Origin of the sequence: Algibacter sp. AS12, from assembly GCF_046736315.1 — a bacterium.
GTDB lineage: Bacteria > Bacteroidota > Bacteroidia > Flavobacteriales > Flavobacteriaceae > Algibacter_B > Algibacter_B amylolyticus.
This window is the reverse complement of the sequence record NZ_CP151841.1, coordinates 3,532,103-3,647,445: the sequence shown is the minus strand read 5'-3', so window position 1 is coordinate 3,647,445 and position 115,343 is coordinate 3,532,103. Positions and strand designations below refer to the sequence as shown.

The following is a 115,343-nucleotide window of genomic DNA, read 5'->3' as shown; positions in this document are numbered from 1 at the left end:
ACCTATAAAGCAAATGATTAGAAATACAATAATCCCGGTAACGGTGGACAATACACGTTGAATAAAACTCATGGGTTTACTTTTTTGTAATTAGAAAAAGGCTGTGGTTTAATTAAACCAAGTTTAAAGTTTCTAAAGTTTTATTACGATTAATTTTACCAGATTTAGTTTCTTCAAATTTAGATACAAAATGAATTTCTTTTGGCTTTTCAAATTTATCTAACTCACTAAAAATTGAAATATCAATATCTCTTTTTTCCCCTTCAACAACTAAAATTAGTTTATCTCCCAGAGTATCATCTTCTCTTGAAGCAATAAAAAATTCTCCTGGTATTTTATCTTGAAGTTTACTTTCTATCTGCTCTGGGTATAGCTTAATACCTCCGGAGTTAATAACATTATCAAAACGTCCTAACCATTCAAAACTTGTATCTGAAATGATGTCGACCATATCGTTAGTTACAATTTCTTCATCAGATAATTTAGGCGCATTAATAGTTAAACATCCCCTTTTATCTTTAGATACTTTAATTCCTGGAAGCGTAGTGAAAAATGCTTCGTCCTTAGCACCAGTAAAATTATTTAATTTTTTTACAGCAATATGAGACACGGTTTCTGTCATTCCGTAAGTTTCATAAACATTAGGCTTTTTGTCTTTTACAAGTGCTGCAACAGCTTGAGATACACGACCACCACCAACTATTACTGTTTTAATATTTTTTAAATATTTGGCGAAGTTTTTAAGTTGCATGGGGGTAAAAGCACAAAACGTATAATCCTTTTCGTAATCAATTAGTGGTAAGGCTGCAGGTTGCACCATATCTAATTCTAAACCTAGAACAATAGCTCTTACAATAGTCATTTTACCAGCAATAAAGTTTGATGGTAAACAATGTAAAATTTTATCGCCTGGTTTTAAATTAAAATAATCGCCGGTTGCTATAGCCGAATTTACCATAGCCTGTTTTTTAATTTCAATTTTTTTAGGTTTTCCTGTAGATCCAGATGTTTTTACAATAACATGAGCTTTATCGTCTAACCAATCTAATAAAAACTCTCCTAGTTCTTGTTGGTATGGTAATCCTTCCTTAACATAGCTATAAGCTACTTCCATAAGGTCGTCATACTTATAATTTAAATTATCTAACTTAAATTTTAAATGTACATTCTTGTAATTCGGTGTCATATTTTTTAATCTAAAATTTTATAATCTTCTTTTGGTGGTTCTACCACTTGGCCTAAAAGTTTATCTTTCCAATTAGTCCAATTATATTTTTTGGAAAGTACAAAAAGTAATATAGGAAACACAACAAAAACAGGAACAAATATTTCTGCTAAAGCCATTTCTGATGGATCAGATAAATCTTTTAATATAGAATGTGTTTGTAGCGCTGTCCAATCGGCAGTAACCAATAACGCAGTAAACAAGTTATTAGCTGCGTGAAAGCCTAAAGCCAACTCTAAACCATCGTCCATAAGTGTTATGATACCTAAAAACAATCCTGTTCCAATGTAATATACCATAATAACTGGCCCTAATTTTTCTACTTCTGGGTTAGCAATATGCATTAACCCAAAACCTATAGATGTAATTAATAAAGGCGCCCATTTGTTTTTAAAAAGCACCCCTAAACCTTGCATTAAATAGCCTCTAAAAAAATACTCTTCAAAACTCGTTTGCAACGGTATAAATAAAATAGCGATTACTGCAAGAATTAAGAAAGGTTGCAAATTAAAGTTAAGCTGATAATCCTCCGGATTCATATAATAATCAAATAACACAAAGCCACTCGACACAACACCCCATATTATAAATATGAACCAAAAGCGTTTCCAATCTATTTTTTTTCGGGCTGTAGTTAAACTCGTTATGGACTGCTTATGTAAAAACTTAGATGATATAAACACACCCGCAAGTCCAACAGCAAAAGATAACAGCATAAGAAACAAAAACAAATTACTCCCTAGAACTTTGCTCATTTCAGGAATATCGGTTGGCATTCCTACCGATGCATCACCAAATATTTTTACCGCCAAAGCCACTCCCAAAGGAATCATTCCTATTATTTGCCAAGCGAAAAATATTATAAAGCCGCCAATTATATAACGCCAAAAATCATGTAATCCTTTATAGGCTTGTTGTATGTAATCCATATTATAAATTAAATTTCCAAGGTATTAAATTATTGTACTGCAATGTACCATTTTTTACTTGCAAAGGGCTATCAAAATTATTGCTAAATAAACCACCTGTACCTAAACCTTGTGGCATGTTGCTGTTTTTTGAATAGGTGTATTGTGCAATCGCATTTAAGCCTATATTACTCTCTAATGCACTCGTTATCCACCATCCTATATTTTGTTTTTTAGCGAGATTAATCCAATCGTTACTCCCAGAAAAACCACCAACCAAACTAGGTTTTAAAATAATATATTGTGGTTTAATCATTTGTAGCAACTCTTGCTTTTTTGTTACAGAAAACACGCCAATTAATTCTTCATCTAAAGCAATTGGCAAGGGTGTTTTTTCGCAAAGCATAGCCATAGCTTCTATTTGCCCTTGTTTTATTGGTTGCTCAATAGAATGTAAATCTAATTCTGATAAAACTTTTAATTTTTCTAAAGCTTCAGAAGGATGAAAAGCGCCGTTTGCATCCACACGTAATTCAATATCTGTTGATGAAAATTGTTTTCGAATAGATTTTAAAAGATTTATTTCTGAAAGAAAATCAATAGCTCCAATTTTCATTTTAATACAACTGAAACCCCCATCAATTTTATCCCTAATTTGCTGTTTCATAAAAGCTTCAGATCCCATCCAAATTAAACCATTTATAGGGATAGCATCGTTACCACGAGTAAATTCTGAAGGTATTAAATTAAATGAATCATCACTTTCTAAAGATTTAAAAGCGGTTTCTAATCCAAATTGAATGCTTGGAAATTCCTTTAAACGGATCAGTAATTCATCTAGACCCAAATCAATATTATTACAAACCCATTTTAGTTTGTCTTCGTAATCTGCAGTATCATCAATGGATAAACCTCTAAATAATCCACACTCACCTATCCCCTTTTTATTCTCGGAATTTAATATTATAAACCAAGTTTCTTTAGTTTTTAAAACACCTCGAGACGTGCCACTAGCCTGTTTAAAATTTAAAATGTATGGGCTGTACGTTGCTTTTATCATTTATAGTTCAATAAAATCTCCAATCTCCAAAAGCATTAAATCTTTATCCCTTTCAAAGAATTTTCGTTTTGCCACTTCATGGTCTATTTCAATGTAACCGAAAGTATCATAATGATATCCCATTACTTTATCACAACCTATAAAATCGCTGGCTATAATAGCATCATCTACACCCATAGTAAAATTATCGCCTATTGGTAAAATTGCTAAATCTAACTTGGTTTGAAGCGGAATTAATTTCATATCGAAAGTTAAGGCCGTATCGCCGGCTATATAGACATTCTTATGCTCGCCTTCAATTACAAATCCACCAGGTTGACCACCGTAACTTCCATCTGGAAACGACGAGGTGTGTATGGCATTTACGTACTTAACAGTACCAAACTCAAAATCCCATTTACCACCATGGTTCATAGGATGACCATCGATACCAAGCGCTCCAAAATAATTAACAATTTCGAAGTTTGAAACAACAACTGCGCCCGTACGTTTTGCAATGGCTTCAACATCTACAATATGATCTTGATGTGCATGTGTAACCAAAATATAATCCGCTTTAAGCGTATTAATATCTATTTGAGATGCTTTTTCGTTGGGACTAATAAAAGGATCTACAAGAATGTTAATATCCTTTATTTGAATTCCTAAACTAGCATGACCGTAGAATGTGATTTTCATTAAAAATAAATTATAAGTTTATGAGTACTAAATATACTAAAATGGAAGTAAATGTCCTATTCCTAATAAAATTGCTAATAACACTGTTGTTAAGGCTAGTATTTTTAATTCTGGGTCCAAAAGTTTGGGTTCCTTATTCGCATTAACTCGTCTTAAATGAAGTAATAATGGCACATAGGTAATCATGAAAATTAAATTATACGGAGATGTATAATATAATATCCCGAATAACCCAGATAGGATAATGGCACCTAAAACCAAAACGTTATGGTAGCGTTTAACTTTTTTCTCTCCTAATTTAACCGCAAGCGTAATTTTATTAGCCTTAGCATCAGACAATCTATCGCGCATATTATTCAGGTTTAATACACCTGTACTCAATAAACCTATTGTAAATGCGGGTAAAAACGTAACGTGATCTACTTGTTTTGCAAATAAAACATAAGCTCCGATAACGCTAATTAATCCAAAAAAAACAAAAACAAAAATGTCCCCTAATCCTTTGTAACCATAAGCGCTATTACCTACGGTATAACGAATTGCAGCGACAACAGAGACAATAGCTAACGCAAAAAAGAATATGGTTAGCAAAAAATGTTTAACTCCAAATGCCGAAAAGATAAGCGCAAAAGCTAGAATAATAGATATTAAAATATTTAATTTAATACCATTAAAAAGTTCTTCGGGAGTTATATTACCAGATTGAATAGCCCGCACAGGACCAATTCTATCTTCATTATCAGTTCCTTTTATACCATCACCATAATCGTTAGCAAGATTAGATAATATTTGAAAACTTAAAGTTGTAAGAATAGCAAGTACAAAAATATTCCATTTAAAAACACCATTATAATGCGCTAAACACCCTGCTATTATAATACCGGCAATAGAAAGTGGCAATGTTCTTAAACGCATTGCAGAAATCCAAGTCGAAAAATTTCCCATTTAAGGAATCCATTTTTTATCGAAATTAGGCTTACGTTTTTCTAGAAAGGCATTTCTGCCCTCTTTGGCTTCATCTGTCATATAAGCTAAACGTGTAGCTTCACCAGCAAAAACTTGTTGACCTACCATACCATCATCGGTTAAATTCATAGCGAACTTAAGCATTTTAATAGACGTTGGCGATTTTCCAAGAATTTCTTGAGCCCACTCATATGCCGTAGATTCAAGCTCATCATGAGTTACAACGGCATTAACCATTCCCATATCAAAAGCTTCTTGAGCAGAATAATTACGCCCTAAGAAAAATATCTCTCTAGCTTTTTTCTGCCCAACCATTTTTGCTAAGTAAGCAGAACCATAACCGCCATCAAAACTTGTAACATCGGCATCGGTTTGTTTAAAAATAGCATGCTCTTTACTTGCTAGGGTTAAATCGCAGACTACATGTAAACTATGTCCGCCACCAACAGCCCAACCAGGAACAACAGCAATAACAGCCTTTGGCATAAAACGAATTAATCGTTGTACTTCTAGTATATTTAAACGATGGTATCCATCTTCTCCTACATAGCCTTGTTTACCTCTCGCTTTTTGATCGCCACCACTACAAAATGAATACACACCATCTTTTGTTGATGGTCCTTCAGCTGATAATAATACAACACCAATATTTACATCTTCGTTGGCATCATAAAACGCATCATACAATTCGCTTGTTGTTTTTGGTCGAAACGCATTTCGAACATTTGGTCTATTAAAAGCAATTCTAGCAACACCGTTACACTTTTTATAAGTGATATCCTGATATTCCTTGACTACGACCCATTCAGGTTGATTCATTTTAATTATAATTTTATTCAAAAATAAATTTATTTAAGTAAAACTCCCTTTTGATTTAAAAAAAATACAATAAAAATAACCAACAAGTTGATTTTAAACAGGTTACGTGTTGTATTGTTTTATTGAATTGTACACAACAAAAAGGCAAATAAAATATTAAAAACTTAATTTTTTACTTAACAATTTAACGATATCTTAAAAATAATAAAATACGTACAAGTAAGTATTGCGAAATGCTAAACATTTGTTAATTTTGCATCGTAGAACAACTAAAATATTATTTTACTGACAAGCACTTGCTGTTTAGCGGATTAAAGCGTAAATTGTCGGACTCTAAATCTTGAATGCCTATGTTACTAACAATTACTCTAATTCTTTCTGGACTTGTAATCTTTAATCTGTTATTACTTAAATTAAGTTGTAACAAGACTATTAAAGCACAAAAAGTTGACAAAAAACCTGTTGTATTAAGAACACGCTTAACCGTTGCTCCTACTACACAAACGCTTGCAGCTACTGGTAGTTAATACTAGTATTTTTTTTTGCGATTGATATACTAACGGCATTAAAAAATTTTTATTTTAATGCCTATTTTGTTTTTATCACTTTTCACCCTCCAATAGCTCTAAGTTTTTTGTTTTTCAAATAACTCTTTATTAACTCCAAGAGTACTTTACACTATTTTATAGTGTTATTTTTGCCTTTTCACTAAAGTCAATCTTTCTATTTCGTTTACTTTTCATTCTTTTACAGGCTTTTTTTCCTACAGCAATACTTTCATTTTATAATATTTCAATTCATCGTAAAGGGAAAACTTAAGATAAAAAGACTCCTCCATATATCCCTTAATAACACTTTATAGTTCATATAAATAGATATATTTTAAATTGTTAGCATTAATGATAATAATTTAAAATTGTGACCATTAAATAAATTCAGGGTCTCACTATAAATTTTAAATGCCTATGTTATTAACAATTACTCTAATTTTTATTGGACTTGTAATCTTTAATTTTTTATTACTTAAACTAAGTTGTAACAAGACTATTAAGAAAAATAAAATAGATAAAAAACCTGTTGTATTACGAACCCGATTAATCGTTACTCATACTATTCAAACTCTTGGAGCTACTGGTAGTTAATATTTTGACGTTTAACTCTTTATTTATTAAAGTTATAAAAGCATTTCCGCTTTACAATACATGGATTTGCAGCATTAACAAAACCCTATACTTCAACCTACCAGCTTTATAACTTTCTACACAAGCAATTTTTATTGCATGCGTTAAAAAATTATAATCGTTATATGTGACTAAAATATATTTTTCGTGTCTAACCTATAACACTCAAAATTATGTTAAACATTATATCTATAATTATTTTATTTGCTTCAATAATATTGGCGTTCTTTTTTCTTTTACATGTTTTGTATAAAAACAAAAGGGAAAACGAAAACCAGTTGTTTACCAAATAATTCGATCTATCCCACTTTTTTCCAAATGTGTATTGGCGTAATAAAAATGTTTATTACCAAACCAGTAGCCTCTATTAGCGCTTAGTGGCGATGGATGCCCAGAAGTAAACACCTCATGTTTTTCAACATTAATTAATTTTATTTTCTTTTTCGCATATCCGCCCCAAAGCAAGAACACAATATTTTCCTTTTTATCGCTTATCGTTTTTATTACAGAATCGGTAAAAGTCTCCCAGCCTTTTTTCTGATGACTTCCGGCTTTATGAGCTCTAACGGTTAAGGTTGCATTCAATAATAAAACCCCTTGGTTTGCCCAACGCATTAAGTTTCCATTTTCCGGATACGGTGTATCTAAATTGGTTTCAAGCTCTTTAAATATATTTTTTAAAGACGGCGGATGCGCAATACCATCATTTACAGAAAAACATAAGCCATTAGCTTGCCCTTCGCCATGATAAGGATCTTGACCAAGAATAACCACTTTTACATCGTCAAAATGACAATAATTAAAAGCATTAAAAATTTGATTTTTTGGCGGATAGCATATCGTGTTGTTGTATTCCGTTTCAACAAAACTCATTAAGTTCAAAAAATAAGGTTTACTAAGTTCTTCTTTTAAATAAGGTTGCCAACTTTTATGGATTGCAATGTTCATTTCTAAGTTAATATTTAATAAAAACTAAAATAGTACTATCTTTCGTTTTATTAAAAATTTAAAGCCTTGAAAAAAATTAAATTCCCAACCGCCCAAACCATATTAATAATTATAGCTGGATTAGTTGCTTTTTTAACTTGGTTTGTGCCCTCTGGAAAATATGACTCCTTGGCCTATAACTCACCTAGCAACACCTTTACGCAAACAAGTTTGGAGCAAACCACGCAACTAGATGCTTCTCAAGAAACCTTAAACAATCTTGGTATAAAAATCCCATTAGAAAAATTTACATCGGGCGATATATGGAAACCTATAAGCATTCCTAATACGTACCAACAAGTTGAAGCCAAACCTCAAGGTATTATACCTTTTATTAAATCCCCCATAAAAGGTATAATTGAAGGTGCCGATATTATTTTTCTAGTCCTAATTATAGGTGGTTTAATAGGTATAATAAATTACACAAGTGCCTTCGATGCTGGCATATCGTGGCTAGCCAACACCTTAAAAGGTTATGAGTTTATCCTTATTATATTGGTAACAAGCTTAATTGCCGTTGGCGGAACCACCTTTGGTCTAGCCGAAGAAACCATCGCCTTCTACCCCATTCTTATCCCAATATTTTTAGCCGCTAAATACGATGCCATGGTGCCGCTTGCCTGTATTTACATAGGCTCTTGTATTGGCACCATGTGTTCCACTACAAATCCGTTTTCTGCCATTATAGCCTCAGATGCAGCAGGAATTAATTGGACCACGGGCATTACAGGACGCTTTATCATGCTGTTTTTAGGCACCTTAATCTGTATTCTATATATAATAAGGTATGCACAACGTGTTAAAAAAGACCCCACTAAATCTATAATTTACGATCAAAAGGAAGCCATCGAAAAGCACTTTGGAAACAGTACCAATGCATCCATAAAATTAACGTTTCGTTTACGCCTAATCTTAATCATTTTTATGTCTTGTTTTGTAGTTATGATTTATGGTGTATCGCAATTAGATTGGTGGTTTGTAGAAATGACCGTTACCTTTTTAGTGGGAGCCGTAGCCATTGGCATCATTGGTAAAATAAAAGAACACACGTTTGTAGATGTTTTTGTAAAAGGCGCTGGCGATTTACTAGGTGTAGCTATCATTATTGGTATAGCACGAGGCATCACTATTATAATGAACGACGGCCAAATTAGCGACACCCTTTTATATTACGCCAGCAACACCACAAACGGCATGAACAAAGGCGTTTTTATTAACGCTATGCTCTATATTTATGGTGGTTTATCCTTTTTTATACCATCATCTTCGGGAATGGCCGTATTAACTATGCCCATCCTATCGCCACTTGCCGATGGCGTTGGTATAGGCAGAGAAATGATAGTAAACGCTTACCAATACGGCATGGGCTTATTCGCGTTTATAAACCCAACAGGATTAATTTTAGCATCCTTAGCCATCGTAAAAGTAGGTTATAATAAATGGCTGAAATTCGTTATACCATTGGTTATAATCCTACTTATTTTTACTATGCTTGTGCTAACAATTTCTGTTTATTTATAAAATAATAGAATAATTTGGGCGCTACCACAAGGGTCGGGCTATTCGTTCCAAGTCCTCGCACCTCCTACGTCGGGCTGTGGGATATCCACTACTATCCCTAGCGCACATTCTAGTACCATTAAAATTTTAGTAACTCCATTTGAAAAATGCCAAAACCCTTTTACGAAAGTATTCTAACCAAAAGTTCTTTAAGCAAATCGCCTTGCGGCACAGCGTTAGATCCTACACCTTTACCCTTTACGTCAAACTCTCTTAACGTAGATACTACGGCACTTACTTTTCGCATCGGAAAATTTCTAGCAGCTGTAATATAATCGTTCACAAAATAAGGATTCACCTTTAATGCAGAAGCCACACTTCTAGGCGACTTATCTTTTAACCCATGAAAATGAAGCAATTGTGAAAAGTAACTAAATAATAACGAAACCGTTACCACCATGGGGTTATCCTTTGGGTTTTCACCAAAATAATTAACTATTTTATGCGCTTTAAGCACATTACGTTCGCCAATGGCCTTTCGTAATTCAAAATTATTGTAATCTTTACTAATCCCAATATTTTCCTCAATATGATCTGGCGAAATTTGGGTGCCTTCGGGTAAAATAATTTGAAGCTTTTCTAGCTCGTTATTAATTTTACTTAAATCGGTCCCTAAAAACTCAACAAGCATTTGTGCTGCTTTAGGCGAAATAGTATAGTTTTTTGGCGATAATACACGTCTAATCCAATCGGGTACCTGGTTGTCATAAAGCTTTTTACTTTCATAAACCACACAATCCGGTTTCAGTGCTTTATATAACCCTTTGCGCTTATCAATCTTTTTATATTTGTAATTAATTACAAGCACTGTAGATGGTTGCGGGTTTTTAGCATAAGCTGCTAGTTTTTCAATATGGCGCGATAAATCTTGAGCTTCCTTAACAATAACCACTTGATACTCTGCCATCATAGGAAAACGTTTTGCTTGCCCAACAATATCATCTATAGTAACATCTCTACCATATAATGTCATTTGGTTAAAACCACGCTCCTCTTCACTTAGTAACGAGCTTTCAATAAAATCCGATATTTTATCAATATAATAAGCCTCTTCACCCATTAAAAAATAAATAGGCTTAAGGTTTTTGTTTTTAATATCGGTAACTAACTGTTTTACTTCGTCCAAAGTGTCTTTAAAATTTTTTATTAAAATCACTACAAGTGACTTAATAATGATAAATTTGTGAGGTGCAAAATTTAAATTTTCCTACATATCAATTCCGTTTCAAAAATAGCGAAAATAAAGTTTCTATTTTCGATCCTATACGCAAAAAATTTATCATTTTACAGCCCGAAGAATGGGTGCGCCAACATTGTATTCAGTTTTTAGTACAAGAAAAAGGCTATCCGCTATCGCTAATAAATGTTGAGAAAGAAATAATCATTAACGATTTAAAAAAACGTTACGATATTGTGGTTTATAATCCCAACGGCACCATTCATTTAATTGTAGAATGTAAAGCTCCTAAAATTACCATAAATCAATCTACTTTCGATCAAATTGCGCGTTATAACCTAGAGTTAAATGCCACATTTTTAATGGTAACAAACGGATTAAATCATTATTATTGCCAAATGGATTTTGAAAATGAACGCTATCAATTTTTAAAAGATATGCCGGAGTTTAGTAGGCAGTAATTAGTATGTAGTTTACAGTCGCAGTCGCACAAAATATAAAAAACAACAAAAAAAATTCAGGTATTTAAACATGAAAATTGCCATCGTTATACTAAACTGGAACGGACAAAAACTTTTACAACAGTTTTTACCATCGGTAATACAGCATAGTCAAGGTGCCGATATTTATGTAGCAGACAATGCCTCGACCGACGATTCCATTACCTTTGTAAAAACCAACTACCCCAATATAAAATTAATACAAAACCAAACCAATGGCGGATATGCCAAAGGCTACAACGACGCATTAAAACATGTAAATGCCGATGTTTACTGCTTACTAAACAGCGATATCGAGGTTACTCCAAATTGGCTTACACCTATTATAAACACCTTTAAAACCGAGGCTAATACAAGTATAATTCAGCCTAAAATATTAGACTTTAATAACAAGGCGTATTTTGAATATGCTGGTGCTGCAGGAGGCTTTATAGATAAATATGGCTATCCGTATTGTAGAGGTCGTATTTTTAATACCATCGAAAAAGACCAAGGTCAGTATAACGATACTACCGAAATATTTTGGGCAACAGGCGCCTGTTTATTTATAAGAAGCAACGTTTACCAACAATTAAATGGCCTTGACGAGTATTTTTTTGCTCACATGGAAGAAATCGATTTATGCTGGCGCGCAAAAAACCTAGGTCATATTATTAAGTATACTGGGCAATCTACAATATATCATGTAGGCGGTGCTACCCTAAAAACTACCAATCCCAGAAAAACCTTTTTAAACTTCCGGAATAGCTTAATTACCCTAACCAAAAATGCCAATGGCTTTGTATTTGGTAAAATATTTATGCGGCTTTTGTTAGATGGTGTAGCAGCCATTAAGTTTTTATTGCAATTAAAACCCTTACACGTGCTAGCGATATTAAAAGCACACTTTAGTTATTACATGCAATTACCACGAGTACTAAAACAACGAAAAGCCATAAAAACCAAAACAAAGTACTATTATACAACATCTATTGTGTACGATTACTTCGTATGTAAAAAAACAGAATACCGCAGTTTATAAGGCTATTAGCAAAAGTTTTGTTAAAATGTTAAAAACCATCGAATTTTGTATATTTTTGTAGTTAAATATAGAAATTAATCCTTAAAATAATCATGAGAAAAATTTTATTACTAAGTGCATCTGCAATGCTTTTATTAAGTTCATGTGTATCAAAAAAATTGTTCACAGACCTTGAAGCAAAACAAAAAGAAACTCAAGACTTACTTAACTCAGCAACTGTAAAACTTAACTCTTGTTTAGAAGACAGAGCATCAGCCACAGCACGTGTAGAGGCTATGAAAGATCAGCTTGACGATTTAAAAAAGAACAATACAGCTTTAATTAAAAGTTCTCAAGATTTAACAGAATTAACATCTAAAGGTGCAACAAACCTTGAAAAATCTTTAGAGTCTTTACAAGAAAGAGATTTAAAAATCACACGTTTACAAGACGCTATCTCTAGAAAAGACAGTGTAACATTAGCTTTAGTAACTAGCTTAAAACGTGAAGTTGGAATTAACGATCCAGATATCGAAGTAAATGTTGAAAAAGGTGTGGTATTTATCTCTATTGCTGATAAATTATTATTCCAATCAGGAAGTTACAATGTAACATCTCAAGCAAAAGGTGTGTTAGCAAAAGTAGCTAAGGTAATTAATAGCAAACCAGATTTCGAAGCTATGATCGAAGGTCATACAGACAGCCAATCATACAGTAAAGGAGTGTTAGTAGATAACTGGGATTTAAGTGTAAAACGTTCTACATCTATCATTAGAGTATTACAAGAGTTAGATGTTAACCCAGGACAGTTAATCGCTGCTGGTCGTAGTTCTTACGTGCCATTAGCCGATAACGATACTGCTGCAAACAGAGCAAAAAACAGACGTACACGTGTTGTTATTCTTCCAAAAATCGATCAGTTTTACGACATGATTGAAAAGGAAATGAAAAACCTAGAAGCAGGTAACAACTAATACCGCTCACATATACATACTAAAAGCTCAATCGAAAGATTGGGCTTTTTTTATGCCCTTCAAAAAGAAAATCTCACAACTGTTTTTCTAAGTTTTTTTGGAGCCTGTCTTGAGCGAAGTCGAAAGGCACCCCTAAAGGGTCAGGCTTTCACTACTCAATCCCTCCTACGTCGGCGAGCTCAAACATGCCGTTCAATCCCTAACGCAGCTTATAAACTCAATATCAAATTTATATAATCGTTTTAGCACACCACTTGACTTTGTCAGAAAAATTCGCTAACTTCGTTTAACAATCGATAAATTTCATTGAAACGGAAACTTATCTTTGCATTAGCTTTAATTAAAATAACAATGAAAAACTTAATAATAATTCTTTTACTTTCAATTACCTCTATAAAGTTATGTTCCCAAAACATATTAAATCTAGAGTCAAAAAGAGAAATATTTATTGATGATCACTTAATAGATAGTATCTCTGGCTTAGAATTAAAATTAAATCACCCTCGAGAAATAAAAAGCAAAAACATCCCAAACGGTTATTATCAAACAATAATTAAAACGGATAGCTTATATCGAATCTATTTTAGAGATAAATTAAATTTTTGGAAAGGTAAAGGTTTTGATGGGAATCCTGGTGAAATAACTAAAAGCGCAACAAGTATAGACGGATACAGTTGGAAAGAAGAAAATACTTTTTTAAACGACAGTATTAAAAATTACATTCATTACGAACCTCCTTTTAATCACAATTTCACTCCTTTTAAAGACTTAAACCCAAAATCTAAATACAAATATCGAGCGATAGCTGGCACAATAAATAGTGGACTCTTCTCTTTTTATTCAAACGATGGTATAAAATTTAAGAGAAAAAAAGAAGCTATTCTTAAAGTTGATACAACATATTACGAATTTGATTCTCAAAACTTAGCGTTTTGGTCGGAAAAAGAAGAACAATATGTTATCTATTTTAGAAGATTTATTAATGGATTGAGATCTTTTGCAAGAACAACTTCTAAGGATTTTGTTAATTGGAGCACCCCTATAAATATATTCCCAAACCTTAATGGAGAACATTTATATACTTCTGGAGTACAACCGTATTTTAGAGCTCCACATTTTTATATTTCCTTAGCTACTAGATTTTTTCCTGAAAACGGTAATTCTACTGATATAGTTATAATGAGCTCAAGAGATGGACTTAAATTTAATAGGCAATTTAAAGAAGCTTTTATAAGACCCGGAATGGATCAAAAAAAATGGGGAAATAGATCTAATTATATTACTTTAAATGTTGTGCCTTTGGATGATAAATACATGGGGATTTTTGCACGTAACAGTTTATATAAAATTAGATTGGACGGTTTTTCATCAATAAATGCTAGGTTCAATAAAGGTTTTTTTATTACAAAACCATTTCAGTTTAAAGGAGATCAATTGGAAATTAATTATTCCACAAGTGCTGGTGGCTATATAATCATAGAAATACTGGATGGAAATAATAATCCAATAGATAATTTTACAAGTTACATCTCTGATAAAATGATAGGTGATGAAATTTCTAGAATAGTTCCTTGGAAAAAAAACACTAATATTTCTTCTTTAATAGGTAATACTATTAAACTTCGTATAACCATGAAAGAAGCTGATTTATATTCCTTAAAATTCACGTATTAAAAACTAAAGCTAACAATGGCTATATTTAATACGGGTTTCAGTGCTAATAATAAAGTTCCGTATCCTTTATAAACATAGTGTAAAACAGAAAGATCATCTCTTTATAACCCCGTACAAACCATAGCCGAGACGTTAAACGAACCCCTTCAAAACAACAACAATATTTAATTTTAAAACCAAATTAGCAAAGAAACCCGCGTTAGGGATTTAACGGCATATTTGAAATCCCCGACATAGCAGGGATTGAGTAGTGAAAGCCCGACCGCCTACCCCTGAGCGCAGCCGAAGGGTGTGGTAACCTTTCGACTACGCTCAAGACAGGCGCCCAAATAGCGCTCAAAAAACTAACTTACCCACTTCATCATTAAAGCGCAGGCAAATGCGGCATACGTGCCTAAAGCATAGCCTAAAACCGCCAACAAAACACCTACTGGCGCTAAAGACGGATGAAAAGCTCCTGCCACTACAGGCGCCGAAGCTGCACCACCAATATTAGCTTTAGAGCCTACTGCCAAAAAGAAATATGGGGCTTTTATAATTTTAGCGACTACAAATAGTAAACCAACATGTATAAGCATCCAAACGAAACCAATAGCGAATAGACTTATGTTTTCTACTATGGCATTTAAATTCATTTTCATACCAATAGAGGCTACCAAAATGTAAATAAACACGGTGCCTATTTTACTGGCGCCTGCACCTTCGTAACTTTTTATTTTGGTAAAAGATAGTATAACACCAACGGTTGTTGCGGTAATTATTAACCAGAAAAAGGCACTACCTAGTCCGAAATCAACCAAAAACGGGGCGTTTTCTATTACCCAAACGCTTAAATTATCGCCTACAAAATGGCTTAGCGAGGTTACACCAAAACCAATACCTAAAAGGATTATTAAATCGTTAAAAGATGGAATTCTTGCAGTTTCTAAACTAAAGCTTTCCATTTTATTTTTTAATGCGGTTATAGATGAGTTATCGGCTTTAAAATAAGCGTCTATTTTATCGGATTTAGCAACGCCTAATAATAGGAATGCCATCCAAACTTCGGCCACCAATACATCTACTACAGCCATGATACTAAACAGGCTATCGCTTACCTCCCACTGCTCTTTCATGGCGAGTTGGTTGGCACCGCCACCAATCCAGCTTCCAGCTACGGTTGATAATCCTTTCCATAGTTCGGTACCTTCTACATCTATTAAAATATCTGGAGCTACATAACTAAAAAATAAAATAGCCAACGGACCACCAATCATTACCCCAAGGGTTGCGGTTAAAAACATGATTAAAGCTTTAGAGCCTAATTTAAAAACACCTTTTAAATCGATACTCATGGTTAATAACACCAATGCTGCGGGTAACAAAAACCGCGACGATACATAGTACAACTTGCTACCATCTATAAATTGGGCATACACCGGTTCATCTATTTGGTTTGTTGAGATATACACCTTTAAATCGTGCAAATTACTAACACCTTCTAAATTGCCATAAAGGGTTTGTAAGTGTGTTATTGTGGCTGTGACGTCTATCCATTTATCGGCTATTAACCCTACAGAACTTAATACTGATGGTAAAAAATAACATAGTAGTAGCGCTGGTACAATTTTATAAAACTTTGAAAACCTTGGTAAACTGGAGGTGTGAAATATTAGTGCTAGCGTAATGCATAAGACACCGAATATAATAGTATCGGAAGCAAAAACGGGAATGTCGCTGTTAATCTCTGATATGTTCATGGGCAAATTTCTGAATTTTGCGGTTTGGAAATTTAAATTAATTTGTTGTGCTAGTTTTAAAAAAATAGATGGCGTTGTATTTTAAATTAGAATACCGGTTTTAGAGTGGTTCTCGATACAATCTCGAAAAAAATTCGAGATTACTCGAACTGACATTTAGTTTGATATGATGATTTAGAAAATCTCTAAGCTTCCTTTACCTTCTCTAATTACTATAGGTTCACCTTCTGATAAATCGATAACCGTTGATGGTTCGTTATCGCCATAACCACCATCGATTACCAAATCTACTAGGTTATCCCATTTTTCTAGAATTAATTCGGGATCTGTAGTGTACTCTAGAACTTCATCGTCGTCGCGTATTGAAGTTGAAATAATAGGATTTCCTAATAGCTTTACAATTTCTAAGGCTATATTATTGTTGGGCACACGAATTCCAACTGTTTTCTTTTTCTTGAATGGGTTTGGTAACGTTTTTGAACCTGGAAGAATAAAGGTATACGCTCCTGGAAGTGCACGTTTTAAGATTTTAAAAACGGAAGTATCTATTTGTTTTACGTAATCGCTTAAATTACTTAAATCGTGACAAATGAATGAGAAATTAGATTTTTCGAGCTTTACACCTTTAATTCTCGCTACTTTCTCTAAAGCCTTAATGTTAGTAATATCACAACCTAAACCATAAACGGTATCGGTTGGGTAAATAATTAAACCACCCTTTTTTAAAATATCTACGACTTGCGCAATTGCTTTGGGATTTGGATTATCATTATATATTTTTAGAAAAGTAGCCATTTTTTATCTCGTGAATTTACTTATACAATTTAAATATTATTTTGGTATCCTAAAGTGATTCCCTATATAATTTAAACCCTAAAGATAAGACATATAAAAAAAGCACTATTAAAAACTTAAATAGTGCTTTAAATAATTAGTTCTTAATACCCCATTTGGCCACCACCTCTAGACGATCCTCCTTGTCCGCCACCACGAGACATATTGCTGTTATTTTCTGATTTGGCTTCTGGCTCTAATTCTTTTTTGACAGCTGTTTGATATTTAAGCCATTTTTTATATTGCTTTTCATTTAATATACCTTCTAGCTTTGCATTAAGCTTTGCTTCTTCTTCTTGAATTCCTTTTTTAGCAGGTTCCATTTTTTTTTCTGCTAACCTTTTGGCTTGTCGTATGGGATTATCTTGATTATCTTCCTGCATACCATAATCACCAGAACCTCTTTGCTGACCTCTTTGTGGTCTTGATGATTTCATGAGTGCATTCATATACACATTTAGCGTATCGAAATTATCCTTATTATTAAGCGCAATCTCATTTACCGCTTGGTTATATTGCATTATAGCCTGACGAACATCTAAAATTAAGGCGGATTCTTTTTTACTTTTTAGTTTAATTTTATCGACCGCTTCATTATCATCATAATTAAAAATCCCAACAATGTTTGAGGCATTAAACTCCACCGTTTTTGGTCGTTGTCGTTCACTTTGTCCTTGACCTTGACCGCCGCCCATAGAACGACCTCCACGACCGCCACCACCACCTGGTTGGGCTTGCGACACATTAAAACTTAAAGCACATAGTAATAAAAGAAAAATTCTCATACTGATAATTATTATTTGTTTATTAAAATTTAGATGCTTTATTTAAAATAAACTTGCGGTGATTTTATTTTTTTTTGACATTATAAAGTTGGAAGACGGATGACCGAAGACCCTTGACTGAAGACAGAAGTTCATTGACCGAAGCCGAAAGACCGACGATCGAAAATTTCTGACTGCAAACTCCACACTGAAAACAGCCAACTACTTACTAAATACTGCAAACTGGATACTATCCAATAATTTCCAGCTTTGCAAAACGCAACAATAGCTTTTTAACACCACCATGTTGAAAATTAATTTCTGCTTTAGTATCGGCGCCTACACCTTCAATCTTTTTAACTTCACCAACGCCAAAACGTAAATGTTTTACAAGGTTTCCTACTGTTAATTTACTGTCAAACAAATTTGCTTCTCCCTCACTTTTAGCAACAGGCTTTAAGTTTTTAGGTGTTGTCACTTGGAATTTCTCAGGTTCTTTTTTAGCAGCATTAGCCTTTTTAAACACTGGCTTTTTGGCTGGTTTATATCTTATTTTATTTGGATTAGCCTTAATATTTGGTTCTGCATCGCCAAAAATATCGGCGGAAAGCATCGGGTTAAAACGGCGTTCTTCAATAGGCGTTACAATTTCTAAATACTGCTCATCGATTTCTGAAATAAAACGACTAGGTTCAGAATCTACCAATTTACCCCAACGGTATCTTGATAAGGCATAAGTTAAATACGCTTGTTTTTCGGCTCTAGTAACGGCCACATAAAACAGTCGACGTTCTTCCTCTAATTCGGCACGAGTATTACCACTCATAGCACTAGGGAATAAATCTTCTTCTAAACCAACTACAAATACATTGGAGAATTCTAGTCCTTTTGCCAAGTGAATGGTCATTAATGCGACGTGATCTGGATCACCTTTATCCCCATCAGCATCAGTGGCTAAAGCCACGTCTTCTAAAAACTCTGCTAAAGATCCTGTGGTATCGGCAATTTCTTTCTGGCCTTCCACAAAATCTTTCATACCATTTAAAAGTTCTTCAATATTTTCCATTTTAGCAATACCTTCTGGCGTGCCATCTTTATTGAATTCTTTTATAATTCCGGTGGTTCTAGTAACATGTTCTGCTAACTCAAAAACATCGGCTGTTTGGTTAAGCACTTGGAAACTTTCAACTAGCGTTACAAAGTTTTTAAGCTTTGTTTTTGTTCCTGAATTAATGCTTACATTGGTTTTATCAATGTTTTTCATCACCTCGAATATGGTGCGCTTATAACCGTTAGCAGCAACAATAAGTTTATCTACCGTGGTTTGACCAATACCTCTAGCCGGAAAATTAATAACACGTTTTAAGGCTTCCTCATCGGCAGGATTTATTACTAACCTTAAATAAGCAACAACATCTTTAATTTCTTTACGCTGATAAAAGGAGGTGCCACCGTAAATTCTATATGGAATATCACGCTTTCTTAAGGCATCCTCGATAGATCTAGATTGCGCGTTGGTACGATATAAAATAGCGAAATCACTATTTTTTAATTGATTCTGCATTTTGCTTTCCCAAATGGTACTCGCCACATAACGTCCTTCGTCACTATCGGTTAAAGAACGGTTTACAATAATTTTTCCACCTTCATCATTAGCCGTCCAAACTACTTTATCGAGTTTGGTTTCATTTTTATCTATAATAGAATTTGCTGCGTTAACAATGTTTTTAGTAGAACGGTAATTTTGTTCTAATCGAAATACTTTTACATCGTCGTAGTCATTTTGGAAATTCAAAATATTATTAATGTTAGCACCACGGAAAGCATAAATACTTTGTGCATCATCACCTACCACACAAATATTCTGAAATTTATCTGATAAAGCTCTAACTATTAAATACTGCGAGTGGTTTGTATCTTGATACTCATCAACCAAAATGTATTTAAAGCGGTTTTGATATTTTGCTAAAACTTCCGGAAAACGCGTAAGCAACTCATTGGTTTTTAGTAACAAATCATCAAAATCCATAGCACCCGCCTTAAAACAACGGTCTACATATTCCTTATAAATTTCGCCCATTCGCGGACGTCTTGCCATAGCGTCGGCCTCCTTTAATTCTGGATTTTGCATGTAGGCACGAACCGTAATCAAACTATTTTTATACGACGAAATTCTACCTAATACTTGTTTGTATTTATAGATGTCCTTATCCAAATTCATCTCCTTGATAATAGACGCTATTAAACGGCCAGAATCTTGAGAGTCATAAATAGTAAAGTTACTTGGATAGCCTAGTTTATCGGCTTCAATTCTTAATATTTTAGCAAATATGGAGTGAAACGTTCCCATCCATAAATTCTTAGATTCGCTAGCACCAACAATGGTAGCAATACGTTCTTTCATTTCTTTTGCCGCCTTATTTGTAAATGTTAGCGACAAAATATTAAAAGGGTCTATGCCCTTACTCATCATATATGCTATACGAAATGTTAGCACTCTTGTTTTACCTGAACCTGCTCCAGCAATAACAATCATAGGCCCTTCTATTTGAATTGTAGGCTCTAATTGTGCTTCATTTAACTGGCTTAAATACTTTTCCAAATCATCATCAATTTAAGTCGTGAAATTAACCATTGTTACGCTTTTTTTACTTCAGAATTATTAATAATTATAAACAATTTTAATTCTATTCCTGCTTTTCACCATTTCCTGTTAATGCTTCTAAAAGTGCAGCTCTTAAACTAAGCCAAACAAAATTAAATACCGATTTAGTTTTATCTCTCTCAACAGGTTCCGATTTGCCATACCTAAAAATATCATTACCATCTTTACTATGTTTAGATATAAAAACGTTTAACACAGCCGATAAAAGCTTGTTTTTTTCCTTTCCATTATCCTTTAATATAATAACATCGAAGTTTTTGTAACTCACTTTTAAATCAGTTTTCGAGGTACTCTCGTCACCATAAGTAGTGAAATACATAGTGTTAAACTCGCCTTCAAACCTAACATTTAAGTTTGGTTCTATAAATTGATTTAAATCTTCGGCTTGCAGTTTACCAATTTCAGATTTAAAAACAAAGGCGTCATTTTGATTATTAACAGCAAAATCCCATTGCACCTTTAAAGGCGTACTTTTCATGAACACAGCCTCTATATCCATTGCCGTTTTGTCGTTATAAGTATTGCCTATGTTTTTAATGGTTGCATTTAACTCGCTAAAAGCAAGCTCGCCACCTTTTGAGTCTAGTTTTACCTTTTCGATATAATTAATGGATGAGTTTTTAATTTTAAAAACATCGATACCAAGCTTAAAATTTAAATCACGTAGCGCTTTACTGTAAAAAGGCTTATAAGACAGATCATCTGGTAATAATTTATTTCTAAAAACATCAAAATCTGCATGATAAATTGTTGCTAACGGACTTTTAAAATGAAATACGGTATCGCGCTCAAAATCAAAATTTGGTTTCGCTATTTCCAAAGAATCTATGCTTAACCCATAATGATCGCGCTCAACATTGGTGTTTGCAGATAAAGCTTCTTTTATGTATTTTGTATTCAAAGTAATTCCTCTAAATTTAGCTGATTCAGGATTTAAAACAAGTGTTTTTAACCTTAAATTTTCATAGGCGCTCATAGCATAAAATAAGTATCCCGTTTTAACATCAAACGCATCATAAGTCAGTTTTGGTTCGATAGCATCCTTAACAACTAAAAGGTTTTTAATATGACATTGAATAGCCTTTGTTTTTAATAACAATGAATCATTTGATGCCTTGTACATCGCTATTTCGCCATCTTTTACCTGAATAGAGCCAATTTCTATGTCTTGCTTTAAACTGGAATTTAATGAATGGCTATATGATGATTTATCAACCAAATCGTTATGAAAATAAGTAATCTGTGGTTTGCTTAAAACAATATCATCTACGGCAATTTTATTATTCACCAAATACGACCAATAACTTCCCCCAGAAACACTTAAATCTTGAAAATTAACTTTTAAATTTATAGAATCGGTTGTTTTACCATAAACCGTAACGGTAGACTCTTTTATATTTACATGTCCTGTTAAGATATTTAAACTAACATCCTTATAATCTACTTTTATAGTATCAGAAACGTTATGCAAACCTGCTTTAAGTTCGCTTTTTAATTTATAATTAACACCAAATAAAAGTGCTATTAATAAAACTAAAACCCCTGCAAACCAGATTAATCGCTTTTTTAACTTAGAATTCATTTCATAAAGATATTCATTCAATATTTTTATACCATATTTTTAAATATCTTTATTGATTAAAATATTAACTCATTTGGTTAACGTTTTAAATATATCTTAAAAACTAAATATGGATTCAAAACTCGATTTTTTATCAAGCATAGCCTGGTGGGGTTGGCTTTTAATAGTTTTATTAATTGTTGCTATTCGCGATATATTTTTTCAAAAGTCGCATACTATTAGTCATAACTTTCCTATTGTAGGGCATTTACGTTACTGGCTAGAAAGTATTGGTCCAGAAATGCGTCAATATTTTGTAGCTAATAATAGAGAAGAATTACCGTTTAATAGAATTGAACGTGGTTGGATATACGCCTCTGCAAAAAAAGAAAACAATTACGAAGGATTTGGAACCGATAGAGATATTTACGCACACCAGCATATTTTTATTAATAATGCTATGATGCCTTATAAATTACCAGAAAACCATCCGCACACTGTTGACCACTGCTTTTTACCATGCGCTAAAGTAATGGGAGAGTTTAATAAACGTAAGCGCCCTTACAGACCAGCATCTGTAATTAATGTTTCTGCAATGAGTTTTGGATCCTTATCAGCAAAAGCTGTAGAATCTTTAAACAAAGGGGTAAAAATAGCCGGAGCATATCACAATACAGGCGAGGGCGGATTATCGCCTCACCACAGTCATGGTGGCGATGTAGTATTCCATTTTGGTACAGGTTACTTTGGTGTTCGTGCAAAAGATGGTGGTTTTTCAATGGAAAAAATGGTAAAACTTGTTAATGAGAATCCTTTTATCCGTGCCATTGAAGTTAAATTATCACAAGGTGCAAAACCAGGAAAAGGAGGCGTTTTACCAGGTGCAAAAATAACAGAAGAAATTGCAGCAATTAGAGGTGTTGAAGTTGGTAAAGATGTATTATCACCACCCAACCACAAAGCGTTCTCTAATGTTCCAGAAATGGTCGATTTTATAGAAAAAATAGCTGAAGCCACAGGCTTACCTGTAGGTATTAAAGCTGCTATTGGGAAATTAGACCAGTGGAAAGAGTTGGCAGACATCATGAAAGCAACAGGCAAAGGTCCCGATTTTATTACCGTAGATGGTGGCGAAGGCGGAACCGGAGCAGCACCACCAAGTTTTGCAGATCACGTTTCACTGCCTTGGGTTTATGGCTTTAGTGATCTTTACAAACTATTTAAAGACAAAGGATTATCTGAGCGTATTGTATTTATAGGTAGCGGAAAGTTAGGGTTTCCTGCTAAGGCAGCCATGGCCTTTGCTATGGGAGCAGATTGTTTAAATGTAGCGCGAGAAGCTATGATGAGTATAGGTTGTATTCAGGCTCAAATTTGCCATACCAATCGTTGTCCTGCAGGCATTGCAACGCAAAAAAAATGGACACAAAACGGTATTAATGTACCTTTAAAATCTGAGCGTTTGGCACAATATTTTAAAACTTTCAGGAAAGAATTTATAGAAATTACTCATGCTGCAGGCTACGAACACCCGTGCCAGTTTAAAATGAGCGATATTGAAATAAATGTAGACGATCATAACCTTTCAAAACAACTTAGCCGAACATACAAGTACGAGAAATCACCTGTGCCTTTTAAAGGGATGCAACACTTAAAGGACTGTATGTATTTGGGCGGAAATTAAATGATAATTTAAATTTTAATTCTGTAAACTTTTAATATCCCTGATTAAGAATTTGATAATTTAGATTTTAAATAACCTATTCATTTTAACTGAATAATAATTTAATAGTATAAAAATTAACAGATAACTAATTCTACAATACCTGCATACATTTCACTTTTATTTTGAATAAATTTGATAGATAATCTCTTAAATATCTATAAAATTATGAAAACAAAATTACTAAGTTTAATTACAATTTTTATTGTCCTGCTCGGGTATTCTCAAAATGATATTTTGCTTGTAACTGATAACGATGTTGACACAGTAGACAATTTAACAATATATGACTCATTATTAAGAACAACTTACACCAATATAACTTTACATAATAGTAATGTAACAGGCTCCCCGACAGCAACAGATTTAATCGGTATAGATCTAGTAATTTGGTTTTGTGGAGATGATGGTTTTGAACTAAACTTCTGGGCCGACGGTATTGGAGGAAATGCAGTACTTAAAACTTACTTGGATAATGGAGGTAAACTTTGGCTAATTGGAAGCGATGTAATTTATGAATACTATGGTTCTGCTCCTGACAATTTTGTCGCTGGCGAATTTATGTTTGACTATGCTTGGTTAAGCTCTTATAATATGCAAAGTTATGCCGACGATGGTGGTACTGGAGTTCCACAAGCAAATAAAACCACTAGTTCCGGAACTAGCTATCCTACTCCTTTAACTTGGATTTTTAGCACGCTTTGGTATGCCGATGGGGTGAGTACAAAACCAGAAACAGAAAGTATTTACGAGTTTGGACCTGAAACATATCCAAATGCAGGGGAAACTACAATGACTTTTTATGAAAACAACACGTTTAGTGTAATGACAACTCTTTTTAACTCCACTAGTATTAATACTTTTGGAACTACTAGTAATGATTTAGATGCCTTTAACCAAGCGGCTTTAGACCAAATTTTTGATAGTTCCTTATCTGTAAATGATGAAGATTTAAAAAATATTAACTACAATATTTACCCTAATCCTCATAATAACCACTTTAATATTTCTTTGAAAAATAAATCGTTAATTAATAAAGACTTTAAAGTTTATACAATACTTGGAAATGAAGTTTCAGGCGGAAAAATAACTAGTTTGAATACTGAAGTTTCTACTGTTAATCTATCAAAAGGTACTTATTTCCTAAAAATTAATGAAACTAATTACGTTCAAAAAATTATAAAATATTAATCAAGGGGTTAAACCTCGTTTCTTAAATAGCCAATAGACTTAATTACCTATTGGCTATTTATTGTAAAAAAACTTCCAATTAACAAATAATCAAGTCTTAACAAATAATCAAGTCTTTTTTGTACAATAGAGACAAACCACTTATGTTTGTATTTAAATAACTTTATTTATGGATATCAGCCGTATTATAGACCTTTTTTTATTTGCAATACCTACAGTAATAACAGGTGCTATTGCCTATTATTTTTTTAAAGAACATACCAAAAACGAAGATAGTAGACGTCGTTATTTATTAAAAAAGGACATGCAGGTTAATACTATGCCATTACGCTTACAGGCTTACGAACGCATGGCACTTTTTCTAGAACGCATTTCCCCTTCAAAATTACTAATCAGAATTACACCAACTTCTTCAGATAAAGATGCTTATGAATCGCTACTTATACAAAGTATTGAGCAAGAGTTTGAGCATAACTTATCGCAACAAATTTACATTACCGATAAATGTTGGAGTATTGTAACCACATCAAAAAACGCCACGATACAGCTTATTAGAAAAGCAAGCATGTCCGAAAAAACAGATTCCGCAAACAAACTTCGCGAAGTTGTTTTAACCGAAATGATGGAGCGACGTTCACCTAGCGATGCTGCATTAGCTTTTATAAAAGAAGAAGTATCAAGTTTGTGGTAAATCTTTTTCGCGCAACTCGTTAGACTGCGCTTGCTCAAATTTATTTTTTGCATAATAATACCCTTGTTGCCACCATTTGGTCATTAATTTTTTATTAAAAACCAACGAGTTTTCCGTAAGCTTAGAAGGCGTGTAGTACAAGTTTAGTTTTACGTGCTTATTTTTAGCTGCCAACTTTCCAATTAAAATATCGCTACGTTCTACTTGATCCAAAAGATGTCCAAAAAGATTTAACATTAAAGAAAAAGGATTTTTACCTAGTACCTTGTTATAAGCCATACTTTCAGATTCTAAAATAATGGCATCAATTTCGGTAGCGCCTCTTAAAATAGCTTCCCGAATAGGAACCACACAACCAAAAGCGCCATCGGCATATTCAAAACCATCTTTTTTTACTAAAGACATAAACGGAATGTAGTTACACGAAATCCAAATCCAATCGCAAAACTCATCGTAACTAAAATCTTTTATAGATTTATATTCCACAATGTTTTTAGATAGATTAGAGACCGTAACCACAACATCGTGTTTGGTTTCTTTTATTTGCTTAAACTCCTCGTAAGTAAAATTTCTTTTTAAATAACGTCTTAGCGCTTTACTTTCACCAAAGGTGCGCTTCCGCTTAATAAACTGCCACACCGAGTTTAAAAAATCTATGGAAACATACTCCCTATCCCCTTTTCTACGCACTATAAAAGGGCTAACACTAAAAATATTTTTTTGATTAACATTGGTAAATACCTTGTGGATTTTATCAATCTTTCCAGCTGCCAAATGCGGAATTAACAAACTACCTGTCGATGTTCCTAAAAACATATCGTAATCCCTACCTTCTTCCTTAATTAAATACTCAGCAACACCACCTGCGTATGCGCCTTTACTACCACCTCCCGAAATTACTAATGCCTTCATTTTTTATCTTATGGGAGTAAATATACTAAGAAGTACAATATTTTTCAATATTGCCTTGAAAGTTAAACAAACTAAAACCAAAGCAATTGATTACATACCCTATATTAGGTATTTTATAGAAAAAACAAGTAAATAAACGCCTTTAATGGGGCTGCATTAAAAAGATTAATTATTTTAGGCTTAGCTATTAACAACCAAACCCTTATACATGAGAAAGCACTACTTTCTTACAGCATTGCTATTGCTAATAATTAGCGTTTCAATTTTCGCATTAAATAAATCTACCTTAAAAGAAACTGCGTTAAAAAGTATTAAAACGCCATTTAATACTGAAACAGTAACAGATAGTGAATTTCTTCCGCCTTCTGCAAGTATTTCTGGTACTACAACCGTTTGCTTGAATGACACACCTCCAGAAATAACCTTTACTGGCTCTAGTGGAAATGCTCCATATACTTTTAACTATACCTTAAATGGAACAGCTCAAACTATAACATCAACTGGAAATACTGCAACAGTTTCCGCTAACACCAATGTTATTGGAACTTTTGTGTTTCACTTAATATCTGTAACCGATGATAGCAACGATTCAGCTACTATAAACCGAAATGCCACAGTTGAAGTTACCGAACCGCCTACCGTAGATTTTAGTTTTAATAATGATGGAACTTGCTCTGGATCTTCTATAAATTTCACTTCCAACCCATCCGGAAACAGTCCTTTTACTTATAGTTGGGATTTTGGAGATGACAACACCAGTACTAGTGCTAATCCATCGCATAATTTTGAAGCTCTTGGCTGTGGTACAGAAAGTTTTGATGTGGAATTGACGGTAACTGATGCTAATGGGTGTACTAGTTCGAGAATACATACAGTCAATGTAGTACAAAAACCCGATATCGATTTTAAAGATGCAAACTTTTCAAACCCAGCACAATACTTTAATAATTGCTCGAGTACTTCATCAGACGAAACTTTCAACATTACAGTAGAGAACACCAGTACCTCAAGTTGCGCTAATAATTTCATAATTGATTGGGGTGATGGCAATTCTGAATCATTTAACACTCCAACTATTTCTCACACTTATACTTATGCAGATACTTTTAGAATGGAAATTACAGCTACTGGAGATAATGGCTGCATAGCGAGTAAAGTATTTAGTGTTAAAAATGCTTCAAACCCCCAAGGAAACATTGTTAGTCCCGGAAGCACCCAAAACTTATGCGCTCCAGCAGAAATTGCCTTCACCATTTCATCAAACTGGGGAGCAAATTCAATTGATACGGTATATGACGTCGATTATGGAGATGGCACAATTGTTAGATTCCTACAATCGGATATGATTTCAAGTAGTTTTTTTAACGCATCCGATCCCCAAAACTCAACCCCTTACCCAATTCCTCACACGTATAGCACTTCGAACTGCCCCAGTGATTTTGAAGCAACAATACTTATTCAAAATTCTTGTGCTACAACTCCTGGTAATTCAGGCGGTATTAGAATACTAAAAAATGCCGATGCTAGATTTGAAGTTGATGAAACTGCATGTGTTGCTACTCAAATTATATTTAATAACACATCAGATACCGCCTCCGCTTTTGATTGTTCTGACTTTGTAGAATTTACTTGGGATTTTGGAGATGGTACAAGCGAAATTACAACATTCGATTACAGCTCTGTTAGTCATGAATATTCTACACCTGGAAACTACACAATAATAATAACAGCCGATAATGGCATTTGTCCTGAAACAAATTTTCAAGACGAAATTTGCATAGAGCCCGAACTAAACCCTGCCTTCACATTAAACACAAACAATGGCTGTATCCCATTGGCCGTACAAACAACAAACACAACCGATTTAAGTGAGAGTTGCGGTGGCGAAACCTACCTTTGGGAAGTCACTTATAGTTCTGATTTTTGCGGAACTACCGAAAGTTGGAGCTTCACTAATGGAACAGACGAAAACTCAGCAGCACCATCTATTAACTTTGCTACTGCAGGTACATATACTTTAACTTTAACAACCGAGAATTCTTGTGGAACGAATAGTACTTCTGAAACTATAGAAGTTAAAAGACCTCCAACAGCTACCATAAATAGTATTAGTGATGCCTGTGATTCTGCTTCTATTTCTCCTATAGCTATTGTAGACAACTGTGCCCCAAGTACCGATACTATAACGTATAACTGGAGTTTTCCCGGAGGCACACCATCCTCAGCGAATACATTAGACCCAGGAACCATATCCTACACAACTTCTGGGAATCATCAAATAACATTTAGTGTAACTAATGGTTGTGGAACTACAACAGATACAGAAGACTTTAGCGTCAATCCAATCCCAAACATAACTAACACAGCCCTAACACAAACTATTTGTTCTGGAACTGATATTACAGAAGTGACACTAACAGCAGATATAGCAAGCACAACTTTTACATGGACAGCAACTGCACCAACTGGTGTTACAGGTTTTATTCCTTCTGGAAACTCAGACACTATTCCTGTTCAGACTATTTTTAATTCAAATACAACATCAGAAGATGTTACTTACGTAATTACACCATCAATAGGTGGCTGTGATGGAACACCCGTAAATTTAGTTATTACCGTAGATCCTGCTCCTGCATTTACAAATCAACCTGATTCAGAATCGGCATGCTTAAATGGTACTATTACAGCATTATCTGTTTCTGTAAATGGTCCAGGAACACCAACTTATCAATGGTATAGTAACACCTCTAACACCAATATTGGCGGAAGCGAACTTACTGGTGAAACAGCCTCAACTTATACACCACCAAACAGCCGAGTTGGAATAACATACTATTATTGCGTAGTATCGTTTTCATCTGGTGCTGGTTGTAACGAAATTATTTCTGATGTTGCCACCATCGAAATTGTTGAAGGTATTCAAATTGACACTCATCCTACAGCAACACATAGTTTATGTGTTGGTGGCGATATAGCATCCGCTTTAACGATTTCCCATTCTGGTGGAACAGGAACAATCTCCTACCAATGGTACAGCAACACAACTAATTCCAATTCTGGAGGTACAAGTATTTCAGGTGCTACTAATTCTTCGTACACTCCAACTACGTTCAATACGGCGGGTAGTTATTATTACTATGTTATGATTAGTCTTAATGGTAGTGGTTGCAGCGATATTTCTAGCGAAGTTGCCGAAGTTGTAGTGGTTGATGATCCCATAACTACAAATCAACCCCAAGCTTCACAAACCATTTGCCAAGGCATTACACCCCAAGATTTAGAGGTAACAGCCTCAGGAGGTTTAGGTACAACTTATACTTATCAATGGTACAGCAATTCAACTAATAACAATTCGGGTGGCAATATAATTACAGGAGCAACTAATGCTAGTTACACACCACCAACAGCTACTGTAGGCTCCTTATATTATTATGTAGAAGTTTCACAACCTGGAATAGATTGTAGCGTAGTTAGTAATACTGCAGAAGTTACAGTAAATCCAGCTCCAAATTTCACTAGTCAACCTACATCAAATACTTATTGTTTAGGTGATACTTTAAGCCAATTATCCGTAAACTACGAAAATGGAGTTGGCACACCAACTTTTCAATGGTATCGCAATTCTGTAAACGATACTTCTACAGGTTCAGAAATTACAGGAGAAACGAATCAAACTTTCAATCCTCCTTCTACAAGTGTTGGCACAGTTTATTATTACGCTGTAATTACCTTTTCATCTGGTGGTTGTACTCAAATCACTTCTAACATAGCAGAAATAACTATAAACCAAACGCCGAACATCAGCAACAAAACGGATATTATTTGTAGTGTAAATGCATTCACTATAGCACCAGATAACACAGGTGGCGACACTACTCCAACTGGCACCACTTACACCTGGGCAACACCCACAATTAATCCTGCAGGCACGATTACCGGAGCTTCAAACGAAACCGCACCACAAACTAACATTAGCCAAACGTTAACCAATACAACTACAAATCCTGCAACAGTTACCTACAGCGTTACACCTACTTCTGGATCTTGTATTGGCAATACTTTTGAAGTTGAAATCACCGTAAACCCATCAATAAGCATAACAACTAGTCAAACTAACAGCAACTGTTATTCGGCAAACGAAGGAGCTTTAGATATTACCATTACAGGAGGTGTACCGTTTTTAACAGGAGATCCTTATCAAATTTCATGGATTGGGCCTAATGGTTTTACTAGTTCAAATGAAGATATTTCTAATTTAGAACCGGGCGATTATACCGTATCTATTTTGGATGATGGTGGCTGCCCATTCACCGAAAACTTTACAACTACTGAACCTGAAGAACTTATATTTTCGACTATAGATTTTGACCCTGAAACCATATCTTGCTTTAATGCAGACGATGGTTCTATTGGAATAGAAGTTTCTGGAGGAACCACACCTTACACCTACAATTGGACTAGAAACGGAGTTCCGTTTGCAACAACCCAAGACTTAACCAACCTTAGTCCTGGTGATTATGAAGTAACTATAACTGACGCTAGCAATTGCCCAACAATAGATACTAGTTTCTCTATAGTTGAACCTGTTGAACTTAACGTAAGTTTAATAAATCAGGTAGATATTATTTGTTTTCGCGAGGCTACTGGGGAAATTAATATAAATACCGTTGGTGGAAGAACTATAGAAGTTGCACCAGGCATTTTTGGTTACAACTATTCTTGGATAGGACCTAACGGATTTACAAGCAATCAACAAAACCTATCAGGTTTAATTGCAGGAACCTACAATGTAACTGTAACCGACAGATCAAACTGTACAGATACATTAGAAGTTATTTTGAACGAATCAGACGAAATAATAATTGATTATTCTGCCACCGAAATTGAATGCTATGATGATAATGATGCTACAATAACCATCAATAACATTTCTGGAGGCAATTCGCCTTACACAGTTACTTGGAGTAATTTAGGCTCTGGCATGTCACAATCTAATTTATCTCCTGGAGATTACACCATTACAGTTACGGACAATACCAACTGTGAAAAAGCAGTAACCATAACTATTGCAGAACCACCAATTTTCACCATTAACCCAGTAACTAATAATGTGTCTTGTTTTGGAGAAAATGATGGTAGAATAATCTTAAATTTAGTTGGAGGTATAGACCCAGTCAATTTAGTTTGGGACGATGACGCAACTGCTGGAGTAGAGCGAAACAATATTGGACCAGGAACTTACACCGTAACCATTACCGATGGAAAACCCTGTGTTATTTCTGAAACATTTACAATAACAGAACCCGATGCTTTATCGCTTTCAGCAAATACAACCGATGCTTTAAATTGTGATGATGCTAATAGTGGAGCCATTAATTTAATTGTAACAGGCGGCACAGCTCCATTTACCTATTCTTGGTCCAATGGCACAACTACCGAAGACCTGAATAATATTCCTCCAGGAAATTATTCAGTAAATATTACCGATGCTAATAATTGTACCATTTCTGGCGATTGGCAAATTGATAGATTTGAACCTTTGGAAATAAACGTGGATACCGAAACCATTTATGATTGCGATACAAAAAGCATTGACCAAACTTTTATAGCTTTAGTTTCAGGTGGCGTTCCGCCGTACAACATAAATTGGTCCAGCGGAACGATTAGCGGTTCAAATGGTGAGTTTATGAGTACCACACAAAATGGTTTAGTTATAATTGATGTTTCAGATAGTGCAAATTGCAATACCAGTTTCTCATATAATGTTGCTATTCCGAGTTTTGGTGACGCAGATTTCTCATTAACATCAAGCGCAATTTCTTCTTATGGGTTTTTCTCCATTGAAGACCCCATTGATTTTACAAATTTAGCAACGGGAGACTATCAATCGGTGTCTTGGGATTTTGGAGATGGCAATTTCTCTTCAGATGAAAACCCAACACATACCTATATTAATGAAGGTTCTTATTCCGTTGTTCAAACGGTAACTTACCCATTTGGGTGTATTTATACCAAACAATTTAGCTTAGTGATAGAAAAGGGCTACAGGTTAATTATGCCAAATGCTTTCACTCCCAATGGAGATAGCATGAATGCTTATTTTTCACCAGAATCTATAGCATTAAACGCCATTACTTTTAATATTTACGACACTTGGGGAAGCTTAGTTTATTCCGAAGAAGGCGATACTATAAAAGGATGGGACGGAAAAATAAATGATGCTGAAGCCGAAAATGGCAATTATTATTTCACATTTTCTGCAAAAACATTTTATGGACGAACCATTACAAAAAAAGGCGCTTTTACATCTATTAAATAAGCAAGCAACACAATGAAAATAAGACTATACATATTATTAATTTTGTGCTGTTTTTCGTTTAAAACATACGCACAAGACCCTGTTTTTTCTCAATATTTTTTAGTCCCAGAAACTTTAAACCCCGGGTTTTCAGGTTTTGAGGACGCCTCCTATTTCGGATTAATACACCGAACGCAATGGCCTAGTCTCGATTTAAGAGTGGATACGGAATATGCCTTTTTTAATTCCTGGATTGAAGATGTTGGCGGTATTGGTTTCAGTATTATTAACCAACATGAAAACAAAACCAAATACAATCATGTGCAAGGTAATGTTAATTTCGCTTATCATGTTAGAATAGCTAACGAATGGTTTTTTAGACCAGCTGTTGAGGTTGGATTTGGAACTAAATCTTTTAACTTTAGTGGTTTAGTTTTGTCCGACCAAATAAACATAAATTCTGGAACCATAAATGCTACGTCATCCGATCCATTTGCTATGAATGCCCATAGAAATATTAGTTTTTTCGATTTTTCAGCTGGATTTGTATTTGATAAAAAAAACACAAGAAATGACACCGATTTATGGTTAGGCGCATCTGTAAAGCACCTTAACAAGCCTAATATTTCTTTTGCTGAAAATGGCAATGTACCCTTGGATATTTTTTACTCATTACATGTTGGTTATAAATTCCCTTATTTTGATTATAACGACTTGCTACTTTCGGCAAATTACATGCAACAAGGCGAATATAACCGTTTAGATCTTGGAGTAACTGTGCGTTTAGAAAAATTAATGCTTGGTGCTACGGCAGTTACCAACCCTGCTAAAAACAACTATAACAGTCATTTATTAACCTCTGTAAACGCTTTTGTTGGTTTAGAATTCGAACAATTACGTTTTGGTTTTTCGTATGATGTAAATACTACAAATATTGGAAGAACCGATGGTGTTTATGAGTTATCTATAACTTATTTAGCGAAGTGCTTAATATGTCAAAATCCCGCTAATACGGAACGGAGAAAGTAACTATTACAGTTTTATCAAAAAACCATATATATTATTAAAATTGAAAAATTATTAACATAAATCCAAAATAATAAAAATGTATTAAATCTTACATAAAAACAACCATAACCAACTTATTTTCATAACTTTAAACAAATTAACCAAAACTAATCTGTTTGAATTATGAAAAAAATTACTACATCCCTCTTGCTTATTTCTACTATTACAACTATTACATTTTCTCAAAGCTATATTGACACCTCGTTTGGTATTAATGGTGTGAGTAATATTAAAGTTTTAGATTATATAGAACAAGATTTGCCTAGTGGATTTTGTGTAACAAATTCTGAAAAATTAGTTAATGTAGCAATAGGAAATAATGACTCTGATGAAAGCGTAAGTATTATTGCCCAGTATGACACAAATGGGAACCTAGATCCGAATTTTGGAAATAACGGCACTTTGGAGTTAACTGATTTTTTAGGAATTGATGTTATAAGTCAAAATGAATACATATGTGTTACAGGCATCTCTAATACTAATGCAGAACTTACCATATTAAAACTTGATTCATTTGGAAATGCAGATAGCGGTTTTGGAAACAATGGTAAAGCATCGCTGGGGATATTGGGAACTTTTGGATATTCTACAAAAATAGATAGTAATGGTAAACTTGTTGTTGCTGGTAAACATATATCCACTACAACTGAAGAAAATCAATTAATTATTACGCGGTTTAATAACAATGGCACCCTAGATACAACTTTCGGCACAAACGGGATAACCCAAATAGACCTAGGTCATGCAGTAACAAATGAAGAAATACAGGTAATTAACCTTGAGCTATACAACAATAATGAAATACTAGTAACAGGCACTGTTTATCTACCGGACAACGACATGCCAGCAGGAGACCCCAAATCCAATGAATTTGCTCTAAAAGCAAGTAGCAATGGCGTATTAGATTCCGATTTTGGGAATAACGGATTCACAATTTATTACGATTTAACACCCAATCATGCTCTCACTAATACCTCCTATATATTACCAAACGAAAAAATTTTCATGTCGGTAGATGGTGTTGGTGGCGTAAACAACTCACAAACAGGACTATTACGTTTAAATGGAGATGGTAGCATTGACACTAGCTTTGGGAACAACGGCATATTAAAACTATTTAATCACTCATTTTATATTTATGATTTTTTTGATTCGCAAACTGATAACAACATTTACGTTTTAGGCGAAGGTAACAATAACGAAATCTTTCACGCTTTAATTAAAATTAACGAAAATGGCATTTCAGACGTTTCCTTCGCAGATAATGGAACATTAATAATAGATATAGAATTGGATAACGTAGAAAATCTAAACAGTGGCATTGAACTATCTGATGGTAAAATATTGGTTTCTGGCCACAACGAAAACGAGGATGGATTTGTTATGACTAGATTCTTCAAAGAAAACCAACTAAACATATCAGATACCGCATTAAAAACGGTGGCTCTATATCCAAATCCTGTAAGAAACGAGATTAACATAAAATCAACACAAGCTATAAACCAACTACAAATTTATCAAATCGATGGTAAATTGGTTTACAACCAATATTTAAACACGAATTTAGCGGATGTATCTTTACTTAAGGCTGGCCTTTACATTGTTAAAGCTTTTTCTGAAAATAAAGTAGAAACGTTTAAAATCAACAAATTATAACACTTGCTTATAAAACAAAAACACCTTAAAGCGAATACATTAATCTTTAAGGTGTTTCTTTTTCACTTAAAGCTTTTGCAAATTTCTGAAATCGCCAATTATGATGTTTAGTAGCTTGTTTTAAATTTTCTTTACAAACATCCCTACACGCTTGAATTTGATGCAAATACTGAAATGCATTTTGGCGCACCTCAAATCCGAATTGCGGGCTTGTATAACGCGTTAGCTCACTAAAATACTCTCGTTTATTTTTATCGTCAAGGTCTGGAGACACTAACTGCAATGCCAGCCAAAGCATTCTTACATTCTTATCGCTAAACCCATGAATATCTTTAGTTTTCTCAAAATATTTTTGTCGCTCCTGCGGAAAGTTCTGCCACAGAATAAATAAAGCTGTTTCAATGGTAACATAAGATTTATCATTAAGTAACGACTCGTATTCGGTTTTTAATTCTGAAGGGATTTTAGATACATTACGAGCAATAGCTTGTCGCACTTTCAAACTGTTTTTAAAATCCTCTTTTTTTATCTGACTAGGTAATTGAGAAATCACTTTTATTTTAGCTTCATCTGAAATTCCAGAGGTTAAATAGTTACTACATTTTGAGGTATACACTTCGCAATCAACCATTAAATACTCTTGCATATATGTTGATTTTTTCAAACTATTTAAAGCCTCATCATAGTTAAACGCTTTGTTTTTCAACCATAATTCTACAAAATCAGTCAAATCTTCACCGCTTACCTTTTCAACTTCAGTTATAAAATTCTCAGTTTCAACATTCTTATATGCGTACTTTTTTAAATAGTTTTTAACAGCCATTTTAAAAGCCTTATCTCCCACTCGTTCCCTAAGTAAATGCAATACCCAAGCGCCTTTTTTGTAAAATGTAGTACTACTCGATTTAGGGTCTAACAACGAGGTGCTTCCGCCTGCCTTATCTTGATCTAACAACTCCTGTGCATATTCATACAATTGCCAATAGTAATAATCCTCTCCAAAAATATCGCGTTCGGCTAACAAGGCATAATAAGTTGCAAAACCTTCTTGCAGCCAATGGTGTGTACCCGAAGTTTCGGTTACCAAATCGCCAAACCATTGGTGCGCCAACTCGTGTGCGTTTACATTAACATAGTTTTTATCTGCAAATGCCGTGGAATCAATTACAAAACTATCTGAAAAAATTGTAGCACTTGTGTTTTCCATACCTGCGTATAAAAAGTCTTTTACTGGTACTTGCTTGTAGTTTTGCCACGGATATGGCACACCTATTTCAGCTTCAAGAAAATCGAACATCTGTTTTGTATAGCGATACGTTGGTTCGAATTTTAGCGAATCTTCGGGGTAATAATACATTTCTAACGGAATACCACTTTTGGAATATTCTACATTTTTACTGTATTTACCAATAACTAAAGCTACAAGATAACTAGACATGGGCTTTTCCATGTCGAATTCCCATAAATTGTAAGTAGGTGTTTCTCTTTTAGAAACCATTTTTCCGTTTGAAATAACCTCGTAACCTTTTAACGCCACGCAACTAATATCAAACTCAATTTTGTCATTCATATCGTCAATGGAAGGCAACCAATGGCTTGTGTACTTCCCTTGGCCTTGTGTCCAAATTTGCTTCTTCTGGACAGTATTCCTGTTAATATCAGAATAACTCGAAGTAATAGCATCTTCATTATCCCAATCAATAAAATACATGGCTTTTTTAGGTGAAGTAAAAAATAGAAAATTAAGCGTGTACGTTTTTGAAGCCTTAAACCCATGGTAAATGATTAGCTTTTTACCATCGTTTTTAAATTTTACTTTGCTTTTGTTTAACGCTACATTACTAAACTGCATGTTTATAGCATCCAAATAAACAGAATCCGTCTGTTTTAAAACATCGAATTTTATCTCGTAAGAATTAAAAACGGTACTATCCACTTTCATTTGATTAAAAGCCAATACCGTTTTTACTTCTTTAAAATCTACATAATCCGTTTGTTGCGCATATAGAAGATTTGCACAACAGCATAAAAGGAATACTATATTTTTCATGATTTTAAAGATATCAAAGATTAGCCCAAAATCATAAAAACCATATTAAAAACTGTGAAACTCAATTAAATTAGCTTCGTAGTATTGGTCGCCAAGTTTTGACAATAACGCTCTTATTACATCGCTATCGCCATCTACAGCTAGGGCCGAATACCCAACATTGTTTAGTTTTCCTAGACGTAAATCAATAATATTTATTTTTTTAGAGGCTAGCGCAGATAACAATATTAATAATACTCCAGGTGCATTAAAATGTTTAGTTAAAATAACTTTATCCCTTAAGGCTAAATTTAATTTTACACCATCCATTTCAAGTAAATATACGCCTTCGGTATAATAATTAGGCATTGCAGCATGTTCTTGATACGTTAAGGATTTAAACAAACCACCATCGGTTCCCTTTGTAAAATCGATAGCATTTTGAACTTTTCCGTTTTTATTATCTAAAGATAAAAAGGCAACCGCTGTACCATCGTTATTCGATTTTAAACGCGCTGTTTCCACATTAATACCTTCTGATGCCAAAGTGTTAAATAATGAAGAAATCACTCCAGGCTCGTCTAAATGCTCAGAAAACAACCCATTTACTATGGTCTGTGTGTTTTTAGGAATTTCGTTGGTAACTGTAATAGATTTACCATATTTTCGAATTCTAATAGCGTTATAATCTCCCATTCCTGTAGCACTTCTGTAAATGTCTACAAATTCAGAAAACGAACCACCAAAAGAAAAATCTGGAATTATACGGCGTTGGGTTTCATCTAAACGTTGATTTAACAACTCGATACCTTTATTTAAAACCGTGTACTTCACCTTTAAATCATGGTCGTCAAAAATCGTACGATTCTCCGGTATAAGTTTAGAGTAGCTTACATAACTCTCGTAACCTGCTTCTTGAATATATTCTAAACTCTCTTTATAATTTAAGCCATAATAGCGCACATGATGTGTGTCTGTACCCACACAAACCGGTATTTGTAGTTCGTTGGCACGTCGTAATATACTTTGAACCGGATACACACCAACACCTTTAAATTTACCAGCCATATTAACGTCTAGCGATAAATTCCTATCGGCTATAAGCTCTAAAAGGGTCCTGAATTTATTAGCTAATGGGTGCGCACTGGTTTCAAAATTAACTAAAGCCTCTGGCATATCTACATTTAGCTTTGGTAAGTCTATATGACCAATAATTTGAATCATATCTCCAAAACACTCAATCATTTGGGTCATTTCATCAAAATAACCACCCCAATAAGCTTCAAGACTACCACGCATTTTTAATAACTCTTGAGCTTCTTCCTTAGAACCATCATAAGGTAAACCTTCTGGTGCAAAATGCACAGAACCAATAACATAATCGGCGTCTTCGGCTTGAAAAATCTTAGAACGACTCCACTGCAAACCAATGTCTGGTCCCATCCACTCTAACTCAACACCATATTTTATGTTTATTTGTCCGTCGTATTTTTCACGAAGTCCTGCTATACGTTTTGGATAATTTAAGTACGATTTATTACCACGAATAAACTTTACATTGGTATCCGTTTCTGCGATATAACGAAAACTTGTTAAACGCGGCGAGTGAATTATAAACGTAATACTTGGGTTTCCGGCTTCAATAGCTTTATCAACTATATCCTCTAATTTATCAATACCATGTTTTACGTGATCTTGCTCGGTTCCTGCATGAATACCGTGTGTTTCCCAAATAAATTCGTTGAGTTTTCTCATCAATCAATATGCGTTAAGTTGTTTTTTAAGAGCACCAAATTTAACTAATGAAATAGAATTACATACTATATTTCATATTTTTCAAGCATTTTTTAGAAAGAAAATAGTAATACTATTAAAAACATCACAAATTCATAAAGAAACTAAGTATTTAATAAGACTTATTTTTTAATTAATTTCGCATTTATGTCTGTAAACCTACAAACTCCAATAGATTATTTAAAAGGCGTTGGTCCAAATCGTGCCGATTTGCTACGTAAGGAGTTAGGTATTCACACCTATCAAGATTTAATCAACTTATTTCCAAACAGATACATAGACAGAACGCAGTATTACAAAATTAACCAACTACAACGCAACAATGCCGACGTGCAGGTTATTGGAAAAATAACAAGCTTTAAGGAAGTTGCACAAAAGCGTGGTAAACGTCTAGTAGGCACGTTTCAAGACGATACCGGAACCATGGAACTGGTGTGGTTTCGAGGGCAAAAATGGATTAAGGACAGCTTAATATTAAATAAAACCTATGTAGCCTTTGGAAAAACCAACTGGTTTAGTGGTAAATTTAATATGGCGCATCCAGAATTAGAATTACTAGAAGATCATGAAAAAAATATGCGTTCGGCTATGCAACCTGTATATCCATCAACCGAAAAATTAAACAATAGAGGCATAACAAATCGCGTGATTAATAAAATTATGCAGCAATTATTTCTTGAAACCAAGGGAAGATTTACTGAAACTCTTTCTGATAATTTACGTTCAGAATTAAAATTAATTACTAAACAATCTGCTCTTTTTAATGTGCATTTTCCGAAGAATCAAGAGCTACTTTCAAGGGCACAATTCCGGCTTAAATTTGAAGAATTATTTTATATTCAATTGCAATTAATTATTAAAAATTTAATTCATAAATCGAAAATAAAAGGCTTTCCATTTAATCAAGTTGGCACCTATTTTAATTCCTTTTTTAAAGACCATTTACCCTTCCAATTAACCAATGCCCAAAAGCGTGTTTTAAAAGAAATTCGCGCAGATTTAGGCAGTAATGCACAAATGAATCGACTTTTACAAGGCGATGTAGGTTCCGGTAAGACCATTGTAGCCTTTATGTCAATGCTCATGGCGCTTGACAATAATTTTCAAGCTTGCTTAATGGCGCCGACTGAAATTTTGTCAGTTCAACACTATAACGGATTACTTGAGTGGTGTAATAAACTGAATATCAGTATAGAAATATTAACAGGCTCAACTAAAACTTCAAAACGAAAAATAATTCACGAATCGTTAGAAAATGGCGAATTACAAATATTAATAGGCACGCACGCCCTTCTAGAAGACAAGGTAAGATTCAAAAATTTAGGGCTCGCCATAATAGATGAGCAACATCGATTTGGCGTAAAACAACGCAGTAAATTATGGAAGAAAAACAAACTTCCACCACACGTTTTGGTTATGACCGCAACACCAATTCCTAGAACATTAGCTATGTCGGTTTATGGCGATTTAGACATCTCCATTATTGATGAATTACCACCCGGAAGAAAGGCCATAAAAACGGTTCATAGATTTGATAAAAACCGATTAAATGTTTTTAAATTTATTCGAGATGAAATTGATAAAGGTCGTCAAATTTATATTGTTTATCCTTTAATAAAGGAGAACGAAAAAATGGATTATAAAGATTTAATGGATGGTTATGAAAGTATATCTAGAGACTTCCCTATGCCAAAATATCAAACCTCTATTGTTCATGGAAAAATGAAACCTGCCGATAAAGACTATGAAATGCAACGCTTTATTAAGGGCGAAACACAAATTATGGTGGCAACAACGGTTATTGAAGTTGGTGTAAACGTGCCTAATGCATCTGTAATGATTATTGAAAGCGCCGAACGCTTTGGCTTATCGCAATTACACCAATTGCGCGGTCGTGTTGGTCGTGGCGCAGAACAGAGTTATTGCATTTTAATGACTAGCCATAAACTAAGCGAAAACAGTAAAACGCGTTTAAATACCATGGTTAGTACTAATGATGGTTTTGAAATTGCCGAAGTGGATTTAAAATTACGTGGCCCTGGTGATATTATGGGCACGCAACAAAGTGGCGTTTTAAACCTTAAAATAGCCGACATTATTAAGGATAACGATATTTTACAGTTGGCAAGACACCATGCTAAATCGGTATTAAAAATAGACCCTTCGTTAGCACTTCCAGAAAATCAAGTGTATTTAAATACATATAAGCAACTTAGTAAGTTTAAAAATATTTGGAATTATATTAGCTAGATTGAAGGCTGATGACGGAAGAAGGAAGACGGATGACTTATGACTTATAACTGAAGACTAAACATAATACTTTTTGCCAACAATTTTAATGCGTTAACATCATAAAACTGGCTTGATAGACTTCCCTTACTGGGAGTGGATTTAGGGGTAGATGTTCAATAACACATATAAACTTGATTTGAATGTATTAATTTTATAGCATTACGTAACTCGCATTAGGGATTGCAACGGCATCCTTTTTAAAGTTTTAAAGCAATGGACTTATTAAGTCTAGATTTTAATAAATTACCACAAACCTCGTTTTATTGCAATAACCCTTTAAAAAGATATAGTGGAAAGCCCGACCTTTAGGGAATGCCCAAATAATTATTACGTATAATTTTAATGATTATACCTACTTTTACAAAAAACAAAAAAATATGCTTGGTTTAAAATTAGCAACAGACCCGCGTTGGGTAAACATTGTAGAATCGAATATTGAAGAAATACTTACCGATCATGCTTGGTGCGAGCAAAAAGCAGCCACTAATGCTATTACCATTATTACTAATAATAGCGAACATGAGGAACTTGTTACCGAGTTAATAAAATTGGCTCAGGAGGAGTTAGAACATTTTCAAATGGTTCATGACATTATAAAAAAACGTGGTTACGTACTAGGTAGAGAACGTAAAGACCACTATGTTAATGAGCTTTATAAGTTTATGAACAAAGGCGGAAACAGGCAACAAAGTATGGTAGATCGTCTTCTGTTTTCGGCAATGATTGAAGCCCGTAGTTGCGAACGTTTTAAACTGTTATCTAAACGTATAAAAGACCCAGAATTATCGAAGTTTTATCATGATTTAATGATTAGCGAAGCTGGACACTACACCACATTTATAGGCTTTGCTAGACAATACGGAAAAGGCATTGATGTAGATAAACGCTGGCAAGAACTTATTGAGTTTGAAGGCCAAGTGATTCAGAAATATGGAAAATCTGAAACCATACACGGTTAATCATCAATTTTATTATTACTAGAAAAAAATCATCGCTATTCTTTTTTAACGATTAAAACTCGCATTTCATTTACTACATACAATTGCATGAAACAAACCGCATATTCCATTTTAGACCTTGTTATTGTTTCTGAAGGGAAAACATACCAACAAACTTTAAAGGCCAGCATTGAATTAGCAAAAAAGGGTGAATCCTTTGGTTACAAACGCGTTTGGTACGCAGAGCACCATAATATGGCAGGTATTGCTAGTAATGCACCTCAAATTATTATTAGCCAAGTAGCACAGGAAACTAAAACACTACGCGTTGGATCTGGCGGCATTATGCTACCAAACCACTCCCCTTTTATTATAACCGAGCAATTTGGAACTCTAGGAACTTTATTCCCTAATAGAATAGATTTAGGATTAGGAAGAGCTCCTGGTACCGACCAAGAAACGGCGCATGCCATTCGTCCTAATTTTTTGCAGGCTACACATTCGTTTCCTCAAGATATTGAACAGATTCAGAACTATTTTTCAGCAGAAAACAGCATATCGAAAGTTAGAGTGCCCATTGCCGAAGGTGTACCTGTGCCTATTTATATTTTAGGCTCTAGTACAGATAGCTCTCATTTAGCCGCTAAAAAAGGCTTGCCTTACGCTTTTGCAAGCCATTTTACAACCGCACATTTACATAACGCTATAGCGATTTACAGAAATGAATTTGAACCTTCTGAGTACCTTAAAGCACCTTATGTAATAGCGGGAATTAATGTTTTTATTGCAGATACTGACGAAGAAGCCGAAACTATGGCAACCTCCTTTTTTAAAATGATAATCGCTCTATTAACAAGTACTAAACGCGAACATTTAGAAAAACCTTCGGAAATGACAGCAGAATTAAGAGAAACCATGAAACATCCTGCTGTTAAACAAATGACTAAATACACCTTTATAGGTAGTAAGAGTACCGTAAAGCAGGACATTCAAGACTTTTTAAACGAAACACAAGTAGACGAACTTATTGCGGTTACTAATACGTACGATGCTAATAGTAGAATTAAATCGTATCGTTATTTTGCTGAAATAATGAAGGAGTTAAATTCTGAATCCTAATTATTAAAGTCGACACTAAATAAACAATCTATTTATCAGATTAAGGTTTCAACCAGAAGTGCGCCACTAAATGCTTCAAAAAAGCTATTTTTACACCAACAAAACGAGTTACATATTTAGGAATGATTCACATTCACGAAAAAACATTACAAGATTTAGAATTTCAAACGGTTTTACAGCAAGTTAGCGAACTTTGTATTACACCTCTTGGGCACGAAAAAGCATTGGGAATTTTGCCTTTTAAAACCAAAGAAGAGTTACAAATAGCACTAAGTTTAACCAATGAATACGTATCGTCATTTTATAACGATAACCGCATACCAAACCACGGTTTCGATACCATTACCAAAGAAATAAAGTTACTTAATATAGAAAACACGTTTCTAGAAGTTCATGGCTTAAAAAAAATCGTGGCCATGTCTATTACGGTAAACGAAATTGTAGTATTCTTAAAAAAGTTTGCAGAGTACTACCCTAATTTAAATGCCTACGCTTCGCATATTGAGGTAACCAAAATTCTAATAGAAAAAGTAGATGGTATTGTAGATCGTTTTGGAGATATAAAAGACAACGCTTCCAGCTTACTTTTCGATTTAAGACAATCTATAAACAACATAAAAGGTAAAATAAACGCTAGTTTTACTAGTGCTTTAAACACCTATCATGCTTTAGAGTATTTAGATGACATTAGAGAATCTGTTGTAGATAACAAGCGCGTACTAGCTGTAAAAGCGATGTATAGGCGAAAAGTTAAAGGCTCCATAATGGGAGGCAGCAAAACAGGAAGTATTGTTTACATAGAACCAGAAACCACTTTAAGATACAGCAGAGAACTTAATAATTTAGAGTATGAAGAATCAGAAGAAGTTGTTCGTATTTTAAAAGAAGTCACCGATTTTATTCGTCCGTTTTTACCATTATTAAAAGACTACCAGAACTTCTTGATTAATATAGATGTTATTTCCGCGAAAGCGAAATACGCCAAATCTATGAATGGTATTCTTCCTGAATTTTCGGAAGAGAGAAGTCTGTTTTTACGAGATGCATATCACCCATTACTCTATTTAAACAATTTAGAGAAGAAAGAAAAAACATTTCCGCAGACTATAGAATTAAAAAATGACAGCCGAATAATTGTTATTTCTGGTCCCAATGCCGGTGGAAAGAGTATTACATTAAAAACCGTGGGGTTACTGCAAGTTATGCTACAAAGTGGGATGCTTATTCCGGTACATGAGCGCAGTAAAGTCTGTTTGTTTTATAGAATTTTAAGCGATATTGGCGACAACCAATCTATTGAAAACCATTTAAGTACCTATAGTTACCGTTTAAAACAAATGAATTACTTTTTAAGAAAGTGTAATAAAAACACACTCTTTTTAATTGATGAATTTGGAACAGGAAGTGATCCTGAACTTGGTGGTGCTTTGGCCGAAACGTTTTTGGAGGAGTTTTATCATCGTGAAGCTTACGGCATTATTACCACACATTACTCCAACTTAAAAATATTAGCTAACGAATTGCCATTTATGCTTAATGCTAATATGCTTTTTGATGAACGTAGTTTAGAACCGCTTTTTAAATTGGTTATCGGTCAAGCCGGAAGTAGTTTTACATTTGAAGTTGCGCAGAAAAACGGTATTCCGTATAGTTTAATAAATCGTGCTAAAAAGAAAATTGAGCGCAGCAAAGTACGTTTTGATGCTACTATTGCTAAATTACAAAAAGAACGTTCTAAACTTGAAAAAACGGGACAATCGCTAAAACAAAACGAGAAAAAGAAGCTAGAAGAAGCTGATAAGCTTGAAGAAATTAATACCAAGATTCAGAAAAAGCTAGAAAGCTATCAAGAGTTATACGATAGCAACCAGCGCCTAATTTACTTAGGACAAAAAGTAAATGATATTGCTGAAAAATATTTCACCAATAAGCAGAAAAAGGCTTTAATGGACGAGCTTTTTAAAGTCGTACAGATTGAAAATTCGAAACGTAGAAAAGTTACAGCCAAACAAAAGAAAGCTATAAAAGCTAAAGAAAACCAAGTAAAACAAGAAGCCGAAAAGAAAGTTGAAGTTATTAGGAAAAAGAAAAAAATAGCAAAACAAAAAGCTATTGAAGCGCCTAAACCAAAAGCCATTATTCGTATTGGAGACCGCGTAAGAATGGAAGATGGTCGCGCCATTGGTACTATTGATAAAATAGAAAAAAACAAGGCCGTTGTTAATTACGGGATGTTTACAACCAATGTTAGCCTAGATCAATTGGAACTTGTTGAAGCTGTTAAAAAGTAAGGCTTTTTAATAAAAATACAACTTCTTAAAATTTTACTTATTTTTACATAATTAAATTGGTTAACCAATTGTAAACTATGTAAAATGAAACAGATCCTATTCTTCTTTATAATAAGCAATGCTTTAATTTTTTCTTGCAGTTCCTCTAATAACGAAGACATTACAGAGGTTGAAGAGATAGAAAAAGAAATTATTGAGATTGAAGAAGAAGAGGAAGAAGAAACTCCAACCGAAGAGACCTCTAAAATTACATGGAAAAATTGGTACTTATCTGTACCATTAGATAATGGCGATGGCAAAGCAACTTCTGTTTTTTACGAAGCCATTGAAAACAATACCCTAACTACCGCCCAATCTAAATATTTCTATAAAAATGACGATGGTAGCTACACCCTATTCACCAAATTTACGGGGTTTACAACATCCGGAAAATCTGAACTTAACGGTAAATATTGTAGAACAGAATTACGTGAGTTTTGGAGAGGAAACCAATCGACCACCGATAATTGGTCTATGTCTACAGGCACACACATACTAGAAAGTACTTTAAAAGTTGATTATGTTGAGGGTAATGGTAGAACCATTGTTGCTCAAATTCATGGTAAGGAAACTGATGGTTTAGAGGGCTCGCCTGCAACCGTTAAAATTAGATGGAATAGCGGCGAAATTCAAATAGATTATTACACCAAACCAGATGCTGGCGAACCTTGGACAAGTGCCTTCGATGAAAAATTGAACGTTGGCAAAGTAGATAACGAAATTTTTACCTTTAAAATTAAAATTGAAAACGGAAAATTCTACTATGGTTTGGTGTGCGAGGCTAAAGGTATTAATACCGATTACACCTTAATTTACGATTATGTTGGTAATGGTTACGCTCATGAAAACTACTTTAAAACCGGTAATTATTATGGATGGAATGCAGATTACACCAAAACAGCACAGGTTATTTTGTATGAAGTTAAGACAGAGCATAAATAGGCGTTCAAAAGCATTAAATACTTGATTTAGTAATAGCTGTATTCTTTTCAATTTGAAGCTAAACATAATTATAAGTTCTTATAGCATATTCACTATCTTTACAACGTGAATAGTAAAGTACCAAAACATAAAAACTTAATCCTTTTTGATGGTGTTTGCAATCTTTGCAATAGCTCTGTTTTATATGTTATAAAACGGGATAAAAAGAGCAAATTTATGTTTGCGCCTTTACAAAGTGAAACCGGTAAAAAAATTATAGAAAAATTTAATACAGATACCGCTCTAATAGATTCTATAATTTTATACAACCCAGCAAAAAACAGTATTAATTACAAAAGTAGAGCAGCCTTAAAAATAGCCGCTAAACTTAGTTTCCCGACTAACATATTAGCTATTTTCCTTATTGTGCCTAACTTTATTCGCAATTGGGTTTACGATTTTATTGCTAAAAATCGCTATAAATGGTATGGTAAAAAAGACGCTTGCATGATTCCTACACCAGAATTGAAAAGCCGGTTTTTAGACTAGTATATTTGCCTTAAATTTATTTATAAATAAACAACGCAACCATTACGGGTTTTTCTCATCTTTAAAATAAACTAAAAACCATGAAGCAAACACTAACCTACCTTTTAATTGTTTTCCTATGCTTTTCTTGCAAAACAGATGATGCTACTCCCGATTGTTCTACTGTTTTATGTGAAGAACCTAATTTAAATATTAATTTAATTGATAGCGAAACCTACATAAATGTTATACTTCAAGATAATATTGAAGCAGAATCCATTGTGATTAAAAATGCTTCCGAAAACGTTATGCCCTTTAGTATTAGCGAAAGCAACGGCAATTTATATATAGCAAAACAAAACACATCAGACACTTTAGAAATACAAATAAATTCTGAAATTGTTGCAACAATCTCATACGATACAACAGCACCAAAAACTAATGAATGTTGTGATTTTGGAATACTTACTAATGTAGAAATTGAAGGCTTATCCTATGTTGTAGAAAACAATTTAATTACCATTTATATCTAACACAAAGTGTCTTACATTATTCAGACTTTAAAATTAAACTCACTCAAATTAGTATTTAACTCAAGCATACATATAGATAACTCATTGTTTATTTTTTAATGTGTTGATTGGTTATAAGTTTATTGGAAACTTAAAACCACTAATCATGAAACAACTATGCTTTTTATTTCTTTGCTTCACCTCTTTTGTTTTTGCTAGCAGCCCTAAACCAATACCTTCGGCTATTAAATCCGTTACCGTTTTTGTTGATGGCGCGCAAATAACACGACATGCTACTATGTTACTTTCGGCAGGAACAACCGAATTTTCGTTTACCAAACTTTCTCCTCACATTCTAGAAAACAGTATTCAAATTTCCGGATTAAATGACGCCTCTATAATATCTATAAACTACGCCATAAACCATTTATCTAAACTCGATAAATCTGAAACCATAAACCAACTTAAGGCCGAAATAGAACGTTTAAAGGACGCTGTTAAAGCTGAAGAAGATATTATGTCTGGCTACCAAGAAGAACTTAATATTATAAAAGAAAACAGAAAACTGGGTAACGAAAATCAAGTAGTAAGCCTTGAAAAGCTAAAACAATTTGCAGCCTATTACCGAACACGCATTACCGAGGTAAATACACTTATCAATAAATCTTTAAAAAACAACAGGGATTATAACGAGCAAATCGGCGATATAAAAAAACAACTACAAGAATTTCATGTAGATGATAAAATTCAATCTGGCGAAATAAAAGCGAAATTTCATACCAATGTAAGCAAGCAACTTAATCTTGTTATAAAATACAACGTTAAAAACGCAGGTTGGTTTCCTATTTACGATTTAAAGGCAAAAGATATAAACAAACCAATAGATTTACATTACAAAGCACATGTTTATCAAAACACAGGTATTCGTTGGGACAATGTTAGTTTAACACTCTCTACAAACGACCCGAACACTAATAATTTAAAACCTGAAATGAATACCAAATACTTAAATTTTGTTAGCCGAAATTACAATTACAACACAGAAAATGCCACAAAACGAAACGACTTTAAACACAATCCTTTTGTTAAACTTATTACAGGTACTATTACAGACGAAAGTGGCATGCCTTTACCAGGGGCAAGTGTTATCTTAAAAGGTACAAGTATAGGAACTTCTACAGATTTTGATGGTAACTTTTCTATAGAGCCACAAGGCGCAGAACAATTAGAGATTTCCTATGTAGGTTATGTTTCAGAAATTATACCAATACACTCCAGTGTTATTAATATAAGTCTTCAAGAAGATGTATCTCGTTTAGAAGAAGTTGTCGTAGTTGGGTATGGTTCTAATGCTGCATCGGCACTTACAGGAAGTGTAGCAAGCGTTACTAGTTCGAATATTAAAATTAGAGGTGCTGGTACTTTTAAATTTAAAAGCAAACCATTGTATGTTATAGATGGCGTTACAAGTACAGAAAACGCCTTTAAAAAATTAGATGAAGACAGAATTGCTAGCGTAGATGTACTAAAAGATGAAGCGGCTACAGCCATTTATGGTAGTAGAGCATCAGATGGTGTTATCATAATTACTACAAAAAAAGGCAGCATAACCTCTAATGGCGATGTTATAAAAGCAGGTATTACCAACACAAATTTTGAAATACAAAAACTTACTTCGGTTGAAAGTGATGGTAATATTACCGTTATCGATATTGATAAGTACACGGTTCCCGCAACATTTTCATATTTTGCAGCACCCGTAATTAACGAAAATGTGTTTTTAACAGCAAAAATTGGCGATTGGCAACAATATAATTTATTACCAGGAGAAGTGAATGTGTATTTTGAAGATAGCTATTCAGGAATTACAACTATAAACCCGTATGCCATAAGCGATAGTTTAACGGTATCTTTAGGTATAGACCCTAATGTAGCTATTAAAAGGAAACCTATTAATAATTACAAGAAAAACACCTTTATAGGCAATAATAAAGTTATAGAAAAGGCTTACCAAATAGAACTAAAAAACAACAAACCAACGGCCATAGATATTGTAATTCTAGATAGAATTCCTATTAGTGAAGACAAAGAAATAAAAGTGGATGATATTGAAACGGGAACTTCAGATTATAACTCTAAAAAAGGCATTTTAAAATGGAAATTTACGATTTCACCCAACCAATCTGAGAGTTATAAATTTTCATATACTTTAAAATATCCACGATATAGGAATATTAGTTTGTAGGCTTGATTACTTTAAAAAACTAGGGAAAAACAAAGAAACCTAATACTTACACCAATATCGGGTATGAAACAAAAAATCGTTTTCATATCCGGTATTTTAAATGCTCATTAAAAGAATTCTATAGAAGTTAATAACTTAAACAATACCTTACAAGGTACTAAGCCTCTTTTAAAACCTTTTTTAGTTGACTAAAAATCATTTGTTCCATAATATCAAAATCGCCATCTGCAAACGCCATTAACTTAATATCTGCAAACAAATCGGCTAAATCGTTACGGTAATAGTCATGTGTTTTAACGGCTTCAATTATATTCTGAATACTTTGGTAATCGTTATCCTTTTCAAATTGAGCACTCACGCGTTTATAAACCGCTTTATCAACTCGACTTAAAATATATTCCTTTTCCTTTTTAGATTCTTCTAAATCGGCATGCGCTATATAAATTAAAATATAGGCTAACAATTCGTCTTTAGTCCATGTACTTGGGTTTTCCATAATTTATTTTTTTAAACTGCCATACTCGGTCCAAGAACCATCGTAAACCGAAATGTTTTTATACCCCGAAAGTTCGGCACCTAATGCCAATACACAAGCTGTAATTCCTGAACCACAGGAAAATATAATAGGATCGTCTTGCTCTGCAACCATGTAAAAAGCCTTAGCTAATTCTTTTTTAGATTTTAATATACCATCTTCTAAAAGGTCTGTAAACGGCAAATTAACAGAGTTTGGAATAGTTCCAGAACGTAAGCCTTCTCTAGGTTCTGGAGTTTCACCGCTAAACCTACTTGCCGAACGAGCATCTATAATTTTATGTGTTTTATTTTTAGAAGCCTGTTCTACATCATCAAAAAACTGCATATAATTTGGCTGTAAATTTGCTGTAAAATCACCTGATTCACCTGTGTAATGCTTCATAGCTTCGGTAGCGAAACCTGCTTTTTTCCATACTGGAAACCCACCATTTAAAACAGCCACGTTTGTAAATCCAAAAGCCTTAAACAGCCACCACACACGTGCACTAGAGTAAATACCCTTATCGTCGTAAACAACAATGACACTATCGTTATTAACCCCTAATGCCCTAGCCTCTTCCTCAAACTGCTCGGTAGCAGGAAACGCGCTAGGAAATGGATCGTCCAGATTACTAAACTTCTTTTTAATATCGAACAATCTCGCATTTGGAATCTGCTGAGAATCTGCATTAAATACCTTATTTATTGTACCGTCTAGAATAACTAAATTGTTGGCACTTTTGTGTTCATAAAGCCATTCGGCAGAAACTACCGGCGATATTAACGCTACATTGGAATTCATTTATACTGTTTTTATTATACGAAACTAGAAGTTATATTTCGCTTGATATAAATTTAAAAGATTTTTGTAACACACCAAAATATAGTTTGGGTTATTTTAGCTTTACATGATCGCTTACTTAACATCCTCATAATTATCGTCCCACTCTTTCGGTTTTGGGTCGTGTAATTTACCTAAAGACTTAGCTACAAGCATAGACACTGTAGCATCTCCGGTTACGTTTACAACTGTTCTACACATATCTAAGGGTCTATCTACAGCAAAAATAAGTGCTAGTCCAATTGGCAACAACTCTGCCGGAAACCCTATAGATTCTAACACAATTACCAACATAACCATACCTGCACTTGGTACCGCAGCACTTCCAATAGACGCTAATAATGCTGTAAGTACAATTACCAATTGATTGGTAAAGGTTAAACCTTCTGGCCAAATAACTTGCATGATAAATACCGCGGCAATACCTTGATATAAACTGGTACCATCCATATTTACGGTAGCACCAACTGGTAATACAAATCCTGATACTTCCTTATCAACTCCTAAATGCTCCTCGACACGTTCCATCGTTACAGGTAATGTTGCCGCACTACTACTTGTAGAAAAGGCTAATAATTGCGCTGGACTTATTTGTTTTAAAAACCACATTGGTGATTTTTTGGCATACACACTTACTAAAATAAGATAGAAACCAATCATTAAAACTAAACCACCAACTACACAGAACGCGTAATATAAAAGTTTAATTAAAATTTCGACATCATCGAAAGCTATAATAACATTTGCTAATAATGCGAATACTGCGTAAGGTGCGAAAAGCATGATTAGATCTACCATTTTCATGACCACTTCGTTTAGAGAATCGAAGAAATCGATTAATGGTTTTGCCTTTTTTTCTCCGATTAACAATAAACAAACACCAACAAAAATGGCAAAGAAAATAACTTGAAGCATGGATGCTTCGGCAAAGGATTTAAAAATATTACTTGGAAAAATATCGACTAAGGCTTGTAACGGACCCGCTTCTTTTTGAGCAGACGCTTTCATTAATTTATCGGTTACACCAGCGTCATTTTCATACTTAAGTTTAATTTTTTCGATGGTTTCTTGAGGCATACCATTCCCTGGTTTAACAATATTTACAATGCTTAAACCAATAACAATGGCAACTAAAGTAGTTGCTACATAAATGCCTATGGTACGTAAACCCATAGATTTTATTTTAGAAATATCTTTTAAATCTGAAATACCTTTAATTAATGATGCCAGAATTAAAGGTACAGCAATTAACTTAAGAAGATTTATGAAAATGGTTCCGAAAGGCGCAACCCAGTCGGCTACAAATCCTTTTCCACCATCAACGGTATTCATTATAAAACCAAAAATGATTCCTAAAACCATTCCTATAATAATCTTCCAATGCAATGCTATTTTCTTCATAAAGTCTATCGTAACCCCTAAATAAAAAAGAGGTGTTAATTTTTTAAAATATCAGTTTTAAAGATAGCACAATATAACTATTTTAAATATAAAGTAGCAAATTGGCTTTTTGGTAAATAAATTCTTATCTAAAAATGGTTTTTACTTGATATTATTTAATAAAAAACAAATCTATTAGGTTAATATTTAGGTGTTTCTGTCTTTGTAATTTAACTTAAATATTAAGCAAATTTTAGAAGTGATTTTTTTTGAGGATGAGATACCTACTTTTAAAAGTAATTATAACCTTCACGGAAAGGTTAGCCCCGATTGAATCCTTTCGACTGGACTCAAGACAGGCTAATCCTTTTTTAAACCTTATAAAAACCGAAATTTTGTATTTACCTAAACCTAATAAAAAAACCACGTTACTTAAATTTTGTAATAACGTGGTTTAAAAAAGATATAGTCCTTCGACTGCGCTCAGGATAAACTACAAGCGGGAATAGCTTCTAATAAAAAATTTAAATTCCTGCAATTTCACCAATTTCTGCTATAAATTTATCGCCTAAAGCATCGGCTTCTTCTTGCGATTTTGCTTCGGTATATATTCTGATAATTGGTTCTGTGTTACTTTTACGTAGGTGCACCCAACTCTCTGAGAAATCTATTTTAACCCCATCGATAGTGGTTAGTTGCTCATTTTGGTAACGCTCTTCCATGCCTTTAAGAATACCATCAACATCTAAACCTGGTGTTAATTGTATTTTCTTTTTACCCATAAAATAGCTTGGATATGTTTTTCTAAGTGCGCTAACACTCATTTTTTTATCGGCTAATAGGCTTAAAAATAAAGCTACACCAACCAAAGCGTCACGTCCGTAATGCGCATCTGGATAAATAATACCTCCGTTACCTTCGCCACCAATAACCACGTTGTTTTTCTTCATTAAATTCACCACGTTTACCTCGCCAACAGCACTAGCTTCGTACATGCCTCCATGTTTTTCGGTTACATCGCGTAATGCTCTTGTTGAGCTCATGTTACTTACCGTATTACCCGGAGTTTTACCTAAGACATAATCTGCGCAGGCCACAAGGGTGTATTCTTCGCCAAACATATCGCCGTTTTCGTCCATAAAAGCAAGACGATCAACATCTGGATCGACTACTATACCAAAATCGGCATTATGCTTTTTAACTTCGTCTGATAAATCTGTTAAGTGTTCCTTTAAGGGTTCTGGATTGTGAGGGAAGTGTCCGTTTGGTTCGCAATAAAGCTTAACAACTTCTACACCTAAACGCTCTAAAAGTAAGGGAATTGCAATACCTCCCGTAGAGTTTACACCATCTACAACCACTTTAAAACGAGCTTCTTCAATGGCTGGTACATTTACAAGATCTAAATCTAGAATTTCAATAATATGTAAATCTATGTATGCTTTATTTTTCGTTATTTTTCCTAGGCTATCAACATCGGCAAATTCCATAGTATCGCTTTCTGCAATGTCAAGAATTTTAGCACCCTCAACAGCATCTAAAAACTCACCTTTTTCGTTTAATAATTTTAAGGCATTCCATTGTTTTGGGTTATGACTTGCGGTTAGAATTATACCACCATCGGCATGCTCCATTGGTACTGCAACTTCTACGGTTGGTGTTGTAGAAAGTCCAACATCTACCACATCAATACCTAAACCTATTAAGGTATTCATGACTAAGTTTTGAATCATTTTACCAGAAATACGGGCATCTCTTCCAACTACAACTTTGTAGTTTTCTTTTTGACGTTGTTGTTTTAACCACACACCATAAGCCGATGCAAATTTAACAGCGTCAATTGGAGTAAGGTTCTCGCCTACTTGTCCGCCAATGGTTCCTCTAATACCTGAAATTGATTTTATAAGTGTCATATATTTTTTATTAAAAAAACAAATATAGTATTTCAAAATCGGATTTCTTGAAACGGAATTCGTAAATTTCACCAATGAACTACTTAGCCCACATTTATTTATCTGGTGATAACGATTTAGTAACCATTGGAAACTTTATAGCCGATGGTATAAAAGGTAAACAATACAAGACTTACCCAAAAGAAATTCAAATTGGCATCTTATTACATAGACATATTGATAGCTATACCGATGCACATAAAACGTTTAGATTAAGCACCAAAAGGCTGCATGAAAAATATGGCCACTACTCTGGTGTTATTGTAGATATTTTATACGATCATTTTTTAGCAAAAAACTGGAGTAAATATTCAGACGTCCCTCTAAATGAATATGTAGAAACCTTCTACGATTCGTTAGAAGCAAATTTTGATATTTTACCTGTAAGAATACAAAAAATGATGCCTTATATGTTAGCAGATAATTGGCTATTAAGTTATGCCTCTATTGAAGGGATATCTAGGGTTTTAAATGGTATGAACCGCCGAACTAAAAATCGTGTTAGCATGAACGAGGCTGTTGTTGAACTAGAAGCTTTTTACACTGAATTTGAAAAAGAGTTTTCAGATTTCTTTGAGGAAGTTATTGCCTCGTCAAAAGAAAAATTAGAACTTATAAAACACCAACTGAATGATTAAACATAGTTTTACAATGGCGTTAATGCTGTGCCTTTTCTATTCATGTAAAAAGGCTAATAATAAAACTGAAGTAACACGCGGACTAATTACAAAAAATGCCATGGTAGTTTCGGCTCGTGCCGAAGCTTCTGAAATTGGAAACAACATTCTAAAACAAGGGGGAAATGCCTTTGATGCCATGTGTGGCACCCAATTGGCTTTAGCAGTTGCTTATCCTTACGCAGGTAATTTAGGTGGTGGCGGTTTTATGGTATACCGAAAAGCTAATGGCGATATAGGCTCTATCGATTTTAGGGAAAAAGCACCAATAGCAGCTACCAAAGACATGTATCTAGACGAAAACGGCGATGTAATACCCGAAAAAAGCACTTTAGGAGCTATGGCCGTGGGTGTTCCAGGTAGTGTTGCTGGTGTTTTTGAAGTGCATGAAAAGTTAGGTTCATTACCCATAGAAGCCATCATTACCCCGGTTATTGAATTGGCTAAAAAAGGTGTTGTGGTAACCAAAAAACAAGAAGCCAAATTTAAAAAGTACCAACCGCTATTTTTAAAAGCTAATAAAGATTCTATAAAATTTGATAAACCATGGAAAGCAAAAGACACCATTAAGTATCCTAAATTAGCCAATACCTTAGAGCGTATTCTTAAAAATGGTAGAGATGAGTTTTATAAAGGCCAAACAGCCAAAATACTAGCCAAGTTTATTCAGGATAATGGTGGTATTATAACTGAAGAAGATTTGGCAAATTATGAAGCAAAATGGCGCACACCAACAACATTTAATTACGACGATTTAAAAGTAATATCAATGGCTCCACCTTCTAGTGGCGGCGTTTGTTTAGCGCAAATAATGAAAATGCTTGAGCCTTTTAATCTAGAAACTTACGGACATAACTCGTTAAAAACCATTCAAGTTATAACCGAAGCAGAACGTCGCGCTTATGCCGACAGAAGTTATTATTTAGGCGATCCCGATTTTGCAAATGTACCAGTAGAAACCTTAATTAAAGAAGACTATCTAAACGGTAGAATGGCAGATTTTTCTTTTGAAAAAGCTACATTATCAAGCCATGTTTCTCATGGTAACATTCAAGTTGTAGAAAGCGACGAAACCACACACTACTCTATCGTCGATCAATTTGGAAATGCCATTGCTGTAACTACAACCCTAAACGGTGCCTATGGTTCTAAACTATATTGTTCAGAATTGGGCTTCTTTTTAAATAATGAAATGGACGATTTTAGTAGCAAACCCGGAATCCCAAACATGTTCGGTCTCATTGGTGCAAAAGCTAATAAAATTGAACCTCAAAAACGTATGCTAAGTTCCATGACTCCAACCATAGTCGAACAAAATGGCAAGTTATACATGACGCTTGGTACGCCGGGTGGATCAACCATTATTACTTCAGTTTTACAAACTATATTAAATGTACATGAGTTTGGAATGACTATGCAAGACGCTGTAAATGCACCTCGTTTTCATCACCAATGGTTGCCAGATGAAATCCGAATGGAACCAAACCAATTTAATAGTAAGCTTGTTAGTGAACTGGAAAACTTAGGATATACAATTAATGAAGAAGATTCACCTATAATAGGTATTGTAGACGGTATTCTTGTTTTAGATGATAACTCGTACGAAGGTGGTGCCGATTATCGAGGAGATGATACCGCTGTCGGTTTTTAAAAGTTTTCCTTTAATTAACCGTACTTCTTTAATAATTTTGGCGTTAAAATCTCACAATAACAAGTCAATTTTTATGTCTATAAAACCCAAAAAAGTATTAAAAATAATTGCTGGAGTAGTTATATTTTTCACGCTACCTACCCTTCTACTTTTTGGGTACATGTACATAAAACATAACGAAGATTTACCAGTAGGTATTCACGGAGAACCAGCCGATGCTTTAGCTAATAAAATGCTAGATGCCTTGGATTATCAAGCCTATAAAAACACAAATAATATTGAATGGACCTTTAAAAAAAGACACCATTACGAATGGGATAAGGCAAACAATATCTGTAATGTGTATTGGAAAAACAACAAGGTTGTTTTAAATTTAAATGACACCTCAAAAAGTGAAGTTTACATAGATAATACACTACACCAAAGCGATAGTAACAAAGCCCTCATTGAACAGGCTGTAAGCTACTTTAATAATGATTCTTTTTGGCTAGTTGGCCCATATAAAGTTTTCGATGTTGGAGTACAACGTCAACTTGTAAAAACAGATTCAAATAACGATGCACTGCTTATAACCTATAACTCAGGTGGCTCAACACCAGGAGATTCTTACCTATGGATTCTAGATGAAAATTATAAACCAACGGCCTTTAAAATGTGGGTTTCCATACTACCAATAGAGGGTTTAGAGGCTTCATGGAGCGATTGGACTACCACCGAAAGTGGTGCTCAACTACCAACATTTCATAAGTTTTTGTTTTTTGGTTTGGAGATCGACAATATAAAAACTTCAAATCAAATTATCTTATAAGAAGCTAACAGAACCCCAACGCTTTTATTAATAAAAACAGTCAGACAACATATACTTACATTTATTATATTTGCCACTAATTTTTTTTCCCAGTATGCAATTAAAAGCACCTTTTTTAATACTTTTTTTAGTTCCTTTTTATTTATTCTCTCAAACAAAACCTCAAGAAGACGATATTGACTCACTTTTCGATGATCTTGATGATATGACCATTGAAGAAAATAAAGAAGTTATTGCTACTTTTAAATCTACACGGTTAATGCTAGGGCAATCTACCGAACGTGTTAAAAAAAATCAATTACATTTTAGAATTTCTCACGTTTTCGGTAAAATAAAAGGTATTGATAATTTTTTTGGTTTAGATAATATCAACAACATGAATATTAGCTTTGAATATGGTCTTAACGACTTTATTCAATTGGGTTTAGCAAGATCTAACAAACCCGACAAAACCTACTCTACTTCTATTAAATTAAGTTTACTACGACAAACTTATGGTGAAAATACATTTCCGTTTTCACTTAGTTACTATGGCGGTTTAGATATTAAATCTAGAACATACTTTCCTGAAGCGCGCAATAAAAACTTTAATGGCAGATTGGATTATGTTAATCAAATTTTAATAAGTAGAAAAATTTCCGAAAAACTCTCGGTACAACTTTCACCAACTTGGATTCACAGAAACTTAACAGAAACAGTTAACGATCCTAATTCAATAGTATCCATTGGTATTGGTGGTCGCTATTTAATTTCGGGTTCTACATCTATAAATATTGAATATTTTGATACTCTAGACACTTTTGATGCTTACGAGTTAAAGAAAAACACACTTTCTGTTGGTTTCGATATAGAAACCGGAGGTCATGTTTTTCAGCTCTACTTTACCAACGCTTTTGCTTTACATCCGGGTAAATTCGCCATTAACCAAAGTGGCGATTTCTTTAATAGAGAAATTAATTTTGGATTTAGCCTATTACGTGAATTTTCAATTTCAAAAAAAAATAAACATTAAAAATTAATATGAAACATTTTCCCTCCCTAATTTTATTACTAGCTTTTAACGTCATTTTTGCTCAAGACAAACTAATTACCAGAACTGCAAAGGCTTCATTTTTTTCTGAAACTCCTGTAGAAAATATTTATGCCGAAAACAATCAAGTTGCAAGCATATTATTGCTACCTAAAAAAACGGTTGCTTTTAATGTACTTCTAAAATCTTTTAAATTCGAAAAAGCATTAATGGAAGAACATTTTAATGAAAAATATGTGCATTCTGAAAAATATCCTGCTGCCAAGTTTAAAGGTACTTTTAATGAAGATATCGATTTAACAGAAGCTAAAACATACGCAAACGTTGAAATTAAAGGTCAAATGATTTTCCATGGTGTTACAAAACCTTTAAATACTATTGCAGAAATTATAGTTAATGAGGACAAAACGGTAACCTTAAAATCTAAATTCCCAATTAATTTAGAAGCTTATAACATAGAAGTTCCTGCTTTAGTAAAAGATAAAATCGCCCCAGAAATTGAGGTTATTATAGATGCTACTTACAAATAATTAGAAAGATGAAACGCGCCATTACCCTCATAAGTGTTGTTATAATAGCTGTAATTTGCTATGCTACATATCAATACAACAAACCACAGCAAGATGTTTTATCATCTAACTCAGATTATTCCTTTTCAGCAATTCAACTTATTGAAAAATTTAATCAGGATGCCAATGCCAGCACACCTCTTTTTGATAAAATTATTACAGTTTCAGGAAAAATTAGTCTTATTGAAGAAAGTACGAATACCTCAATTTTAATTTTAAACGATGGTATAAAATGCGAAATCGATAATAGCAATCTCAAACAAAACTTAACAGAAGGCATGAGCGTTAAAATTAAAGGTGTTTTTAGTGGTTATGATGATATGTTTAACGAAATAGCTTTAGTAAAATGCGTTATAATAGAATAGTATTTTTAATTGCAATAGTTCAATTGTGCTTATTTACAAGCTGTACCAGTAATCATGCAGATGAATTATATCCATCTAATGATGCCGAAGCTAAGGTTTATTATGAGACTACATTAAAATCTGTTATAGACAATAAATGTATTTCTTGTCATTTGTACCACACCGAAGGGGCTAACCGTTATGACTCTTACGAAAAATCTAAATCGAATATTTCGCAAATGTTAGAGCGCATTAATGCGACTACCAATATCGTAATGCCTCCTGCAGATCAAGAGCAATTAACAGAAGAGGAAAAAAATAGTTTTAAAACGTTTTTAGACATTTTACAATCTGAAACACCACAAGAAAACAATCCTATTAAAGTAACGTGGACAGCTTATAAATATCCCGATTTCGACAATAGAGCTGGTGTTAGCGGAACTTTTAACACGGTAATAAGTTACAACCTAAATAGCAGTGCTGTAGACCTTATAGATCTTTTAAACGGTGCCAATGTGGTTATTGATGCAAGCTCTGTTAATGTTGGAAATGAGCCTGAACGCACACAAAATGTAGCTAGCTTTTTCAATGCTTTCACTGCTCAAATTTCTGGTACAGTTGATAGTTACAACAATGAAAATGCTTGGGTAACTTTTAACATGAACGGTATATCGCAACAAGTGGTACTACATGTTTCTCTAGACACTAACAAAATTATACTTGATGGTGCCATACCCGATTTAAATGTATTTAACTGGGAAAATGCATATACTGTTTTCAATACCATTTGTGGGGAATATCATGAAAACAAACTGTGGGAAGATGTGAAAATATCGATAGAAATATCGAATATTTAAACCTTACTCCTTTTCTTAAAGTTTTGAATTTAAAGATGGCTATCAAATAATTCTCATGCTTTATTACACCCAAACATTTTAAATAGAATTTAACAAAACAACAGCTTAACCCTACTTCATTTTTAATCGCAAAAAGTGTAACTTCGCAACTTTGCCATTTTATGAGTGAATTCACAGATTTTATAGAAGTTAAAGGAGCACGCGTACACAATCTTAAAAATATTGATGTATCCATACCACGCGAAAAGCTTGTAGTTATTACAGGGTTATCTGGTAGTGGAAAATCTTCACTTGCCTTCGATACCATTTATGCCGAAGGACAACGTCGTTACATCGAAACATTCTCTGCATACGCCAGACAGTTTCTAGGCGGTTTAGAACGTCCGGATGTCGACAAAATCGATGGTCTTTCTCCTGTAATTGCCATCGAGCAAAAAACAACTAGTAAATCGCCTCGTTCCACAGTAGGAACTATCACAGAGATTTACGATTTTATGAGACTATTATTTGCACGTGCTAGTGATGCCTACAGCTATAATACAGGCAAGAAAATGGTAAGCTATAGCGATGAGCAAATTAAAGCACTTATCATTAAAGATTTTAGCGATAAACGCATCAATATATTATCGCCCGTAGTACGTTCTAGAAAAGGACATTATCGCGAATTATTTGAACAAATAGCCAAACAAGGCTTTGTAAAAGTAAGAACCGATGGCGAGATTCGGGATATTGTAAAAGGGATGAAATTAGACCGTTACAAGAATCACGATATCGAAATTGTTATAGACAGACTCGTAATTAATGATACTGTAGATAACGATAAACGCCTTACCGAAACCATTAACACAGCCATGTATCATGGTGACGATGTGCTTTTAGTAATCGATCAAGACACCAACGAAACACGCTATTTTAGTAGAAGTTTAATGTGTCCTACTTCAGGCATCTCCTATCCCAACCCAGAACCAAATAATTTTTCGTTCAATTCTCCTAAAGGCGCTTGTTCAAACTGTAATGGTATTGGTACGCTGTATCAAATTAACGAGGCTAAAATAATTCCAGACGATTCGTTATCTATTAAAGCTGGAGCCTTGGCACCACATGGACCGCAAAAAAACAGTTGGATTTTTAAACAACTTGAAACCATTGCACAACGTTTCGATTTTAAATTAACCGATGCTTATAAAGACATCCCTAAAGAAGCAAAACATATTATTCTTTACGGCGGAAATGATAAGTTTTCAGTTGAAAGTAAAACATTAGGTGTTACTCGCGACTATAAAATAGACTTTGAAGGCGTTGCTAATTTTATTGAAAATCAATATAACACAGCCGAATCTAGATCTTTAAAACGTTGGGCTAAAGATTATATGGACAAAGTAGAATGTCCGGTTTGCGAAGGTTCTCGATTAAAAAAAGAATCCCTTTACTTCAAAATAAACGACAAAAATATTGCCGAACTTGCTAATACCGATATGGTAGAGCTAGCCGAATGGTTTAGTACGTTAAACGAAACCCTTTCAGAAAAACAATTAAAAATTGGCGAAGAGGTTATTAAAGAAATAAAATCTAGAATTCAGTTTTTACTCGATGTTGGTTTAGATTATTTATCCTTAAACCGTAGCTCAAAATCCTTATCGGGTGGCGAGGCACAACGTATTCGTTTGGCCACACAAATAGGATCGCAGCTTGTTGGTGTGCTTTACATTTTAGACGAACCTAGTATTGGTTTGCATCAGCGCGATAACGAAAAACTAATAAACTCTCTAGTTTCACTTAGAGATATTGGAAACTCGGTTATTGTTGTAGAGCATGATAAAGACATGATTGAGCGTGCCGATTACGTTATTGATATTGGCCCAAAAGCAGGAAAGTACGGTGGTGAAATTATTAGCATTGGCACACCAGACGAACTTAAAACCCATAACACCTTAACGGCCGATTATTTAAACGGTAAAAAAGAAATTGAAATTCCTAAAAAACGCCGAAAAGGGAATGGCAACTTTATAGAAATTAAAGGCTGTACGGGTAACAACCTAAAAAATGTATCGGTTAAACTGCCATTAGGTAAAATGATTGGTATTACGGGTGTTTCTGGTAGCGGAAAATCCACATTAATTAACGAAACTCTTTACCCTATTTTAAACGCTTATTATTTTAATGGCGTAAAAAAACCTATGCCTTACAAAAGCATAAAAGGTTTAGAGCATATAGATAAGGTTATCGACATTAACCAATCACCTATAGGTAGAACACCACGAAGTAATCCTGCAACATACACGGGGACCTTTGGAGAAATTAGAGCCTTATTTGCTAAAATTCCCGAAGCCATGATTAGAGGCTACAAAGCAGGTCGTTTTAGTTTTAATGTTAAAGGAGGTCGTTGCGAAACCTGTCAAGGTGGTGGTTTACGTGTTATCGAAATGAATTTCCTTCCCGATGTTTATGTAGAATGCGAAACTTGCCAAGGAAAACGTTTTAACCGCGAAACATTAGAGATTCGCTACAAAGGCAAAAACATTAGCGATGTATTAAACATGACCATGAACGAAGCTGTAGAATTCTTCGAGCATATCCCTAAAATACATAAAAAACTAAAAACCATAAAAGATGTCGGTTTAGGCTATATCACGCTAGGGCAACAAAGTACAACCCTTTCTGGTGGCGAAGCGCAGCGTATTAAATTAGCAACCGAACTCTCAAAACGCGACACCGGAAACACATTTTATATTTTAGATGAACCTACAACAGGTTTACATTTTGAAGACATAAGAGTTTTAATGATTGTACTTAATAAGCTAGCCGATAAAGGCAATACCGTACTTATTATAGAGCACAATCTAGATGTTATTAAAACCGTAGATCATATTATAGATATTGGTTACGAAGGCGGTAAAGGCGGCGGACAAGTAGTGGTTGAAGGCGCGCCAGAAGACATTGTAAAACACAAAAAAAGTTACACAGCTAAGTTCCTTAAAAAAGAATTAAATTAGCGAGCCTGAGTTTAGGCAAAAATGATATAAACAATAAAGTTTTCGCTTTCGCGGAAATAAAAAAACATAACATGAGAAAAGAAAAGCATCACAAAGGTTGGAATGAAATAAAAACTAACGATTCTTGGGCCATTTTTAAAATAATGGGCGAATTTGTTAACGGATTCGAAAAAATGAGTAAAATAGGACCTTGTGTTTCTATTTTCGGTTCTGCCAGAACAAAGCCTGATAACAAATACTATAAACTAGCTGAAAATGTAGCTACAAAAATAGTTGAAGCTGGTTACGGCGTTATTACCGGTGGTGGTCCTGGTATTATGGAAGCTGGTAATAAAGGTGCACATTTAGGTGGCGGAACATCAGTTGGTTTAAATATCGATTTACCTTTCGAGCAGCATGACAATCCGTATATAGACAGCGATAAAAGTTTAGATTTCGATTACTTTTTTGTTAGAAAAGTTATGTTTGTTAAATACTCGCAAGGTTTTGTAGTGATGCCTGGTGGTTTTGGTACTTTAGATGAACTTTTTGAAGCCATAACTCTTATTCAAACTAATAAAAGTGAAAAATTCCCTATCATTCTAGTTGGAACAGATTTCTGGGAAGGACTTATGGACTGGGTAAAAAAGACCTTACTTGACGGTTTTGGAAACATAAGCGCAAAAGATTTAGACCTTATTCACGTTGTGGATACTGCCGATGAGGTTATCTCCATTCTAGATAGTTTTTATAAAGAGTCTGGCTACAGTCCAAATTTCTAAAAAAATTAGGTATTGGCTTTCTACGGTGTTACGCCATATACAACGTATAAATTAACTAACATGTCAAGTTTTAAGCCATCCTATTTTTGCTATCTTGCAGCGCCATAAATAAATCTATTAACCTAAAATGTTTTATAAATTTGAAAATTAGATTTTTTAATTGTTTTATTTTACTGTGTTTCTCTCTTAACGGTTTTGCTCAAAACAAAACGGATGTTAAGGCTATTTTCGATATAGAAAACAAACAAATAAAAATATCGCAGTCCATTCAATATCAAAATACCACCAATGTCGAATTAGACACCATCTACCTTAACGACTGGAACAATAGTTATTCAACAAAAAAAACACCTTTAGCTATTCGTATTGCAGACGAGTATAACAACAATTTTCATCTTGCTAAAAATGACGATCGAGGCTTCTCTGTTATTACTTCAATGAAACAAAATGGCGAAGATGTAGAGTTTAAACAGCTTAAAAATCAAATAGACATTCTTAAAGTTGCTCTTAACGAACCTCTAAAACCAAATGGTACCTACAACTTAAATTTAGAATACTTAGTAAAAATACCAAATGCTAAATTTACCGATTATGGTATAACAGATACTGGCGATATCAATCTAAGATATTGGTATATTTCTCCGGCTGTTTTTAATGGAGAATGGCAATACTATAGCAATAAAAACTTAGACGATTTATACATACCAATTTCAGATGTTAATCTAGAAATTGAGTATCCTAATGGCTACGCATTAACTTCAGATTTAGATATAAGTAACATACATCAACTACCTACAAAACAAATCATTAACCTAAAAGGATCTAACAGAAACAACAACAGATTATTTTTAACTAAAGGTTCAGATTTTAAAACGTTACAGGACGGCGAATTATCTATAATTTCCAACATTCACGACGAGGAAGTTGATATTGTAGAAAAGGTTTTAATCAACGAAAAAGTAAAAACGTTTCTGTTTGAAATCTTCGGACAATATCCTCATAAAAAACTTTTACTTTCTCAAATTGATTATGATAAAGATCCTATTTACGGCTTAAATTTTCTGCCTAGTTTTATAAAAACATATCCTAATCATTTTCAATACGAATTAAAATATTTAAAAATCGCATTACATAATTATTTAGAAAACACATTACTATTAAATCCAAGAAAGGAACAATGGTTAATTGATGGTATTCAAATTTATTATCTAATGAATTATGTGGAAAGGCACTACCCTAACATGAAATTCCTTGGTAGTATTGCTAATTTTTGGGGCGTAAGATCGTTTCATGCTTCCGATATGAGTTTTAACGATAAATACGTGTTATCGTATATGCTAATGGCTAGAACGAATCGAGATCAACCATTAACCATGGCTAAAGATTCCTTATTAAAATTCAACAAAAATATAGCTAATAAATATAAAGCTGGTGTAGGACTTAAATATCTAGACGATTTTGTAAATCAAGATATTGTAGAGCATAGTATTGAAACTTTTGTTAAAGAAAATAAACTTAAACAAACCACAGTAAAGGAATTTGAAACCTATATAAAATCGAAAACCAAAAAAGACATCAATTGGTTTTTTGATGACTATGTAAACAGTAGAAAAAAAATAGATTTCAAAATTAGTAAATTAAAAAAGACCGAAGACTCAATTACCTTAACCATTAAAAACAAAGGCGATAACAGCATGCCTATTTCGTTATATAGCTTGTATAACGATAGCGTAATTTCTAAACGCTGGGTAGAAAACATTAAAGGTAGTAAAACCATTACCATACCAAGAGAAGAAGCCAATAAAATGGTTTTAAACTACGATAATACTATACCTGAGTTTAATTTAAGAGACAACTGGAAATCTTTAAAAGGCTTCTTTTTTAACAATAAGCCATTACAGTTTAGGTTATTTCAAGATATTGAAGACCCGTATTACAATCAAGTGTTTTTTATGCCTATTGTAGAGTACAACAATATTTATGATGGTTTTACTGCTGGTGCTAAAATTTATAACAAAACCGTTTTAAGAAAACTATTTAATTACAAAATTGCACCTCGATATTCTTTTAAATCTAGATCGTTAACTGGTGCAGCTTCTGTTTTTAAAACCCATTATATTCAAAACAAAAATTTATATACCATACATTACGGTATAGCTACAGGATACAGTTCATTTGGAGAAGATTTATTTGTTAGGCAAATTACGCCATCCGTACAGTTTCTATTTAGAGAAAACAGTGATTTTAGATCTAATAAACGTCGCGCTTTAAGCTTAAGGCACGTTAACATTCACAGAGATCAAGATTTTACTAATCCTGATGCTTCCAACGAGCCTAACTACAGTGTTTTTAATATTAGGTACGTGCATTCTAACGACAATCTTATTAATTTTAGTAAGTGGAACACCGATTTTCAAATTGCCGATAAATTTAGTAAAGTATCTTTCAATTATGAATTTAGACGCCTTTTTGAAAGCAACCGACAATTAAATATTAGGGCATTTGCAGGAGCTTTCCTTTCAAACAATAGCAATTTAGGCTCTAATTATTTCAGTTTTGCATTAGATCGTCCAACCGATTATCTTTTTGATTACAACTATTTAGGACGTTCTGAAGATACTGGTATTTTTAGTCAGCAATACATTGAGGCAGAAGGAGGATTTAAATCTAAACTAGAAACGCCATTCGCTAACCAATGGATCACAACATTAAATGCTAGTACAACACTCTGGAACTATATTCTTGCTTATGGCGATATAGGATTGGTTAAAAACAAATTTAACTCCGCTAAGTTTGTTTACGACTCTGGTATTCGTATTAATTTAGTTACCGATTACTTTGAGGTTTACCTACCTGTTTATTCAAATTTAGGTTGGGAAATGGGTCAACCACGATACGATCAAAAAATACGTATTAAGTTTACAGCAGATCCACAAGCCTTACTTGGCCTATTTAGAAGACGATGGTTTTAAATCGTTTTAATTATTGAATAATCAATAAAACGCTTTTATTAGTCAATAATTAGCAATACAAAACTAGTTAAGCATTACATCTTTAAAAATTTATCAGTATTTTAACAAGGCAATTAATTGCAAAAAAGGTCTATTTTGACTACTTTCGCAAAACTAAAAGCATGAACCTATGCAACCCGCAACCAACTTGGAAAACAATTTATCTTTCGATGATTTTAAAGCAGAAGTAATAAACGACTATCGCACTGCTATGATTAGTCGCGAATGTAGTTTAGTTGGCCGAAGGGAGGTTTTAACAGGAAAAGCTAAATTTGGTATTTTTGGCGATGGTAAAGAAATACCACAACTTGCCATGGCTAAGGCATTTCAAAAAGGCGATTGGCGTTCTGGTTATTATAGAGATCAAACCTTTATGATGGCTATTGGCGAGTTAACACCCGAGCAATTTTTTGCAGGTTTATACGCTAATACGAATATCGAGCTAGAACCTATGTCTGCTGGCCGCCAAATGGGTGGACACTTTGTTACGCACAGTCTTAATAATAACGGTAGCTGGAAAGATTTAACTAAACAATATAATTCTAGTGCCGACATCTCTCCTACTGCAGGTCAAATGCCGCGTTTATTAGGATTAGCACAAGCCTCAAAAATATTCAGAAATGTTAAAGGCATAGACGCCTCAAAATTTTCTGAAAATGGAAACGAAGTCGCTTGGGGAACCATTGGTAACGCAAGTACAAGTGAAGGTTTATTTTTCGAAACCATAAATGCTGCAGGCGTTTTACAAGTGCCTATGGTAATTAGTGTTTGGGACGATGATTACGGTATATCTGTACATGCCAAATACCAAACCACTAAAGAAAACATTTCGGAAATTCTAAAAGGATTCCAAAGAGATAAAGATAGTAACGGCTACGAAATACTTCGTGTAAAAGGTTGGGATTATGCCAACTTAATAGAAACCTACCAAGAAGCATCTGCCATAGCACGAGAGGAGCATGTACCCGTTTTAATACACGTACAAGAATTAACACAACCGCAAGGGCACTCTACTTCGGGGTCTCATGAGCGTTACAAAAACGCCGAACGCTTAGAGTGGGAAGCAAAAAACGATTGTAATGTTAAATTCCGCGAATGGATTCTAGAAAGTGGTATCGCTACAAACGAGGTGATTGTAGAAATTGAAAGAGCAGCAAAACGAGATGTTCGAGAAGCCAAAAAATCGGCGTGGAACACCTTCTTAAGACCCATAAAAAAGGAACAACAAGAATTACTATCTATATTAAAACAAGTTGCAGCCAATAGCGTTAATGGCGTATTTATAACTAAACTAAAAGAAAGTTTAGCAAATATTAACGAGCCAACACGAAAAGACATCTTATCGCATGCTCGTAAAGCATTACGCTTTACTGTAGAAGAAACGTTTCCAGAAAAGAAAACACTTCGTAATTGGATAGATTCTATTTTCGAACAAGTACAACCTAAATTCAGTTCGCATTTATATTCCGAAACGCAAGGTAGAAACACGCGTATAAAAGAAATAAAAGCCACATATAACGACGATGCCGAACAAGTAGATGGCAGAATTATTCTTCGTGATAATTTCGACGCCATTTTTGGTAGCCATCCCGAAGCTTTAGTTTTTGGAGAAGACACTGGTAACATTGGCGATGTAAACCAAGGTTTAGAAGGCTTACAAGAAAAATACGGCGAACTTCGAGTGGCCGATTCTGGAATTCGAGAAGCCACCATTATAGGTCAAGGTATAGGTATGGCGTTACGTGGCTTACGTCCAATAGCCGAAATTCAATACCTCGATTACATTTTATACGCCCTACAAATAATTAGCGACGATTTAGCCACCGTGCATTACCGTACAAAAGGCAAGCAAAAAGCACCGTTAATAATAAGAACTCGTGGGCACCGTTTAGAAGGTATTTGGCATTCTGGTTCGCAAATGGGCGGTATACTTAGTTTGGTAAAAGGTGTAAATTTACTGGTGCCTAGAAACATGACTAAAGCAGCCGGTTTTTACAACACCCTACTGCTAGGCGACGATCCTGCAATTGTGGTAGAATGTTTAAATGGATACAGACTAAAAGAAAAAATGCCAAACAACTTAGGCACACTTAAAACCCCTATTGGCGTTGTCGAAACCGTAAAAGAAGGTACAGATATCACCCTAGTATCCTACGGTTCTACATTACGTATTGTAGAGCAAACAGCCAAAGATTTATTGGCTATAGGTATCGATGCCGAAGTTATAGATGTGCAATCCCTAATGCCTTTCGATTTAAACCACGACATCGTAAAAAGTATCGCAAAAACAAATCGCGTGGTTATTATAGACGAAGATGTTCCTGGGGGCGCATCGGCCTATATTTTAGATAAAATTCTAAACGAGCAAAACGCATTTCAATATCTAGACAGTTCGCCAAAAACCATTACAGCCAAGTCACACAGGCCAGCTTATGGTAACGATGGCGATTACTTCTCAAAACCATCAGCAGAAGATATCTACGAAGCTATTTACAGCGTTATGCACGAGCTAAACCCAAGTAATTTCCCTAAACTAAGGTAACACGTTATTAAAAATAATTTGGGCGCTACCACAGGGGTCGGGCTATACTTTACAAGTCCTCGCACCTCCTACGTCGGGCTGTGGGCTTTCCAATGCTATCCCTAGCGCAGTTATCCGCTAGCTTAAGTACACAACAATTATTTATTTAACACCTGCAAACCCTTATACTTACAATCCTTTTTTTATATTTATAACATCAGGGAAAAAGACCTACAAGGTTTTAAAAACCTCGCAGGTCTCTTAAACATAATACATTATCGGTATTTAACAACAAACCACTTAGGTCTTAATAAATCGACTTTTATAAATGAAAGCTGTACCATTACCAGAAATAAAGAAAGAACTCAATACACTTTCACACAAAGAAACCCAAGAACTATGCTTGCGTTTAGCCCGATTTAAAAAAGAAAACAAAGAGCTCCTTACCTATTTACTCTTCGAGTCGCACAACGAAAGTGGCTACATCCAAACCGTTAAAAGTTATATGGACGAGGAATTCGACCTTATTAATACCAATAGCTATTTCTATATTAGAAAAAGCGCACGTAAAATACTCCGTAACGTTAAAAAGTTTATTCGCTACTCTCAAAAAAAGGAAACCGAAGTAGAACTCCTACTCTATTTCTGCCAAAAACTAAAAGACTTTAAACCTAGCATAAAACGCAGTACGCAACTACAAAACATGTACAATCGCCAAATACTTCTAGCCAAAAAAAGTATGGCTAAACTGCACGAAGACTTACAATACGATTTTAATTTGATGCTGGAGGAGTTGTAGATTGTTGAAAAGTCAACTATTTAAAAACTTGACTTTGTAAAAAATTTCAGCTAACTTCGTTTATCATCGGATATAAAACATTAAAACGATTTCATATCCGTAAAACCGTTAGGCATCATAAAAAAATGAAACGGTTGTACTCAATAACTCATCTCAATAGCCGAGAATAATTATTATTTCTTGTTTTTTTTTGTAATCATCAATTAGAGCTCTCGACCAATGCGAAAATAGATATAAAGCATATTAAAATTATGTAAGAAAATGAAAGAAAAGCAATTAATTTTTATCACAGGAATTTTTGGTTTAATAGCAAGTATAATAGTCGGCTTAGGAGAGTTTTTACTACACTATAGTGATCAATTAATTGGTAATGCAGAAAACTATAACTTCTTTACATTTGTGCCGCAAAACAATCTTATATATGGGCATTTTTTGGCCGTTATAGGCACTCCACTATACTTTGTTGGTTATTATCACATCTACAAAATGTTAAAAGGAAAAGAAAACAAATGGGCATTCATTGTTTTTACTTTAGGTATTATTGCCTTTACCGTAGGTGGTTTCTGGATAACATCTAGAGCTTTTTTAGGAACTATAGTTCATCTTAAAGAACAGATGAATTCTGATATCTACACGCAAATTTTAGAGAATTATACTTTACTAAGTGAGTCTTTAGTACAAGTGTTAAGAGTAGTAATCTTACTTTTATCTATCTTTTTTATTATTTCAATTCTAAAATCAAAAACCTATTATAATAAATGGATGGCTATTACAAATCCTATTTTATTGTTAATTTTAGTGTTTTCAGTTTATTTTGTAGTTCCTAGCATCGGAAAATATATAGCACCTATTGCAATGAATGTTGTCCATTTCATCTTGTTTAGCCTATCATTATATCAATTTAGTAAAAATTATAAATAATTTAAATATGAAGTTTTTAAAGTATATTTTTTTTGGTCTTTTAGCAATTGTTCTTTTGGCAATACTATTAGTTGCATTTAAGTTTGGCACAGATGGAAACAATCCATACAATAATGAAATTGAAGAAAGTTTAATACCAACGTTTAGTGAGGTTCCTATCGATTTTAATCAGCAACACAATGGTAAAGAGTCTCTTCCGGTTATAGCATCTACATTAATTGACATTAATAATGATGGCGTTGATGAACTGTTTTTTGGTGGAGGGTTTAATCAACAAGATGAATTATTTGAATATAAAGACAATGCTTTTGTTTCTATTTCCAAAAATGTAAATCTACCTCAAAAAACCAATTTAACAACGTTAGGTGCTGCCTCTGCAGATTTTGATAACAATGGTTTTTCAGATGTAATAGTTTCTCGTGAAGACGGTATAACTATATATTATAATACTCAAGGGGTTTTTATACCTAAAAAGGTCGATTACAGTTTAGCAGATAATGCAACGCCTCTTGGTTTTGCCTTAGGAGACATAGATAAAGATGGTGATATTGATATATTTATCTCTAATTACATTAGAAAAAAACAAATGGTAGGTCAAAATAATTTCAGTAAAAACTATGGAGCTGTTAGTCAAATGCTACTCAACAATGGTGATAATACTTTTACAGACGTAACCAAAGCATCGGGTTTATACTACCAACACAATACCTTTATGGGAATTTTTGTAGATATAGACAATGATTCTTGGCTAGATTTAATTGTGGCTCACGATACAGGCGAAGTAAGAACATATAAAAATAATGGAGATGGAACCTTTAAAAATATGCCCAATCCAACTACCAATTACTATGCGTATCCAATGGGTATAGCGGTAGGAGATTACAATAACGATGGAAAAGTAGACTTTATGTTCTCTAATACTGGTTCTTCAGCTCCTCATTTTTTAGCTAGAGGAAAGGTAGATGAAAGTGAATTTAATTCTGATTGGATATTTTTTGAAAACAAAGGAAATTTCGTTTTTGAAGATGTAGCAGATAAAGTAAAAGTAGCAGATTTTGAATTTTCTTGGGGAGCAGTAATGGCAGACATGAATAATGATGGCTTACAAGAATTAATTGTTGCCGAAAATTATGTAGAATTCCCTCCTCATAAAATGTTTAAATTACCAGGACGTTTTTTAACTCAGAAAGAGGATCATACTTTTGTAGCTACTGAAGATAAAAGTGGTGTAGTAAACAAGAATTATGCAATTACACCATTAGTTAGTGACTTTAACCAAGATGGTTATCTAGATTTAGTTTGGGTAAACATGTCGGGGCCTTCAAAAGTCTTTATCAATAAAGGAGGTGAAAATAATTACCTTCAATTAGCTTTTGACGAAAATTCCGAAAACATTGGTGCTAAAATTAAAGTAATTACAACGTCTGGAAAAATGATAACAGAAGATTATGTAATTGGTGAAGGCTTGGTTTCTGACCAAAGTGCTACTATTCATATAGGCTTAGGAAAAGATACTATTAAAAGTGTGAACATAACATATATAAACGGAACCGTACAGAATTTAAATGATATAAAAATAAATTCTAGAACTGTAGTTCCAAAAGTAATTACCCCGAAAATTGAAGAATAAAAAACAGGACCAATTGAATACTATATTAAAATATATTCTTTACCTAATCTTTCTATTCGGTATATATGGAGCAGGCGAGTTAGTCTACAAAGAAATTGATTATGGGGATATTTGCCCAAAGATTATAAATATACCTGCTTGCTATATTATTATGGCTTGTTTGGTAATTCCATTAATCAATCATTTAATCAAAGGGAGCAATCGTATTTATTTTATATTTACAGGGCTTGCGTGGAGTATTGCAACCTATGGCTCTATTATGCAATTTTCAAAAATTATCGAATGCCCAAAAACAGCAGAAGGAATTCCTATGTGCTATATATCTTTTGTAATATTTTCACTTCTTATTTTACTAAAAACGGTAGAATTAACAAGAACGAATGCCTAACAATATATAAAAGCAATAGCGGTTTGGGTGAAAACTCAAACCGCTATTGTATTTAATTAGGTATCTTACTATCCGAAAATTAAGTGCCTTTAAATTCGCTACTGCTCTTATACTAAACGATAAACGAAACTTCGTTATTTCAAAACTCCAAACTGCACCTAAAAACATCAATAATCATTCAATTACAACTTTATCAACTTGCATCTATTCTTTATAATTCTTAACCGAACAAATTCAGTCTTTTTTCAACCCTAAACCCCGACAAAACCAACCCCAAATTAACATATTAACAAAATGCCATCCTTTGTTTGAATGCTGACTTCAATATTTTATCTTTGCACGCTTAAATAGGACATTGATTTATGAAGATTTCATACAATTGGTTAAAACAATTTTTAAAAACAGATTGGACACCAGAACAAACTAGCGAACTACTTACAGATTTAGGACTTGAAGTTGAAGGTATTGAAACCTATCAATCCGTAAAAGGAGGATTAGAAGGTGTTGTTGTTGGCGAGGTTTTAACTTGTGTTAAACACCCAAATGCCGACAAACTAAAAATTACCACGGTTAATGTTGGTGCAGAAGCGCCTTTACAAATTGTATGTGGCGCACCTAATGTTGATGCAGGACAAAAAGTACCTGTTGCTACTATTGGTACGGTTTTATATACCGCAGAAGGTGAATCGTGGACCATTAAAAAAGGTAAAATTCGTGGCGAAGAAAGTCACGGTATGATTTGCGCAGAAGATGAATTAGGTCTAGGAAAATCGCACGACGGTATCCTTGTTTTAGATAACGATATTAAAGTGGGCACCTTAGTTGCCGATCTTTTTGATATTGAAAACGACCAAGTTTTCGAAATTGGATTAACACCAAACCGCGCCGATGCAATGAGCCACCTAGGAACGGCTCGCGATTTAAAAGCAGGATTGGTGCAAAAAGATATTAACCTAGAATTAATTACACCTTCCATTAGTGCGTTTCATGTGGAGAACCGTACCTTAAAAATGGATATCGAAGTGGTGGACAAAGAATTAGCACCTCGTTATTGTGGGGTTTCTATTTCTGGCATTAAAGTAGCCGAGTCTCCTGCTTGGTTGCAACACCGCTTAAAAGCTATTGGTTTAACACCTTTAAACAATATTGTAGATGCTACTAATTATGTGTTACACGATTTAGGGCAACCTTTACATGCTTTTGATGCTGCAAAAATTTCTGGAAACAAAATAGAGGTTAAAACCTTGCCTGCAGGCACTAAATTTGTGACTTTAGATGGTGTAGAACGCGAATTACACGAAGATGATTTAATGATCTGTAATGGCGATAAACCTATGTGTATTGCTGGTGTTTTTGGAGGTTTAGATTCTGGAGTTACCGAGCATACCACAAATATTTTCTTAGAAAGTGCTTATTTTAATCCTGTAAGCATTAGAAAATCTGCTAAACGTCATGGTTTAAATACTGATGCGTCATTTAGATTTGAGCGTGGTATAGACCCAAATACTTGCGAGTACGCTTTAAAACGTGCCGCATTACTTATTCAAGAAATTGCTGGCGGTGAAATTACAAGTGATATTTTAGATTTCTATCCTAAAAAAATTAAGGATTTTGAAGTGCGTTTAAGCTTTGATAATACCGAAAAATTAATTGGAGAAGAAATACCAAAAGAAACCATAAAACAAATATTAAGCTCTTTAGACATTAAGGTAAATAATGTTACCGAAGCTGGTCTAGGATTAACGGTTCCTGCGTATAGAAACGATGTTGAAAGAGAAGCCGATGTTATTGAAGAAATTTTGAGAGTTTATGGGTATAATAATATTAAAACTACCGAAAAACTTAACGCATCAATTTCTACAACATCTCGTTTTGAAGATTATAAAATTCAGAATATTGTTGGAAACCAATTAGCTTCGCAAGGCTTTTTTGAAATACTTTCAAATTCGCTTACAACACCTAATTATGCCGCTTTAAGCGAGCAATTAAAGGAAGAACACAATATTACTATCCTGAATCCTTTAAGTAACGACTTGTCTGTAATGAGACAATCTTTATTGTTTTCTGGTTTGGAAGCGGTATCGTTTAACATTAATAGAAGACGTGGCGATTTAAAATTGTTCGAATTCGGAAAAACCTACCACGGTTATGGTGATAAGCGTGAGGAATACAAGCATTTATCGGCTTTTATAACAGGAGATAAAAATTCAGAAAACTGGACAGATACGAGTAAAAAGAGCGATTTTTTTTTAATGAAAGGTTATATAATTGCTATTTTAGAACGTTTAGGGATTTCTAGGTTTAACGAATCGCCTATTAAAAGTGATTTATTTACCGAAGGTTTAACGTTTGGTCTTGGTAAAAATGTATTAGTAGAATTTGGTTTAATTAAAAAACCAATATTAAAGCATTTTGATATTGCGCAAGAGGTTATCTATGCCGATTTTAAATGGGATAGCATTTTAGATTTAGTTAAGCATAACAAGATTAAGTTTAAAGCCATTTCTAAATATCCTGGAGTACGTCGCGATTTTGCATTATTGCTAGACGACAGTGTTACTTTTGAGTCTATTTACAAAATAGCTAAGCAAACCGAAAAGCAATTGCTTACAGCTGTTAACTTATTTGATGTTTACCAAGGTAAAAACTTACCAAAAGGTAAAAAGAGTTACGCGGTTAGTTTTACGCTACAAGATGAAAACAAAACGCTTAACGACAAGCAAATTGATAGGATTATGAAAAAATTACAAAGTAATTTTGAAAATCAATTAGGTGCAGAATTAAGATAATTTAGCCGTTTATTGCAGACGCTATAATTAATTATAACAACTAATTATTATTAAAAAAACCTGTTAATTATTATTTAATTAACAGGTTTTTGCATTAAAAATATTGTATCTTTAAGAGGTAACCTTTTAACCTTTAAGATATGTCGAACTACATAAAAGTATTCTCTGGGAATTTTATTGAAGTACAACGCATGTTTAAATTACTTGAAGAAGTAAATATTTGCGCCATTATTAAAGATGAATCTGAATCTGGAAGATTAGCAGGTTTTGGATCGTCTATACAAGGTTTGCAAGAAATCCACGTGCATAAAGACGAACTTGAAAGAGCAAAACCTATTATTGAAAGTTCAAATTCAATTTCGGAATTAGAGCTAGATTAGCCATTCAATTACATTTTTAAACTACAATACAAAGCTATAATTTATTGGCTATATTTTTGACGTTGACGCTGCGCAATAATGTATTGTTATGCCAAATATTTAGACACATTGAAACACCAAAAGCTATGACAGATTCAAATTATATTAAGATTTTTACCGGTGAAGTTATGGAAGTTCAAAAAATTATTCTAGAACTGGAAAAACAGGATATAATCCCTGTGGTTAGAGAACAAACCGATTCTGGCTTGTTACCTATTTTTGGAATGTCCAATAGTTTACTAAAGCAAATTTATGTGCATAAGGATGAACATGAAAAAGCTATGCTTATTCTTAAAAATTTGAATTTAGAATTACCATAATATAAACAACTAAGCACAAACTTTTTAATTATTGGATACTGCAAAGGAAGGACTTATTTTGTATCAGTAATCTTTTGGGTTTAGAACATCTAAACCTTACTAATATTACGTACATGTAAAAAACCCTCTTACAGATTATACCATGTTAAACTATATTAAAGTATTTTCAGGCTATTTTATTGATATACAACGTATTTTTAAAGAACTACAAAACTTAAATATTTCGGCTATAGTTAAAGATGAATCTGAATACGCTAGATTAGGTGGTTTAGGCTCTCCTTTTCATGGCATATTGCATATTCACGTACATGAGGATGAACTTGAAAGAGCAAAACCTGTTTTTGAAAACTTCTTATCGGAACTAGAGTTAGAATACTAATTAAAGCTAATCCGTTTAAAATTTCGCACCAATTAAAATGTATAGACATAAATCTTTAAATTAAGATTTATGCCTTGAACTTCTTCTATAATTGATTATTTGTACTTTTTTTTACAGCAAAACCCCTATACAAACACACTAGTAGCCTACCTTTTACAAACCAGTACGCAGATTAACCCGCGTTAGGGATTGAAGTGGAAAGCCCACTGCCTGACGATAGGAAGTGCGAGGACTTGTAGCGGAAAGCGCGACCCTTTACGGGTAACGCCCTAATTATTTTTGTTTTAGATTAAACTGTTACGCCATACATTTTGTTACGTAACTCCTTGATTTTTTTGTCTTGCATATACTCATCGAACGTGGTATAACGGTCTATAACTCCATTTGGCGTTAACTCCACTACTCTATTGGCAACGGTTTGCGCAAACTCATGATCGTGAGTTGTAAATAATATGGTGCCTTTAAAGTTTTTAAGGGAGTTATTAAATGCTGTAATACTCTCTAAATCTAAGTGGTTTGTTGGCTCGTCTAGTTGTAAAACGTTTGCTCTCATCATCATCATTCTAGATAGCATACATCTTACTTTTTCTCCTCCTGATAATACAGACGATTTTTTAAAGGCTTCCTCGCCACTAAAAATCATTTTACCAAGGAAACCACGAATGTTTACTTCTTCGCGTTCCTCTTCGGTAGTTGCGTATTGGCGTAACCAATCGATTAAAGTTAGCTCGTTATTAAAAAACTCATCATTATCTAATGGTAAATATGATTGTGTGGTAGTTACACCCCACATAAATTTGCCAGAATCTGCTTGTTCTTTATTATTTAAAATTTGATAGAATGCTGTTGTTGCTCTAGAGTCTCTAGAAAACACAACCACTTTATCGCCTTTGGCCAAGTTTAAATCTATATCTTTAAATAACACTTCGCCTTCAATAGAAGCACCAAGTCCTTCAATATTTAATATTTGATCTCCAGCTTCTCTTTCGCGCTCGAAAATAATAGCAGGGTAACGACGACTGGTTCTTCTAATATCGCCTATGTTAAGTTTTTCGATCATTTTCTTTCTACTTGTTGCTTGCTTACTTTTTGCAACGTTGGCAGAGAAACGACGAATAAATTCTTCTAATTCTTTCTTCTTTTCTTCAGCTTTTTTATTCTGTTGTGCATGTTGTCTTGCTGCTAACTGCGAAGACTCGTACCAGAATGTATAGTTACCAGAATAGTGGTTTATTTTTCCGAAATCGATATCTGAAATATGTGTACAAACGGCATCTAAAAAGTGTCTATCGTGAGAAACGACAATTACACAGTTATCATAATTAGCTAAAAAGTTTTCTAACCAAGAAATGGTTTCGTAATCCAAATCGTTGGTAGGCTCATCCATAATTAATACATCTGGATTACCAAACAAAGCCTGTGCTAATAACACACGTACTTTTTGTTTACCATCTAAATCGGCCATTAAAGTATGGTGAAACTCTTCTTTTATACCTAAGTTAGATAACATGGCAGCGGCATTACTATCTGCATTCCATCCATCCATTTCTTCAAACTTAACTTGAAGCTCACCTATTTTTTCAGCATTCTCATCAGTATAATCTGCATATAAGGCATCAATTTCAGTTTTAATTTTAAATAAGGGTTTGTTACCCATTAAAATAGTTTCTAAAACCGTGCTCTCATCATATAAATTATGGTTTTGCTCTAAAACCGACATACGCTTTCCTGCTTCTAAAGAAACATGGCCCGAAGTTGGGTCTTGCTTCCCAGAGATAATCTTTAAAAATGTAGATTTTCCAGAACCATTGGCGCCAATAATTCCGTAGCAATTACCATTATTAAAAGTGGTATTTACTTCATCAAAAAGGACACGTTTACCGAACTGGACAGAAAGATTTGATACTGATAACATAAAGGACTATTTAATTTTTTGCAAAAGTAGAAAATTACATTGGTAAGACGAAACATAGCGGCCCAAATTTTAAGTAGTTATGGGACTTTTTGATTCCTAAATATTTAACAACGCATTAACAGGAGTTTATCATAACAAGCTATATTTTTGCTATTACAAATACGCTTGAGGGTTATATGAAGTTTTACTTTACTATTTTATTTATTTCAATCTCATTATTAAGTTGTAAAAAAAACAACGAGAAATCTGCATTGAATATTGCGTACTTGGGTGGCGAGATTATTAACCCCAATACAAACTATATTGTTTTATCTAAAGACGAGACTATTATTGATACGGTTAAGTTAGATGGCAGAAACAGATTTCTTTATAAAATTGATAATTTAAACAAAGGGCTTTACACGTTTAGGCATGGTGGCGAATATCAATTAATATTGTTAGAACCCGAAGACAGCTTATTGTTTAGGCTTAATACTTTAGATTTTGATGAATCACTTGTTTACAGTGGTAGAGGCGATGATAAAAACAATTACTTTATTAATGAATATATAGAAAACGAAAAGGAAGAAAAATATATCATTAAAATTTGCCAGCTTAACGGCGAAGATTTTCAAAAAAAGGCAGACTCTTTAAGAGACTCCAAGGCAGAACGTTTAGACCATTTTGTTGAGAAAAACGATCCGTCAGATTTATTTTTAAAAATTGCGCATGCTAATATCGATTATAAATATTACCTGAGTAAAGAGGTGTATCCTTTTGTGCATGTTGGTGAAAACAAAGCAGCTCTTTTAAAATCTTTACCTAAGAATTTTTATAACTACCGAAAAGAAATTAATTACAACGATTCTTTTTTAAGTAACCACCATGGTTACAATAAGTTTTTACGTTATAATTTAAGCAACTTATCGCTTAAAACGCACGATACCCACGAAAAGAATGCCTGTTTCGATAAAAAATCCTTGTGTTTTAATTTAGACAGACTCAAATTAATTGATAGTTTAATTTTAAACCCGGAGGTTAAGGACGATTTACTTTACCATTTTACCATTGGTTATTTAGCTAAAAGTAAAAATATAGAACATAATAAGGAGTTATTAAAAAACTACCTAAGCATAAGTAAGAGTGAAAAAGGAAAAGAGCGCATGTTACGTTTTACAAGCTCTGTTAACAACCTTAAAAATGGCGACAAATTACCAAATATTAAAATTTTTGGTTACAACGAGAGCGAATATAGACTTAACGCAAAAGTATATGCTCCTACCGTATTATGCTTTTGGTCTTCCAAATATTTTGACCATTTTAAGGAAAGTCATTATAAAATAAGAGAGTTAAAAGTTAAATATCCTGAGATTAATTTTATCTCCATTAATATGGATGGGGAAAATATAGAAAAGTCTAAAAAACTTCTAAAAAGCAACGGGTTTTACAATCAAAACGAATACCTGTTTAAAAGTCCAGAAATAGCATCGAATGTTTTAGCTATTTACCCAATGACAAAAACCATATTGGTAGATAAAAACAATAAAATTGTAAACAGCAATACCAATATGTTCTCGGTTAATTTTGAAGAACAATTACTTGGGTTAATTAATAGGTAATACATTGCTCCCATTTCTTGTCTATGCTAGGAATAATTATTTGAAGCTATTACCTGCTATCCACTATATCTTTTTTGAGCTCTAGTTTTTCAATTCTTATTATGCAAGCTACATAACTATAAGCTAAGTGCTTTTTAAAACCTTTCGTTCACAAAAAAGGATGCCGTTACTATCAGGGCTAAATCATCTGCCAACTTAAGGTTTTACTTAAAGTTACAGTTTATAATGGTTCATTAGCATTTTCTCGTAAACGGTGTCTGGTAAAATACGTTTTAATACAATAGAAAATTTCTGCAAAAACTCCCCTACTTTATAATGTACTTTTGGGTTGGGATTATTAATAATCTTATAAATAGCTTTTGCCATAATATAAGGATCGCTGCCATTATCAACATGCGTATTCATTAAGTTTAAAGTATCTCCATAAGGTTTTTTATATGGCGACGTTTCAAGTAGTGGCGCGTGGTATCTTCCAGCGGCTATATTGGTGGCAAAATCACCAGGTGCTACATTGGTCATTTTTACATTAAAGTCTTTTATTTCCATTCTGAAAGCTTCGGTTAAAAGCTCTAAAGCACCTTTACTAGCGCTATAAATGCCACGATATGGTAAACCCATATAACCCGCAATTGAGGTGACATTAATTATTAACCCCGAGTTTTGCTTGCGCATTTGCGGTAACACCGCTTTTATAACGCGTATTGGTCCGAAAAAATTAGTATCAAAATTATTCTTTATTTCTTCATCGGGCGTTTCTTCAATAGGTCCGGTAATACCAGCTCCAGCATTATTAATAACAATGTCCAATTTGCCTTCCTTTTCAATAATAGTACGTACGGTTTCAGAAATGGTAAGATTCTCTTTAACATCAAGTGCCAGAATAGGAAATTTACTGTCCTTATACTTCTCTGGGCTTCTACTGGTGCCATACACTATAAAATCTTTATCAATTAAAAATTCACCTATAGATTTTCCAATACCAGAAGAACCACCTGTTATTAATACAACTTTAGACATAAAAACGTTATTTAATACTTTAAAAATACAATAATACTCATAAGGTTCAACCCTTGCAAGAATGTTTATAAAACTAAAAAATCCTGATTCGCCTAAGCTTTCAAGATTTGAGTTTATTGCATAAAAAAAGGCAAGCTACCTACATCACACCGCTACGACCATTTACCTTTGCTTCGTTCCCGACCTGGAGGATTCAACAGGAGCTGGTTGTGTAGGACTTGCCGGTTGCAAAGATACAAACTTTTAAAATTTTCACAATGATTTTTTAAACCGATTTTAAATAAATATCTTGCTATAAATTATATATCGAAAATGAAAACATTCAAACATCTCACTATCATATTTTTAAGTGCAATTTTAATTGCTTGTGGATCTAATTCTGGTCAAAAAAAAAGTGATTTTTCTATAAAAACTAATGCTGAAAAAGGGAATATTGCCAATAATAGCACCTTAAAATTGTCTATTGAGAACAAAAAAGGGCTTACTATCGACTCGGTTGCCTATCATTTAGATGGTAAACGAATTAATGAAAATTCAGATTTAAAAGATTTTAAACTAGGAAAACACAGCATTGAAGCTACGGTTTATGTTGAAGGCGAAAAACAAACAACCACATCGGCAGTTACCATTTTAAATAGCGAATTACCAAAAGTGTATACGTATAAAATAATTAATGAATATCCGCACGATATTACTTCTTACACCCAAGGTTTAGAGTTTCATAACGACACCCTTTATGAAAGCACAGGGCAGCACAAAGAATCGAAACTTAGAAAGCTAGACTACAAAACAGGAAACGTTATTAAAAACATTGATTTAGCCGATGAGTATTTTGGTGAAGGCTTAACCATTTTAAACAATAAAGTATACCAATTAACATGGCAAAAAGGCACAGGCTTTGTTTATGATGTAAATACCTTTGAAAAACTAAGCAGCTTTAAGTATGGTAATAGTAAAGAAGGTTGGGGTTTATGTAATTATAACAACACCATTTATAAAAGTGATGGTACTGAAAAAATATGGTTATTAGACTCTGAAACTTTAGCAGAACAAGAATACATACAAGTGTATACTAACAAAGGTAAAATTGTTGGTATAAACGAAATGGAATGGATAGATGGTAAAATTTATGCCAACCGTTACCAAAAAGATGGTGTAGCCATTATTAATCCGAAAAATGGAGCTGTAATTGGCGTGGTAGATTTTAAACCATTAAAAAAGTTAGTTACCCAACATGCCGGTTTAGATGTTTTAAACGGTATTGCTTATAACCCAAAAACAAAAACCATTTTTGTTACAGGAAAACGTTGGGATAAACTATTTGAGGTTGAAATTTTGGAGAAATAATTATAATAGTATTTATCCTTTAGTTATACAATCATATTTAGATTAGCTAACAATTATCATATTTTATAGATTCGATTTCAAATATTTTTGAAAAAACTAAATTCTATAGAAGCAGTGAGTCAAAATAAAGTAAGAATATATGGCGCTGGAGGGCACTCTCAAATTATTCAATCTATATTTAAACAAAATGGAGATATTGTAACTGAAATTTTTGACGACTGTCCTAGTAATAGCCACACCAATTTCAAAAATATTACTATTGGTATTAAACTAAACAGTAATTGTTTCCCACATAAAGGCTACCCTTTTATTATAGGCATTGGAGATAACAAACATAGAAAAGACATTTCAAAATTATTAAAAAGTAAATATCTAAAAGCTGCACATAGCTCTGCAATAATAGATTCTAGTGTAAAATTAGGACATGGTACAGTAGTGTATGCTGGAGCTGTTATTCAACCAAATGCCACCATTGGCGAACATGTTATAATTAATACACTTGCAAGTGTAGACCACGATAATATAATAGATAATTTTGTGCATATATCGCCTAACGTTACACTTTGTGGTTTAGTAACAATTGGAGAGGGGACGCATGTGGGGGCAGGTGCGATAGTAATACCTAATATTAAAATAGGAAAATGGTGTATTATTGGTGCTGGTGCTGTTGTAATACGAGACGTTCCAGATTATTCGATTGTAGTTGGAAATCCTGGTAAAATTATAAAAACTAATCCTGTTTTTTAGATTTTAAATGTGTCAAAACAGACCACGTTATTTCCAGTCTATTTTAGAGTATTCTCAGGTATATTATTTTTTAAATCTCTAACCTATCAAAAATCTTAGTTAATTGTTTACTGGAGGGTCTAGGTGCATTATCGTTAACAACAATGCCATTTGGGTCGATTAAAATAAATCTAGGTATGGTGTTTACTTTAAAATCTCTAGCAAATTTTTGATCGCCTTTAGCGTATAATTGTACACCAGTTAATTCTTTTTCTTTTACCATAGCTTTCCACTTATCGTAAGCATTAGGGCTATCTAAAGAAATACTAACAAAAGCTATATTTTTACCATGATATGCTTTTTCTACACGTTTTAGCGCTGGTATTTCAGCCTTACAAGGTCCACACCAAGTCGCCCATAAATCGATATAAACATACTTTCCTTGTAAATCATCTAAAGATGTGCTACCGCCCGCATAATTTTCGTAATCATTAAATTTTGGTGCAGCCTTTCCATTAAATAATGACGGTTTATTATTTTTATTATACTCCAGTTTTAGCTGCTCTTTTAACATACCAAAACTTATATTTTCGTTTTTAACAAAAGTGGCATCAACATTTGGCACTGCAGTTAACAGGCTTTTAAATTCTTCAATACTTGAATTTAGTTTATTTTCAAATTCTATTTTACTACTAGCCATTAAATCATCATAATCCAAAAGACGCTCTTGTAACAATACTTTTTCGGCTAAATAATTATTAACGTCTTCCCCTATGCCTTCAAATTTTATAGTTTCATCAAATTTATTGGTATCCATGGTGAGCCTTAAATCGTAACCATTTTCTAAATACACATTGGCTTGCTCCTGTCCATCAAACAACACATAATTTCCAGATGCTACTTTTAAAGTATCGGAAAACGTACCATCTGGATTTACTTTTATCGATTTTATAATAGCGTTTTGAGCCACCACTAAAGAATCGGACGTTGGGTTTGTAATTTTACCAGAAAGCGTTACATAATCTTTCTTTTCTTCTTTGTTACACGATACAAACGCTATAGCGATTAATAATATACAGGCAAGTTTTTTCATAGTTAGATATAAATTGATGATGTAAAATCTATTGAATTTTAAATGTAAGGTTTTCTGGATCGGGCATAATACACTGTTTATCATCGCAAACCATATACTCTATTTCGGTTTCAATGTTAAAAGGTGGGTTCTTTTTTAGCTTAATACGTTGCTTGAATTCGGTTTTAGTTTCAAAATATTTAACCTTCATATTAAAAGTTGGATCATCAACTGTTACACCTACTTCTTCTTTAGTATTCCCTTTTTTTAAATAATGACCATTACTTACAAAGCTAAAAATTGTGGGCATTGGTCCGCCTTCTGGAACGGTTTGCGAATATAAATGCCATTTGGTATCAATGTTAGCAATAGCGATTAACTCATATTCAGAATCCGATATCTTTTTTACATCGGTTGTCCATTTAACAGGTTCTAAAATTTGCGCAAATGAATTTACAGTAAACAACAACACTATAACAACAACTAATTTTTTCATAATTATATTTTAAATAAACGCATTTTAAACCATTTACAAAAATAACAAGAAAGTAAATGGTTTTAGGTGTATATGGGAACTAAAATCCTCACTAATTATTGCTGTAAATACAAAAAGCGCACCATAACGGTGCGCTTTCTATAAAAATATTATTTTTTTTTAGAATTTAACTGATATTTTTCCTCTTAAAAAAAATGGAGCTCCTGGTGTAAAGTGAATTTCTTCAACAGGATTAGGTTCGTTAAACAATCTACTTTCTGTAGCAAATTGGGTTTCGTTCCATGCGCTATCAAATAGATTTTCTACAATAACCCCAAACGTCCAGTTTTTAAGCGTGTAATTAAGGTTTAAATCAGTTATAAAATAGCCATCGGCAACTATAGAAATATCTTCGTTAGCTGCCCTATCTCCTATCATTCTGTAGCTAATTCCTCCAGAAAAATTATTCCAATCTTTAACATTTAATCCACCCGAAGATGTAAAATCTGGTGCCAAAGGAATGTAATCTTCTCCACTAGCTTCTTCGCTACTTCTTGCATATGTATAATTAACATCGGTATTAAAAAACACATAATCATTTAGTTGATATTGCAGTCCAAAATCGACACCAAAACGTTTTGTTTTTCCGCTAGGCTCCACAATTCCAGCATCTCCAACGTAAACAAATTCTTGTTGTAAAAATAAGCTCCAAAGTGCCGCATTAATAACTAAGCGATCTGCAGGTTTAGAAATAATTCCTAAATCTGTACCAAAAGCTGTTGGTAAAATATCCTCACCATTATTAGCAGTTACAACTCTAGTATCATTGGAGTGATACCCTAATCCGGTTTTTGCAAACCACTGTAGTTTTGATGATGGTGCGTAAATAAAATTCAGCTTTGGGCTTAGTAACACTTTGTTTTCACTAGCACTATCGTAAGTTTCGGTTAATAAATTTTCGTAATCGAAATTAAAATAATCCAAACGTAAGCCAGGATTAATAGTCCATTTATTTTTCTTGTACGTTATATTAGCATATGAAAATCCGTTTAACTCATCTACATTTCCAAAGGCTAAGCGCTCTAATAATTCTTGTCTATTTTTGGTTCTAGATAGTTGCACATCATTAACATCATCATATCTAAAACCAACACCTAATTCGTACTTTAATTGCGCGTCGTGATCTTTTAAATGCAATGTATGCTCGTAAGCCGTTTTAGCACCAACTATGGTTCTGTCTTCATATTGACGAATTTGATCGCCGTTTACCTCATCTTCCAAAAAGAAGGTAAAGTTTGAAAACAACTCAAAATCGTATTTAGAAATATAAGCAGATGTTTTAATAGCCGAATGCTCATCCAACTGTTTTTTATGATTTAACCAGATATTTGTTCGGCTTGTGTTACCACCTTCGGTATCATCAATAGCACCAAAACGTCCAATTTGACCACTTTCTACGGCACGAACAGGAATTTGCCCAGAGGCATCCCATTTACTTTGAAAATGAGACATAGATAAGGTTAATTCTTGATCTATATAATTATTAGAATTATAACGCCCCATGATGTTGATACGATTAAAATTTTGAGGCGAATCGAACACACCATCAGACAGCATTACTTCTGATGCTAAATAAGCCGAACTATTTTCGGTATCTACCAACTTAAGCATACTTAAGGCTCTAACCGTATTAAACTGACCTGCTTCCAGCGAAATAACATTATTATCGATGGATTTTTTAGTATTAATATCTACATAGCCTGCGGTGTTAAAGTTTCCTTTATCTGCATAATAGGTACCTTTTCCAAAATCTATATTATCGATAGTTTCTGGAATTATAAAGTGCATATCGGCATAGCCTTGTCCATGTGCATGCGATACCATATTTACTGGCATACCATCAACATCTATAGCGATATCGGTACCATGATCAATATCGAAACCTCTTAAGAATATTTGTTCGGCCTTACCACCTCCGGCATGCTGACCAATAATTAATCCTGGTATTTTTCTTAAAATTTCTTGAGATGTTTTTACAGGGTTTGTTTTTAAATCGACGTTTAAAAAAGTACTTAAAGTATTCACTTTTGATACTATTAAAACTTGATCTAAAGAGGCTTTAGAGATTAATAGAAACACATCGATATTACTATCTAAATGACTTTCATCTATTATTAGCTCTTGATTTTCGAAACCTAATTGATAGAAGTAAATGACATCGTTAACCGAAACATCATCAATTTCGAAATAGCCAGAAACATTTGTATACGTATAGTTACCTGTGGTTTTATTGTACACTCCAACGCCTTGAAGCGGTTTATTACTTTCCTCTGAAATAACTGTTCCACTTAGCTCATGAGCATAACTTTGCCCAACGCTAAAAATGAATAACAGTCCTGTTATTATATTTTTTAACATTATTTAATGTATTGCACTCCCTAGGACCATTAATAAAAGTATTAATTCCCTTAGAAGTTGATAAGTAAAATTTGATTGTTTTTTTAATTATAGTTTGCGTAGTAGTCTCATAAAAATGAATTACAAACTAATGTACTAAACGTATTGTGGTGGTTCTATTAAACCATTAATATAGCCTTTACGAACTTTTTGTTTATTGAAATTAAATGCAGACTGCCCTTTTAAAGACCAATCTAAATTTTGAATTTGGTAATATTTATTAGTCTCTAAATGTTTATCTAATTTGAAAGTTACTATTTCAGATTTTTTTGAATCGCTTTCTGAATTTGAACTTTCTAAAACGGAATCAATAACCTCTAAAATTTCATGGCTATGCGTTTCCGTTACCGCATGTCCTGTCCGGATATGATGATGGTCGTGATGATGCTCATGACTATGATGCCCCGAAAATAAAGTAGAAGCTTCAATACTATGAGATATGGTGTGTAGTAATTGACTAACCACATAATGCGAAGGTCCAAACACATAACATAAACTCATAGCTATTACGGCTATCTTTATAAAAAAAGAGTTTAATATGTTATGCGTAGTATTATCCATTTTAAACGTTGGCTGTCATTTTTTCCACTGCATTTTCACTTGAAAACACTTTAGATGTATACGACTTTGTAATACTAACGAAAAAAAAAGAATGTCGGTTTTAAAAAACTCTAAAAAAAAACTTAAAATTAAAAATAAATAACTGTTTACACTTTTAAAAACCTCAGCATTTTGAAGGCTAATCTACTTTCTAATAGCACTTTGGGTACACGGACAATTACTAATATTTTGTAAAAAGTTTAGCCCAATAGTTACCACATGTGTACCAGAATTATAAGCAGACAACTCGTTTGTAGTCACTTGGTAGGCATAACCAAAGTAAAATATTGATTTTTGAAAACCTACCATAGGTCCAATATTTAAGGGTTTAAAAAACTGATCGTTTAAGAATCGATAAGAAATTCCAGCCCAATAGTAATCGTAGTTTCTGTTATATTTTCTAAACTTAAAATTTAAATCTGTACTAGAACGCCTATCGCTACTAAACATTTGGTAATAGATTGATGGCTCGTACTCCAACCCACTTTTTTTAGGACCTTTAAAAATATACCCCGAATACACTTGGTAATTTAATAACAAGTTTGGTTCTGCTATCCTTATGTTTTCATCTATTTTTTTCTCTAAAATATTATTGGCATTAATACTTAAAAATGCGCCTTTATACCTCAGCAAAGCTCCAACATCAAAATTACTGTTAGATGTTCGTCTGTCGTCTGTAACAAAAGGATCTATAATAGGGTTTTCGTAAGTAGTATTAAAATTATCAATATCAATACGAAAATTATTAACGTTATATGAAATACCAAAAGACAGGTATAATTTTTCGTAATAATCCAATATTAAATGGTGTGCAAACGAAATTTTACCACCAGTTTGTATAGTATTTCCGTTTCTATCATTATAAAATGAAAATCCAAGACCAGAGCGATCTGCTATTCTAACATCGGCATAAATAGATTGATTATCAGGTGCGTTTTTAATTCCTACCCATTGTGTTAAACCGTTTGCTCTAATTTTTAAATTATCGCCAATACCGGCGTAGGTAGGCGAAACAACAAAATCATTATCGGCTAAATATTGTGTAAATACTGGCAAATTTAACTCTTGGCTATAACTGTTAGAGATAACCATGAGAAGCAGAATTATATATAATTTTCTTAGTTTCATAATTTATCTATACAGTGTAAAGTGTCCAACAAATTCGCGTTTATTTCTAGGTTCATTTAGCTTAACTAAATACCAGTAATCGCCAGAAGGTAATTCGATACCACCGTATTTACCATCCCACTTTTCGCCTACCCTTAAGGTTGCTATTTTTCGACCGTATCTATCAAAAATATCGAAGGTTAAATTTCTATATTGACTAGAACAACCAGGTCCCCAAGTATCTAAATTACCGTCGCCATTAGGTGTAAAGTAATTTGGAATACAAACATCAATAAATTCGAAAAATCGCGTTGCTAATACTTCGCAACCATTATCATCAATTACAGTAACCGTATAATCTCCTGACTCGTAAATTAAGAAGGTATTTTCGGTTCCATTTGATTGTCCGTTAAATATAAATTCATAAGGCGGTTCTCCTCCAGATGCCACCGCAACAATTTCGTTTAAACCGCCATCTTCAAGCACTAAAGCTAATGGCTGAAAGGATTCAATTTCGAAAGGTATATTGTTATTTGTAATTTTAACACAATCATTAGGATGGCGTACAGCAATACTATGGTCTCCCGTACTTAAGTTTTCGAAAACACCAGTTCCGGTAGCAAAAGCACCACCATCTAAAGCATATTCTAATACCGAAGTATCTGTAATACTATCATCTACCGTTATAGTTACAGTATTGGTTACTGTATTTGTGCCCGTAGCATCATTAATACATCCGTACTCAATTTCGGCTTGCGGATCTAAATTAACAGGGTCTGCCAACGGAATTGAAAATGGACTATCGCCACCACAATTTCCACTATCTAAAATATACACCATTTTCTCACCGCCTTCCAAGTCTTCAAACGTATACGTGTTTTCGCCAATTGGTAACGCTATATACGTAATATCGTCTAAACTTACGCTAAATGGAGGATCTCCTCCTAAAATTTCAACAGTAAACGATGCAGTTTCATCATCAACACAAGGTGCTTCACTGTCAATAGTATATCTAAATCCTAAAGGATCTGGTTGATCGATATCAAAATTATAAGTTACATAACAACCTTGTTCATCTTGTACCACAATATCATAATTTCCTGGTGCTAAATCTTCAACAGTTTCAACATTAAAAAACTGATCTAATTGTGGAGAGATTGCATACTTAATGGTTCCTGTACCGCCAGTGGTTGTAATTTCTAACATACCGTCATTCTCACCATTACAAGTCACGTCTATTGGATTAAATACAACCTCGAGTAATGTTCCTGCATTAGTTATTGGTGCATTTGATGATACTTCTAAACAATCACCACTTTCAACTTGAACGCGGTAATTTCCAACCGGAAGATTCGTAAACACCCCTGGACTATCTTGTGTAGCTCCAGTAATATCTGTTCCTGATGCATCTTGTAACGTGTAGATATAGCTACCTAGGCCACCTTCCGCGGAAGCGATAATAACACCATTATCATCTCCGGCACAATTAATTGTAGCGTTAGTAGTATCTAAATTAACTATTAGCGTTGGCAGCGGGTCTATAGTAATCTCGTTCGATACATTTGCTGAACAATTATTAGCATCGCGCACGTAATACATAAAAGTCCCAGTTGAAACTGCAATAGTAATAGAACTTGCAAAAGAACCTAAAATACTTGCAAACGATGCTGTATCGCTATACTCGTAACTACCTGTTCCGCCAGAAGCACTAAGCGTTAAAGTACTTTGTGTGGTACAGGTTTGAGAGGTTGTTTTAACCAAACTCGCTTCTATTTCTGTAGGCTGCGTAATAACAACATTTGTAGATGTAAACTCACAGTTATAGCCATCGGTTATAACCACATTATAAGTACCAACACTTAAATTATTAAATACTGGTGAGGTTTGAGGTCCTGAAGTACTTACCGTTGGCGTTAGCTTATTAAGTGTATAGGTGTAATTGCTACCTTGCCCACCAGTTACGCCACTTACAGTAATAGTTGCATTAGCATCGCCATAACAAGCCAACATACTTGGGGTCGCTGTAATTGTAGCATCTATATCTACTGGAAAATCTAAAACAATAACTTCTGAATCTATACAACCACCAGCATCTCTTACATTAACGGTATAAGATCCTGCAGATAAGTTAGAAAATGTACCGTTTGGAGAATAAGCAACCGATGCTGTTCCTGTTAACTCATATTCTAAGGTTCCCCAACCACCTGTTGCTGTTGCAGAAATGGTTCCTTGACCATCATCGCAAGTTACGTTAGATGTTTCTAGGGCTATTAAATTAAGCCCTTGAGTTGGCGATGAAATTATAACTGTACTATCTGCGGAACAAAAAGGACTCGCTGATTCTGTAATAACTACAGAATAGGTACCTGCTACCAGGCCATTAACCACTTCTGGATTGGTTGATGTATTAGCGCTAACTACTCCTAAAACTGAAGTAGATGAACTATCGAAAACCTCATAAGTATAAGCTCCAGAATACCCACTTACATTTAGTTCGAATGAACCAGAATTACTTCCAAAACAGGTTACCGCTGTTGCTGTGGTTGTTATACTAGGTTGCGTAGCTTCTGGCATTACTATGGTGACATCTTCAACACAACCCGAAATATTATCGGTTACAGTTACAGTAAAGGTTCCTGAAGGCACTCCAGAAAACACATTCCCTAATAATGAAATTGAAGATGGATTTGGTGCAATAGCATAGGAATAAGCCCCTGAACCTCCTGCATCGTTCATTATTATTTGTCCGTCGTCATTATTACAAGTTGAAAATACTGTGATATCTGGTAATACATTTAAAGGCGCTTGAATATCTACTGAAACCATATTACCACAACCATTTGCATCTTGAACCTCAACAGTATGTGTTCCTGAAGGTAAATTTGAAATAGTAAAAGGAGCCGTTTTAGTTTGAAAAGCACCACCATTAATACTATAACTATAAGGTGCAATACCTGACGTTGATAAATTTACATCGATTTCGAACTGACCATCGACTGCTGTACATTCGTTAGTTGCTACAGCTGTAATAATAGGTTCTGGGTCTGCATCTAATACAATAACTGGTGTGGTTTGTATACAACCATAAGCATCTATAGCATGAACGTAATAACTATTTGCATTGGCATTAAACGAACTTACAACGTCCCATAAAGGATCTGAAACTGCAGGTGGTGTTGCCGATGTAGTTAATTGATATGAATAAGGAGGCGTTCCATTTGAAGCTATAGCACTAATAATTCCGGAATTAGGAGTACAATTTGCATTTTTATCTACTGAAGCTGTTAGTGATAATGCTACTGCCGATTCACTTATTTCAAAAATAGCAGAAGCCGATTCGCAACCATCAAAAGTACCAGTACCATTTTCTGTAAAACGGATATAATATTCACCTACCGATAAAGTTCCTGGTGATGGTGTTGTTATGGTTGTTGGACTACCAAAGGTTACACCTACATTAATAGGACCTTCTATTAAAGCATTAGTGTAAGCCCTGTATATTTCGTAATCTACAGAAGTTGTTGTGCTGTCAAAATTATCGATAGTAAACGTTACACTACCATTATCTTCACCTTGACACCTTACGCTATTAGGTACTACAGTAGAAGTTAGTGATGATGCTGGTGCAATAGCGGCATCTGAAGATTTCACATAATAGCAGTCGGTTACCAAATCGTGAACAACAAAAGTATATACAACACCTGGTGTTAAATTAGTAAAGGTTCTTTGGTTAGGAAAACCAATATCTGCTGGCAAATAAATTGATGTATATGGCGCCGAATTAAATTCTAAAATACCAAACTCGTAACTTCCACTTCCAACCGCCGAAATAGCTTCAACAACCGCAGTTCCTCCTGTTGTACAATCTGGAACAACGGTAGTTACATCAATTAACAAATCGGAAGGCGGCGAAGCCATAACAACCTGTCTTGTATAGCTACAGCCATTAGCATCTATAGTATTTACTGTATATGTTCCAAAATTAATAATACTAAATGTGTGATTTTCGTTTGTAGTTGCAACATATGGGTTTCCAGGAATAGCATCGCCAAAATTATTTGTAATGTAATAGGTAAATGGCGCTGTACCTCCTGTAACGTTTTCTACGGTAATTGAACCTAAACTAGAACCTCCAGGATTATTACAAGTTATATCAACCTTATCAATATCAAAATCTATTGCATCTGGTTCTAGTATTGGTAAGCTTTCGGTATCTATACAAGAATTACCATCCGTTAAGGTTATGGTATAGACACCCGCTGTTAAACTTGTTGTTTGCGTACCGTAATCTGTTGCTGTAGTCTCGTTATACACGTTAATAGTGAAAGGCGCTGTACCAACCGAATTGTTTATAGTAATATCAATTGCAGCATTACTATCGTCATGACACAAAATAGGTCCAGTTTGTATCACTGAAATAATTTCTGGTAATGAAATGGCATTTATTGTTTCTACTGAAGACTCTGCCATACAGCCATTAGCATCTGTAATTTGAAATTGATACGTACCATCGGTAGCTACCGCATAAGTAAAAGCATTACCGGTAACTGGGTTAGCGCCACTAAATGCCCCACCATTTAAAGAAACAGCATAAGTAAACGGTGCGGCACCATCTGTAATTGTTCCCCTTATACCACCATCGGGAGACGCTGTACAATCTAAACCTTTTGTAATTACAGTTTCTATAAGTACAGGATCTAAGGGTGCAATACTATACGTTTCGCTGTAGGTACAACCATTAGCATCTCTTACTTGAAAGGTGTAAGCTCCAGAAACTAACCCGTTAAAAACGTTTGAAGTTTGGTATGGCGTAGCCATTGCTGTTGGTGCGATAATCTGATATTCTAAAGTTGGTGCTCCTCCTGTTGTTGAAGTAATTGTTACGTTTGATGTTAATGCAGGACAACTTAAAGCTGTAGCACTAAAATCCATATCTGTAGGTGGATTTAAAGCATGAATAGTAATTGGAGCCGCAATAAAAGCACAGCCACTAGAATCCCTAATAGTTACTGTATATACCCCTTCAGTTAAATCTGTAAACGTAGTAGCGTTTTGGAATGTTACACCGTTTAAGCTATATGAATACGGCGCTGTTCCTCCAGAAACTCCTGAAACCATAATTACGCCATCTGAAAAACAACTATAAGGTGTCGTTAAAGCAACTGTTCCTGTTACTGTAGCAAGTGTATCTATGGTAACACTCTCGGTATTAGTTATACAAACCTCTGAACCTAAAGTATATTGAACTAAAGCTTCGTAAGTGCCTTCAGCTAAACCTGTAAATGTATTAGAGTTTGAGTATGTTAAGCCATTATCAATACTATATGCTAAGGTATTTCCATTAGCATTGGTAACGTTAAAGGTTATACTACCTACATCTCCTGAATCTGAACATGCAATATCACTAGCATTAACTGTAAATTCTGGAGGAAGAATAGCCTCGACCGAAATAGATGTTTCAGTTATACAGTTATTAGAATCTACAACACGAATATTAAATACTCCGGAAGCTGTAACAGGTATTGTTGGCACCGTTTGAAAATCGGCCGCTCCATTTACAAAATAAAAATATGGGGCTGTTCCTCCTGTTGGGTAAACGGTAATTTCACCATCAGTACACGTTAACGGCGTTGTAAGTGCCGAAGTTGCTTCTAAAACATCAGGTTCAATAATTTCAATATCTTCCGTGTAAGTACAACCATCTTCAGTAGAAACTTCTACAGTATATAAACCGGGATTTAAATTAGAAAACTCGTAATTATTTGGTGTTATAGGCCCTACACTATTTACTAAAGTACCTCCACTTGAAATGGAAAAATAGTATTGCGGTCGCACATCATTGGCCGCTAAAGAAATACTTCCTAAATCGCCATTACATAAGGGTTGATTGACAACCGTAGAAACTGTAAAATCTGTTTGGCGTATCTGTACATCTGGAACCGTAAATACACATGGATTTGGGTCTACTCCTATTTGTTTAATGTATACGGTATAAATACCCGCTGTGTTTACTGAAAATGAATTACTCGATTGATAATTTACATTATCAATACTAAACTCGTAACCACTAGGTACACTCCCAACAACAATCTGCCCTGGAGTTGTACAATAAATATCTCTAGACGTTACTGTAGGCTCTAGTAAATTACTATAGACATTAAAATAAAACTGGTTAAAACAACCACCATCGTAATTTAAGGTTAACCTAAATTGACCTGCAGTATCTGCTAAAAAGTTAGGACCTGTTTCTACCTGATTCCAGGTACAAGCAGCATCTTCGTTAGCGCAGTTCGGATTCACTTCAGCAGTACAACTACTTTCATCTAATTGTTCCCAAATAATTGAAGTAGTATCTGTAATATTGGTTTCTATATATCTTGGACCATTTGCACCACACAAAAATATATTAGGTAATTCTTTTCCATCATTAGGACAAATAACAACTTCATCGGCAAAAGGAACCACAGGATTAGTAACTCCTGCTCCAAATGTAATAACCTCAAATTCTTGTTCTGTAGATTGACAAGGCGCTACAGCTGTGTTGTTTACATAATAAGTACCTGTTTGGGTTACTGTAATAGATTGTGTAGTTCCTATTATTGGTGTTCCTGACGGACTTGTAGACCATGAATATGAATCGTAACCACTACCCGATGTTAAGACCGTACTAGCACCACATAAAATAACTTCCTCTTCAAAAACGCAATCTATATCTGCTAAAAAATTAGTAGCTCCTGGAGTTAATAAACACCCTGTGTTTGTATTAAAACTAGGATCGTCTGATATTGTAAAGGTTGGATTAAGCGTTCCGTTATAAGTTGAAAATGCTTGATTACTAATAATATTTGAACACGCATCATTTAATAAACTACAAGTTGAAACCACTGTAACTTTAAATCGAATTTCTTGAATAGGATCATTTTCTTCCACCACAGAATTATCAACACTAAAAACTAATTCTCTAGTAGAAGGATCATAACTCTGTACAGACACACCTGTTGGCAGCAACCCAATATCATTAGGATAATTAAAAACCACATTCGTTGGAAGGATATCTCTAATTATAAGATTTGTTGCATTGTCATTTCCTGTGTTTTGAAAGCCTAAGACATAATTTAATTCGTCTCCTAAATTTACTAGCATGCCTCCAATATCATTACCAGCAGCATCTTCAACAATTTTGGTTAAAACGATATTCGGTTCTATAATATCGACTGCTAAAGAGAAGAAATAAGGAAAAAAAGTATCTCCACTTGTTTCTAAGCGCACTGTTGCCGATGTCGCATTATTTGCTATGACTGAATTAGAAGGATTAGGAACTACTATAACTCCGGTATCAAATCCCAATGTATTAGTGCTATTAGGATTTCTATTCGTTACAGGTAAAGCGCTTAATTGAGTAACCGAACTATTAAAGAAGTTCGTTTGAGGACGATCGACGGTTGATAAATTCAAACCATTTAAAAGTAATTGATCGCCAAGTATAGGGCTATCTCCTTCTAGCGTTGCAAAAGCAAAATTTGCTCTAACCGGTGCCGGTGCAGGAACGGTTCTAAAGCCAGTAACAGGAACATCTAGCGTTGCATTACCACCCGCTAAACTTATAGCGCTAAATCCATCAAAACTAGTAATAGATTTACCCGGTAATGTAGGATCTTCGTATACAATGTAAAGCGACCAACCGGCCGAATTCCCTGTACCATTTCTTGGCGTAAAATTAGCTGTTTCTCCCTGTAAAGAAGATACATTTGCCATTGTGTAAGTACCTAAATCTGTTGCTAAAGAAGTTACAATAGAGGTTACATCGGCAAAACAAGCATATGGAAAACTATCTCCATTATCAACCGAAGTGCCATTGGCATTAAAGATAACTGTACCTGTAACATCATGGTAGCCTCCCGATGGACCTTTAAATTTAACGTCTGTTATAGATTCATTTCCGTTAGTAACGGCTCCCCAGTATAAACCCGCATGTATAATTCTATAACATCCCGGATTCGGAATTGTTAAATCTGCACTAGATGAACTAAATGTTGAAGGATCGCCATCTATATCGATATAAACCATGTTAACATCATGATTGTAAATACCTGCATTATTAAACGCATCGTTACCTGGTCCTAAAATATTATTACCTATTAATTGGATATCTCCTTTTAAATCTTGATTAAACCTTGGCGAAAAAGGCACAAAGTTTTGGGCATACAACGGTGTACTCATAGCGAGTAAAACTAAAAAAATTCCAATGTTTTTAATTGTAGTTTTTTTCATGTTGCATATATTATTTTAACTTGTTAATTGGACGGTTTATATCCAACAAAAAGCACCATAATGTTATATTCAAAATCATTTAGTTTTGTATTTTAACCATAGACATGTTACTGTTATATGGCTTACTACCTTTACTTCTATCCATAGCCGACTTAGCTTCTCCAATACTTTCGTGCTTTTCGCTATAAATGTAATATTTACTGGTATTTAAATCATAGAAGAAGTCAACATTAATTTCTCCAGACTGAATTGCTTTCTTTAAAAACTCATCTCTTTTAGCTACATCTTTATGTACGGCAATTACTAAGTAATAGCCTTCATCAACGTTATTAATACCGTTAACTATTTGAATGTTGCTAAGTGGTTCTCCAAAGTCAAAATCCTCTGTTGTTAATACTGTTGCACTTGGTTCTGTAAATTTCTTTATGCGCTCTAAGGCTGTTCTATCTTTATTATATCTATCCTCTTCATTATCATAATCGGCACGTTTTATTCGTCGTCTTCTTTCAAAATCAGTAGCTATTTTAATATCTGTTAAAGCTAAAATTAATTTTTGTTTCTTTTGTTGTGCTTTTGAAATGTCGGTTTTTAATGCTTCAATAAAATTTAAGTATTCAATATTTACACCATCTTTTTTATCTTTTACTTTTTTAAGTCTTTCTTTATATAAGGCTTCTATTTCGGTAATTTTAGCTTTACCAAAACTTATTGAATTATCAATTTTGAGTTTTAAGCTTTCTATTTCTGCATTTTCTGCTGAAACACTTTTAAAAACTTTTGGCTGACTAACAATGCCTTTTTCACTTAAATCGTTTTCTTCTTTTAAGTTATCTAAATCCTCTTGCTTACTGTCTACTTTTTCATCTAACTGATTAAATAGTAATGCTTGAGATTTCGCTGCTTCATCTCTAGATTTTTTAAACTCAATTAAAACTTCATCTAAAAGAACTTCTTCTATTTGTTCCTCGCTCTCATCTTTCGCTTTAGCTTCTTCTTCTACATGTACTCTTTCTTGTTCAGCTAATCTTTCTAGTTCTTGCTTTTCTGATTGTAATCTTGCTGCTTCAACTTCTTTTGCTTTAGCTTCTTCTGCTGCTTGAACTCTTGCTTGTTCTGCTATTCTCGCCTGTTCTAAGGCTTCTGCTTCTAATCTTGCGGCTTCTTCTTCCTTAGCCTTAGCTTCTGCTGCTGCCTGAACTCTTGCATGTTCAGCTATTCTTGCTTGTTCTTGCTCTTCTGCTTCTAATTTTGCGGCTTCTTCTTCCTTAGCCTTAGCTTCTGCTGCTGCCTGAACTCTTGTTTGTTCTGCTATTCTTGCTTGTTCTTGCTCTTCTGCTTGCAATCTTGCTGCTTCTATTTCCTTAGCTTTAGTGTCTTCTGCTACTTGAACCGCATTATTTTCATCCTTTACTGCCACTGGTGTACTTTCTTCCTTCTCAGAAGGAACTTCTGCTGCAACAACTTTAGGCGTTTTAGATTTTGGTGTATTAGTCGTTTTCTTTTTTGATGGCTTTTTGCGCGTTTTAAATGTTCTACGTTTTTTGTTAGATGACAATAACAACCCTTCCTCATCATCATCACCACTATAATCGTATCTATAGTTATTATTAAATTTATACGCTATTGTAATATCATGAGAATTTCCGAAGGCTGAAAATCCTCCTGCACCTTTTTCATAATTATATTCAACCGCAATTTGGTTACTAATATTTAAACCTATTCCCGCAGAAACGGCATATAAACTGTTATAACCCGCTTGCGCCCAAATTCCTTTTGGTACCATAAGCATTACCATACCCGAAATAACTGTATTGTCTTTTTTAAAGTCTGAACTTATTAAACCCGTAAATTTACTTTCATCAAAAAAACCACGCGTATTTACATACCCCGTGTACAACAAATGAGCTTGAATACTTTGCTCTGGATTATCTTCAATCATTTTTGAACTCGTAAAATTATACGCTACTAGATTATTAATTGAAACCCCAAAATCTAAAAAATCAAGGCCATAATTTAAACCAGGGTTTATGGTTATTACCGAACTGGAAGGGTAGTTATTTATCGAAGCGTCCGTTACACTGGTAACCACAGTACCTTGATTAATACCACTTTTATAAAAACTTAGATTAAGTCCAAAAGTTAAATTGCTGTACCTATCAAGTACAGCATTGTATGCAAAATTGGCAACTCCGCCAAAGGTATTTAGGACACCATAATTTTGTTGAAACAGACTTAAACCAGCCCCAACATTTTCTCGAAACCTACCGGAATAACTAAACAAATAGGTTTCTGGAGCATTATCAAATTGTGCCCATTGCCTATTATTATTAATGCTTAAATATTTATTTTGCTCTCTTACAAAACTAAAGGTTGGGTTAATAAATTGTTTATTGAATTTTAAAGAATTTCGGGCAGGTATATTAAACGCCACAACTCCATCTGCTTGAGAATAGAGTTGCTGTATAATACAGAAAAATAAAACTATATGACATAGATATTTTTTCATGCTACCTTAATACGGTTATTGAACCTTTTTTTGTTTTACCACTAGATGTGGTTATTATATAATAGTAAAGTGGATTAATATCTTTAAAATCGATTTGATTTTCCGGCCAATTATTTTGATAATTCTTGGTTTGTAAAACAATATTGCCTTGGGCGTTTATAATTACTACTTCGGTAATAGTCCCATTAACATAAGCTTTAGGTATTATCCATGTATCATTTGCTCCGTCGCCATTTGGACTAATTACATTAGGAATTTTTTCGACGCTAGGAAATGTGGATTGCGCAATAAAATTATATGTTGTTGATGATTTACAACCTACCGTTTGCGTAACAGTAACCTTATATGCACCAACTTCTGAAACTTCATAGCTACTTGTAGTGGCACTTTCAATTAAGACATCATTAAAAAACCATGCGAACTCATAATCATTAGACGTGGTTGTAACGGTGGCTATAAAAGATTCATTTTCATCTAACTCATTAACATCATCGACATTTATGGAACTAGAAAATTGAGAAGCATCTAAATTTATAGTGGCGCTCGTCATACAATTTCCTAAATCGATGTTTACCGTGTATTCTGCAGTTTCATTGGTTTCTAGCATTTGTTTTGTTGCGCCTTCAATAGCTTCACCATTTTTAAACCATTGGTATCCATTGGCGTTAATAGCACTTAATGCGGTTGGACCATCGGTTGAACAATATGGGTTCCCTAAACTAGAACTGATGCTACTTTTTGAGCCTGATGCCGCTTCACTAATAGTTACACGATTAGAAAATGAATTTGATGTGCATGTTCCGTAATTAGTTTCGGCAAAAAAGGTTCCTGGTTCGCTAACGGATAAGGTATTACCTTCTGAAATAAACACGGATGTTGTTGGACTCGTTTCTTTAAACCAATTAAAGGTTAAAGAACTGTATTGTAATGGTGAATCATTTTCCGATCCGCCAGGGTTATCTATAGTTAATAAGTAGCTTCCTCCAGAGCAATACACCCCAGAAGCTATTAAATTATTAATAGAGAAGGGTGTGTCTTGTAATTTGTAATAGGCAGGAAAAGCATTAGAGCTTAAACTTGTTGATGTAGGTGCCGTACTTTTAATTCGGATTCTGTAGGCTTCGCCTGATGTTGTATTTGGTACTGAAAAACTAAAAGTTACTGGCGATGTTGTTACAACTCCTGCATTAGAAGCATATACTTGTGATGCATTAGAAAAACTTCCTGTTCCGTCTGATAATTCTACAATAAATTGGTTTGAAGCTTCCAATTCGGATTCTGGTGAAAACGAAAAAGACACATTGTAGCTATTAAAAGAAGGGCTAGCACAGGCTTGAGTAAACCCTAAGTTAGGCTTACTAATTACTATTTGAGCATAAGTTAAATCGTTAAAATAAAAAACGAACAAAACCGGAATGTAAAATAAAGTAAATTTCCTCATGCCATTTTATATTTTTTAATAAAACGTCTAGAAACTAATATCTTCTACCAAGGTAGAATAATTAAAAATTTTCAAGATTTATGAGAGGGTAAATAGGAAAATATTGAGACTAGGGTTTTATTTTTAATCCATTCTTAAATCTGGATCCACTTCGTTTGATGCTATAATTTTATTGATTCGTAATCTGTAATCTGGTCGTTTAGCACTTCTGGTATCTATAAAAGTTTCAAAATTATCACCTTTAGAATACACGTTAAAAAAAGCACTATTACCATACCAGTTTTCTAAGTCTTCATTATTCGAATTGTATTCAACAAATATGTTTCCATTACAATTGTTAAAAAGCATCGCAGAAAAGTTTATTTTTTCTAAATTTTCCTGATTAATTGCTATTTTTTCATCTAGAATAACCGCAGGATTAAATCCAGAAATAACACTTTTATTCATATTAAGTAAAGCATCCTTACCAATAAAAACAGCTTCTTGAACTAAATTCATTTTAATATCTGTCTTTAAATCTTTGCTATCATTTAAAAAGGTTAAATTTTTAGCAACTACGCGTGTTCCGCTTTTTGTAAAATCTACTTCATCCTCCTTACTATACGATAACACTTGTAAACATCTTGAACCTTCATTGCTAGAAACATAAGGCGATCGTATTGCCATTGAATTAAGGATTTGGCATTGCGCGCCATAATTAAATTTATAATCGTTGCTATTTGCTTTATAAGAAACCATATTATACATGCTTAAGTTTCCTCCTAACACTTCAATAGCATTTCCAGCAGCGTAGCTTACCATAACATTTTCTACAATGGTTTCGCTACCAACACCTGCCAATAATAAACCACTAAAATAACTTCCATTAGCTACTCGTTTTCCTGCAAACTCAATTCTAACATATCTTAATATCCCAGAACTGTCGTCATTATTTTCACCACCGAAATTGACAGCGGCATAGGAATCTGAATTTAAATTGCTGTGAAATGATGCAACTGATCCATTACCGAATTTATTTGAAGGTGCATCTCCTAGTATGGTTAATCCACCCCAATCGCCAGCTTTTTTAACACTGCGGTTAGATGTAAAAACAATAGGATCTGTTTGAAGACCTTCTGCAATAATAGTAGCGCCTTTAGCGACAGTAAGAGAACCATTTGAATTATAATCGCCAATAATTACAGTTCCTGGCTCGATAGTAAGTGTAACGTTTTCTGAAACAAAAACACTACCTAATAATAAATACACATCCTTTTTAAAAAGTGTAGTATTCTCGCTTATACTACCTGTTAATATTTTTGTAGGCTCTGGGCTTTCATTTTGGTTAGGTCTAAAATCTGTCCAATTATTTAGCCAGTTATCTTCGCCTACTATTCCTTTTTCTTGTTGCGCATAACTATTACTAGTTAAAACAAGTAATATGAAAATGATTTGGGTAAAATTTTTCATAGTTAAATTTATATTTAAAACTAAAATTAATTGCTCATTTTAGTTGATACTCAAAATTAGAAAAAAATCCACGAAATACCAATTTTTTCGTTAAATAACATTTTATAATGTCCACACTTTGCTAATAATCGATAAAATACAAAGTAAATAGTTAAATAACACAACGTTAGAATTTCTATGACCGACAATTTTTTACTAAAAACAATCGAAAAACAGATGATTAAAATCTAACGAAAATCGTTGTACTGATGTAGTGACTTCATGATATCTTCATAAAACAAAATACCGGTAATTAAACTACCTGTATCTGCATAGGGAAGATATTCTATTAGAAATTTGTTAGATTCTTCCATAAACGTATCGGTAGAATCAAACTGACTGTCCAACGCCTTTTTATTATCGTTGTTAGTTGGAATACCTAAGGTAGCCATTGTAATACCTGGTTTTGTTGCAAATGCAATATATGGCAATGTCTTAATTAAAACCTCTATACGCTCTGTATATAAGGTTATTAACTGCCCCTTGTGCATACGCTCTAGCTCTCCTTTGTTATGGTATTTGCTAATGGTAACTTTCTCGCTAATAAAACTTTTAGGAGCCTTCTTTTTTTGTGCATAACTCATGCCTGTAAAGAATAAAAGGCTTAAACTGATTACTATAACCTTTATGTTCATGTTGTAGATTTTTGGGGTTCTTACACAAATTTATGTAATTAATCGTTAAAAACAATCATTTTATCGATTTATTTTTACTTTTTTTTAAACATAAACAGTTTTTACCTACAAAAAAGACACTTATGTTTAACTTAATTCTATTTAATACCCTCGATAAAAATATCAGCTTTATCATTTATATTATCAGTTAACCTTTCTTTTTTTAAACCACTGGAAATGCTCATTACATCGCCTTTGTAGTTTTCAAAAACAAATAAAGGATAACCAATTGTTGGGGTTTTGGTTACTAAACGCGTATTTCTATTAAGTTGTAAGGCTTCTTTTTTATGAATACTTTCTGAGTTGACTTGCCAATTAGGATCGTTATTGGTTCCGAAAATAATTGTTCCATCAATGCTTAAACCTGAAGTAAAATAAGGTTCTTCGAAAGATTCTAGGAAGGCAAAAGAACTAGTTGAATATAACCTGTTTTCTTTAAAATTGATTATGTATTGACTTGCAGCGTTATATTCGCTTTTTGATTCCCAATTATTCAAAATTGGTATTGGCACAATTTGACTAAAGGATAATACGCCATTTACATCTATATCAAATACATAACTATTCACTTCATTATTATGACCAACAATTATTTTGTTATTATTTAAACCAAAACATTTATAATAAAAACTACCCTGATGGTTTGTAAAATGTGGCTTAGTATCTACTAAGGTTAAATTGGCATTATCTCTAGTAAATGTATAAACCTCATTATTAGTTATAAATAACCAATAGCCATTATTGGTGTATATAAAATCATGGACACCTAATATATTGGGTTTTAAAGCATATTTATATTCCAGGGTAGCCGCATCATAAACATATAACTCTGATGCTTGCTCTATAAAAAGTTCTTTACCATAGCTTGTACGTATTGATTTTATAGGTATTCCTGTTGAAAAATTTGGGGTATAATTGGAAACAGCTACGGTTTGCTTAGTTTCATAATTAAAACGATGAATGTTATAAATTGTTTCTTGCCCGCGCTCCTTACCGTAAAAATAAACTATGGGCTCGTTGTTATCTATGGCATAACTCTCTATAGCTTTTATATCTATAATTTCTTGTCGTTTATAGTTTACCTCCCAAAACGTAGTAACTTCATTATTAACAAAACTGGTTTTATTACCAAAAATATTATGCACATAGAGCACGTAAAATGGATTTTCTAGGTAAGGCGGATTTTCATCAATAAAAGACGTGGCCTCTATATCATTCAAGATAGCAACGGTATATTCCTGTTGACCAGAACCAGTACCTCCACCATAATTTGAAAACGCTATTTCGTAATGTGAAAAGTAAGGATCTTCACTTTTACTCCAATTAAAAGAAATTTGATTGGAGTTTACAGTAGGCTCGTAAAGATTTACTGGCGACGGTCTAATATATTCTGTAGCAAAATCATTAAGATAACTTTCTCCTAATAAACCTTGGTTGGTATAAACTTTAAGAAAATAACAAAGTCTTTTTGCCGATTTTGGCGGATTTAAGTCTATAAATTCAGTTTCATTAACTTCTGTTATAGTTTTAATAAGTGTGGTATTTCCTTTGGAACAATTATCGCCTTCACTTCTATAAATCTCGTAGCGATCAAACTCGTTAAAACCTGTATAGGCATCCCATTTATAACTTATTAAGTTTTCAAACTCTGGCTCATTATTTCTATAAAAGGTATTCGAAATAACATCAATTTCATTTGGTTTATAAGGTTTAGCGTAAATTGTTATGACATCTAATTCGCCATCCTCATCAATATCAAACCTACTTTTAAATACTAATTGATTTTTGTCTAATTTTGTTATAACTAGCTCATCATTTTGATTAAAATTATTAGATAAATTAATTATACCATTTGCTAACTCCCAGTTAAGCACATTTAAAAAATAATCACAGCCACTATTTTCAAATACATATTCGGTATATGTTTTATTCTCTGAAAAAATAAAGAAATCTCTACCGCAATCTTGATAGTTAAGTGGTACATCTGCAACAATGCCTTGATATTCAATATTAAAAATAGCCCAAATACCATACAAATCTGTTTCTGAAGCTGATTTGTAAGTATTACTATAAAAACTATTAATACCTTGATTTTCTTGTAAATCGTCATCGCTACCACAAGAAATAGCTAACAAAAATATTGCAACTAAAGAAAAGAGTCTTAACACCATATTATAATTTAGAATTTATTTACGGAAGGTGTACGTCTCCAAATACAATGCTAATTTATTTTTCTGATAGGGATTTACAACTTCTAACTTGAACAAAAGTAGTTTAAGTTTTGTTGAAATTTACTTATGTGTTAATAAAAAGAGCCATTTGTTTATCAAAAAACAGAATATTACATATCTTTTTTTAATCCTAATTTATGGCCTGAAATAGCGTAATATAAAATTATTATATAGCAAGGTAACAAAATCCAGTATCCCTTTGTTGATGCAGTTGCTGTTGACAATGCTTCATTCATGCCTTCGGCTAAATACGTCGCTTTATTTCCATCCACTAGTTGCCCATATAGAGGTGGAATTATAGCACCCCCAGAAATAGCCATAATTAATAGTGCCGATGCCGTTTTGGTAAATTTACCAAGACCGTTTAATGTTAAAGGCCATACTGCTGGCCAAACTAAAGCATTGGCAATACCTAAGGCTGCCACAAATAATACCGAGGTAAAACCTGTTGTAAAAACAATGCAAAATGAAAAAATAATACCTATTAGTGCACTAAATTTTAAGGCCTGAGTTTGACTAATATATTTTGGTATTAAAATAGCCCCTAGCGCATACGTAGCCACCATAGCCATTAATGTAAATGTTGTGAAAAATTTAGCGTCTGCTGCCGGAATTCCCAAAGAAATACCATAAGCTATAATTGTATCGCCTGCAATAACCTCGACACCTACATACATAAATAAGGTTAACACACCTAACCATAAATGCGGAAACTGAAAAATACTAGTTTTGGTAGTCGTTCCATTTGCTGTTTCTTCAATTGGTTCTGGCTCAACGTGTGGTAATGGAGCTTTTAAAATTAATAAGGCTAATACAAATAAAACAATAGCCATAGTAATATAAGGCATAACAACACTATCTGCCATAGTATTTAACAATTGTGCTTTTTCGGTACTCGAAACGGTTTTTAACTGCTCGTTAATCTCGTCGATTCCCGACAATAATAACGCACCAAAAATAAGTGATCCTAATGCACCAGCTACCTTGTTAGCTATTCCCATAATAGAAATACGTTTAGCTGCGCTTTCTATAGGACCCAAAATAGTAATATAAGGATTGGATGCTGTTTGTAAAAGTGTCATTCCAGCTCCTTGTATAAAAATACCACCTAAAAACATCCAATATGTTCTAGCCTCGGCAGCAGGTATAAAAACTAACGCTCCTAAACCCATAATAAATAATCCTAAAGACATTCCTTTTCTATAACCTGTTTTCTCTAAAATATAAGACGCGGGCAAAGCCATAACTACAAATGAAATATATGAAGCCGATGCCACTAAAAGCGATTGCGCAGATGTTAACTCGCTTATAGTTTTCATAAACGGAATTAAAGCACCATTTATCCAGGTTACAAAACCAAATATGAAAAATAGACCCGCTATAATTAAAATTGGAACTAAGGTTTTATTTTTTGGTTCGGATATAGGTTGGTTACTAGGATTCATAATTTACTATTTTATAGATTGGTTATTATAAATTTGAATTATTTGATTAAAAATAGATTGTAGCTGTTTGTTTATTTTGTAGCATATCTCTTTAGACCTGCTCAATATATTAATTTGAAGTTTTATTTCTTGCCCACTATTAGCTATATTTTTAATATTAAAATAGCCATTAGGATAGTAAATTTTTAAACCTTCAGTTTTTTCCTGAAGATATAAATCGAATTCTCCAGAAACCCAATTGATAAACTTAATGTATGTTTCTTAATGGGTTAAGGTTTCTTGATGAACAAGTGTGTAATAAGGTTTTAAATATTTTATGTAACCTTTTAATTCCATGGGCTTATTCGTGCTATTAACACTTTTTTTTGTAGAAAAAAAAAAAAAAAAAAACTGAACACTCAGTTCTTCTTTTAAATAAATTAACTTAAAAATGATATAAACAAATCTTTACATTTTTTGCTTAGATTATTTATAAAGGAAATGGAAAACAAACGCATTAATAAATAATTTCGACCGGTAACATGTTAAATTAGATTAAGGTTGTTTACTTAAATAAAAAGAGAGGCCTTGCCAGACCTCTCGTTTTCCAAAACTAAACTCGTGTAATAATTACAATACCGATGATATTTTAGAATTCTAGCTTTAAACCCCTGTCATTTTATCTAGAGCGTTTTTTGCATAATTTGCCCCAAAACCAGAATCAATATCTAAAGACTCTTCACGCCCTAAAGTATACAAAAAACTATTAAGGCCTGGTTTTGTATAACAGATAACCATATCTGCAAGCATATTATAAGCGCCTTTGGTTTTCTTAGCAGATGTAGTTAAATCGCCATAACTTCTGGATGCAAACTTTGAGCAATCAATAACCTGATTATGGTTATTTATATAACTTTTACCAGAAATTACTTGACAACCTGCCGAGAAATTAGTGTTCCCCATACCAGACCAATGAATGTTAATTGAATTATTTACATGTATGCCTAAGGCTTTACCATTATTATCTGTTATATCAAGATCTTTAGGCGACAGAGAATTATCATTATCCCAGTCTCGTAAAACTAAAACACCAGTAGCAATATTAGGTTTTCCTGCTTTATAGATTTTTGATTCTTTCCAGATTTTATGCCAGCCAAATCGATAATCATGTTGCCCTTCTACTAAAAAAGGTTCGTCTTTTCGACCTGCCATTCGAGCACTTGGATCTGTAGAACCCCAGAATTTAAATACCTGACCGTTAACTAATAATATAAAAATATCATCATTTTCGCGATTGTGTACTGCCTTATCCTGATTGCGACGAATTCCTATTAAATGAATTTCATCTTGTTTAAATTTCCAATCCTCTACTTTTCGTGTTGAATATGTTTTATTAAGATTATTTACATGATTTAAAATAGGTCCAGGATTAGATGCATAAAATGTTTTCGCTTTTTCCAACAATTTAAACCAATCTTTATATTCTTGAGAAGGTGAAGACAACGGCCCCCAACTACAAATTTTGTTTTGAGCAATCCATCGATTAACATGCTTCATAGTGCCACTACCAACAAATCCATCGGGCACCACAGATTTATCACCATCCTCATCAATAGTTCTTACATATTCTTGAAATAAACGAACTGCCGACTGCGTTGCATAATCAAATATACCAATGTTCATTCTACTCGTTAAAAACCCAGAATTCATAAGAAATTGCTGTAGTTTTTCAACTTCACTACCTTCTTCTTTCCTAAACGATCTCCATGTGGTACGGTCATCATCTCTAAATGTAACTTTTCCAACTAATAAACCATCCTTGTGATAAGGCTGAAGAAATTTTTTTCGATCGCTTGGATATCTTAAAGTATCAGTACTTCCTAAAAATAATAATGCCATTGGTTTGCTTTTAAATGTTAAACTAATTGTTTTAATTTCACTAGATATTAATCACTAACATCAAATTTCACATTCAACAATGAGGCAAAATGACCACTCATTTTGAAATGTCCTCATGTCTTTATAATAAAATTTAAAGATGCGTTTGATTTTCTTGCAGCTATTAACCTTTCTATTTTAGAAGCGTATTACTTTTTGGTTGTTTTAGTTATACAATACACCTTTTATGGCTTCATTTAAAACCATAATATATCCCATACTTATTGGGTAATAAAAAAAGTTGCTATTGTCTTTTTTAAAAGGAAGATTTTAATTACCTATAAATTAAGTAACTACATCAAATATAAGAAAAATATTTCAATTACCATGAGGCACAAATCACCCACTCTTTCACGAAACCACATTAAAAGCTTTAAACTAAGCTTAAGTTACAAAAAAGAGAACATTATTTTACATGTAGATAGTAAATTAAATCCCTCATATTTATGGCATTCTGGTAAAATGATTTAGTTATGAAGCAGTTATATTTAATACTTTTCGATACAATATCTAAAAATCTCCTAATCACAGTACTTCTGAAATATTGAGGTGTAATATTTTCTTTTTATAGCTTTTTGTTGAATTTTTTCAAATAATAATAATAATAATAATAATACATTTTAGTTATATAACTAAAAGTCGCTACAAAATCATCCTGTTGCTATTTTGAAGATTAAAAATAGTCATAAGTATAGTCGCTCTAAACGTTATCTTAAATCAAAACGATTATATAAGTGCTTTTGTCTTTAATGATTTTTTTAACTGATTATGATTTACCCAAAATCTATCTTTAATTTTTTGAATCACTTCCTCATATTCCGGGTGACTTCTCAAGGATTTCATAAGTGGATCTTCCTCAAGAAACAATAAAATCCAATATTGGAAACCATCTTGTGAACTAAATTTATCGTAAGCTTCTATAGCTTTATCTGGCATATTTTTATAAAGATAAAGCATAGCTAAACTTGCCTCGCTATAAATTGACTCATCTTTTTCCAAATAGTCTTTATATTTATTTATATATTTTTCAGCATTATGAGAAAAACCCATTCTCTTAAAGGTGTAAGCAATTTTTAGGTTCTCTGCTGGATATAGGTCAATTTTATTAGTAGAAAGTATACTAATATATTTCTCATAATAAACCAATGCGTTTTCGTAATCCTCCTGAAAATAATACGTTTTGGCTAATTCTTGAGTGATATCAGCGCGAGTAGTATCTTTTTGCCACTCTATGAGCATTTTTTTTCTTAAGGAATTTAAATCTTTGTTATTAGCATAATCTATAAAATTTTTCAAGTAGGTAGTATATTGATTTCTGGGGTTATATTTCAAAGATTCTTCAATGTACTTTGAGGCTTCTTTTGCAAACCCATTTTGCACTAATGCATTACTCAAGTTTAAATAGATAAAGCTTTTAGATATACTATCGTTAGCTTCAATATTTAATTTAATTCCTTTTAATGCATAAGTAAGGTATTTATGTGCATCTGGAACAGCTTGAGCATATAAATCAGATAAAATTAGTACTACAGAAGAAGCATTTGGGTTATAATTTAGTGCTTTTTCCAAGTAGGGTATCGCTAACCTAAATTCGTTTGCGTTTATATAATACAGCGCTTTTGCAATCAGAGACAATTCAGAAGTAGAATCATACAGCAAGGAGTTGTCTGCATATTCATTTAATTTGTCTAAATATTTCTTTTCAATTTTATTTACATCTAAGTAATAGTAACAAATTGCAATCTTAGCATATGCGAGTGCAAATTCCGAGTCTTGTTCTATCGCTTTTTCAAATAAATTAATAGCAGCTTTCAAACCCTCTTTCGTCTTTGTTTGTAAGGCTTCAAGTCCTTTTAAATAATAATCATAAGCTAATACGTTTTCTGTTGGTTTTTTATCTATTTGTTGTAGTTCCGCTGGTGTTACTGTTGCTTCGATGGCTTCTGCAATTTTTTTGGCAACTTTATTTTGTACAGAAAAAATGTCTTCCGTTTTATGGTTGTACTGTTCTGCCCATATAGGTGTATCATTTGACGCATCAATCAATTGAATATTCAGCAAAACCTGATCAGCAATCCGTTGTCCACTACCCTCAATCAAGTAATTGACGTCGAGTTCTTCTCCGATTTCTGTTATTGTCTTATCTGTATCTCTATATTTTTCTACAGAAGTCCTACTTATTACTCGGATATCTTCTATCTTTTGTAGATTGTTTAATGTCGACTCCATAAGTCCGTTCACAAAATACAGGTTATCGGAATCACTACTCATATTCTTAAACGGTAACACTGCTATAGATTTCTTTCGGTTATTATCCTCTTTAGAAGCGTTCGGTATTTCTTTTTTTGGATAAAATAAGAATGCTGCTATCACTAAAACAAGTACAATTGCTAATAATATTTGAATGCGATACTGTTGGGAAAACCCCTTTTTAGCAACTTCAATAGCGTCTGTGTTTTGGGTATCTTCATCTACATCTACCCCTTCTTGTTCAAATTCTGTTTGTTCAACTATTTTTTTTCTTGCTTCGCCTGGAGAGTATCCGTAATAGTCTCTAAAGCATTTAATAAAATAAGAATTATTACTAAAGCCAACCTCGTAAGAAATTTCAGAAACAGTAAGTTCCGTTTCTTTTAACATAGTCATCCCTTTTTGAAGTCGGACTTCACGAATAAATTGACTTGCACTACCTTGTGTTTGTTTCTTAATCTTCCGCAACAAATTTGATCGGCTCATATTCATAAGGTCTGCCAATTCTGAAACCCCAAATTGCTCATTAGAGATATTCTCTAAAATAAGCGACTGAGCTTGCTCTATAAATTTACCTTGATGTGAGATGTTAGACATATTGCTTTGTACTGTTCCAAAAGTAGAAATTTTTATTTAAACACTATGTCGCTTATAGTTGAAAGTTTTTTATCAAAAAATGATTGTTTGCGTCATAATTTATACTCCTGCGTCATAATTTTCAAACTCTCACCAAACTTGACACAATAGGCTTCATGCGGATTATTAACGAACTAAGTTAGTATCGCATCTTTGTAGAAACAAAAATTAAGTTATTAATAATTATAAATTTAAATTATGAAAACACTTAAAATTACTTCAATTAGAATAACAATTCAGCTGTTATTCTTTGCACTTTTATTAACAAGTTCATGCGCACAATCTAACAAAGAATCAAGTTCAAGTGATTCGGCGAATGCAACCAAAACAGTAGACAAACCAAGTATAGATATTCATGGTGCTGTACTTACAGGAAATTTGGAAGCCGTTAAGCAACATATTGAAGCTGGGACTGATATTAATCAAAAAGAGGCCATGTCTGGATCTACACCTTTAATGTCAGCTGCCACTTTTAATAAACCTGAAATCGCGAAAGCATTGATCAATGGAAATGCAGATTTGTCTCTAAAAAATAATGATGGTGGAACAGCTTTACACACTGCAGCATTCTTCGGGCGAATAGAAATTGTACAATTACTTATAGATGCAAAAGCTGATAAAATGGTTCGTAATAATTATGGAGCTACACCAAGGGAAACAGCAATGGTAGATTTTGCTCAAATGAAACCTATCTATGAAATGCTAATTCAGCAATTGCAACCAATGGGATTTACATTAGATCTTAATGAATTACAAAAAGCACGTCCTATTGTAGCTATGATGCTTCAATAAACATAAAACAAGATGACAACAGAAAGAAGATACGATATTGATTGGCTAAGAGTCATTGCTATAGGTTTATTACTAATTTATCATATAGCTATTATATTTCAACCTTGGGCCATGTTCATAGGTTTTATAAGAAGTGAAGACGCTTTAGAAGGACTTTGGAAACCGATGACGATGCTCAATGTTTGGCGGATACCTATGCTGTTTTTTGTGTCGGGAATGGGCTTATATTTTGCAATGAAAAAAAGAAAATGGAAGCAATTATTCTTAGATCGCGGTAAACGAATTCTTTTACCCTTTTTTTTCGGCATTTTAGCCATCACTCCGTTACATTTTTTAATTTTTCAGAAGTACTATAATATGCCATTAAGTTATTTTCCGCATATGGGACATTTATGGTTTTTAGGAAACATTTTTGTCTATGTCTTAGTGTTGTCACCTGTTTTTTACTATTTGAAGAATAATGAAAATGGAAAATTTAAGAAAGCCATTTCAAAAGTCATGACCTATGCTTTAGGACCATTATCTATATCCGTATTTTTTATGATAGAAATAGATTTTGTTAAACCTCAGCTATTTGAACTTTACGCTAAAACTTGGCATGGTTTTTTTATAGGGCTTCTTGCTTTCTTTTTTGGTTTTCTTTTTGTGTATAGCGGTAAAGCATTCTGGCTAACCGTTTCTAAATGGAAATGGTTATATATAGGGATAGCATCTGTTTTATTTGTTATTCGGTTTACAGGATATGAGTCCATATCAAATATGTATATCACCACTATAGAATCTAATACTTGGATATTGGGTTTATTTGGAATAGGCTATAGTTACCTTAATAGACCAAGTGCACTACTCAGCTATTTAAGTTCAGCTGTCTATCCTATTTATATTATTCACATGTTCGTTTTATATGCAGGTGCATTATTTATTCTGCCTTTAAACCTTCATCCTATACTAGCGTTTATAGGAATCACTCTATTTACGTTTATTGTCTGTTTTTTGTTATATGAATTTATTCTTAGAAGAATTAATTTGTTGAGACCATTGTTTGGATTAAAATGGAAGTTTCCTTCTCATAAAAAAGAAGTCAATATTACTTCTAAACCTATCGAATCAAATTAAACTAAAAACCAATGAACAAAAAACAAACCAAACTAATGATTAGAATTATATTACTAGTAGGAACTATTACATCAATGTTCTTCGTACCATGGCTTTTGGTTAAGGCTTGGATACTTCCATTACCCAATACGGTTCAAGAACAATTAGATGAAGCTATTGGACATGGATTTGACGGCATGATTGTCTA

82 protein-coding genes and 1 other RNA gene (2 of these 83 running past the window's edge) are annotated in these 115,343 nt (G+C 33.6%); 45 read left to right on the top strand and 38 right to left on the bottom strand.

The features are described 5' to 3' along the window. The 7 genes in view from sppA to AAFN75_RS14820 are tightly spaced (at most 40 nt apart) and all read right to left on the bottom strand, a layout consistent with a single transcriptional unit that may run on beyond the window. Window positions 1–72: the 5' portion of a signal peptide peptidase SppA gene (gene sppA, locus AAFN75_RS14850; RefSeq protein ID WP_411807076.1), read on the bottom strand. Its footprint begins 1,692 nt before the window's first position; only the first 72 of its 1,764 coding nucleotides appear in the window; its start codon is at window positions 70–72; the stop codon falls past the left edge of the window. A gap of 40 nt (window positions 73–112) precedes the next feature. Beyond that, window positions 113–1,186, bottom strand: a complete 1,074-nt coding sequence (locus tag AAFN75_RS14845; RefSeq protein WP_411807075.1) for an AMP-binding protein — start codon at window positions 1,184–1,186, stop codon at window positions 113–115. Window positions 1,187–1,191: 5 nt separating this feature from the next. Continuing rightward, window positions 1,192–2,154: a lysostaphin resistance A-like protein gene (locus AAFN75_RS14840; protein ID WP_411807074.1), complete on the bottom strand. Its 963-nt coding sequence runs from the start codon at window positions 2,152–2,154 to the stop codon at window positions 1,192–1,194. A 1-nt stretch (window position 2,155) separates the two neighbouring features. After that, window positions 2,156–3,193 (bottom strand): o-succinylbenzoate synthase, encoded by a 1,038-nt coding sequence (locus AAFN75_RS14835; RefSeq protein ID WP_411807073.1) that lies wholly within the window; start codon window positions 3,191–3,193, stop codon window positions 2,156–2,158. After that, window positions 3,194–3,871, bottom strand: a complete 678-nt coding sequence (locus AAFN75_RS14830; protein WP_411807072.1) for a metal-dependent hydrolase — start codon at window positions 3,869–3,871, stop codon at window positions 3,194–3,196. It lies immediately after the preceding gene. Window positions 3,872–3,907: 36 nt separating this feature from the next. Next, entirely contained in the window at window positions 3,908–4,816 is a 909-nt protein-coding gene (menA, locus tag AAFN75_RS14825; protein WP_411807071.1) for a 1,4-dihydroxy-2-naphthoate octaprenyltransferase, read from the bottom strand. Then, a complete protein-coding gene (locus AAFN75_RS14820; RefSeq protein ID WP_411807070.1) occupies window positions 4,817–5,656 on the bottom strand; it encodes a 1,4-dihydroxy-2-naphthoyl-CoA synthase in 840 nt (279 codons plus the stop codon). 350 nt (window positions 5,657–6,006) lie between these two features. Between AAFN75_RS14820 and AAFN75_RS14815 the strand changes: the two genes are divergently transcribed. Further along, window positions 6,007–6,183, top strand: coding sequence for a hypothetical protein (locus tag AAFN75_RS14815; protein ID WP_172625841.1), 177 nt, complete (start codon window positions 6,007–6,009; stop codon window positions 6,181–6,183). Window positions 6,184–7,119: 936 nt separating this feature from the next. Here AAFN75_RS14815 and ung read toward each other — a convergent pair. Beyond that, window positions 7,120–7,785 carry a uracil-DNA glycosylase gene (gene ung / locus AAFN75_RS14810; protein WP_411807069.1) on the bottom strand — a complete coding sequence of 222 codons (666 nt, stop codon included), beginning with the start codon at window positions 7,783–7,785 and terminating at the stop codon, window positions 7,120–7,122. Between the two features lie 66 nt (window positions 7,786–7,851). On the opposite strand from ung, the gene AAFN75_RS14805 reads away from it, so the two are divergent. Next, complete coding sequence (locus tag AAFN75_RS14805; protein WP_411807068.1) at window positions 7,852–9,345, top strand: YfcC family protein; 1,494 nt, start codon at window positions 7,852–7,854, stop codon at window positions 9,343–9,345. Window positions 9,346–9,505: 160 nt separating this feature from the next. Here AAFN75_RS14805 and holA read toward each other — a convergent pair whose 3' ends face one another. Further along, a complete protein-coding gene (gene holA, locus AAFN75_RS14800; protein WP_411809288.1) occupies window positions 9,506–10,510 on the bottom strand; it encodes a DNA polymerase III subunit delta in 1,005 nt (334 codons plus the stop codon). Window positions 10,511–10,572: 62 nt separating this feature from the next. Between holA and AAFN75_RS14795 the strand changes: the two genes are divergently transcribed. From AAFN75_RS14795 to AAFN75_RS14780, 4 genes are all read left to right on the top strand, one after another. Then, window positions 10,573–11,022, top strand: coding sequence for a type I restriction enzyme HsdR N-terminal domain-containing protein (locus AAFN75_RS14795; RefSeq protein WP_411807066.1), 450 nt, complete (start codon window positions 10,573–10,575; stop codon window positions 11,020–11,022). A 70-nt stretch (window positions 11,023–11,092) separates the two neighbouring features. Then, complete coding sequence (locus AAFN75_RS14790; protein ID WP_411807065.1) at window positions 11,093–12,082, top strand: glycosyltransferase family 2 protein; 990 nt, start codon at window positions 11,093–11,095, stop codon at window positions 12,080–12,082. Window positions 12,083–12,174: 92 nt separating this feature from the next. Beyond that, window positions 12,175–13,035 (top strand): flagellar motor protein MotB, encoded by an 861-nt coding sequence (locus AAFN75_RS14785; protein WP_144116003.1) that lies wholly within the window; start codon window positions 12,175–12,177, stop codon window positions 13,033–13,035. Between the two features lie 351 nt (window positions 13,036–13,386). Further along, on the top strand, window positions 13,387–14,709 hold the full coding sequence (locus AAFN75_RS14780) for a hypothetical protein (protein WP_411807063.1): 1,323 nt from the start codon (window positions 13,387–13,389) through the stop codon (window positions 14,707–14,709). A gap of 344 nt (window positions 14,710–15,053) precedes the next feature. Here the strand turns inward: AAFN75_RS14780 and AAFN75_RS14775 are convergent, their stop codons facing one another. From AAFN75_RS14775 to AAFN75_RS14755, 5 genes are all read right to left on the bottom strand, one after another. Beyond that, window positions 15,054–16,448: a DUF819 domain-containing protein gene (locus AAFN75_RS14775; protein ID WP_411807062.1), complete on the bottom strand. Its 1,395-nt coding sequence runs from the start codon at window positions 16,446–16,448 to the stop codon at window positions 15,054–15,056. A 174-nt stretch (window positions 16,449–16,622) separates the two neighbouring features. Beyond that, window positions 16,623–17,243, bottom strand: coding sequence for an L-threonylcarbamoyladenylate synthase (locus tag AAFN75_RS14770; protein ID WP_411807061.1), 621 nt, complete (start codon window positions 17,241–17,243; stop codon window positions 16,623–16,625). Between the two features lie 143 nt (window positions 17,244–17,386). Further along, the gene (locus AAFN75_RS14765) at window positions 17,387–18,067 is read right to left on the bottom strand and encodes a hypothetical protein (protein WP_411807060.1); all 681 of its coding nucleotides are present in this window, start codon (window positions 18,065–18,067) and stop codon (window positions 17,387–17,389) included. Between the two features lie 229 nt (window positions 18,068–18,296). After that, the gene (locus AAFN75_RS14760) at window positions 18,297–20,648 is read right to left on the bottom strand and encodes an ATP-dependent helicase (RefSeq protein ID WP_411807059.1); all 2,352 of its coding nucleotides are present in this window, start codon (window positions 20,646–20,648) and stop codon (window positions 18,297–18,299) included. Window positions 20,649–20,733: 85 nt separating this feature from the next. Then, the gene (locus AAFN75_RS14755; protein ID WP_411807058.1) at window positions 20,734–22,293 is read right to left on the bottom strand and encodes a hypothetical protein; all 1,560 of its coding nucleotides are present in this window, start codon (window positions 22,291–22,293) and stop codon (window positions 20,734–20,736) included. Between the two features lie 109 nt (window positions 22,294–22,402). Between AAFN75_RS14755 and AAFN75_RS14750 the strand changes: the two genes are divergently transcribed. From AAFN75_RS14750 to AAFN75_RS14740, 3 genes are all read left to right on the top strand, one after another. Continuing rightward, a complete protein-coding gene (locus tag AAFN75_RS14750) occupies window positions 22,403–23,956 on the top strand; it encodes an FMN-binding glutamate synthase family protein (protein WP_411807057.1) in 1,554 nt (517 codons plus the stop codon). Window positions 23,957–24,163: 207 nt separating this feature from the next. Next, window positions 24,164–25,186, top strand: coding sequence for a T9SS type A sorting domain-containing protein (locus AAFN75_RS14745; protein ID WP_411807055.1), 1,023 nt, complete (start codon window positions 24,164–24,166; stop codon window positions 25,184–25,186). A gap of 169 nt (window positions 25,187–25,355) precedes the next feature. After that, window positions 25,356–25,877, top strand: coding sequence for a hypothetical protein (locus AAFN75_RS14740; protein WP_411807054.1), 522 nt, complete (start codon window positions 25,356–25,358; stop codon window positions 25,875–25,877). Here AAFN75_RS14740 and AAFN75_RS14735 read toward each other — a convergent pair. Continuing rightward, the gene (locus AAFN75_RS14735; protein ID WP_411807053.1) at window positions 25,863–26,789 is read right to left on the bottom strand and encodes a patatin family protein; all 927 of its coding nucleotides are present in this window, start codon (window positions 26,787–26,789) and stop codon (window positions 25,863–25,865) included. The two genes, AAFN75_RS14740 and AAFN75_RS14735, sit on opposite strands and share 15 nt — an antisense overlap. A 208-nt stretch (window positions 26,790–26,997) precedes the next feature. On the opposite strand from AAFN75_RS14735, the gene AAFN75_RS14730 reads away from it, so the two are divergent. The 3 genes from AAFN75_RS14730 to AAFN75_RS14720 all read left to right on the top strand — a co-directional run bounded on the left by AAFN75_RS14730 (window position 26,998) and on the right by AAFN75_RS14720 (window position 35,811). Beyond that, entirely contained in the window at window positions 26,998–33,108 is a 6,111-nt protein-coding gene (locus AAFN75_RS14730) for a PKD domain-containing protein (protein ID WP_411807052.1), read from the top strand. Between the two features lie 12 nt (window positions 33,109–33,120). Further along, window positions 33,121–34,116, top strand: coding sequence for a type IX secretion system membrane protein PorP/SprF (locus AAFN75_RS14725; protein ID WP_411807051.1), 996 nt, complete (start codon window positions 33,121–33,123; stop codon window positions 34,114–34,116). Window positions 34,117–34,278: 162 nt separating this feature from the next. Next, entirely contained in the window at window positions 34,279–35,811 is a 1,533-nt protein-coding gene (locus AAFN75_RS14720; RefSeq protein ID WP_411807050.1) for a T9SS type A sorting domain-containing protein, read from the top strand. Between the two features lie 46 nt (window positions 35,812–35,857). On the opposite strand, the gene AAFN75_RS14715 is transcribed toward AAFN75_RS14720, so the two are convergent. Continuing rightward, the gene (locus tag AAFN75_RS14715; protein WP_411807049.1) at window positions 35,858–37,861 is read right to left on the bottom strand and encodes a M1 family metallopeptidase; all 2,004 of its coding nucleotides are present in this window, start codon (window positions 37,859–37,861) and stop codon (window positions 35,858–35,860) included. A gap of 45 nt (window positions 37,862–37,906) precedes the next feature. After that, window positions 37,907–39,595, bottom strand: coding sequence for a histidinol-phosphatase HisJ family protein (locus AAFN75_RS14710; protein ID WP_411807048.1), 1,689 nt, complete (start codon window positions 39,593–39,595; stop codon window positions 37,907–37,909). Between the two features lie 186 nt (window positions 39,596–39,781). Here AAFN75_RS14710 and recG point away from each other — a divergent pair, with 186 nt between their 5' ends. The 8 genes from recG (at window position 39,782) to AAFN75_RS14670 (ending at window position 50,519) form a co-directional block, all read left to right on the top strand. Continuing rightward, window positions 39,782–41,884 carry an ATP-dependent DNA helicase RecG gene (gene recG, locus AAFN75_RS14705; protein ID WP_411807047.1) on the top strand — a complete coding sequence of 701 codons (2,103 nt, stop codon included), beginning with the start codon at window positions 39,782–39,784 and terminating at the stop codon, window positions 41,882–41,884. Window positions 41,885–42,303: 419 nt separating this feature from the next. Continuing rightward, window positions 42,304–42,885 carry a tRNA-(ms[2]io[6]A)-hydroxylase gene (locus AAFN75_RS14700; protein WP_092850508.1) on the top strand — a complete coding sequence of 194 codons (582 nt, stop codon included), beginning with the start codon at window positions 42,304–42,306 and terminating at the stop codon, window positions 42,883–42,885. An 87-nt stretch (window positions 42,886–42,972) separates the two neighbouring features. Then, window positions 42,973–43,983: an LLM class flavin-dependent oxidoreductase gene (locus AAFN75_RS14695; RefSeq protein ID WP_411807046.1), complete on the top strand. Its 1,011-nt coding sequence runs from the start codon at window positions 42,973–42,975 to the stop codon at window positions 43,981–43,983. 122 nt (window positions 43,984–44,105) lie between these two features. Next, the gene (locus AAFN75_RS14690) at window positions 44,106–46,274 is read left to right on the top strand and encodes an endonuclease MutS2 (protein ID WP_411807045.1); all 2,169 of its coding nucleotides are present in this window, start codon (window positions 44,106–44,108) and stop codon (window positions 46,272–46,274) included. 84 nt (window positions 46,275–46,358) lie between these two features. Continuing rightward, window positions 46,359–47,255, top strand: coding sequence for a polysaccharide lyase family 7 protein (locus AAFN75_RS14685; protein ID WP_411807044.1), 897 nt, complete (start codon window positions 46,359–46,361; stop codon window positions 47,253–47,255). A 105-nt stretch (window positions 47,256–47,360) separates the two neighbouring features. Continuing rightward, window positions 47,361–47,783: a thiol-disulfide oxidoreductase DCC family protein gene (locus AAFN75_RS14680; RefSeq protein ID WP_411807043.1), complete on the top strand. Its 423-nt coding sequence runs from the start codon at window positions 47,361–47,363 to the stop codon at window positions 47,781–47,783. 80 nt (window positions 47,784–47,863) lie between these two features. Next, window positions 47,864–48,295, top strand: coding sequence for a hypothetical protein (locus tag AAFN75_RS14675; protein ID WP_411807042.1), 432 nt, complete (start codon window positions 47,864–47,866; stop codon window positions 48,293–48,295). 145 nt (window positions 48,296–48,440) lie between these two features. Beyond that, the gene (locus AAFN75_RS14670) at window positions 48,441–50,519 is read left to right on the top strand and encodes a mucoidy inhibitor MuiA family protein (protein ID WP_411807041.1); all 2,079 of its coding nucleotides are present in this window, start codon (window positions 48,441–48,443) and stop codon (window positions 50,517–50,519) included. A 157-nt stretch (window positions 50,520–50,676) separates the two neighbouring features. On the opposite strand, the gene AAFN75_RS14665 is transcribed toward AAFN75_RS14670, so the two are convergent. From AAFN75_RS14665 to glmM, 4 genes are all read right to left on the bottom strand, one after another. Then, window positions 50,677–51,015, bottom strand: a complete 339-nt coding sequence (locus AAFN75_RS14665; protein ID WP_411807040.1) for a hypothetical protein — start codon at window positions 51,013–51,015, stop codon at window positions 50,677–50,679. A gap of 3 nt (window positions 51,016–51,018) precedes the next feature. Further along, window positions 51,019–51,837, bottom strand: a complete 819-nt coding sequence (locus tag AAFN75_RS14660) for a sulfurtransferase (RefSeq protein WP_411807039.1) — start codon at window positions 51,835–51,837, stop codon at window positions 51,019–51,021. A 114-nt stretch (window positions 51,838–51,951) separates the two neighbouring features. Then, the gene (locus AAFN75_RS14655) at window positions 51,952–53,277 is read right to left on the bottom strand and encodes a dicarboxylate/amino acid:cation symporter (RefSeq protein ID WP_411807038.1); all 1,326 of its coding nucleotides are present in this window, start codon (window positions 53,275–53,277) and stop codon (window positions 51,952–51,954) included. A 503-nt stretch (window positions 53,278–53,780) separates the two neighbouring features. Further along, the gene (gene glmM, locus AAFN75_RS14650; protein ID WP_411807037.1) at window positions 53,781–55,169 is read right to left on the bottom strand and encodes a phosphoglucosamine mutase; all 1,389 of its coding nucleotides are present in this window, start codon (window positions 55,167–55,169) and stop codon (window positions 53,781–53,783) included. Window positions 55,170–55,243: 74 nt separating this feature from the next. On the opposite strand from glmM, the gene AAFN75_RS14645 reads away from it, so the two are divergent. The 19 genes from AAFN75_RS14645 (at window position 55,244) to AAFN75_RS14555 (ending at window position 78,075) form a co-directional block, all read left to right on the top strand. Next, on the top strand, window positions 55,244–55,846 hold the full coding sequence (locus AAFN75_RS14645) for an ACP phosphodiesterase (RefSeq protein ID WP_411807036.1): 603 nt from the start codon (window positions 55,244–55,246) through the stop codon (window positions 55,844–55,846). After that, complete coding sequence (gene ggt, locus AAFN75_RS14640) at window positions 55,839–57,536, top strand: gamma-glutamyltransferase (RefSeq protein ID WP_411807035.1); 1,698 nt, start codon at window positions 55,839–55,841, stop codon at window positions 57,534–57,536. Before AAFN75_RS14645 ends, ggt begins: the two co-directional genes overlap by 8 nt. Before the next feature lie 73 nt (window positions 57,537–57,609). Then, window positions 57,610–58,344, top strand: coding sequence for a hypothetical protein (locus AAFN75_RS14635; RefSeq protein WP_411807034.1), 735 nt, complete (start codon window positions 57,610–57,612; stop codon window positions 58,342–58,344). 94 nt (window positions 58,345–58,438) lie between these two features. Beyond that, entirely contained in the window at window positions 58,439–59,356 is a 918-nt protein-coding gene (locus AAFN75_RS14630) for a DUF5777 family beta-barrel protein (RefSeq protein WP_411807033.1), read from the top strand. 8 nt (window positions 59,357–59,364) lie between these two features. After that, a complete protein-coding gene (locus tag AAFN75_RS14625; protein WP_411807032.1) occupies window positions 59,365–59,904 on the top strand; it encodes a YceI family protein in 540 nt (179 codons plus the stop codon). Between the two features lie 8 nt (window positions 59,905–59,912). Then, window positions 59,913–60,308 carry an OB-fold protein gene (locus AAFN75_RS14620; protein WP_411807031.1) on the top strand — a complete coding sequence of 132 codons (396 nt, stop codon included), beginning with the start codon at window positions 59,913–59,915 and terminating at the stop codon, window positions 60,306–60,308. Next, window positions 60,290–61,144, top strand: coding sequence for a hypothetical protein (locus AAFN75_RS14615; protein WP_411807030.1), 855 nt, complete (start codon window positions 60,290–60,292; stop codon window positions 61,142–61,144). The genes AAFN75_RS14620 and AAFN75_RS14615 overlap by 19 nt, the downstream gene beginning before the upstream one ends. Window positions 61,145–61,305: 161 nt before the next feature. Further along, window positions 61,306–64,137: an excinuclease ABC subunit UvrA gene (gene uvrA, locus AAFN75_RS14610; protein ID WP_411807029.1), complete on the top strand. Its 2,832-nt coding sequence runs from the start codon at window positions 61,306–61,308 to the stop codon at window positions 64,135–64,137. Window positions 64,138–64,208: 71 nt separating this feature from the next. Continuing rightward, the gene (locus AAFN75_RS14605; RefSeq protein ID WP_411807028.1) at window positions 64,209–64,898 is read left to right on the top strand and encodes a TIGR00730 family Rossman fold protein; all 690 of its coding nucleotides are present in this window, start codon (window positions 64,209–64,211) and stop codon (window positions 64,896–64,898) included. 140 nt (window positions 64,899–65,038) lie between these two features. Next, complete coding sequence (locus AAFN75_RS14600) at window positions 65,039–67,870, top strand: metalloprotease (protein ID WP_411807027.1); 2,832 nt, start codon at window positions 65,039–65,041, stop codon at window positions 67,868–67,870. 169 nt (window positions 67,871–68,039) lie between these two features. Next, window positions 68,040–70,451 carry a thiamine pyrophosphate-dependent enzyme gene (locus tag AAFN75_RS14595; protein WP_411807026.1) on the top strand — a complete coding sequence of 804 codons (2,412 nt, stop codon included), beginning with the start codon at window positions 68,040–68,042 and terminating at the stop codon, window positions 70,449–70,451. A gap of 307 nt (window positions 70,452–70,758) precedes the next feature. After that, window positions 70,759–71,229 carry a hypothetical protein gene (locus AAFN75_RS14590; protein WP_411807025.1) on the top strand — a complete coding sequence of 157 codons (471 nt, stop codon included), beginning with the start codon at window positions 70,759–70,761 and terminating at the stop codon, window positions 71,227–71,229. A gap of 261 nt (window positions 71,230–71,490) precedes the next feature. Further along, entirely contained in the window at window positions 71,491–72,150 is a 660-nt protein-coding gene (locus tag AAFN75_RS14585) for a DUF6796 family protein (RefSeq protein WP_411807024.1), read from the top strand. Between the two features lie 7 nt (window positions 72,151–72,157). Then, a complete protein-coding gene (locus AAFN75_RS14580) occupies window positions 72,158–73,780 on the top strand; it encodes a CRTAC1 family protein (RefSeq protein WP_411807023.1) in 1,623 nt (540 codons plus the stop codon). A 13-nt stretch (window positions 73,781–73,793) separates the two neighbouring features. Then, complete coding sequence (locus AAFN75_RS14575) at window positions 73,794–74,168, top strand: hypothetical protein (protein WP_411807022.1); 375 nt, start codon at window positions 73,794–73,796, stop codon at window positions 74,166–74,168. A gap of 362 nt (window positions 74,169–74,530) precedes the next feature. Continuing rightward, complete coding sequence (pheT, locus tag AAFN75_RS14570) at window positions 74,531–76,957, top strand: phenylalanine--tRNA ligase subunit beta (RefSeq protein WP_411807021.1); 2,427 nt, start codon at window positions 74,531–74,533, stop codon at window positions 76,955–76,957. 140 nt (window positions 76,958–77,097) lie between these two features. Continuing rightward, window positions 77,098–77,337: a putative signal transducing protein gene (locus tag AAFN75_RS14565; RefSeq protein ID WP_144116045.1), complete on the top strand. Its 240-nt coding sequence runs from the start codon at window positions 77,098–77,100 to the stop codon at window positions 77,335–77,337. Window positions 77,338–77,462: 125 nt separating this feature from the next. Beyond that, window positions 77,463–77,696 carry a DUF2007 domain-containing protein gene (locus tag AAFN75_RS14560; protein WP_411807019.1) on the top strand — a complete coding sequence of 78 codons (234 nt, stop codon included), beginning with the start codon at window positions 77,463–77,465 and terminating at the stop codon, window positions 77,694–77,696. A 142-nt stretch (window positions 77,697–77,838) separates the two neighbouring features. Then, window positions 77,839–78,075, top strand: coding sequence for a DUF2007 domain-containing protein (locus tag AAFN75_RS14555; RefSeq protein ID WP_411807018.1), 237 nt, complete (start codon window positions 77,839–77,841; stop codon window positions 78,073–78,075). A 289-nt stretch (window positions 78,076–78,364) separates the two neighbouring features. Here the strand turns inward: AAFN75_RS14555 and AAFN75_RS14550 are convergent, their stop codons facing one another. Further along, on the bottom strand, window positions 78,365–79,990 hold the full coding sequence (locus tag AAFN75_RS14550) for an ABC-F family ATP-binding cassette domain-containing protein (protein WP_144116048.1): 1,626 nt from the start codon (window positions 79,988–79,990) through the stop codon (window positions 78,365–78,367). Between the two features lie 176 nt (window positions 79,991–80,166). On the opposite strand from AAFN75_RS14550, the gene AAFN75_RS14545 reads away from it, so the two are divergent. Continuing rightward, entirely contained in the window at window positions 80,167–81,588 is a 1,422-nt protein-coding gene (locus AAFN75_RS14545; protein WP_411807017.1) for a TlpA family protein disulfide reductase, read from the top strand. 213 nt (window positions 81,589–81,801) lie between these two features. On the opposite strand, the gene AAFN75_RS14540 is transcribed toward AAFN75_RS14545, so the two are convergent. Beyond that, complete coding sequence (locus tag AAFN75_RS14540; RefSeq protein WP_411807016.1) at window positions 81,802–82,605, bottom strand: SDR family oxidoreductase; 804 nt, start codon at window positions 82,603–82,605, stop codon at window positions 81,802–81,804. A 125-nt stretch (window positions 82,606–82,730) separates the two neighbouring features. Next, window positions 82,731–82,829: signal recognition particle sRNA small type (ffs, locus tag AAFN75_RS14535), an RNA gene on the bottom strand. A gap of 88 nt (window positions 82,830–82,917) precedes the next feature. Here ffs and AAFN75_RS14530 point away from each other — a divergent pair. Both AAFN75_RS14530 and AAFN75_RS14525 read left to right on the top strand, forming a co-directional pair. Further along, on the top strand, window positions 82,918–83,952 hold the full coding sequence (locus tag AAFN75_RS14530; RefSeq protein WP_411807015.1) for a glutaminyl-peptide cyclotransferase: 1,035 nt from the start codon (window positions 82,918–82,920) through the stop codon (window positions 83,950–83,952). Between the two features lie 87 nt (window positions 83,953–84,039). Next, entirely contained in the window at window positions 84,040–84,699 is a 660-nt protein-coding gene (locus AAFN75_RS14525) for an acetyltransferase (RefSeq protein ID WP_411807014.1), read from the top strand. A gap of 70 nt (window positions 84,700–84,769) precedes the next feature. Here AAFN75_RS14525 and AAFN75_RS14520 read toward each other — a convergent pair whose 3' ends face one another. From AAFN75_RS14520 to AAFN75_RS14455, 14 genes are all read right to left on the bottom strand, one after another. Continuing rightward, the gene (locus AAFN75_RS14520; protein WP_411807013.1) at window positions 84,770–85,771 is read right to left on the bottom strand and encodes a TlpA family protein disulfide reductase; all 1,002 of its coding nucleotides are present in this window, start codon (window positions 85,769–85,771) and stop codon (window positions 84,770–84,772) included. A gap of 28 nt (window positions 85,772–85,799) precedes the next feature. After that, window positions 85,800–86,246, bottom strand: a complete 447-nt coding sequence (locus tag AAFN75_RS14515) for a protein-disulfide reductase DsbD domain-containing protein (RefSeq protein ID WP_411807012.1) — start codon at window positions 86,244–86,246, stop codon at window positions 85,800–85,802. 159 nt (window positions 86,247–86,405) lie between these two features. Then, window positions 86,406–88,643 carry a TonB-dependent receptor gene (locus tag AAFN75_RS14510; protein WP_411807011.1) on the bottom strand — a complete coding sequence of 746 codons (2,238 nt, stop codon included), beginning with the start codon at window positions 88,641–88,643 and terminating at the stop codon, window positions 86,406–86,408. A gap of 135 nt (window positions 88,644–88,778) precedes the next feature. Beyond that, window positions 88,779–89,243 (bottom strand): hypothetical protein, encoded by a 465-nt coding sequence (locus tag AAFN75_RS14505; protein ID WP_411807010.1) that lies wholly within the window; start codon window positions 89,241–89,243, stop codon window positions 88,779–88,781. 183 nt (window positions 89,244–89,426) lie between these two features. Next, window positions 89,427–90,410, bottom strand: coding sequence for a type IX secretion system membrane protein PorP/SprF (locus AAFN75_RS14500; protein WP_411807009.1), 984 nt, complete (start codon window positions 90,408–90,410; stop codon window positions 89,427–89,429). Window positions 90,411–90,413: 3 nt separating this feature from the next. Then, entirely contained in the window at window positions 90,414–98,660 is an 8,247-nt protein-coding gene (locus tag AAFN75_RS14495) for a T9SS type B sorting domain-containing protein (protein WP_411807008.1), read from the bottom strand. 79 nt (window positions 98,661–98,739) lie between these two features. Further along, window positions 98,740–101,166: a PorP/SprF family type IX secretion system membrane protein gene (locus AAFN75_RS14490; RefSeq protein WP_411807007.1), complete on the bottom strand. Its 2,427-nt coding sequence runs from the start codon at window positions 101,164–101,166 to the stop codon at window positions 98,740–98,742. A gap of 1 nt (window position 101,167) precedes the next feature. Beyond that, window positions 101,168–102,607 carry a gliding motility-associated C-terminal domain-containing protein gene (locus tag AAFN75_RS14485; RefSeq protein WP_411807006.1) on the bottom strand — a complete coding sequence of 480 codons (1,440 nt, stop codon included), beginning with the start codon at window positions 102,605–102,607 and terminating at the stop codon, window positions 101,168–101,170. 123 nt (window positions 102,608–102,730) lie between these two features. Next, window positions 102,731–104,056 (bottom strand): hypothetical protein, encoded by a 1,326-nt coding sequence (locus tag AAFN75_RS14480; protein ID WP_411807004.1) that lies wholly within the window; start codon window positions 104,054–104,056, stop codon window positions 102,731–102,733. 227 nt (window positions 104,057–104,283) lie between these two features. Beyond that, the gene (locus AAFN75_RS14475; protein WP_411807003.1) at window positions 104,284–104,730 is read right to left on the bottom strand and encodes a hypothetical protein; all 447 of its coding nucleotides are present in this window, start codon (window positions 104,728–104,730) and stop codon (window positions 104,284–104,286) included. A 137-nt stretch (window positions 104,731–104,867) separates the two neighbouring features. Beyond that, window positions 104,868–106,940, bottom strand: a complete 2,073-nt coding sequence (locus AAFN75_RS14470; protein WP_411807002.1) for a lipocalin family protein — start codon at window positions 106,938–106,940, stop codon at window positions 104,868–104,870. A 170-nt stretch (window positions 106,941–107,110) separates the two neighbouring features. After that, complete coding sequence (locus AAFN75_RS14465; protein ID WP_411807001.1) at window positions 107,111–108,445, bottom strand: sugar MFS transporter; 1,335 nt, start codon at window positions 108,443–108,445, stop codon at window positions 107,111–107,113. 642 nt (window positions 108,446–109,087) lie between these two features. Continuing rightward, complete coding sequence (locus tag AAFN75_RS14460; RefSeq protein ID WP_411807000.1) at window positions 109,088–110,323, bottom strand: peptidoglycan-binding domain-containing protein; 1,236 nt, start codon at window positions 110,321–110,323, stop codon at window positions 109,088–109,090. 765 nt (window positions 110,324–111,088) lie between these two features. Next, a complete protein-coding gene (locus tag AAFN75_RS14455; protein ID WP_411806999.1) occupies window positions 111,089–113,209 on the bottom strand; it encodes a helix-turn-helix domain-containing protein in 2,121 nt (706 codons plus the stop codon). A 237-nt stretch (window positions 113,210–113,446) separates the two neighbouring features. Here AAFN75_RS14455 and AAFN75_RS14450 point away from each other — a divergent pair, with 237 nt between their 5' ends. The 3 genes in view from AAFN75_RS14450 to AAFN75_RS14440 are tightly spaced (at most 12 nt apart) and all read left to right on the top strand, a layout consistent with a single transcriptional unit that may run on beyond the window. Then, a complete protein-coding gene (locus tag AAFN75_RS14450; RefSeq protein ID WP_411806997.1) occupies window positions 113,447–114,040 on the top strand; it encodes an ankyrin repeat domain-containing protein in 594 nt (197 codons plus the stop codon). 12 nt (window positions 114,041–114,052) lie between these two features. Next, window positions 114,053–115,156 (top strand): acyltransferase family protein, encoded by a 1,104-nt coding sequence (locus AAFN75_RS14445; protein ID WP_411806996.1) that lies wholly within the window; start codon window positions 114,053–114,055, stop codon window positions 115,154–115,156. A gap of 11 nt (window positions 115,157–115,167) precedes the next feature. Beyond that, window positions 115,168–115,343: the start of a serine hydrolase domain-containing protein gene (locus AAFN75_RS14440; RefSeq protein ID WP_411806995.1), read on the top strand. 856 nt of this gene lie beyond the right edge of the window; the window shows 176 of its 1,032 coding nt (coding positions 1–176); it begins with the start codon at window positions 115,168–115,170; its stop codon lies beyond the right edge, outside the window.

Excerpts from the sequence above, each read along its gene's own strand:
- AAFN75_RS14845 (WP_411807075.1), bottom strand. The coding sequence starts at position 1,186 with ATGACACCGAATTACAAGAATGTACATTTAAAATTTAAGTTAGATAAT.
- AAFN75_RS14840 (WP_411807074.1), bottom strand. The coding sequence starts at position 2,154 with ATGGATTACATACAACAAGCCTATAAAGGATTACATGATTTTTGGCGT.
- AAFN75_RS14835 (WP_411807073.1), bottom strand. The coding sequence starts at position 3,193 with ATGATAAAAGCAACGTACAGCCCATACATTTTAAATTTTAAACAGGCT.
- AAFN75_RS14830 (WP_411807072.1), bottom strand. The coding sequence starts at position 3,871 with ATGAAAATCACATTCTACGGTCATGCTAGTTTAGGAATTCAAATAAAG.
- menA (WP_411807071.1), bottom strand. The coding sequence starts at position 4,816 with ATGGGAAATTTTTCGACTTGGATTTCTGCAATGCGTTTAAGAACATTG.
- AAFN75_RS14820 (WP_411807070.1), bottom strand. The coding sequence starts at position 5,656 with ATGAATCAACCTGAATGGGTCGTAGTCAAGGAATATCAGGATATCACT.
- AAFN75_RS14815 (WP_172625841.1), top strand. The coding sequence starts at position 6,007 with ATGTTACTAACAATTACTCTAATTCTTTCTGGACTTGTAATCTTTAAT.
- ung (WP_411807069.1), bottom strand. The coding sequence starts at position 7,785 with ATGAACATTGCAATCCATAAAAGTTGGCAACCTTATTTAAAAGAAGAA.
- AAFN75_RS14790 (WP_411807065.1), top strand. The coding sequence starts at position 11,093 with ATGAAAATTGCCATCGTTATACTAAACTGGAACGGACAAAAACTTTTA.
- AAFN75_RS14785 (WP_144116003.1), top strand. The coding sequence starts at position 12,175 with ATGAGAAAAATTTTATTACTAAGTGCATCTGCAATGCTTTTATTAAGT.
- AAFN75_RS14780 (WP_411807063.1), top strand. The coding sequence starts at position 13,387 with ATGAAAAACTTAATAATAATTCTTTTACTTTCAATTACCTCTATAAAG.
- AAFN75_RS14775 (WP_411807062.1), bottom strand. The coding sequence starts at position 16,448 with ATGAACATATCAGAGATTAACAGCGACATTCCCGTTTTTGCTTCCGAT.
- AAFN75_RS14770 (WP_411807061.1), bottom strand. The coding sequence starts at position 17,243 with ATGGCTACTTTTCTAAAAATATATAATGATAATCCAAATCCCAAAGCA.
- AAFN75_RS14765 (WP_411807060.1), bottom strand. The coding sequence starts at position 18,067 with ATGAGAATTTTTCTTTTATTACTATGTGCTTTAAGTTTTAATGTGTCG.
- AAFN75_RS14755 (WP_411807058.1), bottom strand. The coding sequence starts at position 22,293 with ATGAATTCTAAGTTAAAAAAGCGATTAATCTGGTTTGCAGGGGTTTTA.
- AAFN75_RS14750 (WP_411807057.1), top strand. The coding sequence starts at position 22,403 with ATGGATTCAAAACTCGATTTTTTATCAAGCATAGCCTGGTGGGGTTGG.
- AAFN75_RS14745 (WP_411807055.1), top strand. The coding sequence starts at position 24,164 with ATGAAAACAAAATTACTAAGTTTAATTACAATTTTTATTGTCCTGCTC.
- AAFN75_RS14740 (WP_411807054.1), top strand. The coding sequence starts at position 25,356 with ATGGATATCAGCCGTATTATAGACCTTTTTTTATTTGCAATACCTACA.
- AAFN75_RS14735 (WP_411807053.1), bottom strand. The coding sequence starts at position 26,789 with ATGAAGGCATTAGTAATTTCGGGAGGTGGTAGTAAAGGCGCATACGCA.
- AAFN75_RS14730 (WP_411807052.1), top strand. The coding sequence starts at position 26,998 with ATGAGAAAGCACTACTTTCTTACAGCATTGCTATTGCTAATAATTAGC.
- AAFN75_RS14725 (WP_411807051.1), top strand. The coding sequence starts at position 33,121 with ATGAAAATAAGACTATACATATTATTAATTTTGTGCTGTTTTTCGTTT.
- AAFN75_RS14720 (WP_411807050.1), top strand. The coding sequence starts at position 34,279 with ATGAAAAAAATTACTACATCCCTCTTGCTTATTTCTACTATTACAACT.
- AAFN75_RS14715 (WP_411807049.1), bottom strand. The coding sequence starts at position 37,861 with ATGAAAAATATAGTATTCCTTTTATGCTGTTGTGCAAATCTTCTATAT.
- AAFN75_RS14710 (WP_411807048.1), bottom strand. The coding sequence starts at position 39,595 with ATGAGAAAACTCAACGAATTTATTTGGGAAACACACGGTATTCATGCA.
- recG (WP_411807047.1), top strand. The coding sequence starts at position 39,782 with ATGTCTGTAAACCTACAAACTCCAATAGATTATTTAAAAGGCGTTGGT.
- AAFN75_RS14700 (WP_092850508.1), top strand. The coding sequence starts at position 42,304 with ATGCTTGGTTTAAAATTAGCAACAGACCCGCGTTGGGTAAACATTGTA.
- AAFN75_RS14695 (WP_411807046.1), top strand. The coding sequence starts at position 42,973 with ATGAAACAAACCGCATATTCCATTTTAGACCTTGTTATTGTTTCTGAA.
- AAFN75_RS14690 (WP_411807045.1), top strand. The coding sequence starts at position 44,106 with ATGATTCACATTCACGAAAAAACATTACAAGATTTAGAATTTCAAACG.
- AAFN75_RS14685 (WP_411807044.1), top strand. The coding sequence starts at position 46,359 with ATGAAACAGATCCTATTCTTCTTTATAATAAGCAATGCTTTAATTTTT.
- AAFN75_RS14675 (WP_411807042.1), top strand. The coding sequence starts at position 47,864 with ATGAAGCAAACACTAACCTACCTTTTAATTGTTTTCCTATGCTTTTCT.
- AAFN75_RS14670 (WP_411807041.1), top strand. The coding sequence starts at position 48,441 with ATGAAACAACTATGCTTTTTATTTCTTTGCTTCACCTCTTTTGTTTTT.
- AAFN75_RS14665 (WP_411807040.1), bottom strand. The coding sequence starts at position 51,015 with ATGGAAAACCCAAGTACATGGACTAAAGACGAATTGTTAGCCTATATT.
- AAFN75_RS14660 (WP_411807039.1), bottom strand. The coding sequence starts at position 51,837 with ATGAATTCCAATGTAGCGTTAATATCGCCGGTAGTTTCTGCCGAATGG.
- AAFN75_RS14655 (WP_411807038.1), bottom strand. The coding sequence starts at position 53,277 with ATGAAGAAAATAGCATTGCATTGGAAGATTATTATAGGAATGGTTTTA.
- glmM (WP_411807037.1), bottom strand. The coding sequence starts at position 55,169 with ATGACACTTATAAAATCAATTTCAGGTATTAGAGGAACCATTGGCGGA.
- AAFN75_RS14645 (WP_411807036.1), top strand. The coding sequence starts at position 55,244 with ATGAACTACTTAGCCCACATTTATTTATCTGGTGATAACGATTTAGTA.
- ggt (WP_411807035.1), top strand. The coding sequence starts at position 55,839 with ATGATTAAACATAGTTTTACAATGGCGTTAATGCTGTGCCTTTTCTAT.
- AAFN75_RS14635 (WP_411807034.1), top strand. The coding sequence starts at position 57,610 with ATGTCTATAAAACCCAAAAAAGTATTAAAAATAATTGCTGGAGTAGTT.
- AAFN75_RS14630 (WP_411807033.1), top strand. The coding sequence starts at position 58,439 with ATGCAATTAAAAGCACCTTTTTTAATACTTTTTTTAGTTCCTTTTTAT.
- AAFN75_RS14625 (WP_411807032.1), top strand. The coding sequence starts at position 59,365 with ATGAAACATTTTCCCTCCCTAATTTTATTACTAGCTTTTAACGTCATT.
- AAFN75_RS14620 (WP_411807031.1), top strand. The coding sequence starts at position 59,913 with ATGAAACGCGCCATTACCCTCATAAGTGTTGTTATAATAGCTGTAATT.
- AAFN75_RS14615 (WP_411807030.1), top strand. The coding sequence starts at position 60,290 with ATGCGTTATAATAGAATAGTATTTTTAATTGCAATAGTTCAATTGTGC.
- uvrA (WP_411807029.1), top strand. The coding sequence starts at position 61,306 with ATGAGTGAATTCACAGATTTTATAGAAGTTAAAGGAGCACGCGTACAC.
- AAFN75_RS14605 (WP_411807028.1), top strand. The coding sequence starts at position 64,209 with ATGAGAAAAGAAAAGCATCACAAAGGTTGGAATGAAATAAAAACTAAC.
- AAFN75_RS14595 (WP_411807026.1), top strand. The coding sequence starts at position 68,040 with ATGCAACCCGCAACCAACTTGGAAAACAATTTATCTTTCGATGATTTT.
- AAFN75_RS14590 (WP_411807025.1), top strand. The coding sequence starts at position 70,759 with ATGAAAGCTGTACCATTACCAGAAATAAAGAAAGAACTCAATACACTT.
- AAFN75_RS14585 (WP_411807024.1), top strand. The coding sequence starts at position 71,491 with ATGAAAGAAAAGCAATTAATTTTTATCACAGGAATTTTTGGTTTAATA.
- AAFN75_RS14580 (WP_411807023.1), top strand. The coding sequence starts at position 72,158 with ATGAAGTTTTTAAAGTATATTTTTTTTGGTCTTTTAGCAATTGTTCTT.
- pheT (WP_411807021.1), top strand. The coding sequence starts at position 74,531 with ATGAAGATTTCATACAATTGGTTAAAACAATTTTTAAAAACAGATTGG.
- AAFN75_RS14565 (WP_144116045.1), top strand. The coding sequence starts at position 77,098 with ATGTCGAACTACATAAAAGTATTCTCTGGGAATTTTATTGAAGTACAA.
- AAFN75_RS14560 (WP_411807019.1), top strand. The coding sequence starts at position 77,463 with ATGACAGATTCAAATTATATTAAGATTTTTACCGGTGAAGTTATGGAA.
- AAFN75_RS14555 (WP_411807018.1), top strand. The coding sequence starts at position 77,839 with ATGTTAAACTATATTAAAGTATTTTCAGGCTATTTTATTGATATACAA.
- AAFN75_RS14550 (WP_144116048.1), bottom strand. The coding sequence starts at position 79,990 with ATGTTATCAGTATCAAATCTTTCTGTCCAGTTCGGTAAACGTGTCCTT.
- AAFN75_RS14545 (WP_411807017.1), top strand. The coding sequence starts at position 80,167 with ATGAAGTTTTACTTTACTATTTTATTTATTTCAATCTCATTATTAAGT.
- AAFN75_RS14540 (WP_411807016.1), bottom strand. The coding sequence starts at position 82,605 with ATGTCTAAAGTTGTATTAATAACAGGTGGTTCTTCTGGTATTGGAAAA.
- AAFN75_RS14530 (WP_411807015.1), top strand. The coding sequence starts at position 82,918 with ATGAAAACATTCAAACATCTCACTATCATATTTTTAAGTGCAATTTTA.
- AAFN75_RS14520 (WP_411807013.1), bottom strand. The coding sequence starts at position 85,771 with ATGAAAAAACTTGCCTGTATATTATTAATCGCTATAGCGTTTGTATCG.
- AAFN75_RS14515 (WP_411807012.1), bottom strand. The coding sequence starts at position 86,246 with ATGAAAAAATTAGTTGTTGTTATAGTGTTGTTGTTTACTGTAAATTCA.
- AAFN75_RS14510 (WP_411807011.1), bottom strand. The coding sequence starts at position 88,643 with ATGTTAAAAAATATAATAACAGGACTGTTATTCATTTTTAGCGTTGGG.
- AAFN75_RS14505 (WP_411807010.1), bottom strand. The coding sequence starts at position 89,243 with ATGGATAATACTACGCATAACATATTAAACTCTTTTTTTATAAAGATA.
- AAFN75_RS14500 (WP_411807009.1), bottom strand. The coding sequence starts at position 90,410 with ATGAAACTAAGAAAATTATATATAATTCTGCTTCTCATGGTTATCTCT.
- AAFN75_RS14495 (WP_411807008.1), bottom strand. The coding sequence starts at position 98,660 with ATGAAAAAAACTACAATTAAAAACATTGGAATTTTTTTAGTTTTACTC.
- AAFN75_RS14490 (WP_411807007.1), bottom strand. The coding sequence starts at position 101,166 with ATGAAAAAATATCTATGTCATATAGTTTTATTTTTCTGTATTATACAG.
- AAFN75_RS14485 (WP_411807006.1), bottom strand. The coding sequence starts at position 102,607 with ATGAGGAAATTTACTTTATTTTACATTCCGGTTTTGTTCGTTTTTTAT.
- AAFN75_RS14480 (WP_411807004.1), bottom strand. The coding sequence starts at position 104,056 with ATGAAAAATTTTACCCAAATCATTTTCATATTACTTGTTTTAACTAGT.
- AAFN75_RS14475 (WP_411807003.1), bottom strand. The coding sequence starts at position 104,730 with ATGAACATAAAGGTTATAGTAATCAGTTTAAGCCTTTTATTCTTTACA.
- AAFN75_RS14470 (WP_411807002.1), bottom strand. The coding sequence starts at position 106,940 with ATGGTGTTAAGACTCTTTTCTTTAGTTGCAATATTTTTGTTAGCTATT.
- AAFN75_RS14465 (WP_411807001.1), bottom strand. The coding sequence starts at position 108,445 with ATGAATCCTAGTAACCAACCTATATCCGAACCAAAAAATAAAACCTTA.
- AAFN75_RS14460 (WP_411807000.1), bottom strand. The coding sequence starts at position 110,323 with ATGGCATTATTATTTTTAGGAAGTACTGATACTTTAAGATATCCAAGC.
- AAFN75_RS14455 (WP_411806999.1), bottom strand. The coding sequence starts at position 113,209 with ATGTCTAACATCTCACATCAAGGTAAATTTATAGAGCAAGCTCAGTCG.
- AAFN75_RS14450 (WP_411806997.1), top strand. The coding sequence starts at position 113,447 with ATGAAAACACTTAAAATTACTTCAATTAGAATAACAATTCAGCTGTTA.
- AAFN75_RS14445 (WP_411806996.1), top strand. The coding sequence starts at position 114,053 with ATGACAACAGAAAGAAGATACGATATTGATTGGCTAAGAGTCATTGCT.